Raw genomic sequence first — 115343 nt, 5'->3', positions numbered from 1 at the left:
TGTCGCGCAGCTTGGCCGAGGGCAGGAAGCGGCCTTGTTCCACGCATTCGTCAAACAGCGGCGTGCCGAGCAGCGGGATCGTCAGGCTGAGAAACGCCGGCAGCGGCATCGTGCTTTCGCCAGTGATGAAGTCGAGTTCGTCCTGCATGGCAGCCATTGTCTGCGACGCAGGATCGAACATCAGGCCATACTGGAAGGCGACGCCGGCCTTGAGGCAGGTTCGAATGGCCTCCAGCTGCGGAACCACCAGGTTCTGCTTCTTCTGGTAACGCTTGAGTTGCGCTTCGCTGAGGGTCTCGACGCCGCTGAAAAGACCGAGACAGCCGGCCGCCCGCACCGCTTCGAGATTGTCGGGGTCGCGAAAGAAATCGCCGGTGACCAGCGCGATCCAGCCCTTGAACAGCCCCTGCCGCCAAAGCCTGCCGATCAGTTCGAGCTTGGCGTGAAACGCGTCCTTGCTGTTGCCGTAGAAATTGTTGTCGATGAACAGCACGTATTTGCGGGCGGGCGCATTGCGCAATTGCGCTTCGATGTAAGCGGCATCGTAGTTGTGATAGCGCCGGCCCTCGGCGGTCAGCGCGCAGAAACTGCATTTGAAATTGCAGTAGCGGCTCGTCTCGACGTAGCTGATCGGGCCGCCCCACCTGGCAAGGTCGAAACGCGGCAGGATCGTCTCGGAAACGGCCCATTCCCCGAACACGTCCTTGATCACCGCCTGCATCTCTTCGATGTCGCCGTCGCAGGCGTAGTCGAAGGTCTCCGCACTCGACACCGGCAGGTTGCGCACGGCCGGTCCGCCGGCGACGACCACGCAGCCGGGCGATTTCGTGCGGGCGTAGGCGGTCAGATGACGCATCCGGTCGAAGGCCGCGGTCACGCCGGTCAGCACCAGCATGTCGAGCTCGGCAAATGCCGCCTCGTCGGTGAGCGGGCCGTCGTGGAACTCGCTATAGGCGCGAAGCTGCACGCGCTCCCTTGCGAAGGCGCCAGCAAGGAACAGGTGGCCGGTGCCCTGGGGCAGGAAATCCGGCCGACCGCCCGGGTTGCGGGTTTCGTCGAAATGGGCAAGCACGATGAGAATGCGCGGCGGACGGGTTCGGTTCATGCGCGGCCTCCGTGGGATCTGGCCATCGGGACTTCTGGCGAGGTATCGGCCTGGTCGAGGGGGAGCACCTCGCACCAGGTCGCCCGGCGCAAGGAGAACATGGTCTCGAATGCCTGTTTTGCCGTCGCATCCTTCGGGCCGGCCGGGTGCCTGAGCACGGCAAGTGCCATGGCTGGCATCTCCAGCCGGATCGCCTCGGCAAAGGCATATTGGGCGACGCGTTCGGCGCGGCGTTGCCGACCGCGGCGCAGATTGAGGGTGGCTTCGCCCAGGGCCGCGGCCGGCCGGCCGATCGGATAGACCCGCGCGAATTTCTCGAGCTTGCGAAGGACGAGCTCGGCCGCGTTGAGATCGCCGCCGTCAGGATCGCTCGCAACGTCGAACAGGCGCACAAGCGCCGGCAGGGTGCGCGTCTTCATGGCCGGGTTCAGCGTCCGGCACCAGGCGAGCCCGCGTTCGAGCCAGGCCGCCGCAGCGCTGGCATCACCCTTTCGCCTCGCCGCCTCGTTCAACAGCGATGCGCCTTCGATGCAGTGGACGAGTTCGAGCCCGTCGGTCTGTTCGCGCAGGATGGTTTCGAGTTCGTCAAGGTCCCCCTCGATCGCGTTCCACCGACCGAGCGCCGAATGGCCGCGCAGGCGGCCGAGCAGGCCGCAGCCAAGAACCTGCATGTCGCCGCGCCGGCGCGCTTCCTCGCAGATGCGCTGCACAAGGATTTCCCATGGCGCAATGCCCTCGAAGGCCGATGTCAGCAGCCAGGGGCCGGAAATGGTCTCAAGGCCGACGGCCACTTCGCACCAGCGCCGGAGATCGCCGACCGTCGAGGCATTGTTCAGCCCGGCCTCGAAGGCCCGTTTGCCGTCGAGCCAGTGGCCGACCCCGATCTGATACATGCCCGACAACAGGTCGACGCGCACGCGGGTTCCCAGCTGGTCGACACGCTCGGAGAGCGCGGCCGCCAGCCGGCTGTAGTGTTCCGCCTGGCTATGCAGCGGGATCACGCCGCAGATCGCCCCAAGGCTTGCATAGTTGGCTGCCGTCGTCGGCGAGACGTTGCGGTTTCGCTCGGCGAGATTCGTGGCCCGGAGCGTCGCATGGATGAGCCGCATCTTCTCGCTGGTGAAGTAATAGATCCGCGTCAGGTCCTCGTGCGCTCTTGCCGCAAGCAGGAACGGGTCGGAAGGCGAGCGCGAGATCTCGCGCTTCAGGATCCACGTGCTGTCCCGGTGCGTCACGCGGCGCCATACCTGTTCGGCCAGGTCGAGAACCAGATGCAGCGCCAGGCCGGCAGAGGTGCGCGGCAGCGGCAGGCCGGAGAGCCGCAAGCCTTCCTCGTAGGCGTGGCGCGCCGCTTCGGCGCGACCGAGATTGAGGCTGGCCTCGCCGAGCAGGAAACACGCAGCCGCCCGTCGTGCCGGCGCAATCGCGATCGCACGCTCGCGGGCCGTCCTGAAGAAGCGTTCGATCAGGTCGACGACGGCGGCATTGTCGAACTGGCGCAGGCGCAGTTCGGCGACCCGATCAAGATATTGGAACGCGCGTGCCGCTTCATCCGCGCGCTCCCAGTGGCTAAGGATGCGTGGGAGGTTTTCGGCGTTGTCGAGTTGCCCGTTTTCCTCCATCGCCTGGCCAATACCGCGATGGGCCTCGCGGCGCTGCTCCTGAAGCATGCTGTCGTAGATGGCCTGGCGGATGACGGCATGGGCGAACATGAAGCGACCCGGCCGGTCGTCGACCGGCTTGATCAGGTGAACGGCGCACAGCCTCTCGATGCTGCCTTCGATGTCGAGCGCCGTCTTGCGGATCGGCGGCAGGGCGCTGAGTTCGGCCGCCGAAAACGTCGTTCCCATCGCGCTTGCGATTTTCAGGAGCACCTGCAACTCCGCCGGAAGCTGGTCAGTGCGGGCGATGACGGTAACCCTAGCGGTGTTGAGCAAGGTTTGGTCGTTCGAGCGGGTTTCGGCAAGGGCGATCGGTGCCGGTGCATCGGAAGCGCCAGGCAACCGACGCTCACCGATCATCCGGCAGATTTCGCAGATCAGAAGCGGGTTTCCCGCCGACTGCGCGTAGACCGCTTCGCCAAAGCCGTCCGCAGGGGACGTGCCCCCGATCGAGGCGCGAACGAGCGCGATCGTGCCCTCGAAATCCAGCGGCATCAGATTGAGCGTCTGCGCCCCGTCATGGTGCTGGCCGGTCCATCGTGCCAGGTCCTGCTGTGTTCTGGGCGTGCGGGTCGACACCACCACCGGCACCGGTGCCGTTCCGGAAACGACGCGCCCAAGCAATTGGCCGGAGGCTTCGTCGAGCCAATGCGCGTCCTCAAGCACAATGAGGCCCTGTCCCCAGCCGAGGCTCGTGGTGATAAGTTCGCCGAGCAGTTCGCGCAGCCGATGGGAGCGGCCGTCGCCCGACATGGCCCTGGTCTCGGTGGTATCGCTCAAGGTCAGGTTGATCGCGTCGTTCAAGAGCGGGGCGAGATGCGCGAGCTCCGGCCGCGTCGCAAAGAAGCGGGCGACCTCATCGGTCGCCTCCTGGCCGCGCAGGTCGCCGATGCCCAAGAGGTCACGGATTACTCCGCGCCAGCCGAAATAGGGCACATCGCGCTCGATGTCGTCGGCATTGCCAACCAGAACGCGGTTTCCGCGGTCGCGGCAGCGTTCGACGAAGGCGCGCAACAGGGCGGATTTGCCAACCCCGGATTCGCCCTTGACGATCATGACGCCGGAGTGGCGCGTGCCTGCGCGTTCGAGATAGGTCGACAGGGCGGCAAGCTCGCTCACCCGGTTGAGAAGGATCGGCGACCGTGCGTTGGCGGTCGGCACGGTCTCGGCGATCGGCGCGAAGGCCGACACGCCGCCGCGCACGCCGGGAATGGCGAGCGTCCATGGCCCGGAAAAGGCGATCTGTCCGGCGGTCTCGGTCGCCGTTGCCTGGTCGACGAGGATACGCCCGGCGGCAACGCTTGCAAGCCGCGACGCCATGTTCACGGCGGCGCCGATGACGGTATAGTCGGCGCGCTTGCTCGTCCCCAGGGCACCGCAGAAACTCTCGCCGGTAGAGATCCCGGCCGACAGCCCCAGATCCGGCGCGTCGAGCTCGCTTGACAGCCGGAGCGCTGCAAGGATCGCGCGCCGGGCGTTGTCGGCATGCTTTTCGCCGGGCAAGCCGAAGACAGCGAACACTTCGAGCCCGTTGGCGTGCAGGGCCGTGTGCAGGATCTCCCCGCCGGTCCGGCCGGCCACCGCGATCGACCGGCCGACGATCCTGTTCAGCCGGTCGAGATCGGTGTCGAGGTCCTTGCCTGATATCTGCACGAACAGCGCCGTGACGGTTCTGAGATCCGCGAGCCACTCGGACAGCGGCGAAAGCAGGCGGCTGCGAAGCGATAGCGGCAGATAGGCTTCGAGCCGCTCGCTGGCGGCATCGGACCGCCCGTTGGGCGCGACCTTTGCAGCCGCGTAAGGGGTGATGCCGGTAAGACGCGCGGTTCCGTCGCGACCGGGGCCGCCCTTCGCCCTCCTGCCGATCAGCTGCCACACGGCGCTCGAAACGAGAATCTCGCCGGCGTCGCTCAGCTGTCCGCAATGGTCGGCCTGGGCCAGGCAATCGCCGGCGACGATCAGCCAGCGCTGGTCGAGGCGGGGAACGAGGTGCAGCAGCGTGATGTCGCCGGCGCCGACGGCGATGCGCAGTTGGAGCGCGTCTTCAGGCCCGCCCGGTCCGCCGATCTCTTCGCGAATGCGGCCGGCGCAATAGCAGCTTCGCCAAGCAATCTGCTCGAGCTCGTCGCGGGAGGATGCCCGCCAGCCGGCAATCAGGCTGTCGCCTGCGAAGCTCAATACGGTGCCGCCGTGTTCTTCGATGTGCCTGATGAGGGCGCCCATGAAGCCATTGAGCAACAGGCTGACACGCTCGGCACCGGCGGCGCGGTCGCTTTCGGACCATTTGGCCGTCAGGCGGGTAAACCCGGAAATGTCGGCAAACAGCAGCGAGCCGACAAAATCCTCTCGCGTCGGAGCAGGCGATTGCGTTGCCGTCGCAGAGGACCACTGGACCAGGGCTCCGGACAGGTAACGTTGGAATTCATACTTGCCGGTGCCACCAACCACGCAAAATTCTCCCCAAGATTTCAGAGTAACATGCCTCCTGCCCAACTGAAAGGAGACTCGCGTGACCTGCCGGACACCAGTAACGGCAAGTAAATAGCCATTCCGAAAGGCGGCGAGACGGAGTAATGTTCGCCTCGATTGTTCGAGGGGGGTCTCGCGACAGGAGAGGACGATGGGGGTCGACTTGACTGGTCCGGTTGCCGCCGTGACACGGCGCGATGCCTTGCGGTTTGTCACGGCTGGCTTGATGGCGAATGTGCTTTCCGGATGTCGCCACGACTGGCCGCCGGCGGCCGCGTGTGACCTGCCCTATCCGATCATCGACGTTCATTGTCATTTCTTCAACGCCGCCGATGTGCCGGTTGACGGGTTGGTGCGCTACTTGGCGTTGCGGGAAGGGGCGCCGGACAAGAAAACATCGAAGCTGGTTATCGGCTTGGCCGTCGTCCTCGTGGTCGCGCTCGCGGAGGTTGCGCCGGAAGCAAAGGACGAGCTTGCCGTGCTTCTGAAGCGTGCGCGCCCTCTTTCCGACGCTGAACTCGCGCTGCGTCGGGACGAGCAGTTACACAAGGCGATGAGAGCGCTGATTGCGCTTGCCAACGGGGAGCGTACGGCGAGCGAATTCGTTCCGCGCAGCCGTGCCGACCAGTCTGATTTCGAAGTCCTCTTGGGCGAGCTCGCAGACCAGGCCAACCTGCCACGCAACTTTCAAAAGGGTGTGGGCGGTGTGAGCGACGAGGATGTCGCTGCGATCGTCAAAGCCGCCAAGAGCCACGACATCATCGGTGTCTATGTCAGGTTCGTGCAATTGATGCAGGACTACCGGAAAGATCTCGCTGAGAGTTATCTGCGGATCTATGGATCCCGATGCAGCGCTCTGTCGCTGATCACCCCGAGTATCTTGGATTTCGAGAAATGGATAGGCGGAAAGGTTTCACCGCAACACGACCAGATCAACGTCATGCATGAGATACAGCAGGTCGTGGCCAGGGAGCACGGCATCCGCATGCATAGCTTCGTCAGCTTCGATCCGCGTCGCGAGGCGCGTGACCCGGGCTCCTCGCTGAAGAATGTTGAAGACGCAATCATGTGCAAGGGGTTCATCGGGGTCAAACTCTATCCGCCGATGGGGTTCAAGGCGATTGGCAATGAAACTGAGCGGGGGATCGATACGGCGCTGCGGCGCCTCTATGATTGGTGCTGCCAACACGACGTGCCGATCATGGCGCACGCGGAAAACAGCCTTGGCGCGCGCTGTGGCAACGGCAGCCTTGCAAGCCCTCAACATTGGCGGGAGCTGCTGAAGTGTGAGCGCTACACGAATCTGAGGATCAACCTGGCGCATTTTGGCGGTTTCGACGAGGAACTGCGCGAGGGGGAGTGGACCGGAGTGGTGGTCAATTGCAAAAAAGACAAATTCTCGGGGCCGCCGAGCTGGGAACAGATCATCGGAGAGACGATCCATGATGATCATCGGCTTAACCTCTATGCGGATCTGAGCTATCTGAGCGAACTGGTCAGTACCACAAATGCCGATTTGCACTATGAAATCAGGAAGCGGCTGAACGCATGGATTCAAACCTATGACACCGACGCCCGTCACCTGATGTTCGGCACCGACTGGTCGATGATGTCGCGGGAAAGGAACTACAACAACTACGTGCCGCGAATGGTCGACGGCCTCGCCAAGGCAGATATCAGCGACGGCCTCCGACAGAATATTTTCTGGCGCAACGCTTCACGCTTTCTCGGTCTGGACCGTCCAGGGCCGACACGCGATCGGATTGCTGCCTATTGCGTCAAACACGAGCTTGGCGTGGATTGGCTTGCCGATCTGGCGATGACCTGAGGCGCGGTGATCACCGTGGAGGAGCGCCGAATCAAGGCACCCGACATGTAAAGTCGGACTTCATACTTGGCGGCGCCACCGGCCAGCAAATTTCCCTCCAAGATCTTAGAGTAAGATTCCTCCCGCCCGACTGAAAGGCAGGGCGCGAGATCTAGGTTATGGCAGTAACGGCAAGTAAATATCTGTTTCGTGGGGCGCGCGGACGGAGTAATGTTTGCCCGATTGTTCGAGGGGATCTCGCAGCAGGAGGGGATAATGGGGGTTGGTTGGGCGGGGCCGGTTGCCGCCGTGACGCGGCGCGACGTGTTGCGGCTTGTCTCGGCGGGCGTGGCGGCAAACGTGCTTTCAGGATGCCGGACCGACTGGCCTCCGGCCGCAGCCTGCCAGCTTCCGCACCCGGTCATCGACGTTCACTGCCACTTCTTCAACGCGGCCGATGTGCCCGTGGAGGGGCTCGTGCGTTATGTGGCGCTGCGCGAGAAGCGGCTCGATGCCCGGCTCTCGACGGATGCGGTCGAGGCGAAGGGCCTGGAAAATGCGCTTGTGGTGTTTCTCGTCACCGCACTTGGCGATGTGGCGCCCAGGGCCCGGGACGAAACCGCGATCCTTCGAAGAGAGGTGCCGCGGCCGTCCGCCAAGGAACGCGAGCGGTTGAAGGACGAACAACTGCGCGAGGCGATCAAGCTCCTGGTCGAGCGCGCCGGCGAGCAGCAGTCGACCTTCGCTGCGCGCAGCCGCGGCGGCGAAACGCCTGATCATGCAGGTCTGCTGAGGCAGCTCGGCGGCACAGCCACGCTTCCGCAGACGTTTCAGCGGCGTTCGGGCGGCCTCGCCGAAGAGGACGTCGACGCCCTGGCCACGGCTGCCAAGTCGCACGAAAAGATCGGCACCTACCTTGCCTTCGTCCGGTTGATGCAGGACTACCGGGAGGATCTGGCCGATACCTATGCGCGGATCTTTGCGTCCAAATGCCAGTTCTCGCTGATTACGCCGAGCATTCTCGACTTCCAGAAATCAATCGGCGGCAGGGCTTCGCCGCAGCACGACCAGGTGGATGTCATGGACGAGGTGCAGCAGCTCGTCATCAGGCGGCATGGCATCCACATGCACAGCTTTGTCGGGTTCGATCCGCATCGCGAGATTGAGAAGAAGGGCTCGTCACTGGAAACCGTCCAGTATGCGATCATGGAAAAGGGGTTCATCGGCGTCAAAATCTATCCGCCAATGGGCTTCAAGGCCTGGGGAAACGCCAATCCCGCAATGGATGCGGCGCTCAAGCGCCTTTACGACTGGTGCCAAAAGCACAGCGTTCCGATCATGGCGCATGCGGAAAACAGCATCGGCGCCGGCTGCGGCTTCGGCAATCTGGCAAGCCCTGCCTATTGGAAGGCGCTGCTCGACACGAACCGCTACAACGACCTCCGGATCAATCTGGCGCATTTCGGCGCCTTCGACGAGGTCCTGCGGCCGGGCGCGCCGACCGGCGTGATGGTGAACTGTGCGCAAGACAAGTTTTCCGGGCCACCGACATGGGAAGACATCATCGGCACGACCATCGCCCATGAGCGCCGCCCGGACCTGTTTGCCGACCTCAGCTATCTCAGCGAACTGGTCAGCGATCCGGATGCCAGCCTGCACGAAAAGATCCGCGTGTTGCTGGACCAGTGGCTGCAGACCTACGACCGGGACGCCCGGCACCTGATGTTCGGCACCGACTGGTCGATGATGGCGCTCGAAAAGGACTACAACGCCTACGTCCCACGCATCGTCGACGAACTGCGGCTCGCCAAGATCAGCGACGAGCATCAGCAGAACATCCTCTGGCGAAACGCTTCGCGTTACCTCGGCCTCGACCGGCCGGGTCCGACCCGCGACAGGCTCATGGCCTATTGCCGCAAGCGCAATCTGGACGTCACCTGGCTGTCGCAGCTCACGATCGCCTGACGGTGCGAATCCCGGCCGGCGCCGGCACTTTCATCGCCAGCGCGCCGTCTTTTCGATCCACTCCCGTGTCCGGCCCTCGGGGTCGGCGTTGAGGGTGATGTCGGTGACGACGGCGGCGCTGTCGGCGCCGTGCTCGAACACGCCGTCGATCCGTTCGACGTTCAGTCCGCCGATCGCGACCAGCGGCAGCGGTGCGACGCGCTCTCGCCAGCTGGCAAGACGGGGAAGGCCCTGCGGCTGCCATTTCATCTTCTTCAGGATCGTCGGGTAGATCGGCCCCAGCGCCACATAGTCGGGCTTGGCGTCAAGCGCCGTCTCAAGCTCCGCCTCGTCATGGGTGCTGAGGCCGAGCTTCAGGCCGGCGCTGCGGATCGCGGCCAGATCGGCATCGACCAGATCTTCCTGTCCGAGATGGACGAAATCGCAGCCTTCCTCGATTGCAAGACGCCAGTGGTCGTTGACGATCAGCTGGCAACGGTAGCGCGCGCAGACCGCCTTTGCGCGCCGGATTTCGTCGCGAAGCTCCACTTGCGAGCGTTCCTTGATACGAAGCTGCACCAGCCTGACGCCGACGGGCACCAGCCGGTCGATCCAGTCTGCGCTGTCGACGATGAGATAGAAGGGATCGAGGCTCATGCAAAGACTGCCTTTCCGATGACAGGTGTCGAGGGCACGGCAAAGTCGCGCGGCTCAAGCATGCCGGCGTTGAAGGCCTCGCGGCCGGCGTCGATCGCGCGGGCAAAGGCAGACGCCATCAGTGCCGGCTTTGCCGCGCCGGCAACGGCGGTGTTGAGCAGCACGGCGTCGAAGCCGAGCTCCATGACCGTCGTTGCGTGCGACGGCCGGCCGATGCCAGCGTCGACGATCAGCGGGATATCGGGGAAATGCGCCCGCATGGTGCGCAAGGCCTGCAGGTTCTGCGGACCCATGGCGCTGCCGATCGGCGCGCACCAGGGCATCAGCACCTTGCAGCCGGCCTCGACGAGGCGCTCGGCCACCACGAGATCGTCGGTGGTATAAGGGAAGACGTCGAAGCCTTCGGCGCTGAGGATGCGCGCCGATTCGACCAGCCCGAAGACGTCGGGCTGGAGTGTGTCGTGATGGCCGATCACCTCGAGCTTGATCCAGCTGGTGGAAAAGACCTCGCGCGCCATCTTCGCAGTCAGCACGGCTTCCGATACCGAATGGCAGCCGGCGGTGTTCGGCAGAACCCGCACGCCAAGCCCCCGGATCATCTCGAAGAAGGCGCCGCCCTGGCGGCCGCCGGCGGTCTCGCGTCGGAGCGAAACCGTGACGACCCCCGTGCCTGACGACCGGACCGCGTCTTCGAGAATGGCGGGGGAGGGGTAGCGGGCGGTGCCGAGCAGCAGCCGCGAGCTGAGGTCCTGTCCATAAAGCGTCAGCATGTCTCAGCCTCCTTTCATCGGCGAGAGAATTTCGATCCGGTCGCGGTCGCAAAGCGCGTGCGCCTTGCGGTCTGCCCGGTGCACAAGCTCGCCGTTGACGGCAGTGGCCAGCCAGTCGCCCTCGAAATCGAGGGCGGCCAGAAGTTCGGCAAGGGTTTCGATGGCGAGGTCGTGGTCCTCGCCGTTGACGGTCAGTTTCATCGAGCATCTCCTTTCATGTCCCGTCCGCACATAAGGTCGGCCGCCGTCGCGGCCAGCGCCGGTGAAAGCAGGAAGCCGTGGCGATAGAGCCCGTTGAGCGTGACGGTGTTGCCGGTGCGCGTGGCGCGCGGCAGATTGTCGGCAAAGGCCGGACGGACGCCGGTGCCGGTTTCAACGAGCCGCGCCTCTCCGAAGGCCGGATGCAACGCATAGGCGGCGTTCAAGAGCTCCATCATCGAGCGGGCGGTGATCGGGCCGCGATCGTCGGTCTCGATCATGGTCGAGCCGCACATGAAGAGGCCTTCGCCGCGCGGCACGATGTAGAGTGGAATGCGGGGGTGGATGAGGCGAACGGGCCGCGACAGCGCCACCTCGCTGGTCTGCAGGTAAAGCATTTCGCCGCGCACGCCGCGCAGGCCTTCGGCGCTGCCGATTTTCGAAGCACCGGTGCAGTCGGCAATGAGCCTGTCGCCTTGATCTCCGTCGATGGCGTCGACGAAGGCGACGCCCCGGTCTTGGAGCTTCCGCCGCAGCGACTGGAGCGCCCGGCGTGGGTCGAGGTGCGCCTCGCCGGCAAAGAACAGCGCGTGCTGGAAGCGGCCTGCGAGCGCCGGCTCCAGCCTGGCGATCGCCGCTGCGTCGAGCCATTCGAGGCCGGAGGTGCGCGCGGCAAAGCGCCGGAGTTCGCCCGTGTCGCGCGGCGGCGCGACCACGAGCGTGCCGTTGCGGCTGACCTCGCCGGGAAGTGTGCGGTCCCACCAGTCGATGGCGCTGATGCCATCCGTCAGGACCGGCTCCTCGGCGCTTTCCCGTTCGCACCAGGGGGCAAGCATGCCGCCGGCAAACCAGGATGCGCTCGCTGCAAACCCGGGTTCAGGCTCGAAAACGGTCACCTCCACGCCACGGGCGGCGAGCTCGTGGGCCAGCGTCAGGCCGACGACGCCGGCGCCTTTGACGAGGACGCGCATCGTCATCGGCCCTGCCGGTTGCGGGCGCGACACGCGCCGGTGTCAGGAAGGGGGATTACGCGGTTCGACATTCCGAGGCTCCATTGTTGGAACCCAGTTCTGACCGCAAGAGAGGGAAGGACGCCTTGCCGGTCGGTGCTCGCGCGAACGCGACGATTGCGGCAGCGATGTCTGCACCGTCCCTACGCCAGTATGAACTGGATCAGGTTCAACGGGTCACTGCGCCGCGATCGATCGCCTAGCAGAATCTCAGCCCCTTGGCGGGACACCCCTGGTGAATGCCCCAAGGAGATCGGCGGTCGCCGTTCTTGTCAAGGCCCTCTCCGGTGGTTCCGACGTAACAACGCGCTCCGGGAAAAATTATCTATAAAATTTCCGCGTGGGATCTTGGATACCTGCCTCTCCTGGTGTTCGGTTCCAGCTGACGAAGCGTCGCGGCGTCGCACCACATGAAAATCGGCGGAAATGTTGAGGTTCGGTGGGAGTTCGGGTCCGTGTTCGGGTGCCTTGCGGGTGGCGTTCCGCTCGACGGCGCACATGGTTTCCATCCGGCGGATTTTTCAGAATCCGTACGCGGAATACATGTAATGGTTGTGTAATTTTACCTTGGCTGCTTATAGGTGCTTGATCACAAGCGCATTTCTCAAAATTATAGATAATACTACAATCTATCTATTTTCGGTCGCCGAGTGCGCGGGAAGGGTGAACATGTTGGATGAATCCGCGGTCTGTACGCAGGAGCCGCCGGTCGCCGGGGCGCAATGGGTTCTGGCTGATGCCGAAAAAATCTATAATCTGCCGTTCAACGATCTATTGTTCCGCGCCCACTCGGTCCATCGCGCGCACTTCGATCCGAACGCGATCCAGATGAGCCGGTTGCTTTCGATCAAGACCGGCGGTTGCGCCGAGGATTGCGGTTATTGCAGCCAGTCGGCGCACTACCCGACCGGCCTCAAGGCATCGAAGCTGATGCAGGTCGAGCGGGTTCTTGCCGAAGCGTCGAAGGCAAAGGCGGGTGGCGCGACGCGCTACTGCATGGGGGCTGCCTGGCGCAGCCCAAAGGAGCGTGACATGGAGGCGATCGTCGCCATGGTCACAGGCGTTCGGGCGCTGGGCATGGAAACCTGCATGACGCTCGGCATGTTGACGCCGGAGCAGTCGGCCCGCCTCGCCGACGCCGGGCTCGACTATTACAACCACAATGTCGACACGTCCGAGCGCTTCTACGGCGAGATCATCACCACCCGCAGCTTCGCAGACCGGCTGGAGACGCTCGCGAATGTGCGCGACGCCGGCATCAAGGTCTGCGCCGGCGGCATTCTCGGCATGGGGGAGACGATCGTAGACCGCATCGCGATGCTGGTGACGCTCGCCAACCTGCCCGCGCCGCCCGAGAGCGTGCCGATCAACATGTTGATCCCGATCCCGGGTTCCAGGCTTGCCGATGCGCCCCCGATCGATCCGATCGATTTCGTCCGCACCATTGCGCTCGCGCGCATCCTGATGCCGCGCTCGCATGTCCGCCTTTCGGCCGGCCGCACCGACATGAGCGACGAGATGCAGGCGCTCTGTTTCTTTGCCGGCGCCAATTCGATCTTCGTCGGCGAGACGTTGCTGACGGCGGACAATCCCGGCGAAGATCACGACGCCGCGCTCTTTAGTCGCCTCGGGCTTAAACCGATGGCGCTCGAACGGGAATGCCCCGCGGCGGAACAGGATGCGGCCGAATGACTGCGCGCCTGCTTGGCGATTACGACCGGACGCTTGCCGGACTCGACCGCAAGGGGCGCCGCCGCGCCCTCGTTGCGGCTGGCGGCGCCGACTTCACCTCCAACGACTATCTGGCGCTCGCCGGCTCGCCGCAGCTGATGGCGGCGGTTGCCGCCGCCGTCGCGCGCGGCGTGCCGGTCGGATCCGGCGGCTCGCGGCTGCTCAGAGGCAATCATCCGGAGCACGAGGCGCTGGAGGCGGAGGCAGCCGCGTTCTTTGGCGTGGAACGCGCGCTTTTCTTTAACAGCGGCTACGCCGCCAACAGCGCGCTGTTTTCGACCTTACCGCAGCGGGACGACCTGATCGTCCACGATGCCCTCGTCCATGCGAGCGTGCACGAGGGCATGGCCGCGAGCAAAGCCCCGGCGATCGCAGTCCGGCACAATGACGCCGGGGCTGTCGCCGACGCGATCAGGAACTGGCGCGCGACCGGCGGAACCGGACGCCCCTGGATCGCGGTCGAAAGCCTCTATTCCATGGACGGCGACCGGGCGCCGCTTGCCGAATTCGCCGCGGTCGCCGAGCGGTTCGACGGTTTTCTGGTGGTCGACGAGGCACATGCGACCGGTGTTTTCGGCCCCGGCGGTCGTGGCCTCTCGACGCAACTTGAGGGCCGGGAAAATGTCGTGGTGCTGCACACCTGCGGCAAGGCGCTCGGCGTTTCCGGCGCGCTCGTCGGCGCCAGCGCCGTTCTTTGCGACTACCTCGTCAATCGAGCCCGCAATTTCATCTATTCGACGGCGCCGTCGCCGCTGATTGCCGCTGCGGTTCGCGAAGCGCTGGCGATGCTTTCGAACGAGCCGGCGCGTCGGCTGCGGTTCGAAAGGCTCAGCGACTTCGCCAATCGCGCCCTTGCCGAGACCCTCGGGATCGAAGGCAGCGGCTCGCAGATCCTGCCGGTCATCGTCGGCGAGAACGCCCGGGCCGTGCGGATCGCCGCGCGCATGCGGCAACAGGGCTACGACATCCGGGCGATCCGCCCGCCAACGGTGCCGGAAGGCACGGCCCGGCTGCGCATCGCCATCACGCTCAATGTCGACGAAGCGACGATCGGGCACATGCTGCAACGGCTCAAGATCGCCATGGCGGAGGAATGAAGATGACACATCGCGTCGTGGTGACGGGTACGGACACCGGTATCGGCAAGACGATCTTTTCGGCGGTGCTCACCGATGCGCTTGTCGCCTCGTACTGGAAGCCGGTGCAATCCGGCCTCGACGAGGAGACCGACAGCCAGATCGTGCAAAGGCTCGGCCGCATTCCGCCGAACCGCATCCTGCCGGAAGCCTACAGGCTCAACACACCCGTCTCGCCGCATCTCGCCGCGCGGATCGACGGCGTTGCGATCCAGCCTGACGATCTTGCGCCACCCATGCTCGATCGACCGCTCGTGATCGAGGGCGCGGGCGGCCTTCTCGTGCCGCTCACCGACCACACGGTTTTCGCCGACGTGTTCTCCCGCTGGAAAATACCGGTGGTGCTGTGTGCCCGCACCGCTCTCGGAACGATCAATCATACGCTTCTGTCGCTCGAGGCGCTCCGTTGCCGCGCCATTCCGGTGCTCGGCGTCGTCTTCATCGGGGACGCTCAGCCGGATACCGAGACGGTCATCCCTGAGATGGCAAAGGTCCGTCGCCTCGGGCGGCTGCCGCTTCTCGATCCGCTGACGCCGGATCGACTGCGACAGGCCTTCCGCGACAGTTTCGATGTCGCCGATTTCAGCGCGGTGGGGGCATGAAAAACTCGGCCGTCTGGTATCCGTTCACCCAGCATGCGCTGGAACCGGCGATGCGTCGCATTGCCCGCACCGAGGGCGCCTATCTCGTCGAGGAGAACGGTGCGCGCATGCTCGATGCAATCTCGTCCTGGTGGGTAATCACCCACGGCCATCGCCATCCTGTCATCATGGGGGCGATCCGTTCAGCGGCTGAAACCTACGACCAGATCATTTTTGCCGAATACACGCACGCGCCGGCAGAAGCGCTCGCCGAGGGGTTGATCGGCATTGCGCCGCCGGGGCTTGCACATGTCTTCTATTCCGACAGCGGCTCGACGGCGGTCGAAGTCGCGCTGAAGATGGCGCTCGGCTTCTTCCACACTTCAGGCCGGCCGCGCCACCGGGTCTGCGTGATGGAGCATGGCTATCACGGCGATACGATCGGCACGATGTCGACGGGTGAGCGCGGCGTCTTCAATGCCGCCTATGCGCCGCTGCTCTTTTCCGTCGACCGGGTGCCATTCCCAGAGCCCGGGCGCGAGCAGGCGACGCTGGACGCCTTCGAGGAATGCTGTGCGACCGGCGAGGTTGCGGCCCTGCTGGTCGAACCGTTGCTGCTCGGCGCGGGTGGCATGAAATCCTACCCGGCCTCAGTCCTGCGCGACCTGAAGCGGATCGCCGAGCGCCATGGCGCCTTGCTGATCGCCGACGAGGTGATGACCGGCTGGGGCCGCACGGGCACGCTGTTTGCCTGCGAGCAGGCGGATATTTCGCCGGATATCCTGTGCACCTCCAAGGGGCTGACTGGCGGAGCGTTGCCTTTGGCCGCCACCTTGTGCACGCGGGAGATCTTCGAAGCGCATCTTTCGACAGATCGGCGCAAGACGTTCTTTCATTCGAGTTCCTACACGGCCAACCCGATCGCCTGTGCGGCGGCGCTTGCCAATCTCGAGGTGTGGCGGCAAGAGCCGGTCGGCACGCGTATCGAAGCGCTTGTCGAACGGCAGCAGCGGCAGTTGGCGCGCTTTGCCGGCGATCCCAGGTTCAGTGATATCCGGCAAATCGGGACGATCGCGGCGCTCGATCTCTCGGTTCCGGCAGGCGGCTATCTCAGTGAGGCCGGGCCGCGGCTTCGCGCCTTTTTCCGCGAGCGACGGCTGCTCATCCGCCCACTCGGCAATGTCATCTACCTGATGCCGCCCTATTGCGTGACCGAGGACGAGCTCAAGCGGGCCTATGAGGCGATCGACGAGGCGGCCGGGCTGTTTGCTGCGGGGCGGCTGTGAGCGGGGCGCGCTCATCCCGGCTTGTCGGCTTCGGCCATGCGGTGCCGGACCGTCGCGTGGCCAATGCCGAGATCGAGGCGATGCTTGATCTTGAGCCCGGCTGGATCCTTAGGCGCACCGGAATTGCCGAGCGGCGTTGGGCGGTCGATGGCGATACGCTGACCGGTCTTGCGACAGAGGCTGGCGAAGCTGCGCTCAATCAGGCTGCAATGCCAAGGGACGATATCGCCCTGACCCTGCTTGCGACTTCGACGCCCGATCACCTGTTGCCGCCCTCCGCACCCTTGCTCGCCCATCGTCTCGGCCTCGACCGATCCGGCGCGATCGATCTTGCCGGCGCCTGTTCTGGGTTTCTCTATGCCCTCACACTCGCCGACGGTTTCGTGCGCGCGCAGGGCAAGCCGGTGCTGGTGGTGGCCGCAAACATCCTCAGCCGCCGGATCAATCCGGCGGAGCGGGCAAGCGCCGTGCTCTTCGCCGACGCCGCCGGTGCCGTCGTCGTTGCGCCATCCGACGATATCCGGACGGGTCTTCTCGGTGTCGATCTTGCGGCCGATGGCAGCCGTTACGATCTGATTTCGATTGCCGCCGGCGGCAGCAGCCGGCCTTTCGAGCCGGGCATGCAGGCTGCGGACGTCCTGATGACGATGCGGGACGGGCGGGAGATGTTTTCGCAGGCGGTGGAGATGATGGCGACCTGCGCCGTCTCGGCAATGGATGCCGCCGGCTGCAGTGCCTCGGACATCAGCCGCTTCGTGCCGCATCAAGCCAATGCCCGGATTTTTGACGCCGCCTGCGATCGCCTCGGCATCGAGCCGGCAAGGACCGTGCGCACCATCGCGGACTATGGCAATTCATCTGCAGCGACGATCCCGCTGTCGCTGTCGCTTGCCCGTCAGGCAAGGCCGTTCGTCGCCGGCGAGAAACTGCTCTTGACGGCTGCAGGCGCCGGGCTGACCGGAGGGGCTGTGGTGCTCGGCTTCTAGCGCGCATTTGAAGGCGACTGTCGCCCGGCGCTCCGCCGGATCCGGCATGGCTGGCCCGCCCGTCAACCGTCAGGCGTTTGCCGGGTGAGCGCAGGATCCCCGCTCGATCAACACCGGCTGCAGCTTGTATTCCTCCTCCAGCCTATGGCTGCCGAGCACGCCCTTCAGCGCCAGGCGGGCCATTTCGTCGATCGGCTGGCGAATGGTCGTCAGACGTGGCTGGACCAGAGAGGCAAGCGGGATATCGTCGAAGCCGACGATCGACAGGTCGTGCGGCACACGCAGTCCCATGTCGCCGGCGGCGCGCAACAGGCCGATCGCCTGCTGGTCGCTGGCCGTTGCGATCGCCGTCGGGCGGGTGCCCGCGGGCTGCATCAACATCTTCTTGCCGAGCTCTTCGCCGGAGCGGTAGTCGAAGTGACCTTCAAGCACCTGCGGCGCGACATGTTCGCCCGAGTGGGTTTCGCTGAACGCGGCGAGGCGGCTGAGAAAACCTTCACGCCGTTCGCCCGACACCTCGGTGGTGCTCGGGCCGCTGATATAGCCGAGCCGGCGGTGCCCAAGGGAAAGCAGATGATCGGCGGCAAGATATCCGCCGTGACGGTTGTCGACGGCGACGAGCGCGTGGCCGCTCAAGGGGCGGTCGACGGTCACCGTGCGCGTGCGGGTCACCAGAGTGTCGACGAGGCTGTTGCTGACCGGCACGAGGATCAACCCGGCGGGCAGACGGCCAAGCAGCGTCTCGATCTGCTGTTTCTCCGCTTCCGGATCGTCATGGGTGTTGGCAAGCAGAACCGAATGGCCTTCGGCGGATGCGAGCATCTCCACGTGTTTGGCGAGTTCGGCAAAGAACGGGTTGGTGATGTCGGGGACGACGAGACCGATGATGTCGGTCTTTGCCAGCCTGAGGCTGCGGCCAAGGATGTTCGGACGGTAGCCGATCGCCTCGATCGTCGCCTCGACCTTCAGACGGATGTCCTCGTTGACGGTCTTGTTCTTGGCAAGGACCCGCGAAACCGTGCCGACGGAAACGCCGGCGCGTTGGGCAACATCCTTGATCGTCGGGTTCAAATGCTTGGCTCCCCAGTCTCATGCGTTGAACCGGCAGCAGATGAAATCGTGCAGCGGATCAAGATCTTACGGGCAGTGGCGGCGCCTCGAGCGAGCCGCGCTGCCTCCTTCTCTTAAATCAGAGAATGCCGCGAACCGGTAGCGTTCGCCAGCATAAAATGCAGCGTGATGAAACGTTTCATATTGACAATGATGTTATGTTTCGATCTTCTAACGCTGGAAGCGCGCGTCGCATGGAGCTGCGATGAAACGTTTCATTGATGGTTGGAGGACCGTCTTTTCACCGGAGGAGAACACCCATGAAGCTTTCCCATTTCGCATCCATCGTCGCGCTCACCGTTGCAACTGCGCTGCCGACGATCGCCGCTGCTGCCGACAAGCCCGTCGTCGGCCTCGTCATGAAGTCGCTTGCCAACGACTTCTTCAAGAACATGCTCGAAGGCGCCGAGGCGCATGCCAAGAAGCGCGGCGACTACGAGCTCAAAGCCATCGGCATGCAGAACGAGACCGATTTCGAGAGCCAGCTGAACGGTGTCGAGAACTTCATTACACAAGGCGTCGATGCGATCGTGATCGCGCCGGCCGACAGCCGCGCGATGGTCGCGCCGCTGAAGAAGGCGATGGATGCCGGCATCGTCGTCGTCAATTTCGACGTTTCCCTTGACGAGCAGGCAAAGAAGGACGCCGGCATCGATCTCGCCTTCGTCGGTCCGGACAATCGTGGCGGCGCCAAGCTGGTCGGCGATGCCCTCGCCAAGGATCTGGGCGCCGGCGGCAAGGTCGTCATCCTCGAGGGCAATCCGGGCGCCGACAATGCCGCACAGCGCAAGCTCGGCTTTGAGGACGCCATTGCCGCCGGCAAGCTCGACCTCATCGATTCCCGCACCGCCCATTGGGAAACGGAGGAGGCGAACTCCGTCTTCTCGACGATGTTGACCGCGCATCCGGATATCCAGGGCGTCCTCGCCGCCAATGATTCCATGGCGATCGGCGTGGTCAAGGCGCTCGATGCCGCCGGCCGCAGCGACATCAAGGTGGTTGGCTTCGACAATGTGCCGGCCGTCGCTCCGATGTTGAAGGACGGCAAGCTGTTGGCGACCGTCGACCAGTTCGGCTCGGAAATGGCGGCCAACGCCATCGACAAGGCGCTCGCAGTCGTTGCCGGCGGCCCCAAGCTCGAAGGCTGGGTCAAGACCGACATCAAGCTCGTGACCAAGGATGATGTAAAGTAGCCCTTATTTGACTTCGAACCGCGCCGGGCGTCGCCCGGTGCGGCTTGGGCAAGAGGCGGCGGTCTTGACGAAGCAAAGCGCTCCGTCCCCGGCTGCCTGACTTTCAAGGGCGAGATCATGATCACTGTGGAAACCGTGCGCGCGGGGGCGAGCGGCGTTTCGACGCCGCCGGTTCTGGAGTTGCACGACGTCAAGAAGGCCTTTGGCGGCACCAAGGCGCTGAACGGCGTCAGCCTGTCCGTTCAGCCGGGCGAAGTGCATGGCCTGATCGGCGAGAACGGTGCTGGAAAATCGACGCTGATCAAGGTGTTGTGCGGTATCGTCCGGCCGGACGAGGGAGCGATAACCCTTTCGGGCCGCGCCTATGCGCCGGCAACGCCGCGTGAAGCCAAGGCCAACGGCCTGCAGGTGGTGCTTCAGGAGTTCAACCTGCTGCCCTATCTGTCGGTGGCGGAAAACATCTTCGTCGAGCATCTGCCGCGCAACGCCTTCGGCGTCGTCAAACGGCAGGAAATGAACGCGCGAGCACGCGCAGCACTCGACGCCATCGGGCTCAACGACATCGACGTGCGCTGGCCGGTCGAGCGGCTGGGCATCGCCCATCGCCAGCTTGTCGAGGTGGCCCGTGCGCTGATGACCGAAAGCCGCATCCTGATCCTCGACGAGCCGACGGCAACCCTGACGTCACGCGAGACCGAGCGGCTGTTTGCGATCATCGACGAGCTTCGCAGTCGCGGCGTTTCGATCATCTTCGTTTCCCATCACCTCGACGAGGTGTTCCGCATCTGCGACCGGGTCACGGTGCTGCGCAATGGCGAGACCGTGTTCTCGCGGCCGATCGCCGAGACCAGCCAGGACGAGCTGGTGCGCGCCATGGTTGGCCGCAAGCTGCAGCAGCAGATGGCAAGCGAGATGGTGTCGCTGGCTCGCCCCGAAGAGGCGCTGTCGCTCCACCACTTTCGCCATGTGCAATCCCCGCATGTCGAAGGCATATCGTTGAATTTGCACAAGGGCGAAATCCTCGGTATCGCCGGCCTTGTCGGGTCCGGGCGCACCGAACTCTTGCGCGCGATCGCGGCTGCGGAGCGACCGCTCTCCGGCGCGCTTCGCCTCGAAGGCGCGCCCGTCTCCTTCCGCTCGCCGCGCGAGGCGATCAATGCCGGCATCGGTTTCGTCACCGAGGACCGCAAGGAAGAGGGGCTGATCCTCAACATGCCGATTGCGTCCAATGTCACCCTCGCGTCGCTGTCGGACGTATCGCGTGCCGGCATTCTCGACCGCAAGGCGGAGAACGCCGTGACCGAAAGGCTCGGCGCCGAGCTCAAGCTGAAATATGGCGGGCCTGACAGGAACGCCGCGACGCTTTCCGGCGGCAACCAGCAGAAGGTGGTGCTCGCCAAGTGGCTGGCGCGCAATCCGAAGGTGCTTTTGCTCGACGAGCCGACCCGGGGCGTCGATGTCGGCGCCAAGGCCGAGATCTATGCGCTGATCCGCCAGTTCGCCGAGCGCGGTCTCGCGCTGCTGATCGTCTCCTCCGAACTGCCGGAGCTGATGACCCTTTCAGATCGCATCCTCGTGATGTCGCAGCACCGCGTCGTCGGCGAACTGTCGCGGCCGGAATTCTCCGAAGAACGCATTCTCCAATACGCCTACCAGGGCGAGCAGCAACACGCGGGGCCGTAAGATGCAAGCACTCGAAAAGACACAAGCCGGCGACACCGCCGATGCGCGCCGGTTTGCCGCCTGGTCGCCGAAGGTGCTGTTGCGCGATGCCGGCATCGGGCTGGCGCTGTTGCTTCTGATCGTCTTTTTCTCGGTCTCGACCGAGCACTTCCTGACGGCGAACAACATCTCCAACATCCTGACGCAGATCACCATCAACCTGATCCTCGCCGTCGGCATGACCTTCGTCATCCTGATCGGCGGCATCGATCTCTCGGTCGGCTCGATGCTCGCCTTCTGCGCCGTGGTCGGCGGCACGGTGCTGACGATTCCCGATCTCTCCGTCTTTCAGGCGGTGACGCTCGCGACCCTTGCCGCTGTTGGCACCGGGGTCGTCTGCGGTTTCCTCAATGGCTGGATCAGCGCCTTCTGGGGGTTGCCGTCCTTCATCGTCACGCTCGGCATGCTCAACATCGCCCGCGGTGCGGCCCTGCAAGTGACGGATGCGCGCACGATCTATTCGTTCCCGCCGAGCTTCAACGCCTTCGGCTCGCAAATGATCTTCGGCATACCCGTGGTCTTCCTGATCGCGCTGCTGCTGGTCGCGATCGCCTGGTTCGTGCTGTCGAAGACGGTGTTCGGCCGGCTGCTCTACGGCATCGGCAACAACGAGGAGGCCGTGCGCCTCGCCGGCCACTCGCTGATGTTCTACAAGGTGGCCGCGTTCACCATTGCCGGCGCGCTGGTCGGCATCGCGGCTATGGTCTATATGGCGCGCCTCAACATCGCGAGCCCGATCATCGGCATCGGCTTCGAACTGAACGCGATCGCCGCCGTGATCATCGGCGGCACCAGCCTCAACGGCGGTCGCGGCACCGTCATCGGCACGCTGCTCGGCGCCTGCATCACCGGGGTGCTTGCCAACGGCCTCATCCTGTTCGGCCTCAGCGATTTCATGCGCCAGATGATCACCGGCGTCGTCATCATCCTTGCCGTCATCATTGACAAGTATCGCGAGCGGCTGACGGGCGTTTGACGCTGCCGGCTGTCGAAGTCAGGAGATAACGCTGATGCTCAAGAACATCGACCCGGCGCTCAGCGCCGACGTGCTGCATGCGCTTCGCTCGATGGGACAAGGGGACCGGATCGCGCTTGTCGACGCGAATTCCAGCCGACACCATCGCCCGTCACACCCGGCTCGGCCTGCCGCTCTCCATCGCCAACGTCTCGGCAGCGCGGGCCGCACGGGCTCTGCTTTCGGTCATGCCGCTCGACACCCCGCTGCAGCCTTCGGCGGCACGGATGCGGCCGGATGGCACGGCGACGGAAATGCCGGAGGTCCAGGCGGAGGTGCAGGCTGAAATCGTCGGCTCCGAAGGTGACGCGCCGATAATGTACGCCATCGAGCGTTTCGCCTTCTACGAGGAGGCAAAGCGCGCCTATTGCATCATCGTCACGGGGGAAGCGCGCCTCCACGCCTGCTTTCTGTTCACGAAAGGCGTGGTTCAGCCCGTGCGCCATTGGGGTGCGGCGGGATGGGCGCCGATCTCGCGCCTTGCTGTGTAGAACGGCGGTTGTTCCGGGGCGAGCTAATCGAAAGCGGTCGCCTGAACGAGCGGGTCGACGCCGAAGAGGGCCTCGTGCCCGCCGGCAAGAAGCAGCGCGGTGATGGCCGCGGTGGCGAGCGCCGCAACGATCATCGCCAGGTCGATATGCGGCGCGACCTCGCCCTTGAGGACCGCAGCCAGGGGCCACACGGACGTCCCCTTCGAGGTCGCTGGCCAGTCGTCGCCGAGGCGTCGTCGCGCGCGCTTCTCCAGCATGAAGAACCCGCCGATCGAAAACAGCGCGAAGCCGCCGAAGAGGATCACCGAGCGCACGTCGCCGTTCGCGACGATGTGTCCAGCGGCCCAGATGAGGAAGCCCCAGAGCACCGGATGGCGGGTGATTGCAATGATCGCGCCTGGACGGGTACCTGGCCGGCAGATCGAGATGGAGAGGGCATTGCCGCTGAAGAGGCCGGCCAGCACCAGGAAGATCCCGAGCGGAGCAAAGAGCAACGTCACCCAGGCCTGCCATGCCGCCGGTTGCCAGAGTGCCACGAAATCGAGTTGCAGCGCCGCGTGAAAGACGAAGCCGAGCGCGACCAGCGACAGGAGCGAGTAGCCGGCGAAATAGTGGTGCGCCCGAGCCTGTCGATCAGTCCCTCTCTGAGGGCCGGCCAGGCCGGGACGAGATGGAGGGCGAGGAAAACGGCAAAGGCGAAGAGGAAGTAGCTCATGTCGATCGTCTCGTAACCGGCGTCAAAGCGAACGCATGAGGCCGTTATCGAGGATCATCGGTTCGCGTTGAAATTTCCCAAAACGCCGCGCGACGCTTCGCCGCTCCCACGCTTCACGCCGCCGCCGTCAACTCGCCGAGGATCCATTGCCGGAAGGCGCTGACCTTTGGCGAATTGCGCCGGCTCTCCGGATAGACGAGCCAATAGGCCTGGTTCTCGGTGCAGACGAGGTCAAACGGCTGGATCAGGCGACCGTCCGCCAGTTCGGCCGCGAAGAAGGCCGGTGTCAGGATGGCGACACCCTGGCCGGCTGCCGCCGCATTGCCCTCGTAGACCTGGGCACCCATGCTGTTGCCTGGCCGACTGGAGAGCCCTTCCACTGACACGCTCGCCGCCTCGAACCATTTCGCCCACCAGGGGTCGGAGGTATCGAGCAGCGGCAGGCGCAAAAGGTCGGCCGGTTCCTTTACGCCGCCGATGCTTGCTGCGAGCGAAGGGCTGAGCATCGGGGTGAAGTCGGCTTCGATCAACCGGTGCGCCACCAGGCCCGGCCAGTCGCCAACACCGGAGCGAATGCCGATATCGACCTCTTCGCGTGAAAAGTCGACCAGATGCGGTTCCGTCTGCAGGCGCACGGCAAGCGACGGGTGGGCGATCTGGAACGAACCGAGCCGCCGCGCCAGCCAATTGGACGCGAAGGTGGCGATCGTGCTGATGACCAGCGTTCCCTGGGCGCCGCCACGCGCCGTGACATAGGCTTCGCTGATCTGCTCGAAGGCTTGGGTGATCGCGGGCGCGAGCCGTTGACCAATCTCGGTGAGCGCGATCTGGCGCGGCCGTCGCAAGAACAGCGGCGCGCCGACGCGGTCCTCGAGAACCTTGATCTGATAGCTGACCGCGGCCTGGGTCATCCCGAGCTCGCCCGCAGCCTTGGTGAAACTGCCGTGGCGGGCAACCGCCTCGAAGGCGCGGATCGCCGCCAAAGGCGGCAGAGGAAGCGTTTTATGCATTAACTGGCCTTATGCGTGATGCCCGATATTCGATTGGAAGGTGATGCCGTTCACCACCATTTTCAAGGTGTGCCCATCAGGCGCATTGATGAAGAGGATGACGGCTATGACAAGCATTCCAGCACGTGATTTTGCGACGACAAACGATTTTTCCGTGCGTTCGTGGCTTGCGCTCCTGTTTCCGCTGAAACGCCGCACGGTCGACGTCGTCGATGTCAGGGATTTGTCGGATCACCTGAAGCGGGACATGGGTTTCCCTGATGGCAACCGGCCCGAAACAAGGCGTTTTCGCTCCGAATGACAGGTTAAGACCCGGACGTTTCTCCCAAGCGTCCGGGTCCCCGCAAGGCCGACTGGCTGCCGCAAAATCTCCGTGGCGCATCGCAGACAGCGGTAGATCGCGCTCCCTGAGGCAGAGGAGCAGTTTTTCACGCCAAGCCCGCTCTTTGGGTCAGTATTCCTTTAATCTACTATTTAAGTAGATAACCTCGATCGTGCTTGGCCTCGTGCCTGGCAGGGCAGGCAAGCTGCCTGCAGTCGGCGCAACCCGCGTCGACCGAACGAGATGAGGTCCGATATGAGCATGCTGCGGCAATATGAGCGTTTGAGTGCAATCCGGGACGTCCTGCAGGGCCGGCTTGAGGTCCATGAGGCGCGGTTTTGCTTCGGTTTCGACGATTTCGAGGACGGAACGACAAACGAGCTCAAGGACCGGATCGCCGAGTTGTCGCTGGAGATGTCGTCCCTGAGGACCCGCTGCGATCGATACGAAAGCCTCGGCCGCCTTTGAAGAACCCTTGATGGCGGCGATGCCGCCCACGAACGGAACCCCCGATGACCTTGCATGTGAATTCACGCATCGCCGACCACGCGATCAATCCGCTTTTCCTCGAGCGCTGGTCGCCGCGCGCCTATTCGGGCGAAGAGATCTCCGAGGCCGGGCTGTTTGCGATCCTCGAGGCCGCCCGTTGGGCGCCGTCTGCCTACAACGCCCAGCCGTGGCATTTCGTCTATGCGCGGCGCGGTGAAAAGGGCTGGGACACGTTGCTCGGTCTCCTGAACGCGTTCAACGCCAGCTGGGCCAAGGACGCCGCCGCCCTCATATTCGTGCTGTCGAAAACCACGCTATTGCCGCCCGGCGCGAGCGAAGAGGCGCCGTCCTACACCCATTCCTTCGATGCGGGTGCGGCCTGGGGAGCGCTTGCGCTGCAGGCGGCCCATTCCGGCTGGCAGGCGCATGGCATGGCCGGCCTCGACTACGACCGCGCCCGCAGCGAGCTCGACGTTCCCGACAACTTCCGCATAGAGGCAGCAGTTGCGATCGGTCGGCCGGGTGACAAGGCGCTGCTGCCGGAGGCACTTCGGCAGCGCGAACACCCGAGCCCGCGCAAGGCGCTCTCGGAAATCGTTTCCGAGGGCCGCTTCGTCGCTGGCTGAAAAGCGGATCGCGGTTTGGGCAACAGGCGGGCTTGACCCGCCTCTAGCCGCCATCACCGTTCATCGGTGTCATCCCGGCTGGTGGCGTTGAGCGCCTGGACGCTGACGGCGGCCACAAGGCCGGTCAGAACGATGCCGCAGCAGCCGATGACAAGCGCCAGCAACCGCGCGCTCAGGTGCTTGGGCGTGAGGTCGCCGTAGCCGATCGTCAGCCCGGTGACGAAGGTGAAGTAGAGCGCCTCGTCGAGCCGCCATTCCTCGATGCGTCCGATGATGACCCCGGATCCGGCCATCACGACGAGGATCGCCGAGAAGATCGGCCACAGCACGTGGAGCTGTTCGTAAAGCTTGTAGAAGAACCGGCGACGCATCCGTTTTGAATGTGCCCTGCTGTTTTTCTCCCCCACGCAACCCTCCTTCATGCCGGGCATGGTCGCCATCATAGCTTCAACGCGGCGCGCCAGCCAGCGGCGACCATGTCCCTTCGATCGGGCAATTGGCTCTGTCGGGAGCAGCGGGGTGACGGCCTTGCAAGGTCCTGGGGCCGATGTTATCGCTTATGATAACTTCATGATATTTCTACCGGAGATCCGTCCGGATGGCATCGAACGAGCACCCGTTGGTCAGTGTCGATCGTGGCCCCGCTGCGGGCCTGCGGCTGGACGTGGTTGCCGGGCTGACTGCCGCCGCGGTCGTGCTTCCCAAGGCCATGGCCTACGCCACGGTCGCGGGTCTTCCGGTCAGCGTCGGGCTCTACACCGCCTTCGTGCCGATGATTGTCTATGCGCTGCTCGGATCGTCAAAGGTTCTGAGCGTCTCGTCGACGACCACTCTTGCGATCCTTGCCGGCACGCAGCTCGGGCTTGCGGTGCCCGACGGTGATCCGGGCAAGCTGATCACCGCCACCGCAACGCTTGCCGCGATGACCGGCGTGCTGCTCATGCTCGCGTCGGTGCTGCGCTTCGGCTTCGTCGCCAACTTCATCTCCTTGCCGGTGCTGATCGGCTTCAAGGCCGGCATCGGCCTCGTCATCGTGCTGGATCAGGTGCCAAAGCTGCTCGGCCTTCACATCACCAAGGAAGGTTTCTTCCGCGACATCCTCAGTATCGTCGGCCACCTCTCCGAAACATCGGCCATAACCCTGGCGATCGGCGCCACCGCGCTCGTCGCCCTTCTGGCGATGGAGCGGCTTTGGCCCCACTCGCCGGCGCCGCTTCTGGCGGTGGCATCAGGCATCGGGCTTTCCGCGTTGGTCGGCCTTGAGTCACTCGGCGTTTCCACGGTCGGCTTCATTCCGCGCTCACTGCCTTCGCTCACCCTGCCGAGCCTCGGTCTCGCGCAGGAGCTCCTGCCGGGCGCGCTCGGCATCGCGCTGATGAGCTTCACCGAGACGATTGCTGCGGGCCGGGCCTTTGCTGCACCCTCCGATCCGCCGATCCGGCCCAATCGCGAACTGCTGGCGACCGGGGCCGCCAATCTTGCCGGCGGACTGTTCGGGGCGATGAGCGCCGGCGGCGGCACGTCGCAGACGGCGGTCGTTCGCGCCGTCGGCGGCCATTCGCAGGTGGCTTCCCTGGTGACGGCAGCGGCCGCCGCGGCCACCATGCTGGTGCTGGCGCCGCTGCTCGGTCTGTTGCCGCAGGCGGTTCTGGCAGCAATCGTGATCGTCTATTCGGTCGGGCTCATCAAGCCTGCGGATTTCTGGTCGGTTCGCAAGGTCAGGCGGATGGAGTTCCATTGGGCGCTCGCTGCCTTCCTTGGCGTCCTCCTCTTCGGCACGCTGCAGGGCATCATCGTCGCGATCATCCTCTCCTTCATCGGATTGGCCCGCCAGGCGTCGACGGCGAAGGTCTACGTCGTCGGCCGCAAGCGCGGCACCGACCGGCTGCGCCCGCTCTCGCCCGGCGATCCCCCCGGCGATCTCGATGACGAAACCTTCGAAGGCCTGTTGATCCTGCGGCCGGAGGGTCGACTGTTCTTCGGCAACGCACAGCAGGTCGCCGACCAGGCACAGGCGCTCGTTGCCGCGCAGAAACCGCGGGTTCTCGTGCTCGACATGAGCCGTGTTTTCGACATCGAATACTCCGCCCTCCAGATGATGATGGAGGGGGAGCGCCGGATCCGCGAACACGGGGTCAGCGTGTGGCTGGCTGAACTGAACCCCGGGGTGCTTGCCTATGTGCGCGCCTCGGGCTTTGCCGACCAGCTCGGCCCCGACCGGCTGTTCGTCAACACCCGCACGGCTCTACAGCGCTATCTGTCGCTTGGCGCGCCCGCGGCCTGATCATTCCGCCATCAGTTCGCCAGTCCCGCCGAATGCGGGCGGGAAGTCGCGGTATTTCGGCAGACCGTCCTTCATCGGCAGCACCGTCTCCTGATAGTTGACGTGCAGCATCGCCTTGAAGGGAAGCGCGGGCAGCATGGCGGCATAGACGTCGGTCACGCCCCACAGCGGATGTTCGTTGAGCACGTGGCCGCCGCAGGCCTTGCACCATTTGCGCACGCTCGTCGGGTTCTTCTGATAGCCGACGAGATTGTCGGCACCCTTGACGATCCTGACTTTCTCCGGTGGCCAGAGCGTGAAGGCGTTGACCGGCCCGGCCGACCAGCTGCGGCAGGAAGAGCAGTGACAGTACCCCATGGCGGCCGGATCGCCGCTGACTTCGATTTCGACTGCGCCGCAGAAGCATTGTCCGTGGAAGCTACCGATCGCTGCCATGTCTTTCTCCTTCCGGTTGGTCTCATCCGGGGGTCAGTCCACGGATGACCGGTGTGAATGACACGCAGCGTGTCACTCCTATTCCCGATGTCAACGCATCCTTTCGGGCGGCTCTGTTGGCAAAGGGGCCGAAGTGCTTCGCCGTCAGACTAAGCAGAAGCTTGTACGAATAAAGATGACTATTTTTCTCATATTTTGTTGTGTGTGCAGAAAGGACGCGCTAATGAACGCCGGTGCCGGCACACCTTACACCCCGCCGTGTTCGCCCATTCTCCCTCCGCCGGCAGCTTCGACCGGACCTTAATAACCAGAATGCCAGAGAAATCAGCTTCGCATTTGATGCTCGACGACGCGATCGCGGCCTACTACGACGAGCTTTGCGCCATGACGCGGCGGCGCGGTCATCCACAGGCTGCGGCAAACGAGGTCGTTCACGAGGTCTATGTGCGGCTGGTCGACCGGCGCACGTCGCTTGAAGGCAAGTCCTCCCTCAGGGCGTTTCTGCGACGTGCCTGCGCCAATCTCGGCATCGACCGGCTGCGGCGCGACCGCTTCGAGTTGAAGCTCTTTTCCGGCAGCGAGGAAGAGGCACTGGCGGTCGCCAGCGACATCGCCGCGCCCGATGCCAACATCGATCTCCGCCGTCGGCTCTCGATCCTGAAGACGGCGATCATGGACATGTCGCTGCAACGGCGGCGGGTTTTTCTCGCAAGCCGCATCGGCAACCTCACCTCGGACGAGATCGCCGCGCGCACCGGCATCAGCCGCAACATGGTCGATCGGCACCTGCGCAAGGCCTACCTGCATTGCCTCGACCGGCTGGAGGAGACGTTGTGACGGCGCCCGCATCAACAGGTGGAAAGACACGCGACAAGCGGGTGCGCGAGCAGGCGGTGGACTGGCTGGTCCGGCTGAAGGGAGCACCTGATGACGATGCGCTCAAGCTTGCCTGCGAGCGCTGGCGCATGGAAGACCCCGCTCATGCCGAGATGTTTGCGCGCGTCCAGAAGGCGATCGGCGATGTTTCGTTGCTGATCCGGCGTGAACCGGAGTTTGCACAAAGGGCTGTCAAGGGGACCGCAAGCCGGCGGAAGACCGTGGCATCGCTGATGGCCGTCGTCGCAGTAGGCGCCGGCCTGTTTCTCGCGCTCGACGGCGTAACGTGGATGCGTGCCGACGTTGTCGCCGGCACGGGTGAAAGGCCGATCCTCACGCTTGACGATGGCTCGACGTTGCAGCTCAACGCCCAATCGGCGGTTGCCTATGAATTCACCTCCCAAGAGCGCCGGATCGTGTTGTTGCGCGGGGAGGTGTTCGTGCAGGTTGCGAGTGACAGGGACAGGCCCTTCGTCGTCGAAGCCGGACGGGGTACGACGACTGCGCTCGGAACGGCCTTCGACGTCAACCTTACCGATGGCGGCACCAGTGTCACGGTGCTTGAACACGCCGTGTCGGTTGCGACAGTCACGCAGGCGCCGCCACGCCGCGTCGAGGTCAACGAAGAGATCAGCTACAGCCACGATGGCCGGCTCGGCGACATCAGGCCGGTCGATCCGCTTTTTGCGGCGTCATGGCGGCATGGGCGCCTTGTCTTCGAGGAACGCACGATCGCCTCGATCGTCGAGGAGATCGGCCGCTACGTTCCCGGCAAGATCGTGATCGCCGATGCCGCCATCGGCGAAAGGCGGGTGTCGGGTAGCTTCGATCTCGCCGATCCCGAGAGGGCGTTGCAGGGGCTCGCCGATGCCTTCGGCGTCCAAGTCACCCGCATCGGACCCTACCTCACGATCCTGCGCTAAAAAAATCGAGGGAGGGTGTCCCTGAGCGGGCGCCCCATTCGTCCAGAAACCAGACCCCGGCCGTTTCGGCCATCTCTCATTGTCTGGGACCACCATGCCATATTCGAATGCATCCGGCGGACGCCGCCAATCCGCAATTCTCAGCCTGCTGATGGCGGGCACCGTTTTTGCCATTACGGCGACCGCCGTCCTTGCCCAGGAGACGCCGGTGCATCATGTCGACGTGCCCGCGGGCAAGCTGACGACATCCGTCAACCGCCTGGCCGCGCAGCTCAAGCTGCAGGTCGTGTTCGACAGTTCGGTTGCTTCCGGCATCAGCACGCCAAGCATTTCCGGCGAGATGACGTCGCAGGAGGCGCTGTCGCGGCTGCTGCTCGGCACGGGCGTGCGTTATCGCTTCGTCGACGGCTCGACGGTCAGGCTGATGGGGGCCGTGGAAGCATCCGCACCGGTCGATGGCGATGGCACGAAACTGGCGCCGATCATCGCGCGCGGTGACGCGAACGGCGGCGATCGCCCCCCGAATGTCGCGGTTCTTGATGCCGAGGACATCGAGAAGGCCCAGGCATCGAGCCTCCCGGAGTTGCTGCAGAAGACGCCGGGCGTGTCACTGGGCGGCGGCGTGCGCATCGAGGGACAGACGCTTGCGATCCGTGGATTTGCCCGACAGTCGGATGTCCGCATCATCCTCGACGGCGCGCCGAAGAATTTCGAGAAATACGATCAGGGCACCGTGTTCATCGAACCCGAATTGCTGAAGCGCGTCGAGATCGAGAAAGGCGCCACCTCCGTGCGCTACGGCAATGGCGGCTTCGGCGGAACCGTGCTGATGGAAACCAAGGACGCGGCCGACATGCTGCGTCCGGGCGAGACATGGGGTGTGTGGGCGAAGTCCGGTTTCCAGAGCGCCAACAAGCAGCTTCTCGAAACCGGCGCGCTTTACGGAAAGTCGGATTTCGGCGGACCCATTACCTATGACGGCCTTCTGGCCGGGACATGGCGCAAGAGCGACGACATGCGTGTCGGCGGCGGCGAAGTCTACAATTACTCCAACTCGAAGCTGACCACCCTGCTTGCCAATGTCGGCGCCGAATATGACGGTCATGAGATCCGCGGCACGCTCGCCTACGGCCAGAATGACAATTGGGGCCCAGTCGCTGCCATCCGTGGTCAATCGGCGCCCTCGGACTACAGCATCGACCGCTACGGTTACAAGGAAGCGATGCGCCGGCTTCTCACCTGGCGCGAGATCGAGGATTTCACCTCGACGCTGACCTACGGCTACACCGGCGACAGCGACCTTGTGAATTACCGCATGATGGCGAGCTTCTCGTCGACGGGCCAGCATGCGACGCGTCCCGACATTCCCGGGCTCAACCCGAGCGCCTCGGTCGGCGGCTACGAGAACGATGCCACCTATACCGACATCAAGTTCGAGGCGGAAAACACCTCGAACTTCACGTTCGGCGGCCTGTCGCACAGCCTGAATTACGGCGTGCAATATCTCGACCATGACCGCGATATCTGGATGTACGACGTCGCCAACCGGACCCAGGCGCAGTACAACTATGGCTATTACGCCCCGTGGTTCATGCCCGAAGGCACGCAGAAGACCCTTGCCGCCTTTGTGCGCGACCGGATCGAACTGACGGACACCGTGACGGTCACGCCGGGTCTGCGCTACGACCACGTGCGCTCCAAGGGCGTGCCGAACGCGGCGCCGCGCTTCGATAACCCGCTGGCCGGACATGATTATTCCGCCGTCTCGCACCAGGGCGTGACGCCGGCGATCAGCCTGTCATGGGAAGCGACCCCATCGGTCCGGTTCTTTGCCGACTGGGCCTATGCGATGCGGGTGCCCAATATCGACGAGCTCTATTCGACCCAGAGCGTGCTGACCAAGGCGTCGGGCACCAGCCGGGACCTCGAGGTCGAGCGCAACAGCACCTTCAACATCGGTGTCGACATGAACTTCGACAACGTGCTGACCACCGACGACATGCTGTCGACGCGCATCTCCGCCTACAACAACCACGTCTCAAACCCGGTGACGCGCCGTTTCGGCACCGTCAACCTCGCCGGCGTCACCGGCAACGTGCCGTTCTACTGGAACACGCCGTCCTACGATATCAGAGGCATAGAGTGGCAGGCCCACTACGAGACCGAGTGGATGTTCACCGATCTCGGCGTGTCCTGGATGACCGGCGAGCGCACCGGCGCTGTCAACAACATCTGGGGTCCGGACACCTATATCAACGACCTCGCACCACTGACGGTGATCGCCACCGCCGGGATCAAGGTGCCGGACCGGGATCTCGCCTTCGGCTGGACCGGCACCTTCGTCGACGACCAGAACCGCACGCCCTACAATCAGGACGGAAAGAGCTACGCCCGCCCGCCGAGCGCCGGCTATGCGGTGCATGGCCTCTTCCTCGACTGGACGCCGGCCTCCGGCTTCATGGAAGGCGGCGAAGTGCACCTCGCCGTCGACAACATCTTCGACAAATACTACGAGCCCTATCTCAGCGACGGTATTTCGGCGATGCCCGGCCGCAACTTCAAGATTGCGATCAGCCGCAAGTTCTGACCGGAAGACGAGGCCGACCGGTCCACCTGCGGGGACCGGTCGCATGATGCGGTTCCTCGCCACGCAGGAGGTCTGGGCGAGCCCATGATTGCGGAATGATGTAGCAGATGACGCCAACGAAAAGCGCTTCGGGGTGCTGGCGAATTGTGAGCCCAGGAAGCATCCATCGGACATTGACCGCAAGGTTTTGCTGTGAACTGCAAATCTGCGACTTTGTGGGGTCAGGAAAGCAAGTTTTGCTCTAATCAGCAATTTTGCGATGCCACCACAAGTTAGGTATTCTCTGCACAATCGAAGCGAGGAACGAAAATGAACGACCGGCAAGGAAACGACCCATTCGATGGCCCACAAATGCAGGGAACGCGTTACGAGCGTGCCGATATGTCAGGAGCCAACTTCGATGGCGTAAATCTCGCGGACGCACGATTTCACGCTGTTCTCACGAACGCAAAATTCATCGACACCAATTTATGCGAAGCGGAGTTTGACGATGTGAACCTTGCGGGGGCACGCTTTGACAACGTCAATCTGTCTGGAGCCGCTGTCACGAATGCAAATCTATCACGATTGACCATAAGCGGTGTCACACTGGCAGATTCGGACATCAAAGATGCCGATTTGAGCGGAACGCGGATCAATGGCGTTCTCGTTACCGATCTATTCGAGGCCTATAACCAGACGAAAAGCTGACGATCGGTTATTGGGTCGACAATGGGCAACGCGCGAAGTGACATTTCGGGTCAATCTGAAAATGATCGGCTCACGCAGTGTGATCTCGCGGCCGGGCGAGGAGAGTGACCAATTGAATCCGCCCCGGTTGGTAGCAGCCCAAACCGTGCTGTTTCACGCCATGTGTCCGCATGGGCCGGAGGCAGGCATCGGTGGCATCTCCCACATAATTCCGCATGATTGCTGTGGCCGGCCAGCCTCCATATGCGAAGTTGCGCACAACGCCTTTCATTCTTGCCGATCCTTGCTTGACAGCGGCCGATTGCCTGTATCTTAATCGTGCTCTCAGATTGAGCATCTCAATCCCTTTCACATGACCCTTGGTGGTCGACGGGCAGTTTGGCCCCATGATCCCCCCATCCCCGATGGGTGTGGCTTCATGGGGTTTTTGGTTTTTGGGCGGGACCATGGGCAACGCGGTCAAGATCGGCATCCTCTATTCTACGAGCGGACCCTATGGCACGATGGGGCGCGACTGCTGCGACGGGGCGGAACTGGCGATCGAGGAGATCGCCGCCAGCCATCCTGGCCGCATCACGCCGGTCTTCGTCGATCCGGGTGCCAATATCGATCGCTATCTCGAAGGTGCGAAGGCGCTTTTGCGCGATCATGGCTGCCGCCACATCATCGGCACCATCACCTCCCTTGCCCGTAAGGAAGTCATCCCGCTGGTCGAAAAGCACGATGGCCTGCTCTGGTACATGTGCCCCTACGAGGGCTTCGAGGCCAACGACAACGTCATCTATACCGGCGGCTGCCCGAACCAGCATCTGCTGCCGCTGCTCGATTACCTGCTGCCACGCTTCGGTAACCGACCCTATCTCGTTGGCGCCAACTATGTCTGGGGCTGGGAGATGAACCGGCTGGCGCGCGAGCTGATCGAGGAGGCCGGCGGCGCTGTGCTCGGCGAACGTTACCTGCCGCTCGAGGAGACTGCGGTCGAGCGCATCGTCGCCGAGATCGAACAGCGCCGGCCGAGCTTCATCCTCAACAATCTCGTCGGGCCGTCGAGCTACGCTTTCCACGCCGCCATGCGGGCGCTTGCCGGGCGCGATCCGGCCTTTCGCCCTGAGAATTGCCCGGTCGTCAGTTGCGACCTGCAGGAATGCGAGCTGACCGATATCGGGCTCGGGGTCGCGACCGGCCAGCTTTGCGCCGCCTCCTATTTCGACACGGTGGTTTCGCCAGAGAATGCTGCCTTCAAGCGTCGCGTCGACCGTCGCTTCGGTGCCGGACGGCGCATTTCCAGTGTCTTTGCCAGTGCCTATGCCTCGGTCAAGCTCTGTGCCGAAGCGATCATCGAGGCTGATGACGACGATCCGGCGACGATCGCTGAGCTGGTTTCCGCCGTGTCGCGGCCAAGCGTGCTCGGTCCGCTCAGGATCGATCCGCAGACCCATCATGCAGCCCTTCCGTTTCATCTCGGCCGCATCAACGACGAGGGCGGCTTCGATATCGTCTCGTCGCAGCCGTCGATCGCCGCGGACCCCTACCTGACCGGCCAGCGCAAGCGCCGGGCACCCCAACTGCGGATCGTCTCATGAGGGAAACACCGAACTTTACCGGCCTCAGCGCAACGATCCTGCACCGGGAAGACCAGACGACCGAGCGTCTGGTCCGGCAACTCCGGCTTTTCGGCTTCGAGGTCACGGTGCAATGGGAGCCGCTCGATCAGCGCCATCTGCCCGATATCATCCTGGTCGATGCCGACCAGGGCTGGACCGGGCTCCTGCCGTGGACTGACGAGCACGCGCCGCGGCCGCTGATCGCACTTCTCGGTTCGGAAGCGCCGGGACGCGTCGCCTGGGCGATGGGGCAGGGGGCGGCAGCGATCATCGCCAAGCCGCTGGCGTCTTCGGCCGTCTATCCGGCCCTGGTCATGGCTGTCGGCATCCATCAGGAGCGCCGCGCTGTCGCGGACAAGATTGCCCACCTGGAAGAGCGGGTGCGGATGCGGCCGCTGGTTCATGCCGCGGTGCTGAAGATCGGCCAGGCCTGCCATGTCGACGAGGAGCGCGCCTATGGCATCCTGCGCAATTGCGCGATGAAGAAGCGGCTAACGATGGAGCAGGTCGCGGGCTCCATTCTCGGCGGCGTCGAGCCGTTGCCGGAGGCCGGCTGATGCGCGTGCTGACATCCATGGTCAGGCAGCCGGCCGCGCTGTTCGGCCTCGTCGTCGTCGCGCTGGTGGTCATTCTGGCGCTGGCCGCCCCACTGATCGCGCCCTACAGCCCGGACGAGCAGATGTTCGACGGGCTGACGCTAGAGGGCGCGCCGCTGCCGCCGAGCGCCCAGTTTCTGCTCGGCACCGACACGCTCGGCCGCGATCTGCTGTCACGCCTGCTCTACGGCGCGCGCACCTCGCTCGTCATCGGCCTCGTCGCCAACGGCGTGGCGGTTTCGATCGGACTGATGATCGGCATCCTCTCGGGCTACATGCGCGGGTTGGTCGGCAACGCCCTGATGCGCTTTACCGATCTGATGATGGCTTTCCCGGCGCTATTGCTTGCGATCGTGCTCGCCGCGCTGCTGCGTCCGAGCCTCTGGATCGTCGCCATGGTGATCGCACTCGTCAACTGGGTGCAGGTCGCCCGCATCGTCTATACCGAGACGCGCGGCCTCGTCGAACGCGACTTCATCCTCGCCGAGCGCTCGCTCGGCGCCGGCCATGGTCGCATCCTCTTCCATCACATCCTGCCGCATCTGATCCCGACGGCGATCGTCTGGGGCACGCTCGGCATCGCAACGACCGTGCTGCTCGAAGCGACGCTCTCTTTCCTCGGCATCGGCGTCCAGCCGCCGACACCCTCCTGGGGCAACATCATCTTCGAAAGCCAGAGCTATTTTCAGGCGGCCCCCTGGCTGGTCTTCATTCCCGGCGCCGTCATCCTGCTCACCGCGCTCTCGTTCAACCTGGTCGGCGACGCGCTTCGCGACATTCTCGACCCGACACAGCGCGGGAGGGGCTGACGATGGCGTTCCTGCTGTTGCGCCGTCTGGTCCAGACGGCGCTGATCCTCCTCGGCGTTGCCGCCATCACCTTCCTGCTTCTCTATGCGCTTCCGGCCGACCCGGCCCGCATGATCGCCGGGCGCAGCGCCACGGCCCTGACGGTCGCCAACATCAGGCGCGAACTCGGGCTCGACCAGCCGCTGCTCGTCCAGTTCTGGACCTATCTACAGGGGCTGGTTCAAGGCGATCTCGGCCGTTCCTATGCGCAGAAGACCGATGTCGGCACGCTGATCGCGGCGCGCCTGCCGGCGACTCTGATCCTGATGGCAGCCGGTATCTTCGTCGAAGTCGTGCTCGGGGTCGCGCTTGGTGTCACCGCCGCGATCCGGCGCGGTGGTTTCGTCGACCGTCTCGTGATGATGGCCTCCTTCGTCGGCGTTTCGGCGCCGCAGTTCGTCGCCGCGCTGCTGCTGCTCTACGTCTTTGCCGTCACGCTTGCCTGGTTCCCGATGAGCGGCTTCGGCAGCTTTTCCCATGTGGTTCTGCCGGCGCTGACGCTCGGCATCCTCGGCGCCGGCTGGTACGCCCGCATGGTCCGCTCGGCGATGATCGACGTGCTCAACCAGGATTATGTGCGCACGGCGCGCGCCAAGGGGCTCTCCTCGTTTCGCATCATCGTCCGCCATGCGCTGCCGAATGCGCTTCTGCCCATCATTGCGATGATCGGCATCGACATCGGCCAGTTCATGAGCGGCGTCGTCGTGGTCGAGGCCGTCTATGGTTGGCCGGGCATCGGCCAGCTGGCCTGGCAGGCGATCCAGCAGGTCGACATACCGATCATCATGGGGGTGACGCTCGTCTCGGCGCTCGCAATCGTGCTCGGCAACCTCGTCGCCGACCTGGTGGCGCCGCTCATCGATCCGCGCATCCGCGCCCGCTAGGAGTTTCTTTCGCATTTCCGGACGGAAAGCCGCTTCGCACTTTCCTGGAACAGCTCATTCGCACAGCAACCAAAAAGGGGAACTAAAAATGTTCAAAAGCTGGCTTCGAACCTCCACCGTCGCTGCGGCATTCCTGCTCGCGCCGCTTCCGGTCTTCGCGCAGGACGCGCCGAAACAGGGTGGCGATATCGTCATCACCTACAAGGACGACATCGCCACGCTCGATCCGGCGATCGGCTACGACTGGGTCAACTGGTCGATGATCAAGAGCCTGTTCTCGCGGCTGATGGATTACAAGCCCGGCACCACCGAACTGGTGCCGTCGCTGGCCGAGACCTTCGAGGTGGCGCCCGACGGCCTCACCTATACCTTCAAGCTGCGCAAGGGCGTGAAGTTCACCAATGGCCGCGAGATCGTCGCTTCGGACGTGAAATACTCGATCGAGCGGGCCGTCGACCCGAAGACACAAGGCCCCGGTGCCGGCTTCTTCGGCGCGATCAAGGGTTTTGACGATCTCTCCGGCGGCAAGGCAACGACGCTGGAAGGCATCGAGACCCCTGATGATGCTACCGTCGTCTTCCATCTGTCGCGCCCGGACGCCACCTTCCTGCACGTGCTCGCCGTCAACTTCGCCTCGGTCGTGCCGAAGGAAGCGGTGGAGGCCGCCGCCGGCGACTTCGGCAAGAAGCCGGTCGGGTCCGGCACCTTCGTCCTCAAGGACTGGACCGTCGGCCAGAGCCTGACCTTCGAACGCAATCCCGATTATTTCGTCAAGGACATGCCGCATATCGACAAGTTCACCGTCGAGGTTGGCCAGGAGCCGCTGGTGGCGCTGCTTCGCCTGCAAAAGGGCGAGGTCGACATTGCCGGCGACGGCATTCCACCGGCGAAGTTCCTGGAGATCAAGAATTCCCCCGAGGGCGCCGAGATCATCGTCGACGGCCAGCAACTGCACACCGGCTACATAACGCTCAACACCAAGGTGAAGCCGTTCGACGACGTCAAGGTTCGCCAGGCCGTCAACATGGCGATCAACAAGGAGCGCATCACCCGCATCCTGAACGGTCGGGCGACGCCCGCCAACCAGCCGCTGCCGCCGCTGATGCCGGGTTACGACAAGGCGTTCACCGGCTATGCCTATGACGTCGAGAAGGCAAAGGCGCTGCTCGCCGAAGCCGGTCATGCCGATGGTTTCGAGACGGTGCTCTATTCCACCAACACCGACCCGCAGCCGCGCATCGCCCAGGCAATCCAACAGGATCTGGCTGCTATCGGCATCAAGGCGGAAGTCCGAGCTCTCGCCCAAGCCAACGTCATTGCCGCCGGCGGCACTGAGGGGGAAGCACCGATGATCTGGTCGGGCGGCATGGCCTGGATCGCCGACTTCCCGGATCCGTCCAACTTCTACGGCCCGATCCTCGGTTGCTCCGGCGCCGTCCAGGGCGGCTGGAACTGGTCGTGGTACTGCAACGAGGCGCTCGACAAGCGCGCGGTTGCGGCCGACTCGATGTCCGATCCCGCAAAGGCCGCCGAGCGCCAGGCGGCCTGGGGCAAGATCTTCACCGACATCATGGCCGATGCGCCCTGGGTGCCGGTCACCAACGAGCGCCGCGTCGTCGCCAAGTCGCCGCGCATGGGCGGCGACGGCGACATCTACGTCGATCCGACCCGCGTGATCAACTACGACGCGATCTTCGTGAAAGAGTAAGCGTCAGGCTTCCCGCAGGTCGTCTGCGGGGAGCCTCCTCTTGAGTTTGGGAGAGATTTCATGTGCGTTGCCTGCACACACACCATTCACCGCGCCAAGCACCACTTCGGCTGGAACCGCGATTTCGAGCCGACGCTGATCGCCAAGCCCGGCGAGACCATCCATTTCGAGTGCCTCGATTCCTCCGGCGGGCAGCTCGGCGCCGGTTCGACGCTCGAGACGCTGGCATCGCTCGATTTCGACCGGATCAATCCAGTGACCGGGCCTGTCTATGTCGAAGGTGCAAAGCCCGGCGACGCGCTGAAGGTGACCATCCGTCGCTTCATTCCCTCCGGCGTCGGCTGGACGGCCAACATTCCGGGCTTCGGTCTGCTTGCCGACCAGTTCACCGATCCGGCGCTGCACATGTGGTCCTATGACGCCACCAGCATGGCGCCGGCGCTCTATGGTCCCGGTGGCCGCGTGCCGCTGAAGCCGTTTGCCGGTACGATCGGCGTTGCGCCGGCAGAGCCGGGCCTGCACTCGGTCGTGCCGCCGCGCCGGGTCGGCGGCAACCTCGACATTCGCGACCTGACGTCTGGCGTGACGCTCTATCTGCCGGTCGAGGTCGAAGGCGCGCTGTTTTCGATCGGCGACACCCATGCCGCCCAGGGCGACGGCGAGGTCTGCGGCACGGCGATCGAGAGCCAGATGGAGGTGGAAGCGACGATCGAGCTCGTCAAGGACGCCCGCCTTGCGAGCCCGCGCTTCACCACGCCTGGACCGGTGACCCGCCATCTCGACGCCGCCGGCTACGAGGTGACCACCGGCATCGGGCCTGACCTGATGACCGGTGCACGCGAAAGCCTGATGCGCATGATCGATCTGCTCGGCGCCGAACATGGCCTCAGCCCCACCGATGCCTATCTGCTCTGCTCGGTCTGCGGCGACCTCCGGATCAGCGAGATCGTCGACCAGCCGAACTGGGTGGTTTCCTTCTACTTCCCGAGGATCGTCTTTTCGTGATCGCAGCGCCTCCTGTTCTCAGCATCGACGGGCTTTCTGTCGATGCACTGACGCCCGAGGGTCCGCGCCGGGTCCTCGACGCCGTCAGCTTCGACCTCATGACCGGGGAGACCCTCTGCATTGCCGGCGAAAGCGGGTCCGGCAAGTCCGTGACCTCGCTTGCCGTCATGGGGCTGCTGCCCAAGGCTTCGCTCAGGATCGCGTCCGGCAGCATCCGCCTTGAGGGTCGCGAGCTCTCCAGGCTCTCTAACAGCGCCATGCGCAGCGTTCGCGGCGGCGATATCGCCATGGTCTTCCAGGAGCCGATGACCTCGCTCAACCCGGTCATGTCGATCGGCGAGCAGCTGACCGAGGCGATCCGTGAACACCAGGGCTCCGCGGGCACGTCGGCTGCCGCCATCGCCTTGCGTATGCTGGATGCAGTGAAGATCACCGAACCATCCCGGCGCATGACGCAGTATCCGCACGAACTCTCGGGTGGCATGCGCCAGAGGGTGATGATCGCGATGGCGCTTTCCTGCCGTCCCAAGGTGCTGATCGCCGACGAACCGACGACGGCGCTCGACGTCACCGTGCAGGCGCAGATCCTGACGTTGATGAAGGAGCTGAAGCAGGAATTCGGCGCCTCCATCATCCTCATCACCCACGACATGGGTGTCGTTGCGCAGATGGCCGATCGCGTGGTCATCATGCAGCAGGGCCGTATCGTCGAACAGGGCGACGTCTCGCCGATCTTCCGCGCACCGCGCGAGCGCTACACCCAGGAACTGCTGGCAGCCGTACCCAGGCTCGGCGCGCATGCAGGCACCGACGGTCCGCCCCGGATCGGTCCGGCCGCGGCAACGCCTGCCTTGCCGGCCGGCGGGCCCGTGCTGTCGGTTCGCGATCTTGTCGTTCACTATGGCAAGAAGCCGAGCGCGCTTCTCGGCGGCAAGCAACTGGCGGCGGCGGTCAGCGATGTGTCCTTCGACATTTTCCCCGGCGAAACGCTGGGCCTCGTCGGCGAAAGCGGCTCGGGCAAATCGACGACGGGCAAGGCGGTGCTGGGCCTCATTCCGTTCTCCGGCGCCGTATCGATCGACGGCCAGGATATCGGCGCGCTGTCGCAAAGGCAGATGCGGCCGGTGCGCCGCTCGGCGCAGATGATCTTTCAGGACCCCTATGCCTCGCTCGATCCGCGCATGGCGGTGGGCGCGGCGATCGCCGAGCCTCTCGTCATCCATGACATCGGCAACCGCGGCGAACGGACGGACCGTGTCGCCGAGCTTCTGCGCCGCGTCGGCCTCGGGCCCGATGCCGCCAGCCGTTATCCGCACGAGTTTTCCGGCGGGCAGCGCCAGCGCATCTGCATTGCCCGGGCGCTCGCCGTCAATCCGAAGCTGATCGTCGCCGACGAAAGCGTGGCCGCACTCGATGTCTCGGTTCGCGCCCGCGTGCTCGACCTGATGCTCGAGTTGCAGGAGACGATGGGGCTTGCCTATCTCTTCGTCTCGCACGACATGGCAGTGATCGAGCGCATGTCGCATCATGTCGCCGTCATGCGCGGCGGCCGGATCGTCGAGATGGGAACGCGCCGGGCCGTGTTCGAAAAGCCGCAGGACGCCTATACGAGGGCGCTGATGGCGGCGGTGCCGCTGCCCGATCCGCCGATGAGAAAGAGCGCATAGAGCCATTCCAGGAAACGCGTGAAGCGGATTTCCGTCCGGAATTGCGTTCTTTCAAAGAGCTAGACGGTTTCACCGTTTCGAAGAAACAATGAAACTGTCCTAGAGCCAATCCGGAGGCGATCGTTCCGCCGCAACGCCGGGGGATGCCGGAGCCCGGGCGGAAGGCCATGGCCACACCCGGGCTTTCACCTCATGACACAAGGCTCTGCGGCAGCACGATGCGGGCCGAAAGGCCGCCTTCCGTCCGGTTGTGCAACTGCAGCTCAGCGCCGGCGCGGTCAAGCGCGCATTCGACAATGCTGAGGCCAAGGCCGCTGCCGGCGGCCACCCTGTGGCGCCCGCGGAAGAAGCGCTCCGTCACGTGACGGATCTCATCTTCGGGAATGCCGGGCCCGGCATCGTCGATCGCGATGACGAGGTTGGTCGCCTGTCGCTCGATCAGGCAACGGATCGGCGCCTCGGGCGGTGAATGGTTGAGGGCGTTTTCCAGGAGATTGCGCGCGGCCAGCCGGAAAAGCCCCGGTTCCAGGGCGACCCTGAGATCAAACAGCTGTGCCGCGATCTGGATCTCGGCGGCCTCAGTCCGGGGGCTGCGCAGCTCGGCCGCAAGGCTTGCCAGCATTTCCCCGACGTTGAAGCTTCCGACCGCCTTGCCGCCTTCGCTCGCCTCGACCGACGCGATGTCGAGCAGCTGTCGGACCAGCTTGCCGGTCCGGTCGACGCCGGCGACGATCTGGCCGAGCGCCTTCTCGCGGATCGCGCTGTCGTCGCTGGCAAGGGCCACCTGCGCCTGGGTCTTCAGGCCCGCCAGCGGCGTGCGCAGCTCATGGGCGGCAAAGGCGATGAAGTTCTGCTCGCGTTCGCGCGCGCCGGCGACGCGGGTGAAAAGGCCGTTGAGCGACTTGAGCACCGGGCTGATCTCACGCGTGGTTCCGAGATCCTCGATCGCATGCAGGTCGGAGGCCTCGCGGGCGGCAAGGTCGCCGGCGAGCTTCCTGAGCGGCGCAAGACCCCGCCCGACGCAGAGCCAGATCAAAACGGCGAGCAGCGGAATGATCAGGAGCGCCGGAAACAGCAGGCCCTTGACGAGATCGTTGACCAGCCGGTCGCGGATGCGCAGGTTGTCGCCGACGAGCACGCGCACGCCGAGAGAGGCGTTTTCCACGGCGAAGACCCGCCAGCTCTCGCCGTTGATGACGGTTTCGGAAAATCCGGTCGCGTGTGCTGCGAGCGTCGCGTCCGGTGCGCTGTCCGACTTGCCGATCAGCGTGCCGTCCAGCGACCAGATCTGGCAGGAGAGCTGCCGGTCATAATGTGGGTGATCCAGCACCGGGATCCGCATCGCGCTCTGGGCCGGGCGGTCGCTCTCGCCTTCGTCCTTCATCATGTCCTGGCTGACGATCAGCGAGTTCACCATGCGCGCAGCCTCCATCAGCCGCGCGTCGAGCACGCGCTCGACCTCGGTGCGGGTGCTCAGGAAGATCCAGACCGTCGCCGACAGCCACAGCAGTCCGGTCGTCAAAAGCAGGATGACGAACAGGCGGGTGCGCAGCGACCGCATCAGCCGGCGCCGCCCAGGCGGTAGCCGATGCCTCTGACCGTTTCGATCAGACCAGGGCCAAGTTTGTTGCGCAGGTGATGGATGTGGACTTCGACGGCGTTGCTTTCGATCTCCTCCTGCCAGCCATAGAGCTTGTCCTCGAGCTTGGCCTTGGAGAAGATGACGCCCGGATGGGCCATCAGCATATGCAGGATCGCGTATTCGCGCCGCGAGAGGTGCACCGGCCTGCCCGCCTTTTCCAGGGATTGACGAGCCGGATCGAGCCGCAACGTCGACCATTCGAGCGCTGCGGTCGCCCGGCCGCTAGAGCGCCGCGAAAGGGCGCGCAGACGGGCTGCGACCTCGTCGAGATCGAACGGCTTTCCGAGATAGTCGTCGGCGCCACTGTCGAGCCCCGCCACCCGGTCGCGAACCGTGTCACGGGCCGTCAAGAGCAGCACCGGGATTTCGCTCTGTTTGGCGCGCAGATCGCGCAGTATGTCGAGGCCGGAACCATCCGGCAGCATCAGGTCGAGCACGACGGCGTCGAAGCCGTTGGCCGCAAGCGCCGTCGCTGCACCGTCGCAGGTGGCAACCGCGTCCGTGGTGAAGCCGGCCAGCGCCAGCCCCACCTTCAGCCCGTCACGCAGGATATCGTCGTCTTCGACGATCAGGATGCGCATTGTTATTCCTCACATTTCTGAGAGCGGGAGCCTTGAGGCTCTCCCTTAAGGCAGCCTTAAGGTAGGACTTCCCTGAAGGCGGCATTGCAACAAATCGAATCGTTGAATGCCCGATATGACCGAACCAGACGAGCTTTCTTCACCCACGACCGTTCACAAGAGCGGCATTGCGCTCACCCGCCGAAGCCTCTTCGTCGGTGCGGCGTCGCTGCTGGTCACCGGCTGCGCGACAACCGTGCGCCCGACGCCGGCGGTCGTGCCGGCCAGCGTTCCGGCCGCGCTCCCCGACAGGGGCGCGGTGCCGCCGATGTATTACGCCATGCCCGACGAACCGTTTCCGATCCCCGAGGTCAGGATCTCAGAGGTCGATCCGAAGTTCTGGCGGCAGGAGGTCGACTACCCGACCGACGAACGTCCGGGCACACTGATCGTCGACACGCCGGCAAAGTATCTCTACCACGTGCTGCCGGGCGGGCGGGCGATGCGCTACGGCATCGGCGTCGGCCGCGAAGGCTTTGCCTGGTCGGGCCGGGCGATCGTCGCCTACAAGCGAAAGTGGCCGCGCTGGACGCCGCCCGACGAGATGGTGGCGCGCCAGCCGAAGCTCGCGCCCTACAGCATCGCCAATGGCGGCATGCCGCCGGGGTTGAAGAACCCGCTCGGCGCCCGCGCCCTCTATATCCACAAGGACGGCAAGGATACGCTCTACCGTATCCACGGCAGCCCCGAGGCGCATTCGATCGGCAAGGCGGTGTCGTCGGGCTGCATCCGGCTCATCAACCAGGATGTCGTCTATCTCCACGACCAGGTCCGCGACGGCAGCACCATCGTCGTCATTCCGGATCCGAGCAAGGGCGATCTGACGGTCGGATGAGGTGGCCGCAATGGCGAGCGCGGGAATTCTGCAACACTTCGACAGCGACGACCGCCTCGCGCAAGCGATCCACGCCAAAGAGAGATTTTCACCACATTTCGGTCACGGTTCGGCCCAACAGCCTTGGGCCTTCCTTCGGATCCTCCCAACCGAAATCTCCAACCCTGGAATAAAATAAAGTGTCGATGAATTTGTCCCGCCGGTCGCTGCTCGCGGTGATCGCCAGTTCCGTCCTGACTGCCTGCACGCAGATCCCGAAGCCCGAACCGAAGCCGAAACTGATCGAGCCGATCGCTGGTGACGGCGGTTCGCCGGAAAAGGCGGCCGATCAGGCGGGCGTGCCGACAAAGACCTTCGACTATGCGGCGATCTATGCGCCGGTGAAGGACGAGGGCTACGACGTTCCCGGCATCCAGTACACCGAAATCAAGCCGCAGTTCCTGCGCCAGGAAGTGGCCTATGCCACCAACGAACCGGCCCATTCGATCGTCGTCGATACCCAGACGATGTTCCTCTATTATGTCCTGCCCGGCGGCCGTGCGATCCGTTACGGCGTCGGCCTCGGGGCGGCCGGGCGCGCCTGGAAGGGCCGCGCCGTGGTGCACTGGAAGCGCAAGTGGCCGCGCTGGACCGTGCCCGACGATATGGTCGCGCGCCAGCCGCACCTGAAGAAATACGGCATCGACGCCGGCGGCATGGATCCGGGCCTCGACAACCCGCTCGGTGCCCGCGCCATGTACATCTTCCAGGACGGCAAGGACACGCTCTACCGCATTCACGGTTCGCCGCAGTGGCGTTCGATCGGCAAGAACGCGTCTGCCGGCTGCGTTCGCATGCTGCAGCAGGACGCGATCGATCTTTACGCTCGGGTTCGCGGCAAGACGCCGCTGCTCGTCCTGTAATGGGCGACAGAATGGCGGTTTTTGCCGCCATTTACCGGACGATCTGGTCGAAATAGGCTAAAGGGCCGGAAGTCCGTCCGGTCCGAGCCGAATATAGTTCGGGCGCCGTGACGATTGCGGCTCTTCTTCCGGAAGGTATTCCGGTTGTGGCTGTGGCTGTGACTGGGCCATGCCGGCGCCCGAGAGGTCGGTGACGACGATCGGCGTGCCGTTCGGCACGCGGTTGTAGAGGTCGACGACGTCCTGGTTGATCATGCGCACGCAGCCCGACGACACCGACTTGCCGATCGTCCACCATTCCGGCGAGCCGTGGATGCGATAGAGCGTGTCTTCGCCGTTCTGGAAGATGTACATCGCGCGCGCGCCGAGCGGGTTCCTGAGACCCGGATCCATACCGCCGGCCTCGATGCTGTACTGCTGCAACTCCGGCTGGCGCGCCACCATCTCGTTCGGCGGGTTCCAGCGCGGCCATTCGCGCTTGTACTGGATGACGCCACGGCCGGCCCAGGCAAAGCCGGCCCTGCCGAGCCCGACGCCGTAGCGCATCGCCTGGCCGCCCTCGTAGACCCGATAGAGGAAATGGCCGCCGACATCGACGACGAGCGTGCCCGGCTTCTCGCCGGTCGGATCCGCGACCATCTGGCGGTAGAAGCGGGGATCGATCTTCTCATAGGGGATGGCCGGCAACGGATAGGTCTCGTTCGGCTTTTCGCCGTACATGTCCGCAAGCATCGTATCGAAGGCGGGGGCCGGTTCCGGCGCGTAGGCGCGGGTCTCCACCGGACGGGGCGAGGCGCAGCCCGCAAGACCGGCGGCCACCATGCCGCCTGAGAGTTGCAGGAAGGTGCGGCGGCGGATCACTTGGTCAGGCATGGAATCCTCGGTCGTCCTGTTGGTCGCTCGCGGCGATGCGCTCGACCTGAGGGGTCGATGGTGCGTCCCCGGTCGAAGCGGTCACAGGCCGGCGTAGGGGTCTGCCAATGCCGCTTCGGGTCGGCTAATGGGATACTTAGTTCCCGATATCTTCGCGGCCAGCTTTTCCGCGCCGTTTTTCTCAAGCAGAGCCCGGAAGCTCGGATGCATGCCGCCGTCGACATAGGCATTGAGCGGGGCTGAGGTCTGGTTCGCCATCAGGCCCGTGAGCTTGGCGTCTTCCGATTGCAGCCTTGCCACCAGTCCGGCGTCCGGTGTCGAGATGGCCGGCGGGCAGGCGGCGAGCGGGTCGGTCGGCTCGCCACCCTCGAACTCGGTGTTGAAGACGTAGCGGCGACCACAGGCCGAAACCTTCGGCTGGCGCTTCGTCGCCTCGAAGATGTCGTAGCCCTGCTTGATGTTCTTCCAGAAGTCGAAATTCGGGTCGCCGCGGTGGCTGGCCATGTTTGCCGCCGTCATGCGGAAAGGATAGGCCTGCACCTGGAAATTGCCCTGGCCTCCCGCAAGCGCGCGCTGGACGACCGAATAGATCTCGCCGACGCCCTGGTCCGTCAGCGCATAGCAGCCTGAAGACGAGCAGGCGCCATGCACCATCAGCGCCTCGCCGGTATAGCCGAGCGCCGATTCCAGCCTGTTGGGATAGCCGAGGTTAAACGACAGGAAATATTGCGATTTCGGGTTCAGCATGCCGGCCGAGACATGGTAGAATCCCTCCGGCGCCTGGCGGTCGCCCGACTTCATCTTCGGTCCGAGCTTTCCCGACCAGCGGCACATCGGATAGGTCTTCAGCAGCGCGTACTGGCCTTTGCTGTTCTGCTTCCAGACCTCAAGTTCGCTCTCCTGCTTGAAGATGCGAACGAGCACCGGGCTCTCCGGCTTGCTGCCGTTCTTGGCCATCGCGGCAATGAGCTTGGCCGGGATCGGCGGCGGCTCGCGCACGTCGTCGGCGTCGAGCGCCATGCAGCCGGACAGAGCGAACGCCAATGCCCCGACCGCCAGCGCATGACGCATGAGCAGTACCTGCGCGACCATGCCTTTGGCAGTGGGCGTTCTCGAGGTCGGGCTTTTCGTCTTCTCGCGCCGCATGCGGGCTCCTGGAAATGCTTGCGCCACCAGCCGTTGTACGTGCGGGGCGGGTGCCGGCCTTGCGCAAACCAGCGTCTCGGTCGGCTTGATCTCAGCGATTAAGCGGTGGCAGCTTTGCCTGCAAGCCTTCGCCACAGGCGGTTGCGATCAATAAAACTTGAACACGCCTGCGTGCCTTAGCTGCCCGCCGATTGGGTCGATGTTGAGACAAGATGGTGAATTTTTTCTCAACATGGACCCGCTTGCTTGCGCGGGGCTTAGCCGCGCGGTTCGCTGCCGGGGGCGTAGACGGTCTTCTGCCTGAAGGCGAAGACGTTGCCGCAGCGGCAGCGGATCATGTGCTTGGCGGGGTCGGACGCGTTGCGTTCGGTCGTAAAGCCCTTGGGCATGACGTCGATGGTAAAGCCGCGATTGCCGCCCTTGGCGCTGTCGTTCTCCGACGCCTCGGCGAAACCGGAGGCCCCGCACTTCGCGCATTCCAGCTTTCTCGAATAACGATCCCGCGACGCCATGTTCAATCACACCTGCTTGCGCTGCCGCGCCGTTCCTAGCGCCCCGGACCTACAGGAGCCGGCCTTTGGGTTCAAGGCTCGGCCCCGTCGTCAGGCATATTTCCCGCCCCAGCCGGGTGGGGCAGGGTGCAGGCAGTCGGCGCCGTATTCCACTCTGGCTTACCGATATCCCGTGGCGTCGGCCGGCTTGTCCGCCTCCATCACCTCGCGCATGTAGCGCCAGCAGTCCGGCCGCGAGCCGTCGAGATCGCTAAAACCGTAGACCTGCGCCACCCCGCCGCTCGACAGCGACTGCCCGTTGAAGCGCGCTTTCTCCGGGTCTGCCGCAAGGGCCGCCACGGCGCGGCCGACGAAGCGCGGCGTTTCGGAGATGACGAAATGCGGCTGGCTTTTGGTGGCATCGCGCCAGTTGTCTTCGCCGACCCCGAAATGCTCGAGCATCATCTCCGAGCGCATCCAGCCGGGGGTGATCGAAACCGATGTTGCGCCATGCGGCGCCAGATCCCTGGCGTGCGCCCAGGCCATCCGGTTGGCGGAAACCTTGGCGAGATCGTAGAACGGAGACAGCCGGTAGTTCTCGGCATTGTACTCGGCGGTGCCGTCAGTGACTTCGACCAGCAGGCCGCCCGGCTTCTCGATCATCAGTGGCAGGGCGTAATGCGCGGTGATCAGGTGGGTATCGACACCGAGCCGCAGCAGTTTCAGGCCATTTTCGAGGTTGTGCTCCCAGACAGGCTTGTTCCATTCGAACAGCAATTCGCCGCCCCAGATGTCGTTGACAAGAATGTCGAGCCGACCCTGTTCCGCGCGGATGCGCTCGATGAGCGCCTTGACCTGTGCCGGCTCCAGATGGTCGACCTGAACGGCGATACCCTTGCCGCCGAGGCTGGTGACGATTTCGGCGGTCTCCTCGATCGTCTCGGATCGTCGGTATTCGGACTGCTGCTGTCGCGTGGTGCGGCCGGTCACGTAGACGGTGGCGCCCGCAGCACCCAGTTCGGCGGCGATGCCGCGACCGCCGCCACGCGTCGCTCCAGCGACGAGCGCTACTTTTCCTTCGAGTGTCATTTTTTTTCTCCTTGCCGACGCGGGAGGCCTATGGCCTTTCCCGCCAGTTCTATTTATAAATGATTGTTCGTTTATAAATGAGAGTCAAGATGCCGCGCCCAAAGACAATGCCAGACGAAGACGTGTTGAAGGCAGCCTTTGCGATCATGAGGGCGGAGGGCCCGGAAGGGTTGACCTTCGCAGCGCTTGCGGCGCGAACCGGTCTCTCCGGCGCCACGCTGGTGCAGCGCTTCGGCAGCAAGGCCGGATTGATCCAGAGCACGCTGGTTCACGCCTGGGATGGTCTCGATGGACAGACGACGGACCTGATGGCGCATGTGCCGCGAACGCCGGAAGGGGCGATCGCTCTTCTCGTCGGCCTTTCCGGCGACTATGGCGCGATCGACAGCTATGCCGACGATCTGAGAATCCTGCGCGAAGACCTGAGAGACCCGCTGCTCAGGGCACGCGGCGCGAAATGGCGCGACGTGCTTTCGGGCGTGCTCGACGAATGCCTCGCCGGGCTTCCCGGTGCCGCGCCCGGACTTGGGCTCCTGATGGCGTCGCAATGGCAGGGTTCGCTGCTGTGGTGGAGCTTCGATCCTGCGGTGCCGGTCACCACGTTCGTGGAGCAGAGCCTGCGCCGCTTCGTCAGCGCGTTTGCGCGGCAGCCGTCGGTGTAGCCCCCCCTCTTCCCTCGCGCGATCACCCGGATTTCAATTCAGCGTGAGATGGTCACTTGGCCGATGACGGCGGCGCGCGGCAGTCTTAGATGCTGGTCCATGACCCGTTTTGTCGCTGCCTTCTTCGTTGTGCTGATCTCCGTCCTGCCGGCCGCCGCGCAGTCGCCCGCGCCGGTCTCGGTGCTGCTGGACGCGCTGGCGCAACGTCCGGATCTTGAGCCCCTGAAGACCGTGATCGTCGCCCGCGACGGCAAGATCCTCGCCGAGCGCGGCTATCGCGGCAATCGGGTGACGAATCCGACCAACATCAAGTCGGCGTCGAAGTCGATCATCTCGGCGCTGGTCGGCATTGCCATCGATAAGGGTCTCCTCGAAGGGCCGGATCAGAAGATCGCCCCGATCCTCAAGGCCGATCTGCCGGCATCGCCCGACCCGCGCGTCAACGACATCACCATCGGCAACCTCCTCTCGATGCAGGCTGGCCTCGGCAGGCTCTCCGGCCCGAATTACGGCCGCTGGGTTGCGAGCCGCAATTGGGTCCGCTCAGCACTTGCCCAGCCGTTCGACGACGATCCTGGTGGCGCGATGCTCTACTCCACCGCCTCGACCCATCTGCTTTCGGCCATTTTGACGAAGGTCGGCGGCAAGTCGACGCTTGCACTCGCGCGGGAGTGGCTCGGGCCGCTCGACGGCTTCCGCATCGGCGCCTGGGACCGCGATCCGCAAGGCATCTATCTCGGCGGCAACCAGATGGCGATGAGCCCGCGGTCGCTGCTGGCCTTCGGTGAACTCTACCGCAACGCCGGCCGCACGGCCTCCGGCGTGCAATTGGTGTCTCCTGCCTGGATCGAGGCGTCGTGGCAGCACCGCACCAATTCGCGCTTTTCCGGCGACAGCTACGGCTATGGCTGGTTTACGCGCCAGGTCGCCGGCGAGACCGTGCATTTCGCCTGGGGCTATGGCGGCCAGATGCTCTACATCATGCCGAACCTCGATCTGACGGTGGTGATGACCTCGGCCGAGAGCGGGCCATCGGCGCGCAACGGTTACCGCGACACGCTGCATCTGGTGCTCGGCGAGATCATCGCCACCGTCAAGGCCTTACCCGAAACCGACGGCTGAGCCGGTCTCGTCAGGGATCCCGGCGCGAGAGCGCCCCTCTATCGAGGCGGGACCGCGGTCAGCGGCGCAACGATATCAAGCAGGCACTCGAGCGCTGCTGCATCCTTTTCCGCGTCCCCCGACGCCTCGAATTCGGCAAGCTCGATCCCGGCAATCTGCGCCGCCGGAATGGCCCCGAAAATGGCGTTGAGCTGGCGTGGCAGCAGGCCGGATGCAATGGCATAGGCGGCCGGCACGTTTCCGGGTTGCAGCGCATCCCAGTCGACATGGATCCACACTGGCTTGTCGCCGATCGCCGACAGGATGGCCTCGGGCGTCGCTTCGGCAGGTGAAAGCGTGCGGATGCCGGCCTGGCGCATCAAGTCCGCCTCCGGCACATCGGTGTCGCGGGCTCCGACGATCACGACCTGGCCCGGGTTCAGGCCGCTGCCATGGCCGCTGTCCCACAGACCGCAGGCGGCGGCAAGGACCATGCCGCCGAGGTAGCCGCTTTCGGTCGTCTCGGGCGTGTTGAAGTCGCCGTGGGCATCGATCCACAGCACGATTGCATCCGGATGGTGCCGGGCGACGACGGGCAGGCTTGCAAGGCTCGCGGAGCAGGTGTTGGCGACCATCAACGGCTTATTGCCCCGCCGCAGCGTCGCAGCGATAGCCCCCTGCAGACCCGTCAGTGTTGTCCGGGCTTCGGGCAAGCTCACCGACCAGTCGTCCTTGCATGCAGGCGACTGTTCACCAAAGACAGTGGGCACAAGTCCGGTGCTCTTGCTCAGCGCCTCCGCCGTCAGGGCCGCGCCTGCAAGCGCGCCCGGTGTCCGGTCGGCGATGCGTCCCTGGGAGACGATGAGTTCATAAGGCATGGTGTTCTCCTTGCATCTTGCGAGCATCGCGCGCAGCCGGACGAGCCGGTCGCGTGGCAGCCAGTGAGGTCCGGCGGCGCGTTGGAAAGCGGGTGAGGCGGGGCTTGAAACGGCGGCGCGTGGAATCGATATGTTGCTACGGATATATCGATCGCCGGAAACGATCGCAATTTTCTCCGTGCGCGGTTGGTGCTATTGCTGCGCGCGAATGGTCGCAGGGACGATCGCTGCTGCAAGCGTTCAGCCACCTGGCGACGAAGATTTGAAAGGCAAGACCGTGTTTGCGACGAAGACCATCGACACCGGCGACAAGGAAACCTTCTATCGTGAGCTGACGAGCCAGCTCGACGGCCTGTTGCACGATGAGCGCGATTTCATCGCCAATGCCGCGAACCTCTCGGCGCTGATTTTCGATCTGGTGCCGGACCTCAACTGGGCGGGCTTTTATTTCCTGCGACCGAACGATGAACTGGTGCTCGGGCCGTTCCAGGGTAAGGTCGCCTGCGTGCGCATCAAGGTCGGCAAGGGCGTTTGCGGCAGCGCCGTGGCGGAAAAGCGCACGATGCTGGTTCCCGATGTGCATGCCTTCCCGGGACATATCGCCTGCGATGCGGCGTCCCGTTCGGAACTCGTCGTGCCCTTGATCAAGGATGGCCGCGTGCTCGGCGTGCTCGATCTCGACAGCCCCGTCCCAGGTCGCTTCGACAGCCAGGATCAGGCGGGCTTCGAAGCGCTCGCCGCGATCTATGTCGCGGCCAGCGATTTCGCTTAGGTATTGCCAATCGACGCCATGCGCTGGCGTCAGCCGCCAAAACCTTCGAGGACGATCTTGCCCCTGGCCGCACCGGTCTCGATGCGACGATGGGCCTCGCGCAGGTTTTCGGCATTGATCGGCGACAGCACTTCGGCAAGCGTCGTCTTCAGCCGGCCGGCATCGATCTCGTCGGCAACGAAGGAGAGCAACCGGTGCTGCTCGATCATATCGGGGGTCTGGTGCATCGGGCGGGCGAACATGAACTCCCAGTGAAGGCTCGCCGCCTTGGTTTTCATCCCGGCCATCGGCATCGGCACATCTGTATTGTCGATCGAGACGATGCCGCCCTGCGGGCGGATCAGTTCGACTGCGGCATCCCAGTGGCGCATGTCGTTGAAGATCGCGATGTGTTCGACATGGGCAAAGCCAAGGGCCCGGACCTGAGCGACCAACGGTTCACGGTGGCTGACGACGTGATCGGCGCCGAGCTCCCTGACCCAGGCGATCGTTTCAGGCCGCGAGGCCGTGGCGATGACGGTCAGCCCGGCGCGTTTCGCCAGCTGGATGCCGATCGAGCCCACCCCGCCGGCGCCGCCGACGATCAGGATCGACTGGCCGCGATCGGCGCCGTCCCTGTTAATGCCGAGCCGGTCAAAGAAGGACTCATAGGCGGTGATCGTCGTCAGGGGCAAAGCTGCGGCCTCGGCAAAGGAAAGGCTCTTCGGCTTGCGGCCGACGATGCGTTCGTCGACGAGCTGGTACTCTTGGTTGGAGCCGGGTCGGGTCAGATCGCCGGCGTAATAGACGTGGTCGCCGGGTTTGAACAGCGTGACATCGGCGCCAACCGCCTCGACCACCCCGCTGGCATCCCAGCCGAGCACGCGCGGCGTCTCCTCGATCTTGTCCTTCGGTGCGCGCATCTTGACGTCGACAGGATTGACGGCGATGGCGGCGACGGCAACCAGGATGTCGTGTCCCTGAGGCTCTGGTTTCGGCAGGGTGACATCGAGAAAGCTCTGCGGATCGGAAACCGGCAGATAGCGGGTGAGGGCGACGGCTTTCATGGATTGCTCCTTTTCACGGGTCTTGGGTAACTGGTCTTGGATGTTGGTCATGGCGCTCATGCCGTGCTTTCCGGGCCGTTGGGCAGACTAACCTTTGGTGTTGCCGCCGAACAGCTTGTCGTTGCCGACGTCACATGCCTGGCGGGCCGATCGGTGGCAGGATCGCTGCGAAAATGGCGCTGGAACGCACTCGCTCAGCTGATTAGCGCGCCGCCTTCGATGTCGATCACCGATCCGGTGACGAAAGGGTTGTCGATGGCGAAGAGGTAGCCCCGGGCGATGTCGTCCGAACGCCCGGTGCGACCAGCGGGCAGGGTGGCTGCGGCGCGATCGAACATCGCATCGCGCGCCTCTGCCGTCATGCCGTGATAGGCTTCCGTCTGCGTCAGCCCCGGACTGACGACGTTGACGCGCAGCGGCGCGAGTTCCCTGGCAAGGATCTTCGCGGTGGCCTCAAGAGCGGCATTCATCGCCGTCTTGACGAAGGTGCCGGGAACGGCCCGCCGCGCGAGGAAGCCCGAGGTGAAGGTGATCGTGCCGCCGGGGCGGAGATATCCCGATGCCGCGCGGGCAAGCGCAACCGAACCCCAGAACTTGACGTCGAAGGCTGCCCGGGCGGCATCGAGATCCACATCGACAACGGTTCCACCGGGGGCTGACGAGCCTGCGGTGACCACCAGATGGTCGAGCGGACCAAGCTTGCGAAAATAGTCGGAGACCGCCGCGGAATCGGCGATATCAAGTCCGCTGGCGCGGCTGGCAATCTCGACACGGCCGGGACGAAGGCTCAGGGCCCTGGCGACTGCGGCGCCGATGCCGCTGGTGCCGCCGACGACGACGGAGAGGGTGTTGTCATTGAAGCTCATGGTCATTCTCCAGGGGACTGTGCGGGAACGGGTTCGGAAAAGACGGCCTCCAGAAGCGGGCCGCCGGGTGTGCGCAGGAACAGGCGGCGTTCGCCGATGTCGGCGAGGTCCATGGTCGAGTAAGGGATTGCCAGCCGGTCGAGCCTCGCGCGGAAGTCGCCATAGCCTTCGAGCCGGAAGCCGACGTGGTCGATCGCTTCGGCCGCGCGGTCGTATCTGTTGCCATAGCCGCCGATGATATGAACGATCGGCTTGTCGTCCGAGTAAAGCCAGTGACCGGGTATCCGCCGAATTGCCGACGGCCGCTCGCCGACCCTCAGCCCGAAGATCGTCTCGAAGAAAGCGCGTGTCGCCTCGATATCGGCCGTTCGGATGGTCACATGGTCGAGCTGCATTGCATTTCTCCTTTCGAGGAGGAATTTAGCTATTGCGGCGTATCCGGATAATCGGCTTATCTCCAAAATTATATTTCGGAGAAAGCGAAAGATGTTGCTCGACAATCTCGCCCTCTTTCTGCTGATCGTCGAAAAGGGAGGGCTTTCGGCCGCCGGGCGCGAGAAGGGGCTGTCGCCAGCTTCCGTTTCCGAGCGGCTCGCGGCGCTCGAAGCCCACTACGGCGCAGCATTGCTCAAGCGCACGACCCGTGCGATCAGCCTGACGGAGGAGGGGCGCCTGCTGGTCGATGGCGCCCGTCGCCTGCTGGCGGAGGCCGACGAGCTTGAACGCGGTATCCGGTCGGGCATGCGGACGATTTCCGGTCCGATCCGGCTCAGCGCACCCGAGGACATGGGCCGACGCTACATCGTGCCGATCCTCGACCGCTTCCTTGCCGAGCATCCTGAGGTGACTGTCGATCTCAACCTCACCGATGGCTACCTCGATCTCGTGGCGCAGGGCCTGGATTTTGCCATCCGTCACGGCGTTCTTGCCGACAGCACCCTGCGCTCGAGAGCGCTCGGCGAAAACCGGCGGGTGGTCTGCGCTGCACCCGCCTATCTCGACGCCGCGGGACGCCCGGAACATCCCGATGACCTCTCCCGCCACGACTGCATCGTCATGCGCTTCGGCGCCAACCTCGACCGGGAGTGGACCTTTCAGGTCGAGGGCAAGCCCCACAAGGTGATGGTGCGAGGGCGGCGCGTCGCCAATGACGGCGGCCTGGTGGCCGAGTGGTGCCGCGCCGGCCACGGCATTGCGCTCAAATCCGTCTGGGACGTTGCCGAGGACCTGGCGTCCGGTGCGCTCGTCGAATTGCTCGCCGATTTTGCGGCGGGGGAAACCGGGCTCCAGATCGTCTATCCGCCGGCAAACGTCCAGCCGCGCCGCGTCCGGCTGCTGATCGATCGCATCGCCACGGAACTCGGCCAGATCGAAAACGTGGCGGCACGGGCACCTCGGAACTGAAGCCTGCGGCTTGAGGCGCACGGTTCGCCGCAGTGGCCGTCGTGCAACAGTTCGTCGCGATTGTCCGCGTTGCCCCGATCCGCCGCACAATCGGTTCCTCATGCCGCAGGACGATGCATTGCGGCGCGCGGCCGCTTCCCTTATGAAACATGAGTAACGTATTCAAGATAAATGCCGGCTCGGGGCCGGATGCTGGCGACGCGGCGCTCCGCGCGATCGCGTCGCGTGATGGAGAGGCGTTTTGATGACCGATGCGATGGTTGAGGGGCTTCATGAGCGGGAGGAGGGCAGGATCCGCCGCTTCTTCAGCCGTCGCCTGAGAAATCGCGAGGATGCGGTCGATGCCACGCAGGAGACCTTCGTGCGCATGCTGGAGGCGTCGCGCTCGACCTTGATCGAGAATCCGCAGGCCTATCTCTTTCAGGTCGCCCGCTCCGTCGCGCGGGTCGCGTCCGAGCGCGCCGCGCGCGAGCGGTCTATGTTCGTGGCCGACGAGGAGGGCGCCGATCATGCCGAAGACCGGCCGATCCAGGACCGCATCGTCAACGCCCGCCAATGCCTCCTGATCATGGCGCGCACGATCGAGGGCCTGCCCAACCGTTGCCAGCAGGTCTTCATCCTCAGCCGCCTGCATGGCCTCAGCAACGGCGCAATCGCCGCGGAGCTCGGCATTTCCAGAAACATGGTCGAAAAGCACATTATCCGGGCGCTGCTTGAATGCCGGAAAATGCGCGCCGAGATTAATTTCTGAACACACGTCAGGCAGAACAGCCCTTTCAACTCTAAGATGACGGGAGCGGTTCCGTGCGGGGGTCGCCCGATGGCATTTCACATCGACCGGAAGATTTGAATGAGCGGCAATCGCCAGAGCATCGATGACGGCATTCTTCAAGCAGCGGCGGCCTTTGTCGCACGGCTGCAGTCCGGCGATGCGACCGAGATGGATCGCCAGGCGCTGGAGCGCTGGCTCGCGGAGAATCCGGATCATCAGGCGGCCTATGACGAATTACGGGTGCTCTGGAGCGATCTTGGCGACGTGCCGATCCCCGCAGGCAGGCTTGGTGAGCTGAGGGCGCAGCGCCGTCGTCGGGTCGCCGGCTTCGTCGGGCTCTGTCTTGCCGCGGGCGTCGCGATCCTGTCGCTCTCGACGCCCTACGGCGACCGCTTTCGCGCCGACTACTACACAGGTGTCGGCGAGGTCAGGCGGATCGCGCTGGAGGATGGTACCCAGGTCGACCTCAACACCGACACGGCCCTCGTCGTCCGCTACGACGAGGGCCGCAGAACGGTGCGGATCCTGCGCGGCGAGGCTTTCTTCGCGGTTGCGAAGAACCCCCTGCGCCCCTTTGTCGTCGAGGACGGCGCGCTCAGCGCGAAGGCGCTTGGCACCCGCTACGCTGTGCGAACCGCCGGTGGCGGCGGGGCCGCCGACGTGCAGGTCGAGGAAGGGCGTGTCGAAGTCGAGGCGGCTGGCCAGAAGACGGTGCTTGGCGCCGGCGAAGCGGCGACGATCGACCGGCAAGGGCGGATTTCGCTGTCCAGGGCGGATGTCGCCGCCGGAACCGCGTGGCGCGACGGCAAGCTCGTGTTCTCGCGCCGGCCGCTGCGCGAGGTGCTCTCCACACTCGAGCGCTATCGCCGCGGCCGCATCCTGCTCATCGACCCGGCGGCCGGCGCGCTCGAGGTTTCCGGGATCTTCGACCTCAAGGACACCGACGACGCGCTTACGGCTCTGGAGGCGAGCCTGCCGCTCCGCGTGACCCGGCTGTCCGGCCTCATGGTCGTCGTCCAGTCGCGGTAGCGGCAAAGGGGGCGCACGGATGACGGCCATTTCGGGCGGGCGCCTCATCAAAAATGTTCCTGGCGACGTCAGGAGGTCCCGCTCCCAGCGCTCTTAGTCATGAGTGGCAGTGCTGAGGGTGGGCAAGGCGGATGACGGGGATGCCGTCGATCGTCCCTGCAGGCGGCCTGCCTGACGTTGAGTAGGGGATCTCGCATGAGAATTTTAAAGGGCCGCGGTTTGCAGCGCCGTTCTTTCACACGGGCGGCATTTGCCGGCGTTTCTTTCATTGCCTGCGCAGGGGCGGCAGAGGCGCAAGCCACGGCGACGCCGGCCGCGATGACGGCGCAAAGGACCATCCTTGTTCCGGCGGGATCTCTGGAAGCGGGTATTTTGAAACTTGGCCAGCAGGCAGATCTGCGCCTGCTCTATCCAAGCGCGCTGACCAGCGGGAAGGTGACCAAGGGCGTTGCCGGTGCTTATGCAACCGAAGCCGCGGTCAAGCAGCTGCTTGACGGAACCGGATTGGGCTACAGCGTCGTCGGCGACAAGACCGTGCGGATCTTCGATCCGCGGGATGCTGCCATCACCACCGGCGCCGTGGTCAGGGACGGCGCGACGCAGCTCGAAAAGATCGTTGCAGCCGGCGAAAAGACCGGCGCCGAGGGCATTGTCGAGACCGACGGATACGTCGCCAAATCCGCAAGGATCGCGACCAAGACCGATACGCCGGTCATGCAGACGCCGCAATCGATGTCGGTGATCAGCCAGAAGCAGCTGCAGGACCTGAAGCCCCAGAACCTGATGGAGGCGCTGAACTATACCCCGGGCGCCCGCGTCGGCCAGTACGGCGCCGAGCCGCGCTTCGACGCCTTCAAGGTGCGTGGCATCGACCTGACGCTGACCGGCATCTTCCGTGACGGCTTGCGCCAGATCGCCAGCCCCAACGGCCTCTTCCGGCTAGAACCCTATGGCGTCGAGGCGATTGCGACCCTGCGCGGGCCGGCCGCCTCGATCTATGGCGCAAGCTCGTCGGGCGGCATCGTCGATATCGTCTCGAAGCGGCCGACCAGCGAGCCGCTGCGCGAGGTCGAGGTTCAATACGGCTCCTTCGGACGGCTGCAGGGCGCCTTCGACGTCTCCGGGCCGCTCGATGACGAAGGCACGATGCTCTACCGCATGACCGGGCTTGCGCGCGACGGGCGCACGGAGATCGAGGCGGTCAAGGACGATCGCCTGTTCATTGCGCCGGCCTTCACCTGGCAGCCGGACGAGGGAACGAAATTCACGCTGCTTGGCGAATACATGGATTCCACCACCGGCGGCACCTGGGGCTACATCAACCGCTACGGGCCGGACGGCAAGTCTATCGGCGCGATCCCGACCTATGGCGGCGATGCCCGCTTCAACGATTTCACCCAGAAGCAGGCGCGCATCGGCTACGAGCTGGAGCATGAGCTCACGGACGGCGTCACGCTGTTTCACAAGCTGCGCTATTCCGACATCTCGACGCGACAGGAATGGGTGTTTGCAAAATATCCCGGCCTGACGGTCGAGGACAATTCCGGCCTTGCCAGCGACACCTACCTGAAGTTCGACTTCGACACCGGTGCGGCCGCCCACCAGCTGATCGCCGGCATCGACTACAGCTACATGAAATACACCTCCGCGCAGGGCAGCGGGCCGGATCTCTTCCGGGACGACTTCACCTATGTGCCGAAGCTGACCTCGACGCAGAAACAGTCGCAGAGCGGCCTTGGCATCTATCTCCAGGACCAGATCGAGTACGAGGCCTGGCGCCTGACGGCGGGCCTGCGCCACGACTGGGTCGACAACAGGTACGCGGTCGACGGCAGGCGTTTCAACCGCGACGACAGCGAAACGACGGCGCGCGCGGCCCTCGGTTATGTGCTGCCAAACGGCATGATGCCCTATGTCAGCTATGGCACTGCCTTCGTCTCCAACCCGGGCGTGATCCTCAATCTCGGCGGTACCGACACCCCGGCGATGCCAACGCTCGGCAAGCAGTGGGAAGCGGGCGTCAAATACGAGATCCCCGACCAGAACGCGACAATCACCGCCGCGGTCTTCAACATCGACCAGGAAAACGCCACGGTCTACGAAACGTCGTCGGGCCTGAACCTGCTGCGCCAGCTTGATCTGAAGTCCCGTGGGTTCGAGCTCGAAGGCACGGCTTCGCTCGACAACGGCTGGAGCTTCATCGCGTCCTATTCCTACAATGACGTCGAGATCACCAAGTTGACGTCGGAGACCCTCGGCAACCAGCTGAACTCCTCGCCCTACCACATGGTCTCGCTCTGGGCGGACTATGAGGTCCAGTCGGGCGTGCTCGAAGGGCTCGGCGTCGGCGCGGGCGTGCGTTATGTCGGTTCGAGCTTCGGCGACAACGTCCATACGCCGGTTCTCAACAACCAGGCGCGCACCTTCGTCGATGCTTCCGTGCGCTATGATCTCGGCGCGGCCAATCCGAATTTCGAGGGCGTGCGGTTGCAGCTCAATGCAACAAATCTGCTCGACGAGGTGGATCAGCTCTGCACCACGGGCTTCTGCTACTTCGACGAAGGCCGCAAGGTCGTCGCCAGCCTGCGCTACCGCTTCTGATGACGCAGCCGGCGGCCTATCCGGCAAGGCCATCCCCGGCCGCGATCTTCCTTGCGGTCGGCGGGCTCTATGTGGCGCAGAGCGTGATCGGCGGGCTGACCATGCTCGGCCTGCCGGCGGTCTTGCGGACGCAAGGTCTGCCGCTGGACCAGATCGGCCTTGTCTATCTGACGATTTTGCCCTGGGCGCTGAAGTTCCTCTGGTCGCCGCAGGTCGAGCGTTACCGCCTGCCTGCGGTCGGCCGCAACCGCTCGGCCGTCATCATTCTTGTCGGTGGCGCGCTTTCGGCGACGATGCTTGCCGTCCTTGGCCTGCTCGGCACGGAACGGCTGGCTCCGGTTCTCGCCTGCCTGGTGTTCATCGCGCTTTTCACCTCGACCGTGGACATCGCCTGCGACGGCTTTGCCGTCGAGACCTTGGCTGAGGAGCATCACGGTTGGGGCAATGCCGCCCAGGTCGGCGGCTCCTATGTCGGTTCGGCGATCGGCGCCGGCCTATTCCTCGTGCTTGTCGACCGGCTCGGCTGGGCGCTGGCGGTGTGGATCATGGCCACGGTGGTGCTTTCGCTCGGTCTGCCCTTCCTGCTTGGACCCGGTTCACGCCCGACGAGCGCAACGCGCAGCCACACGCCGTCGCTCAAGGCTGCGCTGCGCCGGTCCGACGTGCGCAAGGGGATGGTGCTCGCGGCGATCTATGTTTCCGCACAGAAATGGGGGCTCGCGATGCTCGGCCCCTTCCTCATCGACTACGGTTTCGATCTCGCCTCCGTCGGCATCTTGAACGGTATTGGCAGCATGCTTGTCGGGTTTGGCGGAGCGCTCGTCGGCGGGCTGCTCGTGCGTCTCTGCGGGGCGGCCACAGTGCTGATCGGCGCGCTTGTGCTGCAGGTGGCGATGCTTGTTGCCTTCGCCTATGTCGGCGCATCCGGCGATGTCGCGCGGTCGCTCGTGATGACGCTTGCGGTCGCCAGTTCCTCCGGCGTCATGGCGATCGGCTTCGTCGCGCTCTACGCGCAGTTCATGGGGCTCGCCGACCCGCGCCAGGCCGGCGTCGACTTCACTCTCTTCCAGTGCATGGACAGCCTGGTCGGAATGGCGGGCGGCCTCGGCGCCGGCTGGATCGCCGAACGCTTCGGTTACCCCACCTTCTTCTTGTGCGCGGCGGCGGTTTCGACGGTTGCGGTGCCTATGCTGGCGATCCTGCTGCGGCGGCAGCCGAATTCGGTTGGCGCGGAGCGCGCCTTGCCCTGATGCCGGCGCTCCTGCACGTGGGGGTGAGCGACCGCTCAGGGCACGGATCGAAGGGCAGGCCGGCTTTGAAACTGACGACGATAGCTCGCGGGCGAGATCGAGAAAGCGCGGGTGAAATGCTGGCGGAGCGATACCGTCGAGCCGAAACCGGCCATGTCGGCGATGTGATCGACAGAACAGCTGCCGGTTTCGAGCAGCCGTTGCGCCACGGCGAGCCGCTGCCCCAGAAGCCATTGGGTGAAGGTCGTTCCGGTCTTCTTGCGGAAATGGCGCGTGAAGCTGCGCAGGCTCATGCCGGCGTGATCGGCCAGGCGTTCGAGCGACAGCGGCTCGTTCAGATGCGCGATCGCCCAGGCGATCGTCGCTGCGAGCAGATCGCCGCTACCCTGCTTCGGCAAAGGCGCTTCGATGTATTGCGCCTGGTCGCCCTGGCGATGCGGCGCGACGACGAGGCGGCGGGCAATGCGGTTGGCGATCTCCGCGCCATGATCGGTGCGCACGATATGCAGGCAGCAGTCGATCGCCGCCGCCGTGCCGGCCGACGTCAGGATATCGCCCTCGTCGACGTAAAGCGCATTGCGGTTCAATGCGACCTCAGGATGGGCGCACTCGAATTCATCCGCCCAGGCCCAGTGCGTCGAAGCCGTTCTCCCATCGAGCAGCCCTGCCTCCGCCAGCACGAACGTGCCGAGGCAAAGGCCGACGAGCCGGGCGCCTCGGGCATGGGCCGTTCGTAGCGCAGAAAGCAGCGCCTGGGGTGGGCGATCGCTCGGCGCACCCCAGGCCGGAACGATGATCGTGTCCGCTTCCGTCAGACCGGAAAGGTCGTGTCCGACGTCGATGCTGAAGCCGGACATGGTGTGGATGGACCCGATCTTTTCGCCTGCGATCAGCAGTCGGTAGCGCGGAGCGCCGAGCTTCAGCAGGTCGTCGCCAAAGACGATGCAGGGCACCGAGAGGTGAAACGGGCTGATGCCTTCGAAGGCGACGACGGCAATGGTGTGCATGGTAGGAGGGTCCGGTGACACGAGATTGGCCGGAACCTATCACATATTGTCAGTCAGGCCACTTTCGCGACCGGGGCGTTTTTCCGATTTTTCGTCGCCTCGAAACGCGAAAGGAACGTCCCATGACACACCCGACCATCCGAACGATCGCCGGCGCTTGCGCCCCCGAAAGCCTCGACCCCGGCAAGACGGCCCTGCTGGTGATCGACTTCCAGAACGAGTATTTTGCCGGGCGCATGCCGATCCCGGATGGGGAGAAGGCGCTCGCCAGTGCCAAACGGTTGATCGAGCACGCTGATGGCGAGGGCATGGCGGTCTATCACGTCAAGCACGTCACGCCGGCGGGAAGCCCGGTTTTTGCCGAGGACAGTGCGACGTCGGACTTCCACCGCGACATCCGGCCGGCTGCCAACCACGCCGTCGTCAGCAAGTCCTCGGTCAGCGTCTTTGCAAGCACCGACCTTGGAGAACGATTGAAGGCGGCCGGCCTCGATACGCTCGTCATAACAGGGCTGATGACCCATGCCTGCGTCGCCGGTGCCGCGCGCGATGCGGTGCCGCTCGGCTTCAATGTCATCGTTGCAAGCGACGCCTGCGCCACGCGCGACCTCGATACGGGTGATGGTGAGGTCGTTTCGCACGCGACGCTGCATCGTGCGTCGCTGGTAGCGATCGACGATACGTTCGGCGACATCCTGACGACCGATCAGGTGCTTGCGCTGCCGCTTCGGTCCTGATCTCCAGACAAGTGTCGATCAGGCCGAGCCGCGCAGCATGATCTCGGCACTCAGGAGAATGCGCTCGTCCTCGGGGAAGGCGCCGCCGTCGTCGGTGGTTTCCCCGAGCTTGAACAGCAGGAGTTCGATCGCCAGCCTGCCGATCTCGTTGTAGTTCTGGGCCACCGTCGTCAGCGGCGGGCAGGTGTAGCGCGACAGGGGATGGTCGTCGTGGCCGGCAACGCGCAGATCCGCGTCGGCGTCACGGCCGACCTTGAGGCCGGACTGGAAGGCGGCGGCGATCACGCCGAAGGCGACACGGTCGTTGGCGCAAAGCACCGTCTGCGTCGGAAAGCCGCCTGATCCAAGGATGCGCAGCGTCTCGTCGAAACCGAACTTCTCGAAATCCCAGGAGCCGTTCGGTGTCGTCGCGACCAGCGCCGGTTCCATCTTCAGCTGCTGCATCGCCTCAAGATAGGCGTCGCGCCGGGCAATTGCGTTGTTGTTGACCGGCGGCATGCCTAGATAGCAGGGCGGGCTTCCCGAGCGGCAGAGATAATCGACCATCAGCCGGAAGCTCTGGCGGTTGTCGGTGCCGACGAAGGAGGAGCTGTCGTCGAGCGGCGAGTCCACATAGATCAGCGGAATGCTGTCGCCGAGTGCCGTCAGGGTCTTGTGATGCGACTGCACGCCGAGCGGGGCGATGATGGCGCCGGCGACGTTCATCGACTTGAAGGTCTCGATCGCCCGCTCCTCCATCTCGGGCCTTCCGTCGGACGAGAGCACGAAGGCGAGAAAGCCCGCCTGGTTGGCGATGTGCTCGATCCGGCGCGTCAGCGCCATGTAGAACGGGTCGGTCGAGTTCGGGACGATGACACCGAGGATGTTGGTGCGGCGGCGGTTCAGGTTGACGGCGAAGATGTTCGGTCGAAAACCCGACTGCTTGATCGCCGCCTCGATTGCGTCCCGGGTCCTCTTCCTGACCGAGCTTGGATCATTGAAGTATTTCGAGACCGTTGGCCGCGACAAGCCGACGAACTCGGAAAAATCCTCCATGGTCTTGATCTGTCTGTCCACGGTCGCTGTACCCCATATTGTTTTGATTTCGTTTATAGGTTCATTTCGAGGGGATAGGCAGTACCGGCTCGGAAATATTCACCGAATGGAGAGCCGGGCGCGAGAACGCCGTGCGTTCATTTGAACGCACAAACGACGCTCTCGTCCTTTGGTGCAAGAGCATCTTTACTGCTCCAAGCGGTTCCACTTGAAGGCAGGCTGCTCTAGCCCCGGCAGGCCGTGAAATAGTCCTCAAGAACCCGGTCGATTGCAGCAATCGCCAATGGTTTTGCTTTGGCCGCGACTTCGCCGTCGCGCACGCGCTCGTAACTGCCCGGAAGATACTGGCTGATCAACGTTTCCGGGATGGCGACGCCATCAAGAAGCGCGAGCAGGTCTTCGACGGCAGCGGCGACCTTTGGGTGCGGCCAGTAATAGCGGATACGATCGCTGTAGGAGAAATGCCGTTGCAGCCGCTGGGCCTCCGGCGACCCATGGTAATACTTGCCCCAGTTGGCAGGCTCCTCGCGCATCACGCTCTCGGTGACCGATGCAAGCGTCTGTTTGCGTGCGTCGGGAAAGAGGAAGGCGGCGATCTGGTCGAGGCCGTAGAGCGCTTCGCGCAACGCGAAGGTCAGGCCCGGGCCGACCTTGAGAATGGCAAAACCATCGGAAACCAGGTCACGCAGCGCTTCGGGCGTCTGGTAGTCGGTCGAATGGGCCTCGAAGACGATGCCGTCGAGCTGGCCGAGCGTCGCGCTCAGCTTTTCGGCCTTGTGCCTGTCATAGGCGATCACGTTCTCGTTGCCGAATTCGACACCCGGCTGGACGACGGCGCCGACCACCCGGCTGAAGGCGTCGGCGGCACCGGCGGCTTCGAAGGCCTGCCGATGGATCGCCACCGTCTCGACCGCCGCCTCGGGTGCGGTGACCTCCAGCGTCTCCAGTTCTTCGAGCGCCCCGCCTGGAACAGGCACTTCGGTGCCGATGATATAGACGGGGGCGATACCGTCGCGACCGGAAATGGCGGCTTCGGCTGCAGCCGCAAGGCGCGCGGCGCGTTCCGCCGTCACCGCGTCGGGCAGCGCTACCGGTTCGCCGGCGCAGCCCATGCTGGTGTCAAGATGCAGCTTGGTGAAGCCGGCCCTGGCATAGGCCTCGATCATGGTCGCCGCCTTGCCCATGGCCTCGCCGGCCGGCAAATGCTTCCACGGGTTGGGCCCGAGGTGGTCGCCGCCGAGGATGATCCTGTCCTTGGGGAAGGAAACGCGATCGGCGATATCGCCGACGAAGTTTGTGAAGTCGGCGGGCGTCATGCCGGTATAGCCGCCATCCTGGTTGACCTGGTTGCAGGTCGCCTCGATCAGGAGCGCCGCATCGTCTTCAAGCGCGCGCAGCATGGCGGCTTCGATCACCAGCGGATGGGCCGAGCAGACGGAGGGAATGCCGCGCGGACCGGGGCGATGTTTCCAGCGGGCGATGTCGATCAGCAGGTTCTGTTGCATGGCAGTCAGGCCTTTCGCGCGGTGATGAAGGTTTCGAGGTCGGCGCGCGTCGAGGCGCCTTCCATCGGGCCGGAGACCGTGACGGCGCGGGCACCAGAGGCGTTGGCGAACTCCAGTGCGTCCTCGGGTTTCGCCCCGTTCAGCCAGAAGGTGACGAACGTCGCGCCGAAGCAGTCGCCAGCGCCGGTCGGGTCGACCTCCTCGGCCGGAAAGCCCGGATGCGAGAGCGTGGTTTCGGCGTCGAAATAGCTGGCGCCTTCGGCGCCGCGCTTGACGACGATGACCTTGATGCCGGCAGCAAGCAGCTCGGACACGGCTTCCGCCTCGGTCTTTGCGTGTGTGAACAGGAAGAGTTCCTGCCCGCTCGGCAGGAAGACGTCTGTCCTTGCAAGCACCGTCTGCAGCGCGTCGCGCATGCCCGGGCTGTCGAGGATTTCCGGGCGCAAGTTCGGATCGAAGGACACCGTGCCGCCGGCCGCCTTGATAATCTCGATCGCTTCGAGAATGCTCTCGACCACACCCGGGGCGTAGAGCGACGAGCCCATCACGTGCAGGTGGCTGCAGCTTCTGACCAGCGCTCTTGCCGCGTCATCGAGGCAGATCGTGCCGCAGGCGCTGTGGCGGATATTGAACACGAAGGCGCGGCTGCCGTCGGGCCGGTAGCGCACGAAGGCGCTGCCGGTGGTGCCGAGCGGATCGACGGCGATGCCGGAGACATCGACGCCGTCCGCCTTGAGGCGGTCGAGATTGACATGGCCGAAGTCGTCATCGCCGATGCGCGAGACGATCGCGGCCGCCTGGCCGAGCTTGCCGACCTGGTCGATGAAGATCGCCGGTGCGCCCGAAGGGTAGGGCCCGATCAGTGACGTCGCCTGCCGGAAGCCGTCGCCCTTCTCGGTGGCGATGATCTCCACGAGGATTTCGCCGATCGTCAGTATCTTGTGCATGGTCATGTTTCTCTTGAAATCAGCGCTTGGCCTGCTTGGCGCGCACGTCGAGCCAGACCGCGATCAGGATCACCAGCCCTTTGACGATGAGCTGGTAGAAGTAGGGGACAGACAGCATGTTCATGCCGTTGTTCATGACGCCGATGATGAGCGCGCCGATGAGCGTTCCGACCATGGTGCCGACGCCGCCTGCAAGCGAGGTGCCGCCGAGCACGGCTGCAGCGATTGCGTCGAGCTCGTAGCTCATGCCGGCATTGGTCTGGGCGGAGAACAGGCGGGAGGACAGAAGCACGCCGCTGATCGCCGCCATCACGCCCGAGATCATGAAGATGGTGATCTTCAGCCTGTCGACCTTGATGCCCGAATAGACCGCCGCTTCGCGGTTGCCGCCCGTCAGGTAGGCGCGACGGCCGAAGCTGGTCTTGCTCAGGAGGATGTGGTTGACGAGGAAGAGGACGGCGACGACCCAGATGATGATCGGCAGGCCGAGAAAACTCTCCGTGCCGATCGCCGTCCAGGTCGAATTCTCGATCATCGCCGGCGCGCCGTTGGTCGGCAGACTGACCATGCCGCGGTAGATGCCCATCGTCGCCACCGTGACGATGAAGGAGGGCAAGAGCAGTTTCGCAGTCAAAACGCCATTCAGCATGCCCATCAGCGCGCCGGCGATGAGCGTGACGGCGAGCGCCGGGGCGAAGCCGAGGCCGAAGGCGAAACATTGCGCCCCGACCATGCCGGCGACCGCGATGATCGAGCCGACCGAAAGATCGATCTCGCCGAGCAGGATCACCCAGGTCATGCCGAAGGCGGCGATGGCCACCACGGCCACCTGCTGCAGGATGTTCATGACGTTGACGACCGACATGAAGCGCGGGTTGAGGAAGGAGAAGACGACGCAGAGCATCACCAGCGACAAGAGGATGCCGCCATATTGTTTCAGGGCGCGCATGAAGGCGGCCTGGGTTTCGGATTGCTGTGTCATGATGTGAATCCCGTGGCGTGCGCCATGATCGTTTCAGGGTTGAGGTCGGCACCGGAGAGGGTTGCGCCGATGACGCCCTCGTGCATGACGACGACGCGGTCGCTCATTCCCAGAACCTCCGGCAGCTCGGAGGAGATCAGCAGGATCGCCGTGCCCTCGGCCGCCAGCTGGCGGATGATCTTGTAGATTTCGAACTTGGCGCCGACATCGACGCCGCGGGTGGGCTCGTCGAGGATCAGCACCTTGGGTTTGGTCAGGAGCCACTTGGCGAGCACGATCTTCTGCTGGTTGCCGCCGCTCAAGGATCCGGACGGCGTGTCGAGCGAGTGGGTCTTGATCGCAAGCCGCCCGACCTCTGTGGCTGCCGCTTCGCGCTCGGCACGGCTGCGGGTGAAGCCGAGCGGTCCGGTGAAATCCGAGAGCGCCGCCATCGAAATGTTCCAGCCGACGCTGTGGCCGAGGACCAGGCCCTCTTCCTTGCGGTTTTCGGTGACGAAGCCGATGCCGCGAGCGATCGCCTCCGCCGCTGATCGGAAGCGGACTGGCTGCCCCTCGAGGCGCACGGTGCCGGTGGCCGCCTTCATGCCGAAGAGCGCGTTCATCACCTCGGAACGGCCGGAACCGACGAGGCCGAAGAAACCGAGGATCTCGCCCGGCCTGACATCGAAGGAGATATCCTCGAATTCGCCGTCCCGGGTAAGGCCGTCGACCGAGAGAATTGGCGCTGCCGCGGAACGCTCATGGGTCCGTGGCGGGTAGATCTCGTCCATGCGGCGGCCGACCATCAGCGCGATCAGCGCCTCGATCGTGACGTCATTGCGATCATGGGTGGAGACATACTCGCCGTCGCGGATGACGGTGATGTCGTCGCTGAGCCGCATGATCTCTTCCATGCGGTGGGAGATGTAGATGACGGCGACGCCGCGGCTCTTCAGCCGTGCGATGATCTGAAACAGGATCTCGGCTTCGCTGTCGCTGAGCGAGGAGGTCGGTTCGTCGAGGATGACGACCTTGGCCTCGTGGCTCAAGCCCTTGGCGATTTCGACGAGCTGGCGCTGGGCGATCGAGAGATTGCCGACCTTTTCGCTGACATCGATGGGCAGGCCGAGATCGGCGACGATCGCGCGGGCCCTGGCGATGAGCGCCTTGTCGTTGATGAAGCCGAAGCGGCGCGGCTCGCGGGTGGCGAGAATGTTCTCGGCGACCGTGAGGTTGCTGCAGAGGCTGAGCTCCTGGAAGACGATCGCGAGCCCGAGGCTTGCTGCGTCCTGCGGATCGGCGGGCCGGTAGGGTTTTCCGTCCAGGGTGATCGCACCCGAGGTAGCCTCGTGCACGCCGGCCAGGATCTTCATCAGCGTCGATTTGCCGGCGCCGTTTTCGCCGAGCAGCGTGTGCACCCGGCCGCGCCGGACCTTGAGGCGCATGCCCCTCAGCGCCGCGACCTGGCCGAAGGACTTGGTGACGTTGTCGATTTCGAGAATGGTATCGGTGGTCGAACCAAACATGGCGGCCTCCTTCGGGTCAGCCGAGGGGGACGCCTCCGGCCAAAGGCCGAAAGCATGCACCCAATGGGTTGCCGCCGCCTCCTGCGTGAAGGCGACGGCGGTCCTGGGAGGACTTACTTCGCGGTGTAGACGCCGGGCACGATCGGCTGTTCGGCCGGGACGGTCTCGCCGGCGGCGACCTTGACGGCGGTGTCGACCGCCTGCTTGCCCATCTGGTCCGGGAACTGCTGGATGACGCCGACCATGACCGGGTTGGTGTCGACGGCGTCGCGCGCTTCCTTCATGCCGTCAAAGCCGATGACCTTGACCTGGGATTCGAGGCCAGCAGCCTTGACCGCGACGGCGGCCGCAAGTGCTGCGTCGTCGCCGAAGCCGAAGATGCCGGTGATATCAGGATTGGCCTGCAGCATGTTCTGGGCGGCGGCCAGCGCTTCGGCGCGGGTGATTCCGGTCTGGATCGCGACGATTTCCATATCCGGATGCTTGGCGATCGCTTCCTTGAAGCCGTTGACGCGGTTCACCACCGACTGGACGGTCGGATAGTCGATGACGGCAACCTTGCCCTTGCTGTCGAGGACCTTGGCCATCAGCTCGCCGGCCTTGACGCCGCCGGTGAAATTGTCGGTGCCGATATGCGATGTGACGGTCGCGCCGTTGGCCGGAACGTCGACGGTGATCACCTTGATGCCGGCCTTCTCAGCCTTTTCGATGGCGGCGCGCACGCCCTGGCTGTCGACTGGTGAAATCACGATGACGTCGACGCCCTTGACGATGAAGTCCTCGACGTCGGCGAGCTGCTTGTTGAGGTCCTGGTTGGCGATCGAGACTTCCAGCTTGACGTTCTTGGCTTCAGCCTCGGCTTTCATCGCGTCTGCGAGCTCGATGTAGAACGGATGTTGCTGGGTCAAAAGCGACGCGCCGATGCCGTCGGCAAACGCGGTGGAAGCAAGGAGCGACAGTGCGGTGCCGGCGACGAGCGATTTCAGAATGCGGGACATGGTCATGGTTTCCTCCCTGGAAACGGCGCGGGCCTTCGGTCTGTCAGCCAAGCTGGCGAGGCCCTCCCACCGCCGTCTTGGTGGAGGCGTAATAATCATAAAACTTTTCGCGCGTCAAATTTTAAAAATACGCAAATAAAAATAATTGTGATTACGAGACAAAAATATTGATTGCACAATCCGCATTTCCTGCCGCTGTCCGGCGGCGCCCACCGGTTTATGGGTAGCCTCTTCCCGGCGCTTGCCTTCTGCGCCTGTTGCCCCAGACTGATGCGCAGACGGTGACGGAGGTGATCGACATGGGTCAGTCCCAAAAGACGGTGCGCGTGCGTATCCTCGGGCGTGTTCAAGGCGTCAGCTTTCGCGTGTGGACGCGCAACGAGGCCGAGAGGCTGGGGCTGGCGGGATGGGTGAAAAACGAGCCCGACGGTTCGGTTTTTGCGGTGATCAATGGTTCGGAAGAGGCGGTGGCGACGATGCTCGAACGCTTGGGCGAGGGGCCGCCGATGGCGTCGGTGACGCAGGTCATCACCGAATTCGTCGAAACGACTGGTGAGATCAAGGGGTTCCGCATCACGCGCTAGGCAACATGAGCGCACGCAAGAAAAAGCCGCCCGAAGAGGCCATTGCTCCGGGCGGCGTCTTCAATTGCGGGCGACAATCCGGCGATCAGAAATCCCAGTCTTCGTCCTCGGTCGCCACCGCCTTGCCGATGACGTAGGAGGAGCCGGAACCGGAGAAGAAGTCGTGGTTCTCGTCGGCGTTCGGCGACAGGGCCGAGAGAATGGCCGGGTTCACCTTGCAAGCCTCGGCCGGAAACAGCGCTTCGTAGCCGAGGTTCATCAGTGCCTTGTTGGCGTTGTAGTGCAGGAACTTTTTCACGTCCTCGGTGAGGCCGACGCCGTCATAGAGCGCCTCGGTGTATTTCGCCTCGTTGTCGTAGAGCTCGAGCAGAAGGTCGAAGGAAAAATCCTTGATTTCCTGACGGCGCTCTTCGCTCAGGCGCTCAAGGGCACGCTGGAACTTGTAGCCGATGTAATAGCCGTGCACCGCCTCGTCGCGGATGATCAGGCGGATCATGTCGGCGGTGTTGGTGAGCTTTGCCCGGCTCGACCAGTACATCGGCAGGTAGAAGCCGGAATAGAACAGGAAGCTCTCGAGGAAGACGCTCGCAACCTTCTTCTTCAGCGGATCGCCTGAGGCGTACTCTGCCATGATCAGCGCCGATTTCTTCTGCAGGAACTCGTTTTCCTCCGACCAGCGATAGGCGTCGTCGACGTCAGGCGTCAGGCAGAGCGTCGAGAAGATCGACGAATAGGAGCGCGCGTGCACCGCCTCCATGAAGGAGATGTTGGAAAGCACCGCCTCCTCGTGCGGGGTTGCGGCATCCTCCATCAGCCTGACGGCGCCAACGCCGTTCTGGATCGTATCGAGCAGGGTCAGGCCGGTGAAGACGCGGATGGTGAGCGTCTGCTCCTCGGATTTAAGCGTCGCCCAGGACGGGATGTCGTTGGAGAGCGGCACTTTTTCCGGCAGCCAGAAATTGCCGGTCAGGCGGTTCCAGACCTCCAGGTCCTTGTCGTCCTCGATCCGGTTCCAGTTGATGGCGCGGATGCGGCTTGCGGGTTTGCTGTGCATGTTCATGGTCGGACCTTTTAGAATGGTGTTGGCCCCTCATCCCGCGGTGAGGGTTGCCCCCTCATCCGCCTGCCGGCACCTTCTCCCCGCGGGCGGGGAGAAGGGACTAAGCCGCACCGTCCGAACGCATCCATCAGCGTTTCGCGTGGTACGTCCCCTCTCCCCGCCTGCGGGGAGAGGGGTGGGGTGAGGGGCATCGAATAGGGATGCGAGGTTACAGCGCGCAGGAGACGCAGCCCTGGACCTGCGTGCCCTCGAGCGCCATCTGGCGAAGGCGGATGTAGTAGATGGTCTTGATGCCCTTCTTCCAGGCGTGGATCTGGGCGCGGTTGATGTCGCGGGTCGTCGCGGTGTCGCGGAAGAACAGCGTCAGCGACAGGCCCTGGTCGACGTGCTGGGTGGCCGCCGCATAGGTATCGATGATCTTTTCCGGTCCGATCTCGTAGGCGTCCTGGTAGTATTCCAGGTTGTCGTTGGTCATGAAGGCGGCCGGATAGTAGACGCGGCCGATCTTGCCTTCCTTGCGAATCTCGATCTTCGAGACGATCGGGTGGATCGAGGAGGTCGAGTGGTTGATATAGGAAATCGACCCTGTCGGCGGCACCGCCTGGAGGTTCTGGTTGTAGAGACCGCCTTCCATCACCGCCTGCTTCAGCTCCAGCCAGTCGTCCTGCGACGGGACCGCGATGCCGGCCTTCTCGAACAGGTCTTTCACCTTCTCGGTCTCAGGCAACCATTCGCTTTCCGTGTATTTGTCGAAATACTCGCCGGACGCGTATTTCGAGTTCTCGAAGCCCTTGAAGCTTTCGCCGCGCTCGATGGCGATGCGGTTGGAGGCGCGGATGGCGTGGTAGGTCACCGTATAGAAATAGATGTTGGTGAAATCGACGCCTTCCTCCGAGCCGTAGTAGATGCGCTCGCGGGCGAGGTAGCCGTGCAGGTTCATCTGGCCGAGGCCGATCGCGTGGCTGTCGTCGTTGCCCTTCTCGATCGAGGGCACCGAGGAGATGTGGCTCATGTCCGATACGGCCGTCAGCGCCCGGATCGAAGTCTCGATGGTCTTGCCGAAATCGGACGAGTCCATGGCGGCGGCAATGTTCAGCGAGCCGAGATTGCAGGAGATGTCCTTGCCCATGTGCTTGTAGGACAGGTCGTCGTTGAATTCGCTCGCCTCGCTGACCTGCAGGATCTCCGAGCAGAGATTGCTCATGGTGATGCGGCCCGCAATTGGGTTTGCCCGGTTCACCGTGTCTTCGAACATGATGTAGGGGTAGCCGCTTTCGAACTGGATCTCGGCAAGGATCTGGAAGAAATCGCGTGCCTTGATCTTCTTCTTGCGGATGCGTCCGTCCTCGACCATCTCTCGGTATTTTTCGCTCACCGAGATCTCGGTCAAGGGCACGCCATAGACGCGTTCCACGTCATAGGGCGAAAACAGGTACATGTCCTCGTTGTTGCGGGCGAGTTCGAAGGTGATGTCCGGGATGACGACGCCGAGCGACAGCGTCTTGATGCGGATCTTCTCGTCGGCATTCTCGCGCTTGGTGTCGAGGAAACGCATGATGTCGGGGTGATGGGCGTGCAGGTAGACGGCACCGGCCCCCTGGCGGGCGCCGAGCTGGTTGGCATAGGAGAAACTGTCCTCGAGCAGCTTCATCACCGGGATGATGCCGGAGGACTGGTTTTCGATCTGCTTGATCGGCGCACCCATCTCGCGGATGTTGGTGAGCGACAGCGCCACGCCGCCGCCGCGTTTTGAAAGCTGCAGCGCCGAATTGATCGCGCGGCCGATGCTCTCCATGTTGTCCTCGACCCGAAGCAGGAAGCAGGAGACGAGCTCGCCACGGGCTTTCTTGCCGGCGTTGAGGAAGGTCGGGGTCGCCGGCTGGAAACGGCCGGAAATGATCTCGTCGACGAGATCGCGGGCGAGCCCCTCGTCGCCGCGCGCAAGCGCCATCGCCACCATGCAGACGCGGTCCTCGTAGCGCTCCAGGTAGCGCTTTCCGTCGAAGGTCTTCAGCGTGTAGGAGGTGTAGTATTTGAAGGCGCCGAGGAAGGTCGGGAAGCGGAACTTCTTCGAATAGGCGTGGTCGTAGAGATCGCGCACGAAATTGAAGGAGTACTGGTCGAGCACCTCCTGCTCGTAATAGCCTTCGGTCACCAGATAATCGAGCTTCTCGCGCAGGTTATGGAAGAAGACGGTGTTCTGGTTGACGTGCTGCAGGAAGTACTGCTTTGCCGCCTGCCGGTCCTTGTCGAGCTGGATCCTGCCATCCTCGTCATAGAGATTGAGCATGGCGTTGAGCGCATGATAATCGAGCGCTGTTTCCGTCGCCTTCAGGGGGCGTTCGAGTGTCGTGACGTCCAAAATCGTTCCATCCCGTTTCTGACATTGGCGACGTCCTCGTCGGTTCCGAGAAGCTCGAACCGGTAGAGGTAGGGCACCCGGCACTTGGCCGAAATGACGTCGCCGGCGATCCCGTAGGTCGCGCCGAAATTGCTGTTGCCCGCAGCAATCACGCCGCGGATGTGAGAGCGGTTGCCCGCATCGTTCAAGAAACGGATCACCTGTTTCGGCACCGCACCGCGGCCGTCGTCGCCGCAATAGGTCGGTACGACAAGCACATAGGGCTCGGTGACCGTCAGTGCTGACTTACCTTCCTTCAACGGGATGCGGGCGGCGCGAAGGCCGAGCTTTTCGACAAAACGATGGGTGTTTTCCGAGCGGCTGGAAAAATAGACGATCAGGCCCATCGCTTCGCGCCTTCAGGCGAGCGCGCCGATCATGTCCGGCCGGAAGCCCGCCCAATGCCGCTCGCCGGCAATGACCACGGGGACCTGGCGGTAGCCGAGGTCCTGCACCAGCGCGAACGCATCCGCATCCTCGGAGATGTCGACGATCCTGTAGTCGATGCCCTGGCGATCAAGCGCGCGGGTGGTGGCGGTGCATTGTACGCAGGCGGGCTTGCTGTAAACGGTGACGGACATGGGTTCCTCGTGAATGGGATCTGAAAACTGGGCACAAAAGGTCGTCGGCGCGCGCGGACGCGAACCGTCAAAGTGGCGATGGACAACGAAATACCGTGCCTCGAGCCGAACTGGCCGAAGTTGGCATCGTCAGACAGGCCCGATGATCGCTCGGAGCGACCGGGCCGGATCGTTCGTGACAGGGCGCGCCGGAATCTTGGAGTTTCGGCACACGGCATTTCGATCAGGCGCGCGAAACCGCGCACCCGTTGCGATCGGGTGGATCTGAACTGGAAGAAACTGACATGACTTCACCCCGAAGCTTGCGGCAGGTTGCCGGGGAGATGTCGAGACGATTGGGCAGGATCATCCTGCCGCGCGCAACTCAACCCTCCGGACACCCCGCCCGTGGACGTTTGGTGTTCGAGGCAGGTCTCCTGGCTCACGGGTCAAAGCTTCCATCCTGACCTTCCCGAGGCCTCATGCCTCAGTGATCCAATTCCGGACAGTCGCTCGCCGTCTACAGTTGCGGGGGCAGCTACGGCATAGCCGGGCAGAAATCCGCCAGCGCACCGTATTCCCATCTTAGCCCTCAATCCCTACGAATCGAGAGAACCTTGAACACTAGATATAGTAGTTGATCGCAAATTTGCGTCAATAGGTTCCGTGTGCGGAATAGCAGGGCGAGGGGATGATTTCTTTTGCAATGTGGATAACGGGGAGTAAACGGCTCTACGTCGCCAAGGCTGTGGATAGGGGAAGCGCCGGCGCTGCCGCGGCGGGGTTCCGACGCTCCGCCTCTTCAGTTGGCGAATGCCGGCACGGGCCGGTTGTCAGCATCGACGGCGACCATCACGAAGGTTCCGGTGACCGTTCGCCTTCTGTGGCCTGTCAGAAGCTCTTCCGACCAGAGCTCCACCTCGACTGTCGCCGAACTGCGCCCGGTTCGCACAATCCGGGCGACGGGTTCGATGATCGAGCCGATCGTGATGCGGTGCCTGAAGTCCATGCCGGTGCAGGAGGCAAGCACGGTTTTGCGGCCGCTCCGGCGCGTCGCCGCAACGAAGGCTGCCTTCGTCATATTGGCAAGAGCGTCACCGCCGAACATCGCGCCAAAACTGTTGGCCTGGTCGGGAAAGACGATGTCGACCATGCGCAGCGCGCCATCGCTTTCGGGTGTGATCGTCACTGCATCGAGCGGCGGCAGCACCCAATCTGCTTTATCGGCACCCGGCATTGCGACCATCGTGAACGTGCCGCGGCTGCAGAGTTTTCGGCTGCCGGTGAGCATATTCTCCGCGGTCATGTCGACCGAGACCGCCATCGATCGCCTGCCGACGCGGATCGGCTGGCCGCTGAAGCTGACGATCTGACCGATGCGGGCCGGGGCGCGAAAGTCGACCCGATCGCAGGACGCGGTGACGAAGGGCACTCGGCCGTGGCGGGTGGCGACGATGAAGGCGATCCGGTCCATGAGCGCGAGACCGCTGCCACCGAAAAGCGTGCCGTGATGATTGGTGTCGCCCGGAAAGACGATGTCGATCAGGGTGGCTGGCGCCGAGGTCTCCCTCGACGCCGCTTCAGTTTGGTCCGTCATGTACGGATGGTCTCACGTAACGGCGCCCTTGGCCTCTGGCGCAGTGCCTTCGCCGCTGCGACCATGTTGACGAGCGCTGGCCGCGTCTCTTCCCAGCGCCGGGTCTTCAGTCCGCAATCGGGGTTAACCCAGATCTGCTCCGGCGCGAGACCTTCGGTCGCCTTCTCGATGAGATGCACCATATCCGCGACGCCGGGCACGCGTGGAGAATGGATGTCGTAGACGCCCGGGCCGATCTCGTTCGGATAGGCCTTTTCGGTGAACGCGCCGAGCAGTTCCATCTTCGACCGGGATGTCTCGATCGAGATGACGTCGGCATCCATTGCCGCGATCGCCGCCATGATGTCGTTGAACTCGGAATAGCACATGTGGGTGTGGATCTGGGTGGCGTCGGCGACGCCGGCGGCGCTGAGCCGGAAGCATTCGACCGCCCAGTCGAGATAGGCTTTCCGGTCGTCCTGTCTAAGCGGCAGGCCCTCCCGCAGGGCCGGTTCGTCGATCTGGATGACGGCGATGCCTGATGCCTCGAGGTCGGTCACTTCATCGCGCAATGCCATCGCGATCTGCCGGCAGACCACCGATCGCGGCAGGTCGTCGCGCACGAAGGACCATTGCAGCATCGTGACGGGACCCGTCAGCATGCCCTTGACCGGGCGATCGGTGAGCGACTGTGCGAAGGCCGCCCAGTCGACCGTCATCGGGTTTGGCCGCGAGACGTCGCCGAAGATGACCGGCGGGCGGACGTAGCGCGAACCATAGCTCTGGACCCAGCCGCTCTGGGTGAAGGCGTAGCCCGAGAGTTGCTCGGCGAAGTACTGCACCATGTCGTTGCGTTCGAACTCGCCATGGACCAGCACGTCGATGCCGATCTCCTCCTGCCAGCGCACTGCCTGCTCGGTTTCCCGGCGCAGATAGGCGACGTAATCGACATAGCTGAGTTCGCCCTTGGCATGCAGCGAGCGGGCCTGGCGGACTTCCGATGTCTGCGGGAACGAGCCGATCGTCGTTGTCGGGAAGAGCGGCAGCGACAAGCGCTCCGCCTGCAACTGGCGGCGCGTCGCAAAGGCCGAATGCCGCCGGCTGTCGGCAGCCGTCAGCGTCTTCAGCCGTCCGGCGACCAGCGGGTCATGGACCTTGAGCGACGTCAGCCGGGTGCTTGCCGCCGCGTTCGAGGCTGAGAACACGTGTTCGGGATTGGCGAGCCCCGGCTCGAAGGCGCGGGCAAGCAGGCTCAGTTCGTCGAGTTTCTGCACGGCAAAGGCAAGCCAGGAGAAAAGCTCCGGATCGAGCGCCCGCTCCAGGTCAAGATCGATGGGCACGTGCAAGAGCGAGCACGAGGGCGCAAGCTCGACGCGGTCGCCGCCATGGGCGGCGATCAGTGGTTGCAGCCTGCGAAACAGCGCGGCGAGATCAGCGCGCCAGATGTTGCGGCCATCGACGACGCCAAGCGAGAGCACCCGGTCGGCCGGGGCTGACTGGACCAGCGCATCAACCTGCTGTGGCGCGCGCACAAGATCGACATGAAGCCCGGCCACCGGGAGCGCGAGTGCGGCCGCCGTGTTGTCGCCGATCGTGCCGAAATAGGTCGCCAGCATGATCTTCAGGCGCGGCGCTTCGGCGGCGAAGGTGCGGTAGGCGAGATCGAGGGCGCGGCGGTCCCTGTCCGTGAGATCGAGCGCCAGGCAGGGCTCGTCGATCTGCACCCACTCGGCGCCGGCATCTGCGAGTTCGGTGAGGACCCGAACATAGACCGGCAGCAGACGCTCGATCAGGTCGACAGGATGAAAGTCGCCGCCCTTGGCCTTGCCGAGCTTCAACAGGGTCACCGGGCCAAGCAGGACGGGGCGTGTGCGATGGCCGAGCGCCTCGGCCTCCAGATAGGCCTCGAGCGGCCTATTGTGCGTCAGCTCGAAGCGTTGGTCGGGCGCAAATTCGGGCACCATGTAATGGTAGTTCGTGTCGAACCACTTGGTCATTTCGAGCGCGGGATTGCCGCCGTCATTCGCGGCATGCGTGCAGCCGGAGGCGCAAGGGCTGCCGGTCGAGCCGCGCGCCATGGCAAAATAGGTGTCGAGATCGACAGGGCCACCCTTCCAGCCGTAGGCGGGCGGGATCGCGCCGACGAGCACGGCGGTATCGAGCACGTGATCGTAAAAGGAGAAGTCGTTGGACGGGATGATGTCGATACCGCGCGCCTTCTGCGCGCCCCAGTTTTCTGCGCGCAGCCTGCGGCCGGTGTCGATTAGGTCGTCGCGGCTGATCTTTCCAGCCCAATAGCGTTCAAGCGCGAACTTCAGTTCGCGCTGGCGACCGATGCGCGGGAAGCCGAGATTGGCAGTCTTGATGGTCATTTCCTTACCCCGAAGGTTGTGGGCAAGGCTTTGAATGCGACGCATCCGCCGGCGCGGAAAATCCCGCACCGTCAACGCGCCTCATCGGACACCCCGCCCGTGGACGTTGTTCATCGCGGCAGGTCTCCTGGCTTGCGGGTCGTCACGAACCGTTCCGTCTTCCCGAGGCGTCTTCCTCAGTGACATCATCGAACGGCCGCTCTCCGCCTACAGTTGCGGGGGCAGCTCCGGCATGGGCGTTTTTGAGGCGCCGCACCGAATTCCCTCTTAGCTCCGTCCCGCCCAAAAGGCGGAACCGAGAACCACGATTGCAGGACAATGCCCTGCAATCGAACGCGCGTCAATCGCATAAAGAAATGCTTATGTCTTTATTTTCTCCGACCGATGCGCGCGGCGAAGCGGTCACGCGGCGAGGGGCTTCGATATGTTGCCGGGCCGGCTGCGGCTTTGCCGGTTCCGGACATTCCTCCGGCCAGTGCCACGGATCCGTCGTATCGCCGACGCGCGCGCGGATATGATCCTGGTCCCGCGTCAGGCCGATGTCGCGGAGCTGGAATTCGTTGAAGGTGTCGATCGCAACCGAGGGACCAAGGGCCTTGTCGGCCCAATTCAGGATGCGATAAATCGTTGATCGCACTGCGTTAAGCATTGCTATCCTCATTTCTTTGCGGTGGTGTGTTCGCGAGAAAAGTGAGGATTTTTGCCGTTTCGCGCAAAGCGATTTCTCGCATGCTGGCATAAAGAATGCTTATCTCAGCGCCATGAGCAAGATTCCACCCATGAGTGCGGTCCGAGCCTTCGAGGCGGCGGCCAGACATCTGAGCTTCACCCGTGCGGCCGAAGAACTCGGCATGACCCAGGCGGCCGTCAGTTACCAGATCCGGCTGCTGGAGGAGCGCATCGGCACGCCGCTGTTCGTCCGGCTTCCGCGCGAGGTGCGGTTGACTGCGGCAGGCCTTCAACTGGCGCCCAAGGTGACCGAGGCCATCGATCTTCTGGGGTCGGCGTTTTCGGAAATTGCCTGCAAGACCGAGTATCACCTGCACATATCGGTGCTGCCAACGGTGGTTTCGAGCTGGCTCGGCCAGCGGCTCGCCTCGTTCCAGACCGCCCATCCGAACATCAGCATCCGGGTGCACATGTCGACCGAACTGATCGATTTCAAGCGCGACGCCATCGATCTTGCCGTGCGCAGCGGCGCCGGCGATTGGCCGGGCAATGACGTCTTTCCGCTGTTCCCACTCGACTACGTGCCGGTCTGCACCCCGTCGTTCCTCGAAAAGCACCAGCTCAAGGCGCCGGCGGACGTATTGCGGGTGCGCCGCTTCGGCAATGCCAGCTGGTGGCGCCGCTGGATGATCGAGACCGGCGTCGAACCGCCGGCGAGCAACGGCACCGAGCTGATCTTCGACGTCCAGGCGATGGATGTTGCCACCACCCTTGCCGATCACGGCATTGCCATCGCCGTCTCGACCTTCCTGATGGAGGAGCTGAGAAGCGGCAGGCTCATTCGGCCGTTCGATCATGTGGTCAGGGACGGCCGAGCCTATTGGCTGGTCTATCCGCAAAGCAGCCGCCGGCAGAAGAAGATCCAGGCCTTTCGCGACTGGGTCGTCGCCGAGGCCGATGCGTCGAATGCGCTGCTGTCAACCGTGATGGAGGGATCCCGTTCGCTTCATCCAGCGGTCGGGGCAAGCGCGCTCATCAAGCCCGAATAGGTCTTGCTGAGCGGGGCTGCGTAGGCGCCGCGCTTGCTGGTCGAAAGTCCCTGTGACACCAGCGCTTCGGCCTGCTTGACGGCGGCCGAGACACCGTCAATGACCGGCACGCCGTAATCGGACTGAAGCATGCGGGCGAGATCGGCCATGCCGGCGCAACCGAGCACGATCGCCTCTGCGCCGTCCTCGGCTAGCGCCCGTTCGATCTCGCGCCTGAGCTTGCCGAGCGCGTTCGTAGCCTTGTCCTCGAGTTCGAGCACGGGGATGTCGGCCGCGCGCACCTTCGCCCGGCCGCCCATGCCGTAGTGCCGGACAAGGTTCTCGATCAGCACCCGCGACCGTTCGAGCGTGGTGACGACGGTGAAACGTTGCGCCAGCATGGCGGCGGTCGCGACGGCCGCTTCGCATAAGCCCACCACCGGAATGCGGGCAAGCGCGCGCGCCGCTTCGAGCCCGGTATCGTCGAAGCAGGCGATGACCGCGGCATCGGCGCCGGAAGCCTCGCCGTCGCGGATTTCCGTCAGCAGGCCCGGAAGCGCGATCGCGCCGTCATAGTGGCCCTCGATCGAGGCCGGGCCGGATTTCGAGGTGCGCGCCAGAATTTCCGTGCCGGGACCGGCGACGGCGCGTGCGGCGGCTGCCGCCTTTGAGGTCATCGAGGCGGTGGTGTTGGGATTGACGATGAGGATGCGCATCGGGCCTAGCTCAGCTTTGCCTGGCGGCGCCGCAGCATCAGGATGATGGCGAGCGCGACGAGGATGATGGTGAAGGAGAAAAGCGTGGTGACCGTGCCAAGCGCGTAGAGCACCGGTGTCGTCACATTCGTCGTCATGCCGTAGATTTCGAGCGGCAGGGTGTTGTAGCTGCCCGACGTCATCAGCGTGCGGGCAAATTCGTCATAGGAAAGCGTGAAGCCGAAGAGGCCGACGCCGATCAGGCTCGGGGCGATCATCGGCAAAAGCACGTGGCGGAAGGTCTGCCACGAGGTCGCACCGAGATCGCGCGCCGCCTCCTCGTAAACCGGCGAGAACCGGTTGAAGACCGCAAACATGATCAGCACGCCGAAGGGCAGCGTCCATGTCAGGTGTGCGCCGAAGCCGGAGGAATACCAGGCGGGCTTCAGGCCGAACTGCTGGAAGACGACGCCGATGCCGAGCGAGATGATGATCGAGGGGACCACAAGACTTGCGACCGTCAGGTAAAAGAGCGCGGACGCGCCGCGGAAACGCCGGCGGAACGCGAGGCCCGCAAGCAGGGCGACGACGACATTGACCACCATCACCATCAACCCGAGCGTGAAGGAGCGCCGGAACGAAGCGCCGAAATCGCCGACCGCCTGCCTTTCGAACAGGTTATAGAACCAGTGCACGGAGACCCCGTTCAGCGGAAAGGTCAGGCCGCCGTCCGGCCCCTGGAAGGAGAGGATCAGCACCGCCGACAGGGGCCCGTAAAGAAACAGCACGAACAGGGTGAAGAAGGCTGCGAGCAGGTAGAATCCCTTGCCGCGTTTCTCGTGGTTCATCTCAGAGCTCCCTGCGGATATCGACGACGCGCAGGATGGCGGCGACCATCAGCAGCACGACGATCAGGAGCACCACCGCGTTGGCGGCGGCGGCCGGATACTGCAGGAGCGACATCTGGTTCTTCATCATCAGCGCCACCGACGCACTCTGGCCGCCGGACATGACCTGAACCGTCGAAAAATCCGCCATGACAAGGGTGACGACGAAGATCGAGCCGATGGCGATGCCAGGCTTGGCGAGCGGGAGGATGACGTTCCAGAGGATCTGACCGCCGGACGCGCCGCAATCGCGCGCCGCCTCGATCAGCGACCGGTCGATGCGCATCAGCGTGTTGAAGATCGGCGTCACCATGAACAGCGTGTTGAGATGGACCATGGCGAGCACCACGGCGAAATCGGAATAGAGCAGCCACTCGATCGGCTGCGGGATGAGCCCGAGTTCGATGAGGGTCGAGTTGACGAGGCCGTTGCGGCCGAGCACCGGGATCCACGAGATCATGCGGATGATGTTCGACGTCAGGAACGGCACGGTGCAGACGAGGAACAGCACCATCTGCATGGTGGTGGTGCGGACATGAAAGGCGAGGAAATAGGCGACCCAGAAGCCGATCACCAGTGTCAGCGCCCAGACGAGGACGGTGAATTTCAGCGTGTTGAGATAGGTCTTCCAGGTGACCCAGGAACCGAGCGTGTCGGTGTAGTTCATCGTCAGGAAGTCCGGGTAGAGACCGGCGAAATCATAGTCCCAGAAACTGACGACGACGATCGTCAGGATCGGCAACACGAAGAAGAAGCCGAGGATCAGCGTGAGTGGCAGCGCCTGGATGTAGGAGGCGAGCGCGCGGGGAATGACGAGGCGCCGAGGTGCCGTCTCTGTTCCGATCTCCCCTGACTGCGATGTCGCAAGTGTCGCCATCTTCGTTCCTCTCTTGTTTTCGTCGAATGGGCGCTGCCCCTCATCCGCGCGGTGAGGCAGCCCCTCATCCGCCTGACGGCACCTTCTCCCCGCTGGCGGGGAGAAGGCAGATGTGGTGCATGTCTTGCCATGCTCGACCGCCTAGGTTCACCCTCAGTGGCCGCTTGTGGCACGTCCCCTCTCCCCGCACGCGGGGAGAGGGTTAGTCCTCGGGTTAAACCCGAGGAGAGGGGCAATGACGCCGCTGGCGGCGTCACACCAATGATCACGCCGCGATGAACTCGTTCCAGCGCTTGATCATGTAGCGGTCCTCGTCCATCACCGAGTTCCAGCAAGCGACCTTGCCCATGCGCTCGTCGAAGGAGCCGCCGTCGCGCACCGCGCCCGCTTTTTCCATGATCTTGCCCTCGGGCGAGAGGATGTCGCCCTTGGCGGGCTTGCCTTCGACCCAGAAACCCCATTCGTCCTCGGACATGAAGCCCTTGGCCGTCTCCATCGCGGCGGAGTAGTAGCCCTGGCGGTTGAGGTAGGCGCCGACCCAGCCGGAGAGGTACCAGTTGATGTATTCGTAGGCAGCATCGAGCTGCGCGCCCTGAAGGTGGGCAGCAAGGCCGAGGCCGCCGCCCCAGGCGCGGTAGCCTTCCTTCAAGGGCTGGTACTTGCAGGCGATGCCCTTGGAACGCACGGCGGCGACCGCCGGCGACCACATGGACTGGATGACCACTTCGCCCGACGCCATCAGGTTGACGCTTTCGTCGAAGGACTTCCAGAAGGCGCGGAACTGGCCGTCCTGCTTGGCCTTGATCAGGAAGTCGATCGTCTTGTCGATCTCGTCCGTGGTCATGTTGCCCTTGTCGGCATATTTGATGTTGCCCATGGCCTCCATGATCATCGCCGCATCCATGATGCCGATCGAAGGGATGTTGAGGATCGCCGTCTTGCCCTTGAAGGCCGGGTCCATGATGTCGGCCCAGGTGGAGATCTCGCGGCCGACGAGATCCGGGCGGATGCCGAGCGTGTCGGCGTTGTAGATCGTCGGGATCAGCGTCATCCAGTCGGTCGGTGCTTTGGCGAAGCTCTTTGCGTCCTGCGCTTCGACGAAGCCGACGGTATGCGGCGCCGTCCCTTGCGCAACCACGCTTTCGGGCTTCAGCTTGCCGTCGATGAACAGCGGCACGATCTTGTCGAAATACTTGATCTTCTTGACGTCCATCGGCTGCATGACGCCGGCCGGGAAGACCTTCTTGGCGATCCAGTATTCGATGTCGGCAATGTCGTAGGAATCCGGCTGGGTCACCGCGCGCTGGGCGGCAGCGTCGGAATCGGTCGCCGTCATTTCGAGCGTGATGCCGAGGTCTTCCTTGCACTTCTCGGCGATCGCATTGATGTTCGACACGCCGGTGCCGAACTGGCGCAGCGTGATCGGGTTCTGTGCCCAGATTGTCGGGAAGCCGGTGATCGCGCCCGATCCGGCGATCGCGCCGACGGCGGCCGCGCCGGTCTTCAACAGCGAACGGCGTGTCAGGCCGCTTGACGGTTTCTCGGTCCTGGTTTCAGTCGTCATGTGCAGTTCCCCTTCTTGTGATGGTTGATTGGCTCATGCGGAAAGGCGGCCGAGGGGGACGACGTCCTCCAGAGCCCAGCTCAGGGACACCGCGTCGCCGACGGCGACGGGCTTGCTGAAATAGTCGGCGTCGCTGACGATCACCGTGAAGTCGTCGCTGCCGGCGCCGATGGCGGTGAGCTTCACCGACGCGCCGCGGTATTCGACGTTGGAAACCACCGCCTGGAAGCCAAGGCCCTTGTCGTCCGGTGCGGCGAGCCTGACGCGATCGGTGCGGACGCCGATGTCGATCGGCTTGCCGACCTCCTGAGCAATGTCGCGCACCGAAAACACCTGGCCTTCCGTCGTCTCCATCTCGACGATGTCGGCTCTGATCGCCCGAACTCTTCCCGAGAGAACGTTGTGGTCGCCCATGAAGCGCGCGACGAAGGCGGTGGCCGGCCGCTCGAAGACCGTGCGGGGTGCTGCCGCCTGCTCGATCCGGCCGTTGTTCATGATGACAACGAGATCGGCGAGCGCCATCGCCTCCTCCTGGCTGTGGGTGACGTGCACGAAGGTGATGCCGAGCGTTTTTTGCAGCTTCTTCAGTTCCGCGCGCATGCGGATCTTCAGGAACGGGTCGAGCGCCGACAGCGGCTCGTCGAGCAGCAGCGCTTCGGGCTCGGTGATCAGCGCGCGGGCGAGCGCCACGCGCTGCTGCTGACCGCCCGAAAGCTGGGCCGGCCGACGGGTGCCGTAGGCCTCCATCTGCATCAGTTTCAGCATGTCGAGCGCCTTGGCGCGCCTTATGTCACGGTCGACGCCCTTCATCTTCAGGCTGAAGGCGACGTTGTCGACGAGGTCGAGATGCGGGAACAGCGCATAGGACTGGAACATCATCGCCGTGCTGCGCCTGGCTGGCGGAAAATCGGTGACGACGACGTTGCCGAGCCTCAGATCGCCCGACGAGATGCTCTCGTGGCCGGCGATCATGCGCAGCGTCGAGGTTTTTCCGCAGCCGGACGGACCAAGGAAGCAGCAATAGCTTCCCCCCGGAATCTTGAGGCTGATCGACTGCACGGCCGTCGTCGCGCCATACATCTTGGAAACGGAAACGATATCGATCTCTGCGGCTTTCGACATGAGGCGTTCTCCTTGCAGAAAAGGAGAAGCATCAATCGTGCCAAGTTTGATTTCCGCGTTTAAGCCTCTGCTTTCGTGTGAAAAACGGGGTGATTTCCCGAAGGCCTCATCTAAGGGCCAAGGAACCCGGCTGCTCAGGAAATGAGCTTCTTGTCGTCAATATGCGCAACCATTGTATACAATAGTATGAAATGTGGGCGATGCGGCATGTGGCGGCAATGCCGTTTCGTCACGGCAGCCGGTGCCACAAAGGGGTGCGCCCGGCGAAAGTGACGCTTTCATGGAGAAACTGAAAATCAGCTGAGAACGGCTGTTACCAAACTGACATGGCAGCTCCCTAAACACTGCGGCCAACCGCAGAGAAGGGAGATCGAATCCCTCCGATCTGCCGCCTTGAAGCCATCGTCGGAGGCCCGTTTCCATGAAGATCGTCCAGATCAGCGACACCCATCTCAGCCCAACCAAGAGCCATTTCAACGGCAACTGGGAACCTGTTCGCGCCTGGATAGAGGCGGTGGCGCCCGATCTCGTCGTGCACACCGGCGACGTGACGATCGATGGTGCCGACCACGAAGACGACATCCGCTTTTCGCTTGGCCTGATCGGCCAGCTATCGATGCCGGTGCTCACCGTGCCCGGCAACCACGACGTCGGCCACCTGCCGGGCTCGCACCAGCCGGTCGATGCCGAGCGGCTTGCCCGCTGGCGGCGTCTTGCCGGCCCCGACTACTGGGTCTTCGACCGCGGTGACTGGCGGCTGATCGGCCTCAACAGCCTGCTCCTCGGCTTTGAGGACGAGGAAGAGGAAAGGCAGTTCGCATGGCTCGAAGAGCAGTTGCAGAACCGCGACGGGCGCCAGGTTGCGGTCTTTGCCCACAAGCCGCTCTTTGTCGACGACCCCAAGGAAGGCGATACCGGCTACTGGGGCATTCGCCCCCGTCAGCGCCAGCGTCTTTTTGACCTCTTTGCCGGCGCCGCTGTGGCGCTGCATGCAAGCGGGCATCTTCATTGGGCCTGGACCGGCGACCACGCTGGAACCTCGCTCGTCTGGGCGCCGCCGACCTCCTTCATCATCGACACGCTGGAGCGGCCGATGCCGGGCGAGCGGCTGGTCGGCGCCGTCGTGCATGCGTTCAGCGACGCCGGCGTATCGAGCGAGATCATCAGGGTCCCGGGGCTCGTCAACCACGTGCTCGATCCGATCGTCGAACAGATCTATCCGCTGGCGGCCAAGAAGAAGCCACAGGTGGAGGCGGCGCAATGAGCGTGCTTTCGCTTCGCGGCATCACCAAGTCCTATGGCGGCAACGCCATTCTGAAGGGCGTCAGCCTGGAGGCGGAGGCGGGCGAATTCATCGCGCTCGTCGGCCCCTCCGGCTGCGGCAAGAGCACGCTTCTGCGCATCGTCGCCGGGCTCGACCATGGCGACAGCGGCGAGATCGTCATCGGCGGCAGAAACGTCGTCCGCATGGCCGCGGCCGATCGCAACGTCGCGATGGTTTTCCAGTCCTATGCCCTCTATCCGCATCTGACAGCCGGAGAAAATATCGCCGTGCCGCTCGCCATGCGGCGGCTGACGGCGGCGCAGCGCCTTCCTGTGATCGGCAATCTCTTGCCGGGACAGAAGCAGATCCGCACCGACATCCAGCGCCAGGTCAAGGAAATGGCGCTGGCACTGAAGATCGACCACCTGCTCGACCGCAAGCCCGGGCAGATGTCCGGCGGCCAGCGCCAGCGCGTGGCGCTCGCCCGCGCCATGGTGCGCCGCCCCGCCGTCTTCCTGATGGATGAGCCGCTCTCCAACCTCGACGCCAACCTGCGCGTCCATGCCCGCGGCGAGATCGTCGACCTGCACCGCCGCGCCGGCGTGCCGACCCTTTACGTCACCCACGACCAGTCGGAGGCGCTTTCGATGGCCGACCGGGTGGCGGTGATGATCGGGGGCAATCTGCTGCAGTTGGCAGGCCCGAAGGAGATCTACGACAACCCGTCGCATATCGAGGTCGCGCGCTTCCTCGGTCAGCCGAAGATCAATGTGCTTGCCACCCGCACGGACGCCGCCGGTATCGTCCGTTTCGGTGATCTCGTGCTGCTCGCCAAGCGCGGCCAGATGCCGGATGCAACGGTGCAAATGGCCGTTCGCCCGGAATTCGTGCGTTTCCAACCGGTAAGCGCCGGTCGCCTGACGGCACGGGTCGAGCGGATGGAGTTCCTCGGCTCGGAAGTCATCGTCCACGCCCGCCTGGACGCGATCGGAGAGGTGATGACCTCGAAGGCGACGCCCTCCGAGGCCGCCTCGCTCAGCCTCGGCCAGCCGGTCGATGTCAATATCATGCCGGAGCGCGCGATGCTCTTTGACGGGGATGGCGCGCGCGTTGCGGCGGAGCCAGTCGCGATCGCAGCAACGCTGGAGACGGTTCATGGTTGAGGCGGGGGGCGATCAAGATCTGGCGACGGAGCGCGGTGCTGCGGGTGGCGATACCCCCCTCTGCCCTGCCGGGCATATCCCCCACAAGGGGGGAGATCAGCTGGAGGCCGCGTCCCGTGCCTCGCTTACCTTGTTGGGGACGCAATCGGGGCAAGTCGCCGGTGACGAAACGATTGCGCGCAAAGCAGCTGGTCTTGTGGCTATTGGCCCTGAGCGGACCGACGGTCCTGGCTCAAGCGAGCGCCTGCCGCCGGCCGATCTCCCCCCTTGTGGGGGAGATGCCCGGCAGGGCAGAGGGGGGTACGCCTCTGCAGAATCCGGGCCGTCTTCTCTTAGCGCCGATCTGGCACAGCGACAGTCTCGCGCTCCCAGCGCCGATGCCGGCTACCTCCCCGATCGCCGCGAGGCCCGCATTGCCTGGCTGCTTGCGCTGCCGGCAATCGTCTTGCTCTTCCTCTTCATCCTGTTGCCGACGCTGGCCGTGATCGTGCTCGGCTTTACCGATTTCGAGCTTGGCTACGGAAGCTTCCGCTTTGTCGGCTTCGAGAATTATGCCGAGCTCTTCTCTGACCGCACGTTCCGTCGGTCGCTCTGGAACACCGCCGTCTATACGGCGATCGTCACCCCGGTCTCGATCGTGCTGGCGCTTTCGATCGCCATGCTGATCGAGGCGGAAACCAAGGGCCGAGCCTTCTTCCGCACGGTCTATTTCCTGCCGGTCGCCTCGCTGCTCGTTGCCATGGCAACCGTCTGGCAGTTCCTGTTCCACCCGACGATCGGCCCGATCAACACGTTCCTCGCGCTTTTCGGCATCGCCGGTCCCAATTGGCTCGGCGCTTCAAGCACGGTGCTCTACGGCCTCTCAATCATCGGCATCTGGCAGTCGGTCGGTTTCAACATGGTGCTGTTCCTCGCCGGCCTCACCGCCATCCCGCGCGAGCTCTATGCGGCGGCCGAAGTCGACGGCGCAAAATCCTGGCTCGACCGCTTTCTCCTCGTGACCTGGCCGATGCTCGGCCCGACGACGCTGTTTGTCGCCACCATCAGCATCATCAATTCGGTGAAAGTGTTCGAGACGGTGAAGACGCTGACCGAGGGTGGGCCGAACAAGGCTTCGGAAGTGCTGCTCTTCACCATCTACCAGGAAGGCTTCGTCTACCTGCGGGTCGGCTACGCCTCGGCGATGACCGTCGTCTTCCTCGCAATCCTCGTCGTCCTGATGTTCCTGCAGTACCGCGTGCTTGACCGGAAGGTGCATTACGCATGACCCCCAACGCTTTCTCCGTCGCCCGCGTCTTTCGCCTCGCGGTCCTTTCGTTCGGCGCGCTCCTCTTCCTTGCGCCCTACATCTTCATGGTGTCGACCGCCGGCAAGGCGCAGAGCGAGATCTTCTCCTCGTCGCTGTCGCTGATCCCGCAGCAATGGTCCTATGTGGAGAACTTTTCCAAGGCGCTGTCGCGCGTCTCGATGGGGGCCCTGCTCTTCAATGGCGTCGTCGTCTGCGCCCTGATCTTCATCATCCAGGTCGTCGTCGCCATCCCTTGCGCCTATGCCATGGCAAAGCTCAAGTTCCGCGCCGCCCGCACCATGATGGTTCTCGTCATGCTCGGCCTGCTGGTTCCGATCCATGCGACCGCGCTGCCGATCTATGTCGCCTTCGACAGGCTCTCGGTCTTGAACAGCTACACGGCACTTGTGGCGCCGTTCTCGATCTCGGTCTTCGCCATCTTCCTGTTCCTGCAGTTCTTCCGCGCCATGCCGGATGACCTGATCCATGCGGCGCGGCTCGACGGCATGTCCGAGGCCGGCATCGTCGCACGTGTCATCGTGCCGAACGCCTGGCCGGCGATCACCGCTTTCGCGATCTTCTCGGTGGTCGCCCACTGGAACGATCTCTTCTGGCCGCTGATCGTCGTCACCAACCAGGAGTACGCCACTCCGCCGCTCGGCCTGCTCTATTTCCGCGCGGCCGAAGCCGGCGACGACTACGGCGCGCTGATGGCGGCGACCCTCATCATCACCCTTCCCCTCGTGACGGCTTTTCTGCTGGCGCAGAAGCGCTTCGTCGAGGGCATCACCATGACCGGTCTCAAAGGCTGAACGGTCCAACCTGGAGCGCAACCCATGACACATCTGAGACAGCTTTTCACTGCGGCCGCTGCATCGCTGATGCTCGCAGCCCCCGCCAACGCCGAGACCCAGCTGACGATCCATTATCCGATGCCCGGTTTCTTCAAGGACGTGATGGACACGATCTCGAAGAAGTTCATGGAAGAAAACCCCGATATCAAGATCACCTTTGCCAACCCCTCGGCGACCTATGAGGAAGGCATCCAGACGATCATGCGCCAGGCGGGAACGGCCGAGATGCCGGATCTCACCTTCATCGGCCTCAATCGCCTGCGCATGGTCAACGAGCGCGACATTCCCGTGGACCTCGGCCCGTTCATCGCCAAGGACGGCAACATGGCCGAGCAGGGCTTTTCGGAAAACATCCTGAAGCTCGCCCAGGTCGGCGGCAAGCAGGTGGGTCTGGCCTTCGCCACCTCCAACCCGATCATGTATTACAACGCCGATCTGGTGCGCAAAGCCGGCGGCGACCCGGAAAACCCGCCGAAGACCTGGGACGAGGTCATCGCGCTCGGGGGCAAGATCAAGGCGCTTGGCGACGGCAACGAGGGCATCGATTTCCGCTGGCAGGGCGACGACTGGATGTTCTCGGCCCTGCTCTTCGGCGCCGGCGGCGACATGCTGAGCGCTGACGAAAGCAAGGTGACCTTCAACGGTCCCGAAGGGCAGAAGGCCGTCGACGTGCTCGACCGCATGGTCAAGGACGGCGGCCTGCCGGTTCTGACCAAGCAGGCCGGCGAACAGGCCTTTGTTGCCGGCAAGGTCGGCTTTGCCTTCCAGACGACCGGCGCGCTGCGCAACACCATCAAGAATGTCGGCGACAAGTTCGACCTGCGCACGGCGCACATTCCGCTGATCGATCCGGCAAAGGGCAAGCTGCCGACCGGCGGCAATGCCGTCGTCATCCTGACCAGCGATGCCGAAAAGCAGGAAGCCGCCTGGAAGTTTGCAAAGTTCGCCGCCGGCCCCTATGGCGCCTCGGTGGTCGTTCCCGGCACCGGCTACGTGCCGAACAACGAGCTTGCTGCCAAGTCGCCGGACTATCTCGCCAACTTCTACAAGGAAAACCCGCTGTTTCGCGCCGGCCTCGAGCAGATGCCGCTGATGCGCCCCTGGTATGCCTTCCCGGGCAGCAACGGCGTGAAGGTCACCCAGACGATCGTCGAGAACCTGTCGCGCATCGTCGAGCAGCAGGCGACGCCGAAGGAAGCGCTGGACGAGGCTGCAGCCGAAGTCGAAAGCCTGCTGCCGCGCAGTTGAACGGATCCCTTGTGATGATTGTCGCCGCCCCGGAGGAAACTCCGTGGGCGGCGTCCGCCTTGTCGGTCAGCCGAGGCGACGGACCGTCCCGCCCGGAAAGAGCCTGCTCTCGAGGGTAAGATGACGGCAGCCCGACGCGTTTTCGGCCATGTCGAGCAGCAGGGCCGCCGCGGCGAGCCCCATGTCGCCATCGGGCATCGACATCGTCGTCAGTGCCGGTGTCATCAGCCGACCGAGCGCGATGCCGTCGAAGCCGGCGACCGAGACATCATCCGGCACACAGAGACCTTCGCGGCGCAGCGCCGCGACGACGCCAAGCGCGAGCAGGTCGTTGGAGGCGATGATTGCCGTGGGGCGATGGTCTGTGATGACCGTCCCGAGATCGAGGTTTTCATAGCCGTCGACGAAGGGGATCTCGATCGCTTCGATCGGCTCAATGCCTGTTTCCTGCATGGCGGCGACGTAACCGTCATAACGCAGCCGCGCCCGGTCGGAGGAGTGGAAATGACCTGAGACGACGACGATCCGGCGGTGGCCGCGTGCAAGGATGTGGCGCGTGAGCTCGAATCCGGCGCGATAATTGTCGACCGTGACGGCGGCGGGAAAGCGGGCGACAGGGCGGTTGTTCAAAAGCACGGTCGGTGGCAGTGCCGCCGAAAGCGCCTCGCTGGTGCGGGCGTTGCAGAGCGTCACGATCAGGCCGGTCGGGCGCTGTTCGAGCAGCGAGCGCACGGCGCGCGCCTCCAGCGCCGGGTCGTAATTGGACTGGGCGATCAGCACGCCATGGTTGGCCGCCTGCAGCCGGTGCTGGATGCCGGCAAGCGAGGCGGCGAACACCGGGTTGGTGACGCTCGGCACCAGCACCCCGACGACAGGCTGGTTGCGCCCAGCCGTGCGGCTAGAGGTGGGCTGCGGCCGGTAGCCGAGTTCGGCAGCCGCCCGCCGCACGCGCCGAACCATCTCGTCGCTGACCGGTCCTTCGCCGGTGAGCACGCGCGAGACGGTTGCGAGCGAGCAGCCGGCATGAAAGGCGATCTGTTGCAGGGTGGCCATGGCCGCGCTGTAGCGGGTCTTGGTAACAGGAGATTGACGACACATCCGCTCTTTTCCACATCGCGCATGAATTATTATTCAAGCTGTGAATTATATTGACAGTCGGTGAGTCCGCGGCTTTAATCGCAATCGTCGGAAGTCGAGGAGGAGTTCCGGCGAACTCATGCTTTCAGCGGCCGCAAGGAAGCGGTCCATCGGTTTTTGGGAGGGGCTTCGGCCTCGAGGAGGACGCGTGCGCAAATTTCTCAGCACGACCGCTCTGGCGGTCATTGCCACTTCATTCTGGGCAAGCTCGGCCAGCGCCGAGACGGCGAACCCGTTTCGCTGCCAGCCCGGCGAAAAATACGTCATGAACGTCATGGTGTCGGGCGTCGAATACTGGTTCCCGGTCTATGAAATGTTCAAGCAGGCCGGCCAGCAGCTTGGCTGCGAGACCGAATACACCGGTACGCCGGAATATGACGTCAACAAGCAGATCGCCACCTTCGACCAGGCGCTTGCCCAGAACCCGGCCGGCATCCTGGTGCATCCGATGAACTCGGACCCGTTCATCGAGCCGATCAACCGCGCGATCGACCAGGGCACGGCTGTCGTCACCTTTGCGGCGGACTCGCCGCTGTCGAAGCGCGTCTCCTTCATCACCTCGGACAACACCCGCGAAGGCACCTATGCCGCCGACGCGATCGCCGAGAAAATGGGTGGCAAGGGCGAATACGCGGTGCTTGAGAACCCTGGCCAGGACAACCACGACAAGCGCATCGCCGCCTTTGTCGCTCGAATGGGGGAAAAGTGGCCCGAGATGAAACTCGTCGGCCGCGCCGCTTCCAACCAGGATCCGAACAAGGCCTATCAGGGGCTGATGAGCCTCATCCAGGCCAATCCGAACCTCGGCGCCGTGTTCATGCCGGAAGCCAACTCCGCCATCGGTGCTGCCCAGGCGAGCAAGGAAAGCGGCGGCAAGGTGCTCGTCATGTGCGCCGACGTCAACGCCAACATCCTCGACATGATCAAGGCCGGCGAAGTCTTCGGTTCGATCAACCCGAACCAGGGCATGCAGGGCTACATGGGCTTCATGCTGCTCTGGCTCGCGAAACACCCTGAACTGATCGACCCGATGAACGACGCCAAGCGCTCGGGCTTCAACCCGATGAGCATCCCCGTCGTCGACAACGGGCTTTCGATCGTCACCGCCGAAAATGCCGACGACTTCTACTGGGACAAGTACCTGAAGCGTCGTGGCACCAAGGGTATCGACGAGTAAGATCCATGAATTGGCTGCCCGGTCCATGCCGGGCAGCCAGGGATGCGGGTGGAGGACAGCATGACAGCACAACCGGTTCTGGAGGTCCGGCGCGTCACCAAGCATTTCGGTGCGGTGAAGGCGTTGACGGAAGTGGATTTTCGGCTCGAGCGCGGAGAAATCCATGCGCTTTGCGGCGAAAACGGCGCGGGCAAATCCACGCTCATGAACATCATTGCCGGTGTGTTGCAGCCGAACGAAGGCGAGGTGCTTGTCGACGGCGCGCCTGTCAAAATCGGTTCGCCGGCGATCGCCCAGGCGCTCGGCATCGGTCTCGTCCACCAGGAAATCGCGCTCTGCCCGGACGCGACGGTGGCCGAGAACATGTTCATGGCCGCCACCAACCGCCGCCGCTCGCCGCTGATGAATTACGGTGCGCTGGAGCGCGAAGCTCAGGTCGTGATGAACCGGTTGGCGCCGATCGACGTGCGCCGCAAGGTCGCGGACCTTGCCATTTCCAGCCAGCAGCTCGTCGAGATCGCCAAGGCGCTGACGCTCGACTGCCGCGTGCTGATCCTCGACGAGCCGACCGCGGCGCTGACGGAAGCTGAGGCCCAGGCGCTGTTCGGCATCATCCGCGATCTCAAGGCCGCGGGCATTTCGATCATCTATATCAGCCACCGCATGGCCGAGATCTTTTCGCTCTGCGACCGAGTCACGGTGTTTCGCGACGGCCGCCACGTGGTCACCGAGAAGATTGCCGACGTGACGCCCGATGATGTCGTGCGGCGCATGGTCGGCCGCGAAATCAGCCAGCTCTATCCGCCGAAACAGGCGCCGGAAGCGCGCTCGGCGGACGCGATCCTTTCGGTTCGCAACTTGAGCGACGGCACCCGGATCGACGACGTTTCCTTCGATCTGAAGCGCGGCGAAATCCTCGGGATCGGCGGGCTGATCGGGTCCGGCCGCACCGAGATCGCCGAGGCGATCTGTGGTCTCAGGGCAAAATCGCGCGGCGAAGTGAGTTTGCGCGGAAAGACCCAGCGCATCGGCAACTACCGCGACGCCGTCAATGCCGGCATCGTCTATCTCTCCGAGGATCGCAAGGGATCCGGCGTCTTCACCGAGCTGTCGATCGCCCAGAACATCTCGGTGCTCGACCTGAAGACGCTGACTGGCCCGCTCGGCCTGCTGAACGCCAGGGCTGAGGCCGATCTTGCCCGCGATTTCGTGCGGCGGCTCGGCGTACGCATGGGCGGCATCGACATGCCGGTGTCATCGCTCTCGGGCGGCAACCAGCAGAAGGTGGCGATCGCCAAGCAACTGGCCGTTCGGCCGCAAGTCATTCTGATGGACGAGCCGACGCGCGGCATCGATGTCGGCGCCAAGTCCGAAATCCACCGGCTGCTGCGCGACCTCACGGAGACAGGGATCGGCATCGTCGTGATTTCGTCGGAGCTGCCGGAACTGCTCGGGCTTTGCGACCGGGTCCTGGTCATCCGCGAGGGCGCCATCGCCGGGGAACTCGACAACACTGAGATGAGCGAGGAGGCGGTGATCCGCCTGGCGTCCGGCGTGACGCAGGCGGATGGAACCGCGACAGGCAGGACATCCCATGTCGCCTGAAAGAACGGAAAGAGCCGGGGAGGCGGAAATGGCAGTGGATACGATGGTTGCAACCGAGAGGCAGGCGCCGGCCTGGAAGCGCATCGGCACGATGCGCGAGGCAGGACTGATCGCGATCATCCTGGCGCTTGGACTCATCATGAGCTTCGCCTCGCCGCATTTCCTCACCTTCGGCAACATGCGCGCCATGCTGATGAGCTTCTCGGTCGAAGGCATCGTCGTCGTCGGCATGACGATCCTCTTGATCGTCGGCGGCATCGACCTCGCCGTCGGCTCGGTCGTCTGCTTTGCCATGGTGCTGGCAGGGTCGCTGTTTCTCGCCGGCGTCGACCCCTGGACGGCGTCGCTGGTCGGCATCCTTGCCAGCAGTATGATCGGCATGATCATGGGCTTCTTCGTCACCGTCGTCGGGCTCAACCATTTCATCACGTCGCTGGCGGCGATGGTCATCGTGCGCGGCCTCTGCCTCGTCATCACCAAGGGCACGCCGCTGTCGCTGTTCACGCTGCCGGCCTCCTTCAAGGCGGTGGGGCAGGGCACCTTCCACGGCGTTCCCTATGTGATCCTGATCTTCGTCGCCGTCGTCATCCTGTTCGACTTCCTGCTGCGCCGGGCGACCGCCTTTCGCAAGGTGTTCTATACCGGCAGCAACGAGAAGGCGGCGCTCTACTCGGGCATCAGGACCAAGCAGGTGAAATTCTGGGTGACGGTGCTCTGCTCGACCCTCGCCGGTGTGGCAGGCGTCATCTACATGTCGCGCTTTGGTGCCGCGACGCCGACTTTCGGCGTCGGCATGGAGCTCAACATCATCGCGGCGGCCGTCATCGGCGGCGCCTCGCTCAACGGCGGTTCCGGCACCATCCTCGGCGCGATCCTCGGCATGGCCTTGCTTTCGGTCGTCACAAGTTCGCTGATCCTGCTCGACGTGTCCGTCTATTGGCAGGACATGATCAAAGGCTGCATTCTGTTGGCCGCCGTTTCGATCGATCACTTGCTGCACAAGCGGAAGGCCGCCTGACCATGCCGATTGCCAAACCCACCCTGTCCCCGGTTTCAGGCGCGCGCGAAGAGCTCGTCGTCGCCAGGCAAATGCACCAGGCCCTCGTCCTGCACTTCCTTGAAGGGCTGACCCAGTCGCAGATCGCCGACCGGCTCGGCATCTCGCAGCCGACCGTCAACCGGCTGATCAAGCGCGGCCGCCAGCTCGGCCTCGTCGAGATCAAGATCAAGTCGCCGATCGAGCCGCTGGTCGACATGGAAGAGCAGCTGCTTTCGATCGGCGGCATCCGTCGGGCGATCGTCGTGCCGACGGTTTCCGACAACCAGCAGACCGCGCTCCAGGCGGTCGGCGAGGCGGCAGCACGGCTGCTGCTCGAAGAGATCGGCGATGGCGACACCATCTGCATCACCGGCGGCAAGGGCGTCAGCGCCGTCGTCGCAGGATTGCAGGCGCCGCGCCGCTTCGATGTCGAGGTGATCCCGGGAACCGGCTGCGTCCAGGGCAAGCACTATACCGACGTCAACCACGTCTCGACGATGATGGCCGACCGGCTCGGCGGCCGCTCCTTCCAGATCCACGCGCCGCTCTTTGCCGACAGCGCCGCGGAACGGGCGATGCTGATCAACATGCGCGCGGTCGCCGATGTCTTCGGCCGGGCGCGCGAGGCGAAGGTCGCGGTGGTCGGCATCGGTTCGATCCTGTCCGATGACTCCAGCTACTACGACCTGCATCCGTCCTCGAGCACCGACCGGGCGGCGATCGAGCGCTCCGGCGCAAGCTGTGAACTCTTGGCCCATCTGCTCGATGATGAGGGACGGGTCTGCGACTACAGCCTCAACCGTTCGCTGGTCTCGCTGACGCTCGAAGAGTTCGCCTCGATCCCGACAAAGATCGGGGTGGCGAGCGGTCCGAACAAGGCAGGGCCGATCCTCAGCGTCATGCGCGGGCGGCATCTCGACACATTGGTAACCGACGAGGCGACCGGCGCGCGGGTGCTCGCCATGGCAAGCGAAAAGGGACTTCTGGCATGAGCGGGGATCAATTGACGCGCGAGATCGGCCGTTCGGGCGTGACGGCTTCGGCCGTCGGGCTCGGCACCTGGGCGATTGGCGGCTGGATGTGGGGCGGCACCGACGAGAAAGAGTCGATCGCCGCGATTCAGGCCTCGCTCGACGCCGGCGTGACCCTGATCGACACGGCGCCGGCCTATGGCCTCGGGCGTTCGGAGGAGATCGTCGGCAAGGCGATTGCCGGCCGGCGCGACGAGGCGGTCATTGCCACCAAATGCGGTCTCGTCTGGCACACGGACAAGGGCCGCCACTTCTTCGACCAGGACGGCAAGCCGGTGCACCGCTATCTGGGCCGCGATGCGATCCGTCACGAGGTGGAGCAGAGCCTGAAGCGGCTCGGAACCGACTATATCGACCTCTACATCACTCACTGGCAGGACCCGACGACGCCGATCGAGGAGACGGTTGCGGCACTCGAAGAGCTGCGCACGGCTGGCAAGATCCGGGCGATCGGCGCCAGCAATGTCGGCCGCGGCGAACTGGAACAGTACGTCGCGATTGGCGGGCTCGATGCCATCCAGGAACGCTTCAGCATGATCGATCGCGAGATCGAAACGGATCTCCTGCCGCTGACGCGTCGCAACGGTGTGGCGACACTCAGCTATTCGTCGTTGGCGCTCGGGCTTCTGTCGGGCGGCATCGGACCGGAGCGGGTGTTTTCGGGAGATGACCAGCGACGCGACAATCCGCGCTTCTCGGTCGGCAACCGTGAGAAAGTCGCGAGCTTTGCCAAAACAATCCGGCCGATCGCCGAGAAGCATGGCGCGACGATCGCTCAGATCGTCATTGCCTGGACGCTTGCGCAGGAGGGCGTGACCTTTGCCCTTTGCGGCGCGCGCAATCCGGCACAGGCGATCGACAATGCAAGGGCGGGGACAATCCGGCTCGACGAAGACGACCTTAGGGGGATCGACGCGGCGCTCGCGGCGAAACTCGTCAACATGGACAGCTAACGGACGCCATCATGAACCGTGAAGAGATTTTCAGCGGGCTCGCCAAGAGCCCGAAGGTGGACGTGTGCGTCGTTGGCGGCGGCATCAACGGTCTCAGCGTCTTTCGCGAACTGGCGCTGCAGGGGATCAACGTGCTGCTCGTCGAAAAGCACGACTACTGTTCGGGTGCGAGTGCGGCGCTGTCGCGCATGGTGCATGGCGGCCTTCGCTATCTCGAAAACGGCGAATTCAGCCTGGTCAGGGAATCTCTCGTCGAGCGCGACCGGCTGTTGAAGAACGCGCCGCATTATGTGGCGCCGCTGCCGACGACGGTGCCGGTCTTCGACCTGTTCTCAGGGCTCGCCAACGGCGCCGTGCGGTTCCTTGGCCTCACCCGTCGCCCGAGCCGGCGCGGCGCCATCGCGGTCAAGATGGGCCTCGGCATCTATGATTTCCTGACACGCAAGCGCGCACTGATGCCCAAGCATGCCTTTCGCGGGCGCCGCGCCACCCTTTCCCGCTGGCCAGCCCTCAACCCTCAGATCAAGAGTTCGGCCACCTATTATGACGCCTGGGTCAGCCAGCCGGAGCGGCTCGGCATCGAGCTGCTGAAGGACGGACTTGCCGCCGGAGCCCATGCCCGCGCGATGAACTATGCGGAGCTGTCCCTTGACGCATCCGGGCGATACGAACTGAAGGACGCTGTTACCGGCACCCGTGCCGCAATCGAGCCGAGCCTGATCATCAATGCGACGGGTGGCTGGATCGATCTCGCCAACGGGACGTTGCTGCCCTCAAAGCCTGCCCCGCTGATGGGCGGGACCAAGGGATCGCACCTGATCATCGACAGCCCGGCGCTGATGCAAGCGCTCGACGGGCACATGATCTACTACGAGAACGAGGACGGCCGCATCTGCATCCTCTTTCCCTATCTCGGCAAGGTGCTGGTGGGTTCGACCGACATCCGCGTCGACGACCCGGAGACGGTGCGCTGCGAACCGGACGAGCGCGACTACATCCTGCAGTCGCTCGCCTTCGTGCTGCCGGACATCCGGATCCGGCCGGAGGAGATCGTCTTCCAGTTCTCGGGCGTGCGACCGCTGCCAGCAAGCCAGGACAGCTTTACCGGCCGGATCCCGCGCGATCATTTCTGTACCTTCGTGGAGGGGGGCGAAAAGGCGCCGCCGGTGCTCTGCATGATCGGCGGCAAGTGGACGACGTTCCGCTCCTTCGGTGAACTGGCGGCCGATCTGGCCCTTGAGCGCCTCGGCCAGCCACGTCTGATCTCCACGGGCGATCGCCCCATCGGTGGCGGGCAGCATTTTCCCGCCGACCGGGAGGCCTGGATCGACGGTATCGCGGCTGAGACCGGCCTTTCGAAGGGGCGCTTGCGCACGCTTCTTGCGCGCTACGGTACCCACGCGACGCTCATTGCCGATTTCATCGCCGCGGGCCCTGACGAGGCCCTGCCGCATTCTGACTATTCGGCGCGCGAACTGCAGTTCCTCATCCGCGACGAGGCCGTCGAGCACCTCGACGACCTGCTGTTGCGGCGCACCACGCTCGCGATCACAGGCGAACTCTCGCTCGACATGGCCGATGCGGCGCTGGCGCTGCTTGCGACCGAGAAGCGCTGGCAGCCGGCGCGCGTGGCCGCAGAGCGCAAGCGTTTTCTGACCCTTCTCGCCGAGCGCCACGGCGTCGGCGAGGAAACCCTTTCCGCACGGAACGAACAAAGGAGTGCATTATGCGAAACAACAGCAAGGTCCGGATGAACCGTCTCTTCGGCGGTGGACGTTGCCTCGATGTCGCGATCGATCACGGCGTCTGCAACGAACCGTCCTTCCTCAATGGGCTGGAAGACATGTCGGCGGTGGTCAAGGCGCTGGTCGCCGCCGGTCCGGACGCGATCCAGATGAATTTTGGCCAGGCGGACCTGCTCCAGGACGTGCCCGGCAAGGAAAAGCCGGCGCTTGTGATGCGCATCGACATGGGCAATCCCTATAACCGGATTCGACACAGGGACATGTGGGCGGTGCTGCAGAACGAAGCCGAGCCGCTGATCGGCGCGCTGGCGATGGATGCGGCCTGCGTCGTCGTCAACCTGTTCATGCTGCCGGACGAACCTGATCTCTTTCGCCAATGCGTCGCCAACATTTCGCGTGTGCGCGCCGATTGCGACAAGTACGGCATGCCGCTGATGATCGAGCCTCTGGTGATGCAGCCGGTGACCGAACATGGCGGCTATATGGTCGACGGCAACGCCGAGAAGATCGTGACGCTGACGCGGCTGGCGCGCGAGATGGGCGCCGACATCGTCAAGGCGGACCCAACCACCAATGCCGAGGATTTCCACAGGGTGGTCGAGGCGGCGCGCTGCCCGGTTCTGGTGCGCGGTGGCGGCAAGGAAGACCTGCGCAACGTTTTCGACAAGTCGGCGGCCTTGATGCGCCAGGGCGCAATGGGCATGGTCTATGGCCGGAACATCTACCAGCACGCCAATCCGAGCGCCGTCGTGCGCGGCCTGATGGCGATCATCCACGAGGATGCCGGCGGTGAGGAAGCCTACGCGCTTTACCAGCGCGGTTGAGAATGGTTGAGACGGCGTCGCGCCCTGGGTGCGATGCCGTTGATGAAGGGGGCGGAGGCCGACGCCGTCAAGGAGAGCGGCGGCGCCCCGGCCTGTCTGGATCAGAGCCTTGGGAGGGGTTCGCGCATGGGAGAGTATCTGCTCGGGATCGACGCCGGCAACACCGTGATCAAGGCGGTGCTGTTCGACCGGGAGGGCAACGAGGTCGCATTTGCCGCAGAAGAGGGCCACAGCCATATGCCGGCGCCCGGCCATGTCGAGCGTGGGCTCGGCGAGCTCTGGAGCCAGGCAAAGGTGGTCATCCGTGCCGTCATCGAGCGTGCCGGCATCAGCGCGGACGAGATCGTAGCGATCGGCTGCGCCGGCCACGGCAACGGCCTTTATGCGCTTGACCGCAACGGCGAGCCGCTTCTCGGCATCCAGTCGCTCGACACCCGCGCTGCCGGCATCGTCGATGAATGGCAGGCGGAAGGCGTCGGTGCGCGAACCTATCCGATCGCCGGACAAAGCCCCTGGGCGTCGCAAACGCCGACCTTGCTCGCCTGGTTGAAGCGTTTCCGGCCGGATCTCTTCGCGAAGATCGGCACGGTGTTCCTGTGCAAGGATTTCGTCGTCAATCGCCTGACCGGCGCCCGCGTCAGCGATGTCTCCGATATGAGCGGCGCCGGCCTGCTCGACGTGGCAAGACGGCGCTACGACCAGGCGCTGATGGCCGCCTACGGCCTTGGCGACAGCATGGATCTGCTGCCGGAGCTTTTCGAGAGCGATGCCATGGTTGGCCGGGTCAGCGCGACGGCGGCGTCGGAGACGGGCCTTTCGGCCGGCACCCCCGTCGTCGGCGGCCTCTTCGACGTGGTTGCCTCGGCGATCGGCTCCGGCGTGACCAAGACCGGGGCCGCCTCGATCATCGCCGGCACATGGAGCATCAACCAGGTGATTGTCGATCAACCCGACCTCTCGCGGCCGATCTTCATGTCCTCGACCTTCGATCGCACGCGCTACATGGCGATCGAGGCGAGCGCCACGTCCGCTGCCAATCTCGAATGGCTGGTGCGGGAACTGTTTCCGCACGACGGCAAGGATGGTCGCTCCCCCTTCGACCTCTGCTGCCAGCTGGCGGCCGAGATCGAGCCCGGCGCGGACGATCCGCTCTATCACCCCTATCTCTACGGGGCGCAGCAGGACGGCCATGCCAGGGCGGGCTTCTACGGTGTCGCCGGATGGCATACGAAGGGGCATCTGGTGCGCGCCCTGCTCGAAGGCGTCGCCTTCGGCCATCGCCAGCACATCGCGACGCTGCGCGCCGCTGGCGCGCGCTTCAGTGAGGCGGTGCTGTCGGGCGGCGGATCGCGCAGCCTGATCTGGCCGCAGATCTTCGCCGACGTGCTTGACGTGCCGGTCACGGTCGCCCGGTCGCGCGAGACCGGCGCGCTTGGGGCCGCGATCACCGCCGGCGTCGGGATCGGGCTGTTTGCCGACCTTTCGGCCGGTGCGGCCGCGATGGTCCGCACCGAGCGGCACTACCGTCCCAACCCGGCGCTGCGGGCGCATTACGACAGGCGATTCGCGCTCCACGGCGATATCGCCGCGGCGCTGGCGCCGATCTGGCGCCGACTGGCCAGGACGGAACCCTCGGAAAGGGAAGCTGCTGCCTGATTGCCAATCCGACAATCACAACCAGCCGCTGGCCGGGCCTCAGCATGCCGGACCCGGCCAGCGGCGGCAACGGCCGGAACATCGGTCGATCGCAGCTTTGCCCGGGGGCTCAGGCAACCGCTGCGGCAAACCGACGGCCAGGCTTAGAAGCGCATGTTGATGCCGGCCTTGATGACGTGGCTGTTGATGTCTTTCTCGCTCGAACCGGTGCTGGTGTTGGTGCGGACATCCGGGGTCATGATGTAGTTGTATTCGAGCTTGGCCGAAAGGCCGCCGGCAAAGGCCTGCTCGACGCCGGCGCCGACGAGATAGCCGCCCTTGAAGCCGACGTCGTTCCGGACATCGCCGCCCTTCTTGTAGCTGGTCATGGCATAGCCGGCGGTGCCGTAGACGAGCGTCTGGTCGAAGGTGAGGCCTGCCTTCGCCTTGATCGCACCACGCCATTTTTCCTTGAGCTTGCCGCCGTTGACCTTGTGTTCGGTGTCGCCGAGGTAGGATCCCTCGATTTCGGCACCGACGATGCCCGGTCCCGCCTGCATGTTGTAGCCGGCCTGGACGCCGAGGGCGACGCCGTTGCGGTCGGCGAAGGGATTGGGCGTTCCGGTGAAGCCGATGCCGCCATGGGCACCGACATAGGCGCCGCTCCAGCTGAAGGCTGGCGGGTCCTGATAGCCGGAGTCCGAGAGATCCGCGGCCTGTGCGGAATGCGCGGTGGCGAAGGAGAGGAAGGCAAGGCCGAGCCAGAGGGGATGCTTGCTGATTTGCCGCATGACAGTGCTCCGTAAGTGAGACATGCGCCCTTTCGGGGCGCCTTCCTCCGGTGTCCGCGCTCAGGGTGGGGGCGTGCCGCCGCGGACGTCGGAAGATAGGTTTCCCTTTTCGATCTCACGGGTTGCGCCAACATTGCACGAAATCGCTAAGGCACTGATTTTTATATTAATTGTTTGTTAATCATCGGGCCGTCGGGATCAGGCCACCGGCAGGCTGATGCGGAAACATGCGCCACCGGAGGGGCCGTCGATAACGGAGATGTGCCCCTTGTGCCGGCCGATGATCTCGCTCACCAGATGCAGGCCGAGGCCGGCGCCGTGGTCGCGCGGCTGCAAGCGGTGGAACGGCTCGAAGATCCGCTCGCGCTCGCGCTCCGGCACGCCCGGCCCTTCGTCCGTGACTTCGATGACGCCGCCGCGCTCGACGGAAATGGTAATCTGCCCGCCGGCATGTTCGATGGCGTTGCGGACCAGATTGGTGACGGCGCGCTCGATCGCACCACTGTCGCCTCGCGCCGCGACGCGTTCCGCCGTGGATGAGAAGGAGAGGTCGCAGCCCGCCGCGAGCGCGAGCGGTGCCAGGTCGGCGACCACGTCGCGGCAGAGCGAAACCAGGTCGAGCCGGGCGAAATCGGTGCCGTCGCGATCGATGCGTTCGAGATCGAGCAATTGTTCCGCAAGGCCTGCAATGCGGTTGGAATCGATCAGCAGGCGGCTCCTGAGCGGGCCCGCATCGAGACCTTCGAGGCGCGTCTGCAGGATTGCGACCGGCGTCCTCAGCTCGTGCGCGGCATCGAGAATGAAGCGCTGCCGGCGCTCATAGCCGTCGTCGAGGCGCTGCAACGCGCCGTTGAACGCCTCGACAAGAGGGCGCACTTCGCCGGGAACACGGTGATCCGTCAAACGGGCGCCCCGGCGCTCGACATCGATCTTCTTGGCCTGGTCGACCACGTCGGCGAGGCTTGCGAAGGCGCGCCTGACGATGATCGGGATCGCGAAGGCCGGGATCAGAACGACGATCAGTAGGATCGGAATTAGCAGCAGGTTGGCCAGGAGGAACACCGCGAAAGATGCGCTCCACAACCGGCCGCCACCGGTGAGCACTGTGTAGGTGCCGTTTTCGGTGGCAATCGAACGCACGATCGAGGAAAGCGTGTAAGGCTCGACGCTGTCGCGGATGTCCGCAAAGGCGATCCGGTCCAGATGGTCGCCGATGCTGCGGTAGGCGTCCGGCACGGGGCCGCTGGCGATCATGTCGCCATGCTCGTTTCGCGCCAGGAACCAGAAATCCGGCGAATCGGTCCGCATCGCGCGCAGCTGTGGCGTGTCCACGAGCGTCAGCCCACGACCCGCTACCGGTTTGATGGCTCCGACTGCAACCGAGGCCGCGTCGGCGTCCATGAACTTTCCGCCAAGATCGGCGCGGGTGAGCAAGGCCATGAAGCCGGCTATGACAGCCATCAGCAGCAGCACCTGGAAGGTGAGGATCTGCCAGATCAGGCGCTTTTTCAGCGAGTTTGTCGGATTGGAGCTCATAGCGCCAGCCTCAGCAGGTAGCCGACGCCGCGAATGCTGTGGATCTCGACGTTCGCGCCGATGTCCAGCAGTTTTCGGCGCAGGCGCGACACATGGGCGTCGAGCGAGTTGGACTGGATTTCGTCGTCGTAGCCGTAGACGGATTCTTCGAGCGTCGAGCGCTGCACCGTGCGGCCCTGCCGCCGCGCCAATGTCTCCAATACCAGGAGCTCGCGTCGCGGAAGCTCGAGAGCCCGGTCGCCGACGCGTGCCTGCCGGCTGTCGAAATCGAACTCCAGATTGCCGATGCGTGCGGTCATCGGGGCGATATCGGGTGAACGCCGCATCAGCGCACGAAGCCGCGCCAGCAGTTCCTCCACCGCGAAAGGCTTGGCGAGATAGTCGTCGGCCCCCATGTCCAGGCCCTTCACCCGCTCGTCGACATTGCCCCGTGCTGTAAGCACGATCACGGGGATGCCCGATTTCAGGGCCCTGACGCGCGGGATCAGCGACAGGCCGTCACCGTCCGGCAATTGCCTGTCGAGGATGATGCCGTCGTGCACGTGGTTGGCGAGTGCTGCAAGCGCATGGTCGAGCGACGGCGCGTGGTCGAGGATCATGTCGTAGCGACTGAGTGCTGCGCTCAGCGCCGATGCCATTTCCAGCTCGTCCTCGACAAGAAGCAGACGCATTGAAAGTCTCCGGTACAGATGGTCTTCACGTGCCACGTCTGCTGGATGAGGGTTGCAGCAACGTTGCGCTGTTGCCGGGCTTTATCGGTTGTAGCGACAGAGGTCGACATCCCGCAACAGTGCGCGGCTGCACCTTACGGTATCGGACCGGGCGTTATGGTTGAACTGCGTCTGGTATGGCAAGCGATGCCGCGCGCTCCGGTGACTGACGCGCAGCATCGCAGGCCTGCTGCATGTTTGCCCGATCGCAAGTGGCGAAAGGACAGACACGCGGCAATTCAAGGGACGGCAACGACCGTTGCGCGTATTCAGGTCGCACGGTCGGTCCGACAGGCCTGTTGTCGCCGACCAGGCGGAACGTCGCCACGCGGCGCGGCCGAAGGATGGCTCAGCGCGCCTTGGCTTTAAACAGCGCCGTGACCCGCTGGGGGTTCCACTCGATTGCTTCGAAGCCGGAATCGAGCAGAATGTTGAACACCGGCACCAGCGTGCTTTCCTTGTTCACGCCCTTCTCAAAACCGCAATCGACCGTGACATAGGCGGTCGACTTCAAGGTCTCGTAGGCTCCTGCGAGGATCTCCGGCTCGGCGCCCTCAGCCTCGATCTTCAGAACCGCGACCTTGCGGATGCCAGCTTCGGCGGCGAAACTGTCGAGGCTGCGCACCTTGATCTTGAACTGGTCGACGTATTCGTCGGTCTCAAACAGCGATCCGTCAGCCGTATTCGGCTTCGAATAGAAGGTGAGTTCGCCATCGCTCGACCAGAGCCCGAAGCGGTTGGTTTCGCGCCGGCCGCCGAAATTGTTGAGATCGCAGCAGTCCGCCTCCAGAGGCTCCGGTTCGAAGGCGTGGTATTCCAGCCCCCTGCTGCGGCTATAGGCGCCAAGCTCACCGACATTCGCGCCGCAATCGATGAAGGCCCCGTCGAGCGGTCCGGTGATGCGATGCAAGAGGTAGGACTCGTTCAACTGCTTCAGCCGCGCGTCGATGCCGCGCTTGTAGAGCCATAGCCGGTCCCGGCGGCAGATGTTGAGCTCGTTCTTTCCATCCGACAGCGTGATCATGCTGTCGTTGTCGTTCATCGCGATGCGATGTCTGTGACCCTTCAGCGAGCTGGTGCTGTTTGCCAGTCGAACGAACTGGCGGTTGGAAATGCCTTCAATCAATGATTGTTGAGCGCCCTTCAGCAGCTTCATCTAAGTTCTCGCCCCCGCGATATGCTTGCCCCATATGCCATATAAGAAATTAGGAAAATAACCTAATAATCTCAGGCAATTGCCTCATATCGCGATTCAGGGCGTCGTCAATGGCAGGGGCGGCGGTGACACCACAAAAGGTTGCGCTTATTCCCAACTTGTTGCGCGCTGTTCGTCACGGAAGCGACGGGCGACAGCGGGGCGGCCGGTGATCCGCCGTCCCGGTCTTCTGCTCGGGCCTGTGGGGCAGGCTTCAGGCGACGGCTGCAATCACCTGGAAGGCGTCGTAGGCTGCAAGTACCGTTTCCTTCTGGGCGTCATGGCCGGCGATGAACGCGTCGCCATAGATCGTCTCATCGGGATATTCGGTGATCAGCGTCAACGGCGCCGTATGGCGGTCGTCGACGGAGATCATGCAGGGAAAGCCGTTGATGATGCGGAATCCGGTTTCGCCGGCATGGGTCTCATAGAGTGCGATCTGGGCGTCGTTGTAGGCAAGCAGACCCGGCACGGCGGCGAGCCTTGACGTGACCGCTTCGATCAGCTGCTCGGCGCGGGCTTCCCATTCGGCATGATGGCGCATGATCAGGAAGAAGCCCTTGGGCAGCGTCCACATGGCAAAACCGCGCGGCACGTAGCCTGACAGCGGCCGGGTCCACTCGTGCGAGGGATAGCCATGCAGGTTGACGTGCAGTTGGGCTCCGGTCAGCCGTTCCGCTTCCTTGCGGATCTCGCGCTCGTTGAGCGCTGGACCCGTGCGGTATTCGAGGTCGTCGCCAAGTGCGGTGTAGCGCGCGGCGTGATGCATGTGCAGCGGGTTGTCCACTCGCAGCCGCTGGTGCACGGCATAACCGTCGGGGTTTTCGAGCGGCGAGATGGTGAAATGCGCGCCCGGACGGGCGGCGAGCACCTTTGCGGCGCGCAGCGCACCGACGATGCCGGTCGTCTCGTTCGGATGCTGGCCGCCGCTGATCATCACGGCCGCATCGGTCCCGCTGCGGTAGCGGGCCTTGACCGGGCGGCCTGCACGCGATTGTGCCTCGAAGGCCTGGCCCTCGATGTCGCCGAGTTCGGCGTGGATCTGCGCGACCGACAACGGCGCCTGCGCGGTGTCGATCGCCTGGGTGTCGCCTTGTGCATCCGTCACTTGCAAGGGACGGGCTTCGACGACGACGGAGGGTTTTCCAACGCCGAAGACGATCTCCGGAACGATCTGACCGGGCTTCAGGCCGCGATCGCCGAGCGGTCGGCCGGACTTCTTCTGGAAGACTTCGAGCAGCGAGAAATAGAAATCCTCGTGCAATGCCTCGCGCAGGCTGACGACTTCTTCACCGACCGGCAGGCGAAAATCGGTGATCGGCAGGGTGGCGCGGATGCTGAGTTCTTCGAAATAGGGTTCACTGTCGCCCCAGGCGTGGTCGGCGATCGCCCGCATGGTGCCGGCAAAGAGCCGCTCGTAGTCGGTCTCCAGATGGCATTCGCGATGCTTGTCGCAACCCTCGTCGAGCCGGATCCAGCCGGTCGGCGACAGAAGCGTCTCGCCGATGAAATCGGTGTGGATGCGGTTGGGTGCAAAGACGGCGTGGCTTTCCCGGCGTCCGTCGCGGAAGGTCAGCACGACTTCGTAGGTGAAGGCTTTGGTGCTTCCTGCGTCGAAGCGGATCTCCGCGTCGCCGACAAGCGCTGCCAGCGGATATGCCTCAAGCAGGAAGCGGTTCTGTGGTGCGCCCTCATGCTGGGGATAGCCTATGACGACGCTCGTGAGTGCCGCGCGATCGACCTCCTCGAGGAAGAAGTGCAGCAGTGGCTTGTAGGCGCTCCTGAGCATTGCCTTGACACCGAAGCTTGCGAGCTTCTGCTCGGCCGCCTTGCGGCTGGCCGCATCGTCGAACAGCCAGGCTTCGAGCTTGGTGCCGCGGGCGGTTTCCTTGCCATAGGTGGTCAGGAGCGTGTCGAGCGTGCGCTCGAAGGCGCCTTCGAAAATCATGGTCATCGCGAGGTTCTGCCGGTTGGGTCGAGGCTGTCGCGCAGCCAGTCGCCGAGAAGATTGAGGCCGAGAACGGTCAAGAGGATCGCAAGGCCCGGGAAGACGCTGACCCACCAGGCGTTCTGCAGGTAGGTGCGACCGTCGGCCAACATGCCGCCCCAGCTCGGGATCAGCGGATCGACGCCGAGGCCGAGGAAGGTGAGGCTGCTTTCGAGCAGGATGTTGTTGGCAACGTTGAGCGTCATCAACACGATGACCGGCCCGATCAGGTTCGGCAGCAGGTGCTGGAACAGGATCTTGTAGTCGCGCACGCCGATGGCGCGGGCCGACTGGATGAACTCGCGTTCGCGTAGCGACAGCACCGAGCCGCGCACGAGGCGGGCATATTGCACCCATTGCGACACGATCAGCAGGATGATGGTGTTGCCGAGCCCGCCGCCGACGATGGCGATGAAGGTGATCGCGAGCAGGATAAAGGGCAGCGCCAGCTGGACATCGGCAAAGCGCATGACGAGCATGTCCCAGAAGCCGCGATAGTAGCCCGAGACCAGCCCCATGACCACGCCGAGAACGACGGCGCCCGCAACGGAGGTCAGGCCGACGAGCAGCGAGATCTTGCCGCCGGCAACCACGCGGGCAAGCACGTCACGGCCGAGCGGATCGGTGCCGAGCGGATGCGCCCAGTTGACGAAGGGCGGCGTCAGCCGCGCCATCAGGTCGATCTTGTCGACGCCGCCCGGAAAGAGCACGCCGGAGAAGAGAACGGCGAGGCAGATGCCGCCGGTGAGCAGCGCGCCGAGGATGAATTCGAGATTGCGGAAACGGGCGAAGCGGGTGCTTGTAGCCTTGGTGGTCATCGGCTCACTCCGTCCGGATGCGTGGATCGACGAGGCCATAGGCGATGTCGACCAGGAGGTTGACGCCAACGATCATCAGCGAAAGCACGGTGATCACGGCTTGAAGAACGGGATAGTCGCGCGAGGCGACCGCGTCGAAGGCGAGCGTGCCCATGCCCGGCCAGTTGAAGACGAGTTCGACGACAACGATGCCGCCGAGCAGGCCGCCGAACTGCAGGCCGAAATAGGTGATCAGCGGGATCGCGCAGTTACGCAATGCATGCTTGTAGAGCACCTTGCTTTCGCTGAGGCCCTTGGCGCGGGCGACCATGATGTACTGCGACTGCAAGGTTTCCAGCATCGCGGTGCGCACCAGCCGCACATTGGTCGCCGTCAGGATGATGCCCATGGTCAAGGCGGGCATGATGAAGCTTGCAAAGCCGTCCATGCCGCTCGGTGGAAGCCATTTCAAGACGATCGAGAACAGCAGCACCAGCATGATCGCCAGCCAGAAGTTCGGGAAGGAAAGCCCGATCAGCGACAGGATGCGGATCGTCTGGTCGGCCCACTTGCCGCGGGCGACGGCGGCGCGAATGCCGAGCGGGATGGAAATGGCGATCGAGACGATCAGCGAGGCAAAGGCGAGCAGCATGGTCGCCGGCAACGCCGAGGCGATCAACTGCGAGACCGGGGTGCCGCCCATGAAGGAGCGGCCGAAGTCGAGCCTGAACATGCCGGTGATGAAGTCGTAATACTGCGACAGGAACGGCTGGTTGAGGCCGAGCCCTTCGCGAATGCGCACGAGGTCTTCCTCGGTGACACTGCCGGCGCCCTGCGCCAGCATCAGGGCCGGGTCGCCGGTGAAGCGAATGGCATAGGAGACGGTCAGCGTCACGACGAACACGACGAACACCGCCTGCAGAAAACGTTTGATCAGAAATCCGGCCAAGTGACCCGCCCTTTAAGGATAAAAGGTCCGCCGCCCTGAAGCGGCGGCGGACCGGATAGTTTTACTCGACCGTCACGTCCGTCAGCCGCAGGCGGCTGTCCGGGACCGGCGTGAAGTTCTTGACGCGCTTGCTCACGCCGAAGATGGCGTTGAGGTTGTAGAGCGGCATCTCGAGCGAACGGTCGGCGGCGTAGTTGGCGATCTGCTTGAGGATTTCCTCGCGCTTGGCCCGGTCGGTGATCGAACGCTGGGATTCGAGCAGCTTGTCGAGTTCCGGATCGCTGTCGTAGGGGTTCCACTTTTCGCCCGAGTGGTACATCGAGTAGGCGGTGTTGTCGTAGTCGAGCGTCCAGCCGCCCCAGGCCTGCTGGAACATCGCACCGGTCTTGCCGGCCGGGATGATATCGTTGAGCAGGACGTTGGTCTCGTAGGGCTTGATCGTGGCGTTGATGCCGATCAGCTGCAGGTAGCTTGCGACCGCCTGCACAACCTCGTTGAAGGTCGCATCGTTGCCGCGAACGTCGATCTGGACGGTGGCGCCCGGCGCAACACCGGCTTCCTTCAACAGCGCCTTGGCCTGTTCCGGATCGTAAGGCAGCGGCTTCATCGTCGGGTCGAAGCCGAAGGAGAGCTTGCCCTGGAAGCTGGCGATCGGATCCGCCTGGCCGCCGAGGATCGACTGGATGATGGTGTCGCGGTCGACGCCGAGGATCAGCGCCTTGCGGACCTTCGGATCCTTGGTGATGCCGTCACGGGTGTTGAAGCGCAGCGCGTAAACGGTCGGGCCAGCGCTGGAGGCGATCTCAAGGTTGCTGTCGTCCTGGATCGTCGGGATCATGCCGATCGGAATGGTCGGCGGGATGACAAGATCGACGCGGCCGGCCTGCAGCTCGGCAACGGCGGTCGCCGGTTCCGAGATGAAGCGGTAGTTGAGGTTGGAAAGCTTCGGCGCGCCGCCCCAATGGTCAGCGAAGGCTTCGAGCTTGATGCCGACCTTCGGCTCGTAGGAGACGACCTTGAACGGGCCGGTGCCGACCGGATGCGCGTTGAAATAGTCCTCGCCCTTTTCCTTTATGTACTTCGGCGGCACGATCATCGCGCCATAGCCGGCAAGCTTGGTGAGCAGCACCGGGTCCGGGGTCTTGAGAACCAGATCGACGGTCTTCTCGTCGACGATCTCGACCTTCTCGATCACGGCATAGTTGGACTTCTGCGGGCCCTTGGAGCCCTCGTCGCCAAGCAGGCGGTCGAAGGTGAACTTCACCGCTTCGGCATTGAAGGGCTCGCCATTGTGGAACTTGACGCCTTCGCGCAGCGTGAAGCGCAGGCGCTTGCCGCCGTCGAGCTCTTCCCACGCGGTGGCAAGGCCGGGCACGAGCTTGAGGTCCGGGCCGCGATAGGTCAGGCCGTCATAGACGTTGGTGGCGACAGACGCCCAGTTGACGAGGAAGGTGTCGACCGGGTCCCAGCTGCCCGGATCCTGCGGCGACGACACGGTCAGCGTGCCGGCGGCAAAAGCCGGGGCTGCGGTCATGAAACTGCCGGCCATCGCAAGGGCGATGAAAGCGGCGTGGATCCCCTTTTTGTTGATCATTTACTCACTCCTGTTTCGACAGCCTTCTTGAGAAGAGAAAGCGGCTCACGCACCCTTGGCCACGTAATGGCCAGGGGCGATCTCCTTGCGCGGCAGAACCGCGGGTTCATTGCCGACGCGCCGGATCGGGCTCGGGATTTCGCCTTCGAGCATGGCGCGCTCGCGGCCCTTGCCGGGCTCGGCGACCGGGACGGCGGACAGCAGTCGGCGGGTATAGGGATGGGCTGGCGTCTCGAACACCTGCTGGCGGCTGCCGAATTCCATGATCTGGCCGAGATAGAGCACGGCGACCCGGTGGCTCATCCGCTCGACCACCGCCATGTCATGGCTGATGAACAGATAGGCGAGACCCTCCTGCTCCTGCAGCTCCATGAACAGGTTGATGATCTGCGCCTGGATCGAGACGTCGAGCGCCGACAGCGCCTCGTCGGCGATGATCAGCTTGGGACGGGAAGCAAGCGCGCGGGCGATGCAGACGCGCTGGCGCTGGCCGCCGGAGAATTCGTGCGGATAGCGCCTGGCGTGCGCCGCCGTCAGCCCGACACGCTCGAGCAGTTCATGCACGCGCTTTTCGATTTCTCGTTCGCCGAGGATCAGGCCGTGGGTGCGGATCGGCTCGGCGATCGAGAATCCCACGGTCTTGCGCGGATCGAGCGAGGCGAAGGGGTCCTGGAAGATGTACTGGATTTCCTGCTTCAGCCGCTGGCGCTCGGCATAGCTCATGGCCGAGACCGGGCGGCCACCGAAGAGGACATCGCCTGACGTGGCGCTCTGCAGCTGCTGGATCGTTCGGCCGATCGTCGACTTGCCGGAGCCCGATTCGCCGACGAGCGCCAGGGTTTCGCCCGGGAAGATGTCGAAGCTGACGTTCTCGATGGCGTGCACGCGGTGCGTCGCCTTGCCGAAGAGGTTCTTGCGCACGTCGAAACGGGTGACGAGATCGCGCACCGACAGGATCGGTGCCGCGTCGTAGCGGGCGGTGCGCTGCAGGTGAACGTCGCCGACCAGCTTCGGCTCGCCGTCCACCATCATGGTCAGCGGCAGGCGCTTCGGAAACTCCTCGCCGGTCATGCTGCCGAGTTTCGGCACGGCGGACAGCAATGTCTGGGTATAGGGGTGCTTGGGAGCGGAAAAGATTTCGTTGACCGGGCCTTCCTCGACCTTGCGGCCCTTCCACATGACGACGACGTCGTCGGCCATTTCGGCGACGACGCCCATATCATGGGTGATGAAGATCACCGCCATGCCGAGTTCCTGCTGCAGGTCGCGGATGATCGTCAGGATCTGCGCCTGGATGGTGACGTCGAGCGCTGTCGTCGGCTCGTCGGCGATCAGAAGCTTCGGCCGGCAGGCAAGCGCCATGGCGATCATGACGCGCTGGCGCATGCCGCCGGAAAGCTGGTGCGGATAGCGGCCGATCAGTTCGGCGCTGTCTGGAAGGCGGACCATGTCGAGCAGCCGGCGCGTCTCGACGAGCGCTTCGGCCTTGGTCATCTTCTCGTGCAGCATCAGCACTTCGGCGACTTGATCGCCGATGGTGAAGACCGGGTTCAGCGAGGTCATCGGCTCCTGGAAGATCATGGCGATCTCCTTGCCGCGAATGGCGCGCATGGTTTTCTGCGGTGCGCGCGTCAGGTCGATCTCGCCGTCCTTGCCGCGAAACAGGATGCGGCCTGACGGAAACTGGCCGCCCATCATGTCGGAGAGCCGCATGATCGACAGCGAGGTCACCGACTTGCCGGAACCGGATTCGCCGACGATCGCGAGCGTGCGGCCGGGCGTGACGGTGAAGCTCAGGTCTTCGACGACAGGGTTGCCGTTGAAGGCAACGGAAAGCTTCTCGACGGCGAGCAGGGGCGCAGGCAATTCGGCAGTCACGCGGTCATCCTCGTTCAAAGTGTGGTCGCGGCGCGCGCGGACTGTTCATAGGCGCCCGACATGAAACGCAGGACGGCGGCGATTTCAGAAAGTGTTTCTTCGGAGGGACGGGCCTTCGCGGTCGACGAGACCAGCAGGCGTTCGCGGATCTGGGCGTAGCGCGTACAGGCGTCCGATCCCTTGTCGGTGATGAGGATGGTCTTTTCCTTGCCTTCCTTGCCCGTCGTCACCAGGCCCGCGGCCTCGAGCTTGCGGATGGCGTAGGTCGCGACATGGGTGTCTTCGATGTCGAGCACCAGGCAGATGTCGGCAAGCTTCTTGCCGCGATCGCGATGGCGGATCGTGTGCAGGATCAGGATTTCGATCGGGGAAAGTCCGGGGACGCCGGCGGCCGCCATGCAGCGCATCATCCAGCGATGAAAGGCGTGCGATGCGAGGATCAGCCCGTATTCGACCTCCGAAAGGCCGGGAGAGCCGCCTTCCGCCAAGTGCGCGGAGGAAACGATCGGGCCGATGGCCGCGACGGGCTTCAGGTGTTCGGGCAGGGCGTCTTCTGCCCATTCCCGTCCTCCAAAGCTATCCTCCGACTTCTTCGTCATTCAGCTCTTCCTCATCTTGACGATTTTATGTCATCATTTTATCGACATTTTGTCAACGAACTGCTTTGATGAATTTCCGGGCTTGCACAATGAAGCGGCTCGCGAATGAGAGG

The 115343-nt window shown here is 64.1% G+C and carries 101 protein-coding genes, 2 pseudogenes and 3 riboswitches (1 of these 106 running past the window's edge); of the genes and pseudogenes, 52 read left to right on the top strand and 51 right to left on the bottom strand.

All coding sequences use genetic code 11. The features are described 5' to 3' along the window. Positions 1–1105 carry the 5' portion of a B12-binding domain-containing radical SAM protein gene (locus tag VGO12_RS28190; protein ID WP_327516027.1) on the bottom strand. It extends 455 nt beyond the left edge of the window, so 1105 of the gene's 1560 nt are visible here — the first part of the coding sequence; the start codon lies at positions 1103–1105; the stop codon falls past the left edge of the window. Beyond that, the gene (locus VGO12_RS28185) at positions 1102–5214 is read right to left on the bottom strand and encodes an AAA family ATPase (RefSeq protein ID WP_327516026.1); all 4113 of its coding nucleotides are present in this window, start codon (positions 5212–5214) and stop codon (positions 1102–1104) included. Before VGO12_RS28185 ends, VGO12_RS28190 begins: the two co-directional genes overlap by 4 nt. A gap of 172 nt (positions 5215–5386) precedes the next feature. Between VGO12_RS28185 and VGO12_RS28180 the strand changes: the two genes are divergently transcribed. Both VGO12_RS28180 and VGO12_RS28175 read left to right on the top strand, forming a co-directional pair. Continuing rightward, positions 5387–7063, top strand: coding sequence for an amidohydrolase family protein (locus VGO12_RS28180; protein WP_327516025.1), 1677 nt, complete (start codon positions 5387–5389; stop codon positions 7061–7063). Between the two features lie 255 nt (positions 7064–7318). Beyond that, positions 7319–9007, top strand: coding sequence for an amidohydrolase family protein (locus VGO12_RS28175; protein WP_327516024.1), 1689 nt, complete (start codon positions 7319–7321; stop codon positions 9005–9007). A 30-nt stretch (positions 9008–9037) separates the two neighbouring features. Here VGO12_RS28175 and VGO12_RS28170 read toward each other — a convergent pair whose 3' ends face one another. The 4 genes from VGO12_RS28170 to thiO are packed head-to-tail and all read right to left on the bottom strand — an operon-like array spanning position 9038 to position 11582. Further along, positions 9038–9643: a thiamine phosphate synthase gene (locus tag VGO12_RS28170; RefSeq protein ID WP_327516023.1), complete on the bottom strand. Its 606-nt coding sequence runs from the start codon at positions 9641–9643 to the stop codon at positions 9038–9040. Next, positions 9640–10413, bottom strand: a complete 774-nt coding sequence (locus VGO12_RS28165; protein WP_327516022.1) for a thiazole synthase — start codon at positions 10411–10413, stop codon at positions 9640–9642. Before VGO12_RS28165 ends, VGO12_RS28170 begins: the two co-directional genes overlap by 4 nt. Before the next feature lie 3 nt (positions 10414–10416). Beyond that, a complete protein-coding gene (gene thiS / locus VGO12_RS28160; RefSeq protein WP_327516021.1) occupies positions 10417–10614 on the bottom strand; it encodes a sulfur carrier protein ThiS in 198 nt (65 codons plus the stop codon). Beyond that, positions 10611–11582 carry a glycine oxidase ThiO gene (gene thiO / locus VGO12_RS28155; protein ID WP_327516043.1) on the bottom strand — a complete coding sequence of 324 codons (972 nt, stop codon included), beginning with the start codon at positions 11580–11582 and terminating at the stop codon, positions 10611–10613. Before thiO ends, thiS begins: the two co-directional genes overlap by 4 nt. A gap of 161 nt (positions 11583–11743) precedes the next feature. Beyond that, positions 11744–11865: riboswitch (TPP riboswitch) on the bottom strand. 425 nt (positions 11866–12290) lie between these two features. On the opposite strand from thiO, the gene bioB reads away from it, so the two are divergent. Genes bioB through VGO12_RS28130 form a run of 5 tightly spaced genes read left to right on the top strand, consistent with a single transcriptional unit; the run spans position 12291 to position 17341 of the window. Next, positions 12291–13313, top strand: coding sequence for a biotin synthase BioB (gene bioB, locus VGO12_RS28150; protein WP_327516019.1), 1023 nt, complete (start codon positions 12291–12293; stop codon positions 13311–13313). Next, positions 13310–14449 carry an 8-amino-7-oxononanoate synthase gene (locus tag VGO12_RS28145; RefSeq protein WP_327516018.1) on the top strand — a complete coding sequence of 380 codons (1140 nt, stop codon included), beginning with the start codon at positions 13310–13312 and terminating at the stop codon, positions 14447–14449. Before bioB ends, VGO12_RS28145 begins: the two co-directional genes overlap by 4 nt. A 2-nt stretch (positions 14450–14451) precedes the next feature. Continuing rightward, positions 14452–15090 carry a dethiobiotin synthase gene (gene bioD, locus VGO12_RS28140; RefSeq protein ID WP_327516017.1) on the top strand — a complete coding sequence of 213 codons (639 nt, stop codon included), beginning with the start codon at positions 14452–14454 and terminating at the stop codon, positions 15088–15090. Next, positions 15087–16355: an adenosylmethionine--8-amino-7-oxononanoate transaminase gene (locus VGO12_RS28135; protein WP_327516016.1), complete on the top strand. Its 1269-nt coding sequence runs from the start codon at positions 15087–15089 to the stop codon at positions 16353–16355. The genes bioD and VGO12_RS28135 overlap by 4 nt, the downstream gene beginning before the upstream one ends. After that, the gene (locus VGO12_RS28130) at positions 16352–17341 is read left to right on the top strand and encodes a beta-ketoacyl-ACP synthase III (protein WP_327516015.1); all 990 of its coding nucleotides are present in this window, start codon (positions 16352–16354) and stop codon (positions 17339–17341) included. Before VGO12_RS28135 ends, VGO12_RS28130 begins: the two co-directional genes overlap by 4 nt. Positions 17342–17410: 69 nt before the next feature. Here the strand turns inward: VGO12_RS28130 and VGO12_RS28125 are convergent, their stop codons facing one another. Continuing rightward, on the bottom strand, positions 17411–18412 hold the full coding sequence (locus VGO12_RS28125) for a LacI family DNA-binding transcriptional regulator (RefSeq protein WP_327516014.1): 1002 nt from the start codon (positions 18410–18412) through the stop codon (positions 17411–17413). A 299-nt stretch (positions 18413–18711) separates the two neighbouring features. Between VGO12_RS28125 and VGO12_RS28120 the strand changes: the two genes are divergently transcribed. The 4 genes and pseudogenes from VGO12_RS28120 to VGO12_RS28105 all read left to right on the top strand — a co-directional run bounded on the left by VGO12_RS28120 (position 18712) and on the right by VGO12_RS28105 (position 22872). Continuing rightward, positions 18712–19644, top strand: coding sequence for a sugar ABC transporter substrate-binding protein (locus tag VGO12_RS28120; RefSeq protein WP_327516013.1), 933 nt, complete (start codon positions 18712–18714; stop codon positions 19642–19644). Positions 19645–19761: 117 nt separating this feature from the next. After that, positions 19762–21327 carry a sugar ABC transporter ATP-binding protein gene (locus tag VGO12_RS28115; protein WP_327516012.1) on the top strand — a complete coding sequence of 522 codons (1566 nt, stop codon included), beginning with the start codon at positions 19762–19764 and terminating at the stop codon, positions 21325–21327. 1 nt (position 21328) lies between these two features. After that, a complete protein-coding gene (locus VGO12_RS28110) occupies positions 21329–22342 on the top strand; it encodes an ABC transporter permease (protein WP_327516011.1) in 1014 nt (337 codons plus the stop codon). Positions 22343–22376: 34 nt separating this feature from the next. After that, a pseudogene (locus tag VGO12_RS28105) lies at positions 22377–22872 on the top strand (RbsD/FucU family protein). A 23-nt stretch (positions 22873–22895) separates the two neighbouring features. Here the strand turns inward: VGO12_RS28105 and VGO12_RS28100 are convergent. Both VGO12_RS28100 and VGO12_RS28095 read right to left on the bottom strand, forming a co-directional pair. Then, positions 22896–23587 (bottom strand): annotated as a pseudogene (locus VGO12_RS28100) (NnrU family protein). Positions 23588–23700: 113 nt separating this feature from the next. Beyond that, the gene (locus VGO12_RS28095) at positions 23701–24597 is read right to left on the bottom strand and encodes a LysR substrate-binding domain-containing protein (RefSeq protein WP_327516010.1); all 897 of its coding nucleotides are present in this window, start codon (positions 24595–24597) and stop codon (positions 23701–23703) included. Positions 24598–24640: 43 nt separating this feature from the next. Between VGO12_RS28095 and VGO12_RS28090 the strand changes: the two genes are divergently transcribed. From VGO12_RS28090 to VGO12_RS28080, 3 genes are all read left to right on the top strand, one after another. Beyond that, a complete protein-coding gene (locus tag VGO12_RS28090) occupies positions 24641–24898 on the top strand; it encodes a hypothetical protein (protein WP_327516009.1) in 258 nt (85 codons plus the stop codon). Between the two features lie 276 nt (positions 24899–25174). Next, positions 25175–25387: a hypothetical protein gene (locus VGO12_RS28085; protein ID WP_327516008.1), complete on the top strand. Its 213-nt coding sequence runs from the start codon at positions 25175–25177 to the stop codon at positions 25385–25387. Positions 25388–25431: 44 nt separating this feature from the next. Then, positions 25432–26034, top strand: coding sequence for a nitroreductase family protein (locus VGO12_RS28080; RefSeq protein ID WP_327516007.1), 603 nt, complete (start codon positions 25432–25434; stop codon positions 26032–26034). Between the two features lie 53 nt (positions 26035–26087). On the opposite strand, the gene VGO12_RS28075 is transcribed toward VGO12_RS28080, so the two are convergent. Next, positions 26088–26405 (bottom strand): potassium channel family protein, encoded by a 318-nt coding sequence (locus tag VGO12_RS28075; RefSeq protein ID WP_327516042.1) that lies wholly within the window; start codon positions 26403–26405, stop codon positions 26088–26090. A 227-nt stretch (positions 26406–26632) separates the two neighbouring features. Here VGO12_RS28075 and VGO12_RS28070 point away from each other — a divergent pair, with 227 nt between their 5' ends. After that, positions 26633–28318 (top strand): SulP family inorganic anion transporter, encoded by a 1686-nt coding sequence (locus tag VGO12_RS28070; RefSeq protein WP_327516006.1) that lies wholly within the window; start codon positions 26633–26635, stop codon positions 28316–28318. On the opposite strand, the gene VGO12_RS28065 is transcribed toward VGO12_RS28070, so the two are convergent. After that, positions 28319–28753 (bottom strand): GFA family protein, encoded by a 435-nt coding sequence (locus VGO12_RS28065; protein ID WP_327516005.1) that lies wholly within the window; start codon positions 28751–28753, stop codon positions 28319–28321. Positions 28754–29065: 312 nt separating this feature from the next. Here VGO12_RS28065 and VGO12_RS28060 point away from each other — a divergent pair, with 312 nt between their 5' ends. The 11 genes from VGO12_RS28060 (at position 29066) to VGO12_RS28010 (ending at position 42141) form a co-directional block, all read left to right on the top strand. After that, positions 29066–29590: an RNA polymerase sigma factor gene (locus VGO12_RS28060; protein ID WP_327516003.1), complete on the top strand. Its 525-nt coding sequence runs from the start codon at positions 29066–29068 to the stop codon at positions 29588–29590. Then, positions 29587–30552 (top strand): FecR family protein, encoded by a 966-nt coding sequence (locus tag VGO12_RS28055; protein ID WP_327516002.1) that lies wholly within the window; start codon positions 29587–29589, stop codon positions 30550–30552. The genes VGO12_RS28060 and VGO12_RS28055 overlap by 4 nt, the downstream gene beginning before the upstream one ends. Positions 30553–30646: 94 nt before the next feature. Then, the gene (locus tag VGO12_RS28050; protein ID WP_327516001.1) at positions 30647–33139 is read left to right on the top strand and encodes a TonB-dependent receptor; all 2493 of its coding nucleotides are present in this window, start codon (positions 30647–30649) and stop codon (positions 33137–33139) included. A gap of 309 nt (positions 33140–33448) precedes the next feature. Continuing rightward, a complete protein-coding gene (locus VGO12_RS28045) occupies positions 33449–33829 on the top strand; it encodes a pentapeptide repeat-containing protein (RefSeq protein WP_327516000.1) in 381 nt (126 codons plus the stop codon). Positions 33830–34275: 446 nt separating this feature from the next. Beyond that, on the top strand, positions 34276–35412 hold the full coding sequence (locus VGO12_RS28040; RefSeq protein WP_327515999.1) for a transporter substrate-binding protein: 1137 nt from the start codon (positions 34276–34278) through the stop codon (positions 35410–35412). Then, complete coding sequence (locus VGO12_RS28035) at positions 35409–35990, top strand: ANTAR domain-containing response regulator (RefSeq protein ID WP_327515998.1); 582 nt, start codon at positions 35409–35411, stop codon at positions 35988–35990. The genes VGO12_RS28040 and VGO12_RS28035 overlap by 4 nt, the downstream gene beginning before the upstream one ends. After that, on the top strand, positions 35990–36838 hold the full coding sequence (locus tag VGO12_RS28030; protein ID WP_327515997.1) for an ABC transporter permease: 849 nt from the start codon (positions 35990–35992) through the stop codon (positions 36836–36838). Before VGO12_RS28035 ends, VGO12_RS28030 begins: the two co-directional genes overlap by 1 nt. Before the next feature lie 2 nt (positions 36839–36840). Beyond that, positions 36841–37761, top strand: coding sequence for an ABC transporter permease (locus tag VGO12_RS28025; RefSeq protein ID WP_327515996.1), 921 nt, complete (start codon positions 36841–36843; stop codon positions 37759–37761). Positions 37762–37849: 88 nt separating this feature from the next. Beyond that, on the top strand, positions 37850–39469 hold the full coding sequence (locus VGO12_RS28020) for an ABC transporter substrate-binding protein (RefSeq protein WP_327515995.1): 1620 nt from the start codon (positions 37850–37852) through the stop codon (positions 39467–39469). 60 nt (positions 39470–39529) lie between these two features. Continuing rightward, the gene (locus VGO12_RS28015) at positions 39530–40474 is read left to right on the top strand and encodes an acetamidase/formamidase family protein (protein ID WP_327515994.1); all 945 of its coding nucleotides are present in this window, start codon (positions 39530–39532) and stop codon (positions 40472–40474) included. Next, a complete protein-coding gene (locus tag VGO12_RS28010; protein WP_327515993.1) occupies positions 40471–42141 on the top strand; it encodes an ABC transporter ATP-binding protein in 1671 nt (556 codons plus the stop codon). The genes VGO12_RS28015 and VGO12_RS28010 overlap by 4 nt, the downstream gene beginning before the upstream one ends. Before the next feature lie 190 nt (positions 42142–42331). Here the strand turns inward: VGO12_RS28010 and VGO12_RS28005 are convergent, their stop codons facing one another. Beyond that, on the bottom strand, positions 42332–43702 hold the full coding sequence (locus VGO12_RS28005) for an ATP-binding protein (protein ID WP_327515992.1): 1371 nt from the start codon (positions 43700–43702) through the stop codon (positions 42332–42334). Next, on the bottom strand, positions 43702–44364 hold the full coding sequence (locus tag VGO12_RS28000) for a response regulator transcription factor (RefSeq protein WP_327515991.1): 663 nt from the start codon (positions 44362–44364) through the stop codon (positions 43702–43704). Before VGO12_RS28000 ends, VGO12_RS28005 begins: the two co-directional genes overlap by 1 nt. A gap of 115 nt (positions 44365–44479) precedes the next feature. Here VGO12_RS28000 and VGO12_RS27995 point away from each other — a divergent pair, with 115 nt between their 5' ends. Continuing rightward, positions 44480–45238, top strand: coding sequence for a L,D-transpeptidase (locus VGO12_RS27995; RefSeq protein WP_327515990.1), 759 nt, complete (start codon positions 44480–44482; stop codon positions 45236–45238). Between the two features lie 185 nt (positions 45239–45423). Beyond that, on the top strand, positions 45424–46140 hold the full coding sequence (locus tag VGO12_RS27990; protein WP_327515989.1) for a L,D-transpeptidase: 717 nt from the start codon (positions 45424–45426) through the stop codon (positions 46138–46140). 57 nt (positions 46141–46197) lie between these two features. Here the strand turns inward: VGO12_RS27990 and VGO12_RS27985 are convergent, their stop codons facing one another. The 4 genes from VGO12_RS27985 to VGO12_RS27970 form a co-directional block, all read right to left on the bottom strand. Next, positions 46198–47013, bottom strand: a complete 816-nt coding sequence (locus VGO12_RS27985) for a L,D-transpeptidase (RefSeq protein ID WP_327515988.1) — start codon at positions 47011–47013, stop codon at positions 46198–46200. An 81-nt stretch (positions 47014–47094) separates the two neighbouring features. Beyond that, on the bottom strand, positions 47095–48105 hold the full coding sequence (locus tag VGO12_RS27980) for a murein L,D-transpeptidase family protein (RefSeq protein ID WP_327516041.1): 1011 nt from the start codon (positions 48103–48105) through the stop codon (positions 47095–47097). Between the two features lie 311 nt (positions 48106–48416). Continuing rightward, positions 48417–48671: a hypothetical protein gene (locus VGO12_RS27975; RefSeq protein ID WP_327515987.1), complete on the bottom strand. Its 255-nt coding sequence runs from the start codon at positions 48669–48671 to the stop codon at positions 48417–48419. A 159-nt stretch (positions 48672–48830) separates the two neighbouring features. After that, positions 48831–49739 carry an SDR family oxidoreductase gene (locus VGO12_RS27970; protein WP_327515986.1) on the bottom strand — a complete coding sequence of 303 codons (909 nt, stop codon included), beginning with the start codon at positions 49737–49739 and terminating at the stop codon, positions 48831–48833. 89 nt (positions 49740–49828) lie between these two features. Between VGO12_RS27970 and VGO12_RS27965 the strand changes: the two genes are divergently transcribed. Further along, positions 49829–50401: a helix-turn-helix domain-containing protein gene (locus VGO12_RS27965; protein WP_327515985.1), complete on the top strand. Its 573-nt coding sequence runs from the start codon at positions 49829–49831 to the stop codon at positions 50399–50401. Between the two features lie 99 nt (positions 50402–50500). Continuing rightward, positions 50501–51523, top strand: a complete 1023-nt coding sequence (locus VGO12_RS27960; RefSeq protein ID WP_327515984.1) for a serine hydrolase — start codon at positions 50501–50503, stop codon at positions 51521–51523. 38 nt (positions 51524–51561) lie between these two features. Here the strand turns inward: VGO12_RS27960 and VGO12_RS27955 are convergent, their stop codons facing one another. Beyond that, a complete protein-coding gene (locus tag VGO12_RS27955) occupies positions 51562–52380 on the bottom strand; it encodes an arginase family protein (protein ID WP_327515983.1) in 819 nt (272 codons plus the stop codon). Positions 52381–52657: 277 nt separating this feature from the next. Between VGO12_RS27955 and VGO12_RS27950 the strand changes: the two genes are divergently transcribed. Then, positions 52658–53152 (top strand): GAF domain-containing protein, encoded by a 495-nt coding sequence (locus VGO12_RS27950; protein WP_327516040.1) that lies wholly within the window; start codon positions 52658–52660, stop codon positions 53150–53152. A gap of 29 nt (positions 53153–53181) precedes the next feature. On the opposite strand, the gene VGO12_RS27945 is transcribed toward VGO12_RS27950, so the two are convergent. The 3 genes from VGO12_RS27945 to VGO12_RS27935 form a co-directional block, all read right to left on the bottom strand. Continuing rightward, positions 53182–54198, bottom strand: coding sequence for a zinc-binding alcohol dehydrogenase family protein (locus tag VGO12_RS27945; RefSeq protein WP_327515982.1), 1017 nt, complete (start codon positions 54196–54198; stop codon positions 53182–53184). A 194-nt stretch (positions 54199–54392) separates the two neighbouring features. Beyond that, positions 54393–55064: an SDR family oxidoreductase gene (locus tag VGO12_RS27940; RefSeq protein WP_327515981.1), complete on the bottom strand. Its 672-nt coding sequence runs from the start codon at positions 55062–55064 to the stop codon at positions 54393–54395. 2 nt (positions 55065–55066) lie between these two features. Beyond that, complete coding sequence (locus VGO12_RS27935; RefSeq protein ID WP_327515980.1) at positions 55067–55459, bottom strand: VOC family protein; 393 nt, start codon at positions 55457–55459, stop codon at positions 55067–55069. Between the two features lie 91 nt (positions 55460–55550). On the opposite strand from VGO12_RS27935, the gene VGO12_RS27930 reads away from it, so the two are divergent. The 5 genes from VGO12_RS27930 (at position 55551) to VGO12_RS27910 (ending at position 62120) form a co-directional block, all read left to right on the top strand. Further along, the gene (locus tag VGO12_RS27930) at positions 55551–56468 is read left to right on the top strand and encodes a LysR family transcriptional regulator (RefSeq protein ID WP_327515979.1); all 918 of its coding nucleotides are present in this window, start codon (positions 55551–55553) and stop codon (positions 56466–56468) included. Positions 56469–56712: 244 nt separating this feature from the next. Beyond that, on the top strand, positions 56713–57219 hold the full coding sequence (locus VGO12_RS27925; RefSeq protein ID WP_327515978.1) for an RNA polymerase sigma factor: 507 nt from the start codon (positions 56713–56715) through the stop codon (positions 57217–57219). Positions 57220–57318: 99 nt separating this feature from the next. Then, a complete protein-coding gene (locus tag VGO12_RS27920) occupies positions 57319–58269 on the top strand; it encodes a FecR family protein (RefSeq protein ID WP_327515977.1) in 951 nt (316 codons plus the stop codon). Between the two features lie 195 nt (positions 58270–58464). Beyond that, complete coding sequence (locus tag VGO12_RS27915; RefSeq protein ID WP_414650791.1) at positions 58465–60870, top strand: TonB-dependent siderophore receptor; 2406 nt, start codon at positions 58465–58467, stop codon at positions 60868–60870. Next, positions 60870–62120: an MFS transporter gene (locus tag VGO12_RS27910; RefSeq protein WP_327515976.1), complete on the top strand. Its 1251-nt coding sequence runs from the start codon at positions 60870–60872 to the stop codon at positions 62118–62120. The genes VGO12_RS27915 and VGO12_RS27910 overlap by 1 nt, the downstream gene beginning before the upstream one ends. Positions 62121–62155: 35 nt before the next feature. Here VGO12_RS27910 and VGO12_RS27905 read toward each other — a convergent pair whose 3' ends face one another. After that, entirely contained in the window at positions 62156–63127 is a 972-nt protein-coding gene (locus VGO12_RS27905; protein WP_327515975.1) for a GlxA family transcriptional regulator, read from the bottom strand. A 122-nt stretch (positions 63128–63249) separates the two neighbouring features. Between VGO12_RS27905 and VGO12_RS27900 the strand changes: the two genes are divergently transcribed. Continuing rightward, on the top strand, positions 63250–63864 hold the full coding sequence (locus tag VGO12_RS27900; RefSeq protein ID WP_327515974.1) for an isochorismatase family protein: 615 nt from the start codon (positions 63250–63252) through the stop codon (positions 63862–63864). A gap of 18 nt (positions 63865–63882) precedes the next feature. Here the strand turns inward: VGO12_RS27900 and VGO12_RS27895 are convergent, their stop codons facing one another. From VGO12_RS27895 to VGO12_RS27870, 6 genes are all read right to left on the bottom strand, one after another. Beyond that, complete coding sequence (locus VGO12_RS27895; protein WP_327516038.1) at positions 63883–64899, bottom strand: LacI family DNA-binding transcriptional regulator; 1017 nt, start codon at positions 64897–64899, stop codon at positions 63883–63885. A 224-nt stretch (positions 64900–65123) separates the two neighbouring features. Further along, the gene (locus VGO12_RS27890) at positions 65124–66404 is read right to left on the bottom strand and encodes a D-tagatose-bisphosphate aldolase, class II, non-catalytic subunit (RefSeq protein WP_327515973.1); all 1281 of its coding nucleotides are present in this window, start codon (positions 66402–66404) and stop codon (positions 65124–65126) included. 5 nt (positions 66405–66409) lie between these two features. After that, positions 66410–67351: a tagatose kinase gene (locus tag VGO12_RS27885; RefSeq protein ID WP_327515972.1), complete on the bottom strand. Its 942-nt coding sequence runs from the start codon at positions 67349–67351 to the stop codon at positions 66410–66412. A 19-nt stretch (positions 67352–67370) separates the two neighbouring features. Next, entirely contained in the window at positions 67371–68333 is a 963-nt protein-coding gene (locus VGO12_RS27880; protein ID WP_327515971.1) for an ABC transporter permease, read from the bottom strand. Continuing rightward, positions 68330–69838: a sugar ABC transporter ATP-binding protein gene (locus VGO12_RS27875; protein ID WP_327515969.1), complete on the bottom strand. Its 1509-nt coding sequence runs from the start codon at positions 69836–69838 to the stop codon at positions 68330–68332. Before VGO12_RS27875 ends, VGO12_RS27880 begins: the two co-directional genes overlap by 4 nt. Positions 69839–69951: 113 nt before the next feature. Beyond that, positions 69952–70842, bottom strand: coding sequence for a substrate-binding domain-containing protein (locus tag VGO12_RS27870; protein ID WP_327515968.1), 891 nt, complete (start codon positions 70840–70842; stop codon positions 69952–69954). A gap of 293 nt (positions 70843–71135) precedes the next feature. Between VGO12_RS27870 and VGO12_RS27865 the strand changes: the two genes are divergently transcribed. Then, positions 71136–71420: an acylphosphatase gene (locus VGO12_RS27865; RefSeq protein ID WP_327516036.1), complete on the top strand. Its 285-nt coding sequence runs from the start codon at positions 71136–71138 to the stop codon at positions 71418–71420. 85 nt (positions 71421–71505) lie between these two features. On the opposite strand, the gene nrdF is transcribed toward VGO12_RS27865, so the two are convergent. From nrdF to VGO12_RS27830, 7 genes are all read right to left on the bottom strand, one after another. Continuing rightward, positions 71506–72480 (bottom strand): class 1b ribonucleoside-diphosphate reductase subunit beta, encoded by a 975-nt coding sequence (gene nrdF / locus VGO12_RS27860; RefSeq protein ID WP_327515967.1) that lies wholly within the window; start codon positions 72478–72480, stop codon positions 71506–71508. A 208-nt stretch (positions 72481–72688) separates the two neighbouring features. Next, entirely contained in the window at positions 72689–74842 is a 2154-nt protein-coding gene (nrdE, locus tag VGO12_RS27855; RefSeq protein ID WP_327515965.1) for a class 1b ribonucleoside-diphosphate reductase subunit alpha, read from the bottom strand. Then, on the bottom strand, positions 74812–75228 hold the full coding sequence (gene nrdI / locus VGO12_RS27850) for a class Ib ribonucleoside-diphosphate reductase assembly flavoprotein NrdI (protein WP_327515964.1): 417 nt from the start codon (positions 75226–75228) through the stop codon (positions 74812–74814). The genes nrdE and nrdI overlap by 31 nt, the downstream gene beginning before the upstream one ends. Positions 75229–75240: 12 nt before the next feature. Then, positions 75241–75462, bottom strand: coding sequence for a glutaredoxin-like protein NrdH (gene nrdH / locus VGO12_RS27845; RefSeq protein WP_327515963.1), 222 nt, complete (start codon positions 75460–75462; stop codon positions 75241–75243). A gap of 389 nt (positions 75463–75851) precedes the next feature. After that, positions 75852–76076: riboswitch (cobalamin riboswitch) on the bottom strand. A 167-nt stretch (positions 76077–76243) separates the two neighbouring features. Continuing rightward, the gene (locus tag VGO12_RS27840) at positions 76244–77038 is read right to left on the bottom strand and encodes an acyl-CoA thioesterase (RefSeq protein ID WP_327515962.1); all 795 of its coding nucleotides are present in this window, start codon (positions 77036–77038) and stop codon (positions 76244–76246) included. Further along, positions 77035–79389 carry a 5-methyltetrahydropteroyltriglutamate--homocysteine S-methyltransferase gene (gene metE / locus VGO12_RS27835; protein ID WP_327515961.1) on the bottom strand — a complete coding sequence of 785 codons (2355 nt, stop codon included), beginning with the start codon at positions 79387–79389 and terminating at the stop codon, positions 77035–77037. Before metE ends, VGO12_RS27840 begins: the two co-directional genes overlap by 4 nt. 100 nt (positions 79390–79489) lie before the next feature. Then, positions 79490–79704: riboswitch (cobalamin riboswitch) on the bottom strand. A 25-nt stretch (positions 79705–79729) separates the two neighbouring features. Then, positions 79730–80050, bottom strand: a complete 321-nt coding sequence (locus VGO12_RS27830) for a hypothetical protein (RefSeq protein ID WP_327515960.1) — start codon at positions 80048–80050, stop codon at positions 79730–79732. Between the two features lie 118 nt (positions 80051–80168). On the opposite strand from VGO12_RS27830, the gene VGO12_RS27825 reads away from it, so the two are divergent. After that, on the top strand, positions 80169–81107 hold the full coding sequence (locus VGO12_RS27825; protein WP_327515959.1) for a LysR substrate-binding domain-containing protein: 939 nt from the start codon (positions 80169–80171) through the stop codon (positions 81105–81107). On the opposite strand, the gene VGO12_RS27820 is transcribed toward VGO12_RS27825, so the two are convergent. The 5 genes from VGO12_RS27820 to VGO12_RS27800 all read right to left on the bottom strand — a co-directional run bounded on the left by VGO12_RS27820 (position 81065) and on the right by VGO12_RS27800 (position 86231). After that, entirely contained in the window at positions 81065–81802 is a 738-nt protein-coding gene (locus VGO12_RS27820) for an aspartate/glutamate racemase family protein (protein ID WP_327515958.1), read from the bottom strand. The two genes, VGO12_RS27825 and VGO12_RS27820, sit on opposite strands and share 43 nt — an antisense overlap. A gap of 5 nt (positions 81803–81807) precedes the next feature. Next, complete coding sequence (locus VGO12_RS27815; protein WP_327515957.1) at positions 81808–82629, bottom strand: ABC transporter permease; 822 nt, start codon at positions 82627–82629, stop codon at positions 81808–81810. 1 nt (position 82630) lies between these two features. Then, complete coding sequence (locus tag VGO12_RS27810) at positions 82631–83545, bottom strand: ABC transporter permease (RefSeq protein WP_327515956.1); 915 nt, start codon at positions 83543–83545, stop codon at positions 82631–82633. Between the two features lie 265 nt (positions 83546–83810). Next, a complete protein-coding gene (locus tag VGO12_RS27805; RefSeq protein ID WP_327515955.1) occupies positions 83811–85109 on the bottom strand; it encodes a PotD/PotF family extracellular solute-binding protein in 1299 nt (432 codons plus the stop codon). 33 nt (positions 85110–85142) lie between these two features. Next, positions 85143–86231, bottom strand: a complete 1089-nt coding sequence (locus VGO12_RS27800; protein WP_327515954.1) for an ABC transporter ATP-binding protein — start codon at positions 86229–86231, stop codon at positions 85143–85145. A gap of 421 nt (positions 86232–86652) precedes the next feature. Between VGO12_RS27800 and VGO12_RS27795 the strand changes: the two genes are divergently transcribed. From VGO12_RS27795 to VGO12_RS27775, 5 genes are all read left to right on the top strand, one after another. After that, a complete protein-coding gene (locus VGO12_RS27795) occupies positions 86653–87495 on the top strand; it encodes a metallophosphoesterase (RefSeq protein ID WP_327515953.1) in 843 nt (280 codons plus the stop codon). Next, positions 87492–88658, top strand: coding sequence for an ABC transporter ATP-binding protein (locus VGO12_RS27790; RefSeq protein WP_327515952.1), 1167 nt, complete (start codon positions 87492–87494; stop codon positions 88656–88658). Before VGO12_RS27795 ends, VGO12_RS27790 begins: the two co-directional genes overlap by 4 nt. A 343-nt stretch (positions 88659–89001) precedes the next feature. Next, the gene (locus VGO12_RS27785) at positions 89002–89925 is read left to right on the top strand and encodes a sugar ABC transporter permease (protein ID WP_327516035.1); all 924 of its coding nucleotides are present in this window, start codon (positions 89002–89004) and stop codon (positions 89923–89925) included. Then, complete coding sequence (locus VGO12_RS27780; RefSeq protein WP_327515951.1) at positions 89922–90758, top strand: carbohydrate ABC transporter permease; 837 nt, start codon at positions 89922–89924, stop codon at positions 90756–90758. The genes VGO12_RS27785 and VGO12_RS27780 overlap by 4 nt, the downstream gene beginning before the upstream one ends. Positions 90759–90782: 24 nt before the next feature. Next, complete coding sequence (locus VGO12_RS27775; RefSeq protein ID WP_327515950.1) at positions 90783–92048, top strand: ABC transporter substrate-binding protein; 1266 nt, start codon at positions 90783–90785, stop codon at positions 92046–92048. A gap of 66 nt (positions 92049–92114) precedes the next feature. On the opposite strand, the gene VGO12_RS27770 is transcribed toward VGO12_RS27775, so the two are convergent. Then, positions 92115–93101, bottom strand: coding sequence for a substrate-binding domain-containing protein (locus VGO12_RS27770; protein WP_327516034.1), 987 nt, complete (start codon positions 93099–93101; stop codon positions 92115–92117). A gap of 232 nt (positions 93102–93333) precedes the next feature. On the opposite strand from VGO12_RS27770, the gene VGO12_RS27765 reads away from it, so the two are divergent. The 8 genes from VGO12_RS27765 (at position 93334) to VGO12_RS27730 (ending at position 103215) form a co-directional block, all read left to right on the top strand. Beyond that, a complete protein-coding gene (locus VGO12_RS27765; protein ID WP_327515949.1) occupies positions 93334–94362 on the top strand; it encodes a substrate-binding domain-containing protein in 1029 nt (342 codons plus the stop codon). Between the two features lie 60 nt (positions 94363–94422). Next, the gene (locus VGO12_RS27760; RefSeq protein WP_327515948.1) at positions 94423–95967 is read left to right on the top strand and encodes a sugar ABC transporter ATP-binding protein; all 1545 of its coding nucleotides are present in this window, start codon (positions 94423–94425) and stop codon (positions 95965–95967) included. A gap of 28 nt (positions 95968–95995) precedes the next feature. Next, positions 95996–96985 carry an ABC transporter permease gene (locus VGO12_RS27755; protein WP_327515947.1) on the top strand — a complete coding sequence of 330 codons (990 nt, stop codon included), beginning with the start codon at positions 95996–95998 and terminating at the stop codon, positions 96983–96985. A gap of 2 nt (positions 96986–96987) precedes the next feature. After that, a complete protein-coding gene (locus tag VGO12_RS27750; RefSeq protein ID WP_327515946.1) occupies positions 96988–97998 on the top strand; it encodes a sugar-binding transcriptional regulator in 1011 nt (336 codons plus the stop codon). Further along, positions 97995–98990 (top strand): aldo/keto reductase, encoded by a 996-nt coding sequence (locus tag VGO12_RS27745; RefSeq protein ID WP_327515945.1) that lies wholly within the window; start codon positions 97995–97997, stop codon positions 98988–98990. The genes VGO12_RS27750 and VGO12_RS27745 overlap by 4 nt, the downstream gene beginning before the upstream one ends. Positions 98991–99001: 11 nt before the next feature. After that, a complete protein-coding gene (locus tag VGO12_RS27740) occupies positions 99002–100744 on the top strand; it encodes a glycerol-3-phosphate dehydrogenase/oxidase (protein ID WP_327515944.1) in 1743 nt (580 codons plus the stop codon). Further along, positions 100717–101559 (top strand): class I fructose-bisphosphate aldolase, encoded by an 843-nt coding sequence (locus tag VGO12_RS27735; RefSeq protein ID WP_422653424.1) that lies wholly within the window; start codon positions 100717–100719, stop codon positions 101557–101559. Before VGO12_RS27740 ends, VGO12_RS27735 begins: the two co-directional genes overlap by 28 nt. A gap of 126 nt (positions 101560–101685) precedes the next feature. After that, complete coding sequence (locus VGO12_RS27730) at positions 101686–103215, top strand: FGGY-family carbohydrate kinase (RefSeq protein WP_327515943.1); 1530 nt, start codon at positions 101686–101688, stop codon at positions 103213–103215. A gap of 143 nt (positions 103216–103358) precedes the next feature. Here VGO12_RS27730 and VGO12_RS27725 read toward each other — a convergent pair whose 3' ends face one another. The 10 genes from VGO12_RS27725 to VGO12_RS27680 all read right to left on the bottom strand — a co-directional run bounded on the left by VGO12_RS27725 (position 103359) and on the right by VGO12_RS27680 (position 115230). Continuing rightward, positions 103359–103985, bottom strand: coding sequence for an outer membrane protein (locus VGO12_RS27725; protein WP_327515942.1), 627 nt, complete (start codon positions 103983–103985; stop codon positions 103359–103361). A gap of 198 nt (positions 103986–104183) precedes the next feature. Further along, complete coding sequence (locus VGO12_RS27720) at positions 104184–105521, bottom strand: HAMP domain-containing sensor histidine kinase (protein ID WP_327515941.1); 1338 nt, start codon at positions 105519–105521, stop codon at positions 104184–104186. Beyond that, entirely contained in the window at positions 105518–106192 is a 675-nt protein-coding gene (locus tag VGO12_RS27715) for a response regulator transcription factor (RefSeq protein ID WP_327515939.1), read from the bottom strand. The genes VGO12_RS27720 and VGO12_RS27715 overlap by 4 nt, the downstream gene beginning before the upstream one ends. A 388-nt stretch (positions 106193–106580) precedes the next feature. Next, complete coding sequence (locus tag VGO12_RS27710) at positions 106581–107387, bottom strand: FkbM family methyltransferase (RefSeq protein ID WP_327515938.1); 807 nt, start codon at positions 107385–107387, stop codon at positions 106581–106583. 253 nt (positions 107388–107640) lie between these two features. Continuing rightward, positions 107641–109380: a M14 family metallopeptidase gene (locus tag VGO12_RS27705; protein ID WP_327515937.1), complete on the bottom strand. Its 1740-nt coding sequence runs from the start codon at positions 109378–109380 to the stop codon at positions 107641–107643. After that, on the bottom strand, positions 109377–110231 hold the full coding sequence (locus VGO12_RS27700) for an ABC transporter permease (RefSeq protein WP_327515936.1): 855 nt from the start codon (positions 110229–110231) through the stop codon (positions 109377–109379). Before VGO12_RS27700 ends, VGO12_RS27705 begins: the two co-directional genes overlap by 4 nt. A 4-nt stretch (positions 110232–110235) precedes the next feature. Further along, a complete protein-coding gene (locus VGO12_RS27695; protein WP_327515935.1) occupies positions 110236–111159 on the bottom strand; it encodes an ABC transporter permease in 924 nt (307 codons plus the stop codon). Between the two features lie 61 nt (positions 111160–111220). Beyond that, positions 111221–112708, bottom strand: a complete 1488-nt coding sequence (locus tag VGO12_RS27690) for an ABC transporter substrate-binding protein (RefSeq protein ID WP_414650792.1) — start codon at positions 112706–112708, stop codon at positions 111221–111223. 90 nt (positions 112709–112798) lie between these two features. Further along, a complete protein-coding gene (locus tag VGO12_RS27685; protein ID WP_327515933.1) occupies positions 112799–114631 on the bottom strand; it encodes an ABC transporter ATP-binding protein in 1833 nt (610 codons plus the stop codon). Between the two features lie 14 nt (positions 114632–114645). Then, positions 114646–115230 (bottom strand): winged helix DNA-binding protein, encoded by a 585-nt coding sequence (locus VGO12_RS27680; protein WP_327515932.1) that lies wholly within the window; start codon positions 115228–115230, stop codon positions 114646–114648. Positions 115231–115343: the final 113 nt, after the last annotated feature.

Origin of the sequence: Ensifer sp., from assembly GCF_035999135.1 — a bacterium.
GTDB lineage: Bacteria > Pseudomonadota > Alphaproteobacteria > Rhizobiales > Rhizobiaceae > Ensifer.
This window is presented reverse-complemented; position numbering and strand designations above follow the sequence as displayed.

Coding starts and splice junctions, on each gene's coding strand:
- VGO12_RS28180 (WP_327516025.1), top strand. CDS start 5,387: ATGGGGGTCGACTTGACTGGTCCGGTTGCCGCCGTGACACGGCGCGAT.
- VGO12_RS28175 (WP_327516024.1), top strand. CDS start 7,319: ATGGGGGTTGGTTGGGCGGGGCCGGTTGCCGCCGTGACGCGGCGCGAC.
- VGO12_RS28170 (WP_327516023.1), bottom strand. CDS start 9,643: ATGAGCCTCGATCCCTTCTATCTCATCGTCGACAGCGCAGACTGGATC.
- VGO12_RS28165 (WP_327516022.1), bottom strand. CDS start 10,413: ATGCTGACGCTTTATGGACAGGACCTCAGCTCGCGGCTGCTGCTCGGC.
- thiS (WP_327516021.1), bottom strand. CDS start 10,614: ATGAAACTGACCGTCAACGGCGAGGACCACGACCTCGCCATCGAAACC.
- thiO (WP_327516043.1), bottom strand. CDS start 11,582: ATGCGCGTCCTCGTCAAAGGCGCCGGCGTCGTCGGCCTGACGCTGGCC.
- bioB (WP_327516019.1), top strand. CDS start 12,291: ATGTTGGATGAATCCGCGGTCTGTACGCAGGAGCCGCCGGTCGCCGGG.
- VGO12_RS28145 (WP_327516018.1), top strand. CDS start 13,310: ATGACTGCGCGCCTGCTTGGCGATTACGACCGGACGCTTGCCGGACTC.
- bioD (WP_327516017.1), top strand. CDS start 14,452: ATGACACATCGCGTCGTGGTGACGGGTACGGACACCGGTATCGGCAAG.
- VGO12_RS28135 (WP_327516016.1), top strand. CDS start 15,087: ATGAAAAACTCGGCCGTCTGGTATCCGTTCACCCAGCATGCGCTGGAA.
- VGO12_RS28120 (WP_327516013.1), top strand. CDS start 18,712: ATGAAGCTTTCCCATTTCGCATCCATCGTCGCGCTCACCGTTGCAACT.
- VGO12_RS28115 (WP_327516012.1), top strand. CDS start 19,762: ATGATCACTGTGGAAACCGTGCGCGCGGGGGCGAGCGGCGTTTCGACG.
- VGO12_RS28110 (WP_327516011.1), top strand. CDS start 21,329: ATGCAAGCACTCGAAAAGACACAAGCCGGCGACACCGCCGATGCGCGC.
- VGO12_RS28095 (WP_327516010.1), bottom strand. CDS start 24,597: ATGCATAAAACGCTTCCTCTGCCGCCTTTGGCGGCGATCCGCGCCTTC.
- VGO12_RS28090 (WP_327516009.1), top strand. CDS start 24,641: ATGCCGTTCACCACCATTTTCAAGGTGTGCCCATCAGGCGCATTGATG.
- VGO12_RS28085 (WP_327516008.1), top strand. CDS start 25,175: ATGAGCATGCTGCGGCAATATGAGCGTTTGAGTGCAATCCGGGACGTC.
- VGO12_RS28080 (WP_327516007.1), top strand. CDS start 25,432: ATGACCTTGCATGTGAATTCACGCATCGCCGACCACGCGATCAATCCG.
- VGO12_RS28075 (WP_327516042.1), bottom strand. CDS start 26,405: ATGCGTCGCCGGTTCTTCTACAAGCTTTACGAACAGCTCCACGTGCTG.
- VGO12_RS28070 (WP_327516006.1), top strand. CDS start 26,633: ATGGCATCGAACGAGCACCCGTTGGTCAGTGTCGATCGTGGCCCCGCT.
- VGO12_RS28065 (WP_327516005.1), bottom strand. CDS start 28,753: ATGGCAGCGATCGGTAGCTTCCACGGACAATGCTTCTGCGGCGCAGTC.
- VGO12_RS28060 (WP_327516003.1), top strand. CDS start 29,066: ATGCCAGAGAAATCAGCTTCGCATTTGATGCTCGACGACGCGATCGCG.
- VGO12_RS28050 (WP_327516001.1), top strand. CDS start 30,647: ATGCCATATTCGAATGCATCCGGCGGACGCCGCCAATCCGCAATTCTC.
- VGO12_RS28045 (WP_327516000.1), top strand. CDS start 33,449: ATGAACGACCGGCAAGGAAACGACCCATTCGATGGCCCACAAATGCAG.
- VGO12_RS28040 (WP_327515999.1), top strand. CDS start 34,276: ATGGGCAACGCGGTCAAGATCGGCATCCTCTATTCTACGAGCGGACCC.
- VGO12_RS28035 (WP_327515998.1), top strand. CDS start 35,409: ATGAGGGAAACACCGAACTTTACCGGCCTCAGCGCAACGATCCTGCAC.
- VGO12_RS28030 (WP_327515997.1), top strand. CDS start 35,990: ATGCGCGTGCTGACATCCATGGTCAGGCAGCCGGCCGCGCTGTTCGGC.
- VGO12_RS28025 (WP_327515996.1), top strand. CDS start 36,841: ATGGCGTTCCTGCTGTTGCGCCGTCTGGTCCAGACGGCGCTGATCCTC.
- VGO12_RS28020 (WP_327515995.1), top strand. CDS start 37,850: ATGTTCAAAAGCTGGCTTCGAACCTCCACCGTCGCTGCGGCATTCCTG.
- VGO12_RS28015 (WP_327515994.1), top strand. CDS start 39,530: ATGTGCGTTGCCTGCACACACACCATTCACCGCGCCAAGCACCACTTC.
- VGO12_RS28005 (WP_327515992.1), bottom strand. CDS start 43,702: ATGCGGTCGCTGCGCACCCGCCTGTTCGTCATCCTGCTTTTGACGACC.
- VGO12_RS28000 (WP_327515991.1), bottom strand. CDS start 44,364: ATGCGCATCCTGATCGTCGAAGACGACGATATCCTGCGTGACGGGCTG.
- VGO12_RS27995 (WP_327515990.1), top strand. CDS start 44,480: ATGACCGAACCAGACGAGCTTTCTTCACCCACGACCGTTCACAAGAGC.
- VGO12_RS27990 (WP_327515989.1), top strand. CDS start 45,424: ATGAATTTGTCCCGCCGGTCGCTGCTCGCGGTGATCGCCAGTTCCGTC.
- VGO12_RS27985 (WP_327515988.1), bottom strand. CDS start 47,013: ATGCCTGACCAAGTGATCCGCCGCCGCACCTTCCTGCAACTCTCAGGC.
- VGO12_RS27980 (WP_327516041.1), bottom strand. CDS start 48,105: ATGGTCGCGCAGGTACTGCTCATGCGTCATGCGCTGGCGGTCGGGGCA.
- VGO12_RS27975 (WP_327515987.1), bottom strand. CDS start 48,671: ATGGCGTCGCGGGATCGTTATTCGAGAAAGCTGGAATGCGCGAAGTGC.
- VGO12_RS27970 (WP_327515986.1), bottom strand. CDS start 49,739: ATGACACTCGAAGGAAAAGTAGCGCTCGTCGCTGGAGCGACGCGTGGC.
- VGO12_RS27965 (WP_327515985.1), top strand. CDS start 49,829: ATGCCGCGCCCAAAGACAATGCCAGACGAAGACGTGTTGAAGGCAGCC.
- VGO12_RS27960 (WP_327515984.1), top strand. CDS start 50,501: ATGACCCGTTTTGTCGCTGCCTTCTTCGTTGTGCTGATCTCCGTCCTG.
- VGO12_RS27955 (WP_327515983.1), bottom strand. CDS start 52,380: ATGCCTTATGAACTCATCGTCTCCCAGGGACGCATCGCCGACCGGACA.
- VGO12_RS27945 (WP_327515982.1), bottom strand. CDS start 54,198: ATGAAAGCCGTCGCCCTCACCCGCTATCTGCCGGTTTCCGATCCGCAG.
- VGO12_RS27940 (WP_327515981.1), bottom strand. CDS start 55,064: ATGAGCTTCAATGACAACACCCTCTCCGTCGTCGTCGGCGGCACCAGC.
- VGO12_RS27935 (WP_327515980.1), bottom strand. CDS start 55,459: ATGCAGCTCGACCATGTGACCATCCGAACGGCCGATATCGAGGCGACA.
- VGO12_RS27930 (WP_327515979.1), top strand. CDS start 55,551: ATGTTGCTCGACAATCTCGCCCTCTTTCTGCTGATCGTCGAAAAGGGA.
- VGO12_RS27925 (WP_327515978.1), top strand. CDS start 56,713: ATGACCGATGCGATGGTTGAGGGGCTTCATGAGCGGGAGGAGGGCAGG.
- VGO12_RS27920 (WP_327515977.1), top strand. CDS start 57,319: ATGAGCGGCAATCGCCAGAGCATCGATGACGGCATTCTTCAAGCAGCG.
- VGO12_RS27915 (WP_414650791.1), top strand. CDS start 58,465: ATGAGAATTTTAAAGGGCCGCGGTTTGCAGCGCCGTTCTTTCACACGG.
- VGO12_RS27910 (WP_327515976.1), top strand. CDS start 60,870: ATGACGCAGCCGGCGGCCTATCCGGCAAGGCCATCCCCGGCCGCGATC.
- VGO12_RS27905 (WP_327515975.1), bottom strand. CDS start 63,127: ATGCACACCATTGCCGTCGTCGCCTTCGAAGGCATCAGCCCGTTTCAC.
- VGO12_RS27900 (WP_327515974.1), top strand. CDS start 63,250: ATGACACACCCGACCATCCGAACGATCGCCGGCGCTTGCGCCCCCGAA.
- VGO12_RS27895 (WP_327516038.1), bottom strand. CDS start 64,899: ATGGAGGATTTTTCCGAGTTCGTCGGCTTGTCGCGGCCAACGGTCTCG.
- VGO12_RS27890 (WP_327515973.1), bottom strand. CDS start 66,404: ATGCAACAGAACCTGCTGATCGACATCGCCCGCTGGAAACATCGCCCC.
- VGO12_RS27885 (WP_327515972.1), bottom strand. CDS start 67,351: ATGCACAAGATACTGACGATCGGCGAAATCCTCGTGGAGATCATCGCC.
- VGO12_RS27880 (WP_327515971.1), bottom strand. CDS start 68,333: ATGACACAGCAATCCGAAACCCAGGCCGCCTTCATGCGCGCCCTGAAA.
- VGO12_RS27875 (WP_327515969.1), bottom strand. CDS start 69,838: ATGTTTGGTTCGACCACCGATACCATTCTCGAAATCGACAACGTCACC.
- VGO12_RS27870 (WP_327515968.1), bottom strand. CDS start 70,842: ATGACCATGTCCCGCATTCTGAAATCGCTCGTCGCCGGCACCGCACTG.
- VGO12_RS27865 (WP_327516036.1), top strand. CDS start 71,136: ATGGGTCAGTCCCAAAAGACGGTGCGCGTGCGTATCCTCGGGCGTGTT.
- nrdF (WP_327515967.1), bottom strand. CDS start 72,480: ATGAACATGCACAGCAAACCCGCAAGCCGCATCCGCGCCATCAACTGG.
- nrdI (WP_327515964.1), bottom strand. CDS start 75,228: ATGGGCCTGATCGTCTATTTTTCCAGCCGCTCGGAAAACACCCATCGT.
- nrdH (WP_327515963.1), bottom strand. CDS start 75,462: ATGTCCGTCACCGTTTACAGCAAGCCCGCCTGCGTACAATGCACCGCC.
- VGO12_RS27840 (WP_327515962.1), bottom strand. CDS start 77,038: ATGACGGACCAAACTGAAGCGGCGTCGAGGGAGACCTCGGCGCCAGCC.
- metE (WP_327515961.1), bottom strand. CDS start 79,389: ATGACCATCAAGACTGCCAATCTCGGCTTCCCGCGCATCGGTCGCCAG.
- VGO12_RS27830 (WP_327515960.1), bottom strand. CDS start 80,050: ATGAGGATAGCAATGCTTAACGCAGTGCGATCAACGATTTATCGCATC.
- VGO12_RS27825 (WP_327515959.1), top strand. CDS start 80,169: ATGAGTGCGGTCCGAGCCTTCGAGGCGGCGGCCAGACATCTGAGCTTC.
- VGO12_RS27820 (WP_327515958.1), bottom strand. CDS start 81,802: ATGCGCATCCTCATCGTCAATCCCAACACCACCGCCTCGATGACCTCA.
- VGO12_RS27815 (WP_327515957.1), bottom strand. CDS start 82,629: ATGAACCACGAGAAACGCGGCAAGGGATTCTACCTGCTCGCAGCCTTC.
- VGO12_RS27810 (WP_327515956.1), bottom strand. CDS start 83,545: ATGGCGACACTTGCGACATCGCAGTCAGGGGAGATCGGAACAGAGACG.
- VGO12_RS27805 (WP_327515955.1), bottom strand. CDS start 85,109: ATGACGACTGAAACCAGGACCGAGAAACCGTCAAGCGGCCTGACACGC.
- VGO12_RS27800 (WP_327515954.1), bottom strand. CDS start 86,231: ATGTCGAAAGCCGCAGAGATCGATATCGTTTCCGTTTCCAAGATGTAT.
- VGO12_RS27795 (WP_327515953.1), top strand. CDS start 86,653: ATGAAGATCGTCCAGATCAGCGACACCCATCTCAGCCCAACCAAGAGC.
- VGO12_RS27790 (WP_327515952.1), top strand. CDS start 87,492: ATGAGCGTGCTTTCGCTTCGCGGCATCACCAAGTCCTATGGCGGCAAC.
- VGO12_RS27780 (WP_327515951.1), top strand. CDS start 89,922: ATGACCCCCAACGCTTTCTCCGTCGCCCGCGTCTTTCGCCTCGCGGTC.
- VGO12_RS27775 (WP_327515950.1), top strand. CDS start 90,783: ATGACACATCTGAGACAGCTTTTCACTGCGGCCGCTGCATCGCTGATG.
- VGO12_RS27770 (WP_327516034.1), bottom strand. CDS start 93,101: ATGGCCACCCTGCAACAGATCGCCTTTCATGCCGGCTGCTCGCTCGCA.
- VGO12_RS27760 (WP_327515948.1), top strand. CDS start 94,423: ATGACAGCACAACCGGTTCTGGAGGTCCGGCGCGTCACCAAGCATTTC.
- VGO12_RS27755 (WP_327515947.1), top strand. CDS start 95,996: ATGGCAGTGGATACGATGGTTGCAACCGAGAGGCAGGCGCCGGCCTGG.
- VGO12_RS27750 (WP_327515946.1), top strand. CDS start 96,988: ATGCCGATTGCCAAACCCACCCTGTCCCCGGTTTCAGGCGCGCGCGAA.
- VGO12_RS27745 (WP_327515945.1), top strand. CDS start 97,995: ATGAGCGGGGATCAATTGACGCGCGAGATCGGCCGTTCGGGCGTGACG.
- VGO12_RS27740 (WP_327515944.1), top strand. CDS start 99,002: ATGAACCGTGAAGAGATTTTCAGCGGGCTCGCCAAGAGCCCGAAGGTG.
- VGO12_RS27735 (WP_422653424.1), top strand. CDS start 100,717: ATGCGAAACAACAGCAAGGTCCGGATGAACCGTCTCTTCGGCGGTGGA.
- VGO12_RS27730 (WP_327515943.1), top strand. CDS start 101,686: ATGGGAGAGTATCTGCTCGGGATCGACGCCGGCAACACCGTGATCAAG.
- VGO12_RS27725 (WP_327515942.1), bottom strand. CDS start 103,985: ATGCGGCAAATCAGCAAGCATCCCCTCTGGCTCGGCCTTGCCTTCCTC.
- VGO12_RS27720 (WP_327515941.1), bottom strand. CDS start 105,521: ATGAGCTCCAATCCGACAAACTCGCTGAAAAAGCGCCTGATCTGGCAG.
- VGO12_RS27715 (WP_327515939.1), bottom strand. CDS start 106,192: ATGCGTCTGCTTCTTGTCGAGGACGAGCTGGAAATGGCATCGGCGCTG.
- VGO12_RS27710 (WP_327515938.1), bottom strand. CDS start 107,387: ATGAAGCTGCTGAAGGGCGCTCAACAATCATTGATTGAAGGCATTTCC.
- VGO12_RS27705 (WP_327515937.1), bottom strand. CDS start 109,380: ATGACCATGATTTTCGAAGGCGCCTTCGAGCGCACGCTCGACACGCTC.
- VGO12_RS27700 (WP_327515936.1), bottom strand. CDS start 110,231: ATGACCACCAAGGCTACAAGCACCCGCTTCGCCCGTTTCCGCAATCTC.
- VGO12_RS27690 (WP_414650792.1), bottom strand. CDS start 112,708: ATGGCCGGCAGTTTCATGACCGCAGCCCCGGCTTTTGCCGCCGGCACG.
- VGO12_RS27680 (WP_327515932.1), bottom strand. CDS start 115,230: ATGACGAAGAAGTCGGAGGATAGCTTTGGAGGACGGGAATGGGCAGAA.